Here is a 114,317-nt window from a genome sequence, read left to right as displayed (position 1 = left end):
TCGCGACCTGCGCCGCCGAGCTGGGATTCGTCGTCGTCTCCGCGCCCTGAGGCGACTTTTCCCCGCCACCGCCGACGAGCACGGTGTAGAGGCCGACGACCAGCAGCGAAACCACCAGCGCGATACCAAGCGGGCCGATCCACCCATGCCGCAGCCAGGCCAGCCGGTCCTGCGGCAGGCTCGGCTCGTCCGGTTCGTCGTCGAAATCCGCCGGTTCCAGCACCCCGACCGCACGCGTCGCGCGCCGATCGGCGGCGGCGCCGCCACGGGCCGTGCCGCTACCGCCAGCGCTACCGCTGCCGGCACGACCGCCACCACCAGCCGTGCCGCCATCACGGCCACGACCTCCACCGCCCGCCGTGCCGCCATCACGGCCGCGACCGCCGCGGCTGCCACGGCCGGCCTCGCCGTGGCCACCCCGGCTGTCGACGCCGTCGGCAGAATCCCCCCGCGACCTGCCTGCCAGGCCCGCGCCGTCGCCGTCGCGGCCGGCTCTGCCGGCGCCGCGCGCCGCCGACCGGCGATTGGGTGACGGCGGATCCTCGACCTCCGGCGCACCAGTGGCGGCCTTGTTCGCGCGTGCCGCGCGGAACCGACCGGTGGGGGCCGCGTCGGCGGGGCTCTCCTCGGAACGCCCGGGGCCTCGCCGCTGCGAAGGCGCGGAGACCGCCTGCAGGCTGTTGGTGTCCGTCACCGGATTCGGGGTGCGCCGACGGTCAGCCGGCACTCCCCGTGCGCCCGTCCGGCGTACCGACCGGGACGGCTGCCACCCGGAATCATCGCTCGCGTCGGGCTTGCCTCCCCCTCGCCCACGGCGCGTCACCAGCGACGTCATCTCGACCGCGCTCTCGGGACGGCGTTCCCTGCCCGGTCTGGTCACCGGGCCGGCCTTCGGGCTCGTTGCCGCCCGCGGACCGGTGCCGGCTCCGGCATCCGGCCGCGGCGCCGGGGACGAGGAGACTACGCCCGACTCCGCGCCCGCCCCGCCGGAACGCCCCGGCGGCAGCGCCGGAACGCCCCCTGTGTACGGAGGCCGTCCCGTGGTGATGGTGTCCTCGACCGCCGGGCGTGCCGCCGGCGTACGCCACGGGCCGGACGGTGCCGACTGACCGGGCAACCCCGGCTGACCGGGCAACCCCGCCGGTCCGGGGTCAAGGCCCGCCGGACTGGAACGGAGCGGCGGGGTGCCTGGTGCGGACCGCTCCAGATCGCCCCGCCCGACAGCGGGATGGTGACCGGACGTCGCCGTGGGGGCCTGCGCCGCCAGGGGGCGCGCAGGAGTGCTCCCGGCCGGTGGCGCGGCCGCCACGCCACCGGTTGACGGGCCACCGGTCGGCGCACCGCGGGTCGGGGAGAATCCGCTCGGCCCGTGAACGGCTCCGGGGTCGGTGCCATAGCCGCCTGGACCGCCGAGGCGGTAGCTCGTCTCCAGGCCGGCCGAACCGTACTGGCCGGCAGCCGGCGCCGGCGTGTGCTGACTCCAGCCCGTGTCAGCACGGCCCTGATAGCCATCGTGAGGTCGTTGCGACGGCTGGGAATGCCCGCCGGTCGACGGGCCGTGCCGCGGACGGTCACCGGTCAGCGGATCGCGGCCCAGCTGGCCGCCGGCCGCCGGGCCCGGCCGTTGGTGACCACCGGTCGGCGGGCCCGGCCGAAGGTGACCACCGGTCGATGAAGTCTCGCGGGGCGGCAGGGACGCCCCCATTTGCTGGCCCGCACCCGACCCGTGCCCGTTCCAGGGGTCCACGGTGTTCTGCCCCGCCGTACCAGCCGCACCCGCCGCGCCGGCCCCGCTGTCGGGCCGCGCCGGGTAGCCGGTCACCGGCCTGGGAAAACCACCCGTCTGATCGAGCCGCAGCGGCGCACCGCTCCTCGGCCCGCTCTGCGCCTGTGGCGGCGCCAGGTCGGACGTGTTCGGACGAGGCGGCTGGTAGCCGTTGTATCCGACCGGTTCGGCGCCGCGGCCCGGCCCGTCCAGTGGCGCGGGCTGCTCCGCGGGACGTGCCGGATAGGCCGACGGAAGAGCGAAGCTCCCGGTGGCGGGGTTGAGTCCACCCGACGAACCGGTGCTGTCACCGGCAGGAAGCCAGCCCTGCGAGGACGTGCTCGGGTCCGGGCCGCCGATACGCACCGATCCGGTGTCGGGGCTGATCGGACGAACCGGCGGGAAGGCCCCGCTCTCCGTCGGGTACCGCGGTGGTGGTGTCGGCTCGACATACGTCTGGGTGGCCGGCCCGTAGCTCGGAGGCACCGGGAATCCGCCGGTGGCCGGCCGCTGTGGGTCGAGATCCGGTCGGACTGCTCCGACGTCGACCGCCGGCACGCCACCGCTCCAGGTGGAGCTGACATCGAACGGATCACTGCTGCGAGGTGCGGCGCCACCGACCACGGGACCGCCACCGACCGCAGGACCGCCGTCGACCGCAGAACCACCACCGGGCGACATGCCACCGGAGACCATGGGCCCGCCGACGATCGGACCATCGACGACCGGACCACCTGTCAGCGGGGAGCTGCCGCTCACATCGCGGTCGACGTCCCGCCAGGGTGTGACATCCCAGCCGACGTCCGCGGTCGCGGGCGGCCGGTAGGTGGTCGACTCCTCCGGCTCCCCGACACGTTCGACGGCGAAGAAGTCATCGTCGCGACGACCGCCGGCTGGTCGGTCCGTGCTGCCTGCTGTCACGGATCAATCACCCGCCTGCCGCCACGAGGGTTGGGCTCACGTGCCAGCGCCAAGCCCGCGCCCATCGTTGTCGCCTCATTGATTCCGCTCATCGACCGCCCTCGTCGGTGAGGCCATGACTGCGACCGCGAATGTGGCCACGACCTTTCCCACGACCCCCCGGGAGCCGCCGAACCGATAAGACGTGAACCGGCCGTAAACGGGATCATCACACTGTACACGGACACTCTCACCGCAGCGTACGGCAGGCCGTGTAGACCTCGCGCACGATGCGCTGGGAGTCCTCGGACTCGACATCGCGGCTGAAGGCCAGATACTGCTCCTGGCTGTACTTGTCCTCCAGTTTCTGCAGCGTGCAGGTGCAGTAACGCTCGTTGCCGTTGCTGACACCGAGGCAGGCGTCGATGTAGGTCTGACGGACCGTGGCGTCATAGCGACCCTCCGGTACAGCGGAGCCGGTCGCGGTTGTGCTCTTGTCGTCACCGCCCCCCAGGACGACGAAGCCGGCCACCCCGAGCGCGACGACGAGCACGACGGCGGTCGCGATCGCGATCGCCGTCGGCCGACGCAGCATCGCCGCGATCCGCCCGGTCAGGCCCGCGAGACCCGGCGCCGGATCGACCCCGCCCGCAGCAGCGCCGTCGAAGCCGGGCTCGCCGCCCTCGCCGCCCGCCTCCCAGGCTCCGTGCGAGTCCAGCACGCCCACCGGACGAGGCCTGGTCCCGCGCCGCCGCGCCGCCGCACGGTCACGACCCTCACGACCTTCGCCGGGATCACGGCCGCCGGGCGTGTCCGAGGTGCCGTACCAGCCGTCGGCGTCGGGAATCCACTCGTCGCCCGGATCCGAGGCGGCGTCCGAGCGCACATCCGGGCCTGTCGTCGCCGTCGGCCGGACGGGCGCGGTGCGCCGGGGAATGCCGTCGGTGTGCTCAGCGGGATCACGCGCGATCTCCGGCGCCGCCCAGGCGGACCCGCCGGCGGCACCCTGGGATGCCGTGGGCAGCGGAAGCGGATCTGTGCTGTCGCCACCGACCCGGGCCGGATCCGCGCCCGCACCGTCGGAGCGACGCGGCCCGCTGTCACCCTGCGCGCCGCGCACCTGGTCGCCCCGCGCCTGGTCGAATCGGACCGGATCGGTGCGAGTCGGATCGACACCGACGACCGGATCGACACGCACGATCGGGTCAGTGCGTATCGGATCGACACGGACCGGATCGACCTGAATCGGGTCGGCACCGACCGGTCCAGGCTTGACCAGATTCGTACCCACGACCTCCGCGGGACTCCCACCGACACGCGGCGCCTCGGTCGAGCTCCCGTAGCCCGAGAAGGGCGAGGCAGTCCGAGTCGGCCCGGTATACGCCTCACCGGTGAAGATCGGACCGGTCGGTGTCGCGCGGTCGGCCGCGGGAACGGCCGGGCCCGCCTCGGGAGGGGTCCAGGCATCGATGGACATGCGGGTGACCGGACTCGCGGACGCCGTGTCCGCCACGCGGGCACGGAAGGCCGCGGTGCTCTCACCAGCCGCAACCACGGAGCCCGCGGCGCCCACCGCGTGGCCGGCAACGGGGCGCGCGGCCTCGGCACGCCACCCAGCGGCGGTTCCCTCGGGCGCTGAGGGAACCGCCGCGGGCACGTCAGGACGCGGCGCAGCGTTCACCAGCCGCCAGGTCTGGGCGGGTTCGTCCCAAACGTAGGCGCCGTCGTCGCTGACCCAGCGGCCGTTCTCGTCGAGGCGCATCGGTCATCCTTCGATCCGGAGACGGACGGATCCCAGGGTGCCACGACGAACCGCACGCAAGGCGCCCGGGTCGACAGCGCGGGCGCCACGCGCCATCGACCCAACCCCTGTTGGCCCGCTCAGCCTCCGGCCGCGATCATGACCTCTGCCTTCTGGAACTCCTTCAGCGTCGCGTAGCCCGTTGTGGCCATTGCCGCGCGCAGCGCTCCGGCGATGTTCGCCACACCATCCTCGGCAATGCCACCACCGCCGGTGAGAATCTCCGCCACGGAGTGTGACGTCGCCACCGGTGCCCAGCGCCCACGAGGCAGGTCCGAATGAAGGATCTCCATCGACCAGGCCGCGCCCTGGCCGGGAGCGTCCACCGCCTGCGCGAGCAGCGAATCCACCATGACGGCGTCTGCTCCGCATGCCACCGCCTTCGCCACGTCCCCGCCGGTACGGAGATCGCCGTGGGCGATGACGTGGACATAACGACCACCGGACTCGTCGAGGTAGCGCATTCGCGCACCCGCCGCGTCGGCGATCGCCGTCGCCAGCGGTACACCGATTCCGAGGGTTGAGGCGGTGTCGTCACCCAGCCCGCCGCCGACTCCGACGATCACACCGGCCGCCCCCGTACGCATCAGATGCAGCGCCGTGGAGAAGGACGCACAGCCGCCGACCAGCACCGGAATGTCGAGCTGTCCTATGAACTGCTTCAGGTTGAGTGGCTCGGTACGACGCGACTGGTGCTCCGCCGACACCGCCGTGCCATGGACGACCAGGAGGTCGACCCCGGCAGCCACCACGTAGGGGCACAGGGACCGCAGCTTCTGCGGCCGCAGCGCGGCCGCCGTGACGACCCCGGCCTCCCGCATCTCCTGCAGCCGCGCGCCGATGAGCTCGGGCTGCACAGGTGCGGCGTACAGCTCACGCAGACGCCGGGTGGCGGCGACCGCACCGGACTCGGCGCCGAGCGCCGCCACCTCGGCCAGGAGCGGCTCGGGATCCTCGTGCCGGGTCCACAGACCTTCCAGGTGCAGCACCCCGAGCCCACCGAGACGCCCGAGGGCGATCGCCGACGCGGGAGAGGTGACCGCGTCGGCGGCCGCCGCGACGATCGGAAGCCCGAAGCGGTAGGCGTCGATCTCCCAGCCGAGCGAGACGTCGGCTGGGTCGCGGGTTCGCCGCGACGGAACGATGCCCACGGCGTCCAGGCCGTAGGCCACCCGCGCGTTCTTCCCGATACCGATCTCGACGTCAGCCACCGCGTCCGGCCTCCTGGTCAACTAAGTAGTTCCGCCAACCACCCTGCCTACCAGACGGACAGCTGGCCGCGGCAGGAACGATGCTGGACAGGTGCCTGGATCACCGGGCCGCTTCCATCTCACGGCCCACGGTCACGGATGCCGCAGGTCCGAACCGATGACGGAAAGGGCTCACCGGGTGTAGTTCGGCGCCTCGACCGTCATCTGGACGTCGTGGGCGTGGCTCTCGGTGAGCCCGGCGGAGGTGATCCGCACCAGCTGGCTGCGCTCCTGGAGATCACGGATCGTCGCCGACCCGGTGTACCCCATCGCGGCCCGAAGTCCGCCGATGAGCTGGTGCGCCATGCCCGCCAGCGAGCCACGGTAGGGAACCTGGCCCTCGACCCCTTCAGGCACGAGCTTGTCGTCGGACAGCACGTCGTCCTGGAAATAACGGTCCTTCGAGTAGGACCGGTTTCCGCCTCGGCTGCGCATGGCGCCGAGCGAGCCCATCCCCCGGTAGGACTTGTACTGCTTGCCGTTGATGAAGATGAGCTCGCCCGGGCTCTCGTCAACGCCCGCGAGCAGGCTGCCGAGCATCACCGTGTCGGCACCGACCGCGATCGCCTTCGCGATGTCACCGGAGTACTGCAGGCCGCCGTCCCCGATGACCGGCACGCCGGCCGCCCGGGCGGCCCGCGCGGCCTCGTAGATCGCGGTGACCTGCGGGACACCGACGCCGGACACGATCCTGGTGGTGCAGATGGACCCGGGCCCGACACCCACCTTGACGGCGTCGGCACCGGCGGCGACAAGTGCCGCCGCGCCCGCGGCGGTGGCGACGTTGCCGCCGATGACGTCCAGCGGACGGCCGTCGGCCCCGGCACGCATCTCCGTCTTGATCCGCGCGATCATGTCGGGCACCGCACGGTGGTGGCCGTGGGCCGTGTCGACGACCAGGAAGTCGACACCCGCGGCGACCAGCACCTGGGCACGCTTGAACGCGTCCTCGCCGACACCGATCGCGGCGCCGACCACGAGGCGGCCGTCCGCGTCCTTGGTGGCGTTGGGGTACTGCTCACGCTTGGTGAAGTCCTTCACCGTGATCAGGCCGCGAAGCCGGCCCGCCTCGTCGACGATCGGCAGTTTCTCGATCTTGTTGTGCCGCAGCAGGCCGAGCGCGTCGTCGGCGGAGACACCGACCGCGGCGGTGACCAACGGCATCGGGGTCATGACGTCCCGGACCCGGCGCGAGTAGTCCCGCTCGAAACGGATGTCGCGGTTGGTCACGATGCCGAGGAGCTGGCCGTCAGGCTGGGTCACCGGCACGCCCGAGATGCGGTAACGCGCCATCAGCACGTTCGCTTCCTCGATCGTCGCCTCGGGCCCGCAGGTGATCGGCGCGGTGATCATGCCGGACTCGGAGCGCTTCACCATGTCGACCTGCTGTGCCTGGTCGTCGACCGAGAGGTTGCGGTGCAGCACACCGACGCCGCCCTGGCGGGCCATGGCGATCGCCATCCGCGCCTCGGTCACGGTGTCCATGGCCGAGGACACCAGCGGGATGGCCAGCGAGATGTTGCGCGACAGGCGGGTGGCCGTGTCGACGGACGCCGGCACCACCTCGGACTCCGCCGGCAGGAGCAGCACATCGTCGTAGGTCAGCCCCAGCATCGCCAGTTTCGGCGGGAGGGCTGCTCCTTCGGCGCCGGGAGCGCCGGGAGCCGCGGAGGTGAAGCGGGCATCGGCCGATTGACCGAACGCCGAGTCGAGGTCGGGTTCCCCGCCCGCGCGCGTGGTCGGGGTCGTCGGGATGGCGGCGGAACCGTCCATGGCACCTTTCCGTTCGCGTCGGCCCCGCGCCGGCGGTGGCTTCCCCGCGGCGCGTGGGGGTTCCGCGCCCGGAAACCGGACGAGCCGGCAAACCCTGAGGGCACATCCGTATGAACAGATGTACCGCCCGGAGCGACGTGTCGAGCACGCCGCGCGAGTGCGCGGCCCGCCGGCCGAGCGACGGTGATGCCCCCCATCGTAGAGGGCCCCCTGCCCTTCCGAAGTCCCCTGCGTGACCGAGAGCACCACAGATGCCACGCGGCGCCGACTCGACGCCGGAGCGGACCGTTCCGTACCCGGTCCGTCGAAGTTCAGGTGGCTGAATACGAAATCAGCAAGCCCCTACCACAATGACCTTGTTTCCGTATCGGGTTTCGCGAAACACGATCCCTGTGGCCAGACAGGCCGAACACAGACCAGACCACCGGAGGCTGCACAGACACATCCCACCAGCTGCGCGAGCACCACTGGAAGCCATCCAGGACCGGACAGATTCGGGCATGTTGGACGAATGCCCCGCACGTCGGTGCCGGACTCGGTATCGGGACCACTAAGCTGGGGCTACAAGCGTAGCGTGTTCCTCGTGAGCAACGAGCCCCTCGACCCCTTCGCGGGCGACCCCGAGGACCCGGCGGCCGAGCTCGCGCAGCTCGATTCCGCCGAGGATCTGGACCTGCTTGAACCGCTGTCCCTCCGTGAGCGGGAAGAGATCCTCGCCGAGCTGGGCGACCTCGACGTCTTCCGGACGCTGCTCGAACCGCGTGGCTTCCGGGGACTTGTCGTCGACTGCGAGGGGTGCGCCGAGCCGCACTACTTCGACTGGGACCTGCTTGCCGGGAACCTGCGGCACCTTCTCGACGAGGGCCGCACCCGGGTGCACGAGCCTGCCTACGCTCCGGATCCCGCCTGCTACGTGAGCTGGGATTACGCACGCGGATTCGCGGATGGCGCCTACGAGGCCTCCACCGCGTCCGAGGCGGACACGCGGTGACCTGCTCAGCCGCCCGCTGACCAGGCGGTCGCGCTGGCGGGCCTCGTGGCCAGCCAGCCCGTGCCGACCGATGTCGCATGCATGCCGGCCGGGCCCTGTCCTGGCCGGCACAGATGCCAGTCGCCCTTCGTCCGCGCTGGCCAGGCCAGGCGGGCGGGCGCGCATGCCCTGAACAGCTGGCGCTCTCCCAGGCGAACTTCTCCCGGCAAGTCCAGGCGAACCTCTCCCGGCAAGCCAGGTGAATCCCGACGTCGGCTCGTGTTCGACGTCAGCTCGTGTTAGCGACCGGTTGGCGGGTAGGTCGATGCTGCCGGCGGAGCGCGAGGCACCCGTGATCGATGGTGGTCTCGCGTCGTCGTCGGTGCCGGCGGTCGGGCGTCCACGGGTCAGACCGGGTCGTGCCGTCCCCGCGTTCCCTGTCGGCGCCACCGACGGCCGTCGTCCGTGCACGTGCGGGTCACGGCTGCTCAGGCGCGGATCACATCGCGGTAGTCCACCCGTGGCCAGATGCCAGGCAGACCAGGCCAGATGCCAGGCAGACCAGATGCCGGGCAAAGCGGGCGGCAGCGGGGCGCGGCGCCGGCCGACCGGGTGAAATTCCAAGATCTCCAGTCGACGGCGGGCGGCTACGGTGACCGGGTAGTCGCGGCGCCAGCCGCTCAGGTCGAAAGGGGGGGTCAGACCTATGACCGACGTCCGACGACTTCCAGGCCCCGGTGCGGAGAAGTGGGAGTGGCAGCTCCACGGCGCCTGCCGAGGCGAGAGCACCGAGCTCTTCTTCCATCCCGAGGGCGAGCGCGGCCCGGCCCGAGCCGCGAGGGAAGCCGCGGCGAAGGCCATCTGCGCACGTTGTCCGGTCATCCGGGCCTGCGGAGAGCATGCCCTTGCGGCCCGGGAACCGTACGGCGTCTGGGGTGGAATGAGTGAGTCCGAACGGGAGGCTGTCCTGACCGGGCGCACCCGGCGAGGCGCGGCCCGTCACACGACGGCGCGGCCCGGTCTCGCACCGGCCTGCTGAAAGGTTCGATCACCGAGTACCGAGATCCCCGGGCCCGTCCCCTGCCATGCCAGGACGGGCCCGGGGATCTCGCGTTTCCAGGGACCCCACGGCCCCGGTGCACTCCCCTGATCCAGAAGCACTCCTGCCACAGAAGCACTCCCCGGCCTCCGGCTGGCCGATTGGCTGCCCCCTGTTCGGACATCACCACCCATCCCCGGCGACCACCCGCGACGGGTGAGCACCCCGTGATCAGGTGTCGGGTGCCTGACCCGGGTGGCGCCCGGCGCGACCTTGCTCGTGCACACGCTTGCTCGTGCACACCGGTGGCGCTCGTGCACACCGGCGGTCGCCACCGGAGAACGACCGAGGCCCGGCCGGTCCTGATGACCGACCGGGCCTCGGCCACGGTGCTACCTCGCCAGTGCCGGCGGGTGGGCGACCCGCTGCTGCCGGGACGGGTCAGAAGCCCGGCCCGTGCGAGTGCGAGTGCCCGTGCCCACCGTGGGAGTGGGAGTGGCCCTGGGCGGCCGCGGGCGCCTCCGGCTTCTCCGCCACCAGGCTCTCGGTGGTGATGAGCAGCGCGGCGATGGACGCGGCGTTCGCCACCGCGGAGCGGGTGACCTTGACCGGGTCAACCACACCAGCTGCGACGAGGTCGCCGTAGTCGCCGGTGGCCGCGTTGAAGCCGACACCGGTTCCGGTCTCGCGGACCTTGGACACGATCACCGCGCCCTCGAGACCGGCGTTCCGCGCGATCCAGGTAAGCGGCGCGTCCAGCGACCGACGCACGATCTGCACGCCGGACCGCTCGTCACCGGTGAGCCCGAGGTCACCCTCGAGCACGGCGGCGGCGTCCACGAGCGCGGTCCCGCCGCCCGCCACGATGCCTTCCTCGACCGCGGCACGGGTCGCGGAGACCGCGTCCTCGAGGCGGTGCTTCTTCTCCTTGAGCTCGACCTCCGTCGCGGCGCCGACGCGGATGACCGCGACCCCGCCGGCGAGCTTGGCCAGCCGCTCCTGGAGCTTCTCCCGGTCCCAGTCGGAGTCCGAGAGCTCGATCTCCTGCTTGATCTGGCGGACCCGCTCACCGACGGTGTCGGCGTCGCCGCCACCGTCGACGATGGTGGTGGTGTCCTTGTCGACAACGATCCGCCGGGCCCGACCGAGATCGGCCAGCGTGACCGAGTCGAGCTTGAGGCCGACCTCGGCAGCGACGACCTGACCGCCGGTGAGGACCGCGAGGTCCTGCAGCATCGCCTTGCGGCGGTCCCCGAAGCCGGGGGCCTTCACCGCGACGACTGTGAAGGTCTTGCGCACCGCGTTGACGACGAGGGTGGACAGCGCCTCGCCCTCGACATCCTCCGCGATGATCAGCAGCGGCTTGCGCTCCTGCACCACCTGCTCGAGCAGGGGCAGGATGTCGTTCAGGGCGCCGATCTTGCCAGGGTGCAGCAGCACGTAGGCGTCCTCTAGGACCGCCTCCATGCTCTCCTGGTCGGTCACGAAGTAGGGCGAGATGTAGCCCTTGTCGAACTGCATGCCCTCGGTGAGCTCGAGGTCCAGACCCATGGTCTGGCTCTCCTCGATGGTGATCACACCGTCCTTGCCGATCTTGTCCATCGCCTCGGCGATGAGCTCACCGACCTGGGCGTCCTGCGCCGAAATGGCTGCGACCTGGGCGATCGTCTCCTTCGAGTCGACCTCGATCGCCGCCTTCAGCAGCGCCGACGAGACAGCCTCGACGGCCGCCTCGATGCCGGCCTTGAGCGACAGCGGGGAGGCGCCCGCGGTGACCAGCTTGAGGCCCTGGCGCACCATCTCCTGGGCCAGCACCGTCGCCGTCGTCGTGCCGTCACCGGCCACGTCGTTGGTCTTGGTGGCGACTTCCTTGGCGAGCTGCGCCCCCAGGTTCTGGTAGGGGTCGTCCAGCTCGACCTCGCGCGCGATCGTCACACCATCGTTGGTGATCGTCGGCGCGCCGTACGACTTGTCGATGACGACGTTGCGGCCACGCGGACCGATCGTCACCTTGACGGCGTCCGCGAGGGCGTTGACACCCTGCTCAAGCGAGCGGCGCGCGTCCTCGTTGAACGTCAGAATCTTCGGCATACCTGCGTGTCCCTCCGACACGGCGGCCTGGCGAAACAAGAAGGGCGTGCCCCGCCGGGGCCCCGGTGGATACCGGGGACCACCGGTGGGACACGCCCCGCCTGCTGTTGCCGGCGACCAGTCCTACTTCTCGATGATCGCGAGGACGTCCCGGGCGGAGAGCACCAGGTACTCTTCGCCGGAGTACTTGACCTCGGTGCCGCCGTACTTGCTGTAGAGCACGACGTCGCCGACCTTGACGTCGAGCGGGACGCGCTTGCCGTCCTCGAAACGACCCGGGCCCACGGCCAGGACAGTCCCCTCCTGGGGCTTCTCCTTCGCCGTGTCCGGGATCACGATGCCGGACGCGGTGGTCGTCTCGGCGTCCGAAGGCTGGACGACGATCCGGTCCTCGAGCGGCTTGATTGCAACCTTGGTGGCGGTGGTCGTCACGATCGACCTCCCCCTTCCTTCGCTGGATGAGAGAGCGACCCTGGCGGCCTGCCGTCGCGGGTGAACAGGCGCCTGTCGCTGGCACTCGCAAGTGCCGAGTGCCAACTTAGCACCCGCACCACGGACGTCAACCAAGACGGTCGGATCTGTCAAGACGGGAATCGGCCCGCTCGAACTGCCAGGCGTGCACCGTGCCTGTCACCAGCCCGACAGGCGGGTCCGGCAACGGCGGCCCGACCGTGTCAGCTTCCGGACCACCGCCACCGACGTGCAGAAGGATCACAACAAGACCCGCCGACGCCTCGCGCCCCAGGTAGATCTCCGCCTCCTGGCCGCGCACGGCACCCAGGGCCCAGGCCTCGAGGTCGGCCAATCGGCCCTCCGCCGCCCGGGCCTCCCACATCCAGGTCGTAGTCACCACGCCCAGGTTGTCATCCCCGCGCCCGGGGCCCGCCACCGGCGGCATCAGGGGCCGGCCCGCAGGCACCACCCTCGGTCGCCGCCGCGGCTCTCATCGTCGCCTCGGCGGCCACACAGGCCGCGGCCCCCTTGGTCGGGTCCATCGCGACCAGATGCTCCGAGACGAGGCGCGCGAAGGCGACGAAGGCGTCCCGGTCCTCAGGTGCCAGCGGCGCCAGGACATGGTCGTCGACGGCACGTAACGCCCCCCGCGCCCGGTGGTACTCACCGACACCCAGCTCCGTGGCGACGATCATCCGCGCCCGCCGGTCGGTCGGCACCGGACGCCGCTCCACCAGCCCGGCGCGCTCCATCTCGTCGATGAGCCGCACCATCACGGTCCGGTCGATGTTGAAGCGGCGGGCCACCTCGATCTGGTTGTGGGCCACCCCCTCGACCGCCGATTCGAGGACGTAGAACCCCTTCATGCCCCCGGGGAGCTGACCGACCGCGGCCACCGAGGCCGCCAGGTAGCCGTGGTGGATCTGACCCACGATCCACCGCAGGTCGTGACGCACGCTGGCAGGCAGATCAAGATCGGCGCCATCCGCCGAACCGCAGTCATGGCGCGGAGCACAGCCGGAGCCACCGGCAGGCGGGCCGATCTCCAGCCGGTCCGTAGCCGACTCCGAGCACCGTGCATCGGCCGACGAAGGCACCGCGGAGGCACCACCCAACGACCGCTCCACGCTCACACAGTACCCCGATCAGCCACCTAGCCGATCATCAACGACTCGTCTGCCACACAGATAGGTGTTGACACAGATTATTTTGCAGAGCAATCATCTGCATGGACATCTACGCGACAGGCGGCAGGGCGAAGGCAGAGACAGAGGCAGAGGCGTGCCATGCCGGCGCGGAGCCGCCCGGGCGACGTGTCCGCGTCTGCCCGGGAGCCCGTCGCCAGTCGTTCCTCACCGCGCGAGCGCCGTGGCCGGCGCTCGCGCGGTAGCCACCCCGATCCACGCAATGACGATCAAGGAGTTCCCCGGTGCCCAATCTGCTTCACGTCGACTCCAGCTTCGCGCCGGAGGGGTCGGTCTCCCGAAGCGTCGCCGCGGCGTACGTCGAGGCCTGGCGCGAGCGCAACCCGGAAGGTTCGGTAACGCACCGCGACCTGGCCGCCACCCCTCCCCCGCACCTGAGCTGGACACTGGTGTCCAGCGGCTACACCGACCCAGAGCAGCTCACCCCGGAGCAGGCCGAGGCCGTGCGGGTCCGCGAGGAGTACCTCGGCGAGGTCGAGAAGGCGGACGAGTACGTGATCTCCGTCCCGATGTACAACTACTCGTACCCGTCGACGATCAAGGCCTGGCTGGACCAGATCATCGTCATGGGGCGCACCACGCCTGGTGAGGCCGGTGGCGGTGTGCTCGCAGGCAAGAAGGTCACCGTCGTGACCGCTCAGGGTGGTTCCTACGCGCCCGGCACACCCAAGGAGGGCTGGGACCATCAGGTTCCCTACCTGCGGCACGCCTTCGAAGCCCTCGGCGCCGACAACATCGAGTTCATCACCGTCGTGATGACCCTCGCGCCGGTCAACCCGGCGCTCGCGGAGTTCAAGGACCTCTTCGCGGCTTCCCTCGACTCCGCCGAGCAGGCCGCCCGGCGCCGCGCCACGAGCGACTGAGCCGTCGCCGCCACAGACCGGACCTTCCGCCGGCGGATCGCGGTCCAGGCAGGACCGCGATCCGGGCGGAACCTCGCAGTAGCCCTGGCGGCATCGCCATCCGGAGATCGCTCAGAGCGCCAGGGCGGAGGTCGCCGCAAGCTCCAGCGACGACGGTGCCACACCTGCTTCCACCCGCAGCGAGCCGAGCGCGGCCACCATCGCGCCGTTGTCGGTGCACAGGCCCGGCCGCGGCACCCGCAGGGTGATGCCGGCGGCCTCACACCGCAGGGCCGCAAGCGCCCGCAGCCGGCTGTTCGCGGCGACCCCGCCGCCGATCACCAACGTGTCGACGTCGTGGGCACGGCAGGCGGCGACCGCCTTCGCGGTCAGCACGTCCGCGACCGCTTCCTGGAACGACGCCGCGACGTCCGCCACCGGCACCGGCTCCCCGGACCGCCGCCGTGCCTCGACCCAGCGCGCCACCGCGGTCTTGAGGCCGGAGAAGGAGAAATCGAAGGTTCCGTCCCCGGCCTTGGCCCGGGGGAAGGGGATGTCCGCCCGTCCCGCCCGAGCCGCCGCGTCGATCGGCGGACCGCCCGGGAACGGCATGCCGAGCAGGCGAGCGACCTTGTCGTAGGCCTCGCCCGCGGCGTCGTCCACCGTGGCGCCGAGCGGCACCACCGGTTCGGTCGCGAGATCGGGTACCAGCAGCAGCGAGCTGTGCCCCCCGGAGACCAGCAGTGCCACGGACGGACGCGGCAGCGGGCCGTGCTCCAGCGTGTCCACGGCGACGTGGGCGGCGAGGTGGTGCACGCCGTGCAGCGGGACGCCGAGGGCGAGCGCGTACGCCTTCGCCGCCGCGACGCCCACCAGGAGTGCCCCGGCCAACCCCGGTCCCGCTGTCACCGCGACGGCGTCCACATCACGGTGCCGCAGGCCGGCCTGGCCCAGCGCCCGCTCGATCGTCGGGACCATCGCCTCCAGGTGCGCGCGGGCCGCGATCTCGGGGACGACACCTCCGTAGCGGGCGTGCTCGTCGACCGACGACGCGAGCGCGTCGGCGAGCAGGACCCCGCCACGGACCAGGCCGACCCCGGTCTCGTCGCAGGACGTCTCGATGCCAAGCACGAGCGGGCTGTCCCTGCTCGTCATCCTTCGCCTCCCACCACCACCGGCGGCGCCGACGCGCGACCGGCCACCCAGCGAACCGCCACCCAGGTTCGGCCCACCGCCCAGGCGCGAACCGCCGCCCCGGTGCGAACCGTCACGATGCCGCCCTGTCCCGGGCGATCGTGGCCTCGATGCGGTCCAGCAACGCCCCATACCCGACGGTGTCGATCGGGCGGGCCCTCATGACATACGCGTCCCCGCCCGAAGGCTGGTAGTAGCCCCGGCGGACACCGAGATCCATGAAACCCAGGCTGGCATACAGGGCGCGGGCCGCGACGTTGTCCGTCCGGACCTCCAGCCCGCAGCTGCGCGCACCACGACGGCGAGCCTCCCGGAGCTGGGCGATCATCAGCCGGGCTCCGAGACGGCGGCCACGCATCTCCGGCACGACACCGATGGTCTGGATGTAGGACTCGTCCCCCTGCAGGGCGAGACCCGAATATCCGACGATCGACCCGGCCGAGACCGCCACCAGATAGTTCCGGCTCTCACCCTGCGCAAGCTCGGACCAGAAGAGCTCGGCCGACCACGGGTCGAGGTCGAAGACCCGCCGCTCGATCGATGCGATCCCGGCCAGATGCCACCAGCGCATGGGCAGCAGGTCGACGTCGCCGGTGCCTGGAGACGGACTCACAGCCACCGCGGTCAACCCGCCGTCGCCCCGGCGGCCGCCGGGTCGCCAGCCCCAGCCTCCGTTGCCGCCGTGACGGACTTGGGTGGACGAGGCTCGGCCGCGTCGGGCCGCCGCAGGTAGAGCGGCACCAGCGGTCCCGGTGCACGGCCATCGAGGATGGCCGCCGCCGCGACCCGGACGAGTAGCGGCGGCGCCGGACAGATCGACTCACCGGCCGGTCCGGCCGGACCGGCCGGACCGGCGTCGGGCTGACCGGACACACCGACGAGGCGCGTCACCGGCTCGAAGGAGGCGAAGGCCTCGGGATACAGCGCGACACCGGGACCCACCACCCGGCGCACCCCTGCAGCGAGCAGATCCGCCGCGACGGCGGCGGGCGCGCCGACGGCAGCCTCCCCCTGGCGCGTTCCATCCTGGTAGCGAGCCCAGAACACCTCGCGACGGCGGGCGTCGGTCACGACTCCCACCGGGCCCGCCGTCCCGAGGCCGATTCCGTCCAGCGAGCAGACGCCGTGTGCCGGGACACCGAGCGCCGCCGCGAAGGCCGACCCGGTCACCATGCCCACCCGAAGGCTGGTGAAGGGCCCCGGGCCCACACCGACGACGACCGCGGCCACGTCGGGCGGCCGGACCAGGGCTTCGGTGAGCACGGCGCTCATCATGGGCGCCAGCAGCTCACCATGGCGGCGGGCATCCCACACGCATCTCTGCGCGAGCACCCGCTCGGGCCCCGACCCGACGGCCACCGAGGCCGGTGCGCCCAGCTCGACCAGCGCGACCGTACAGGCCGCCGTCGAGGTGTCCAGCGCCAGGACCAGCATCTGTCCAGCCTACGGACCCGCCGGACGCCCCTGGCGCCCGGCACGCCCGGCGCCCGGGTGCCCGATCGATCCGTACCCGAACCATCTGCCCGGCCGCCGGCGTACAGGACCTCCGGGCGCCTGCTCCGACTCCCTACGGCTCCCGAAACTCGGGCCGGCCGACGCCTTCCGCAGGAATTTCCGCCGACCACCGGGAGCGCGTTTCCGAACATCCACGCACACCGGCACGGCCAGAAAACAAGGATATGACCGTCAGGAATATCTGCGGAAATTCAGAGAATTCCGTGCGAGACGCCGCCAGTGAACGCGGGCGAGCCGTGAACGAACCGCGGCCGGCCGCCGCGCGAGGAGCGGTCCGCCCTCCGCCGGCCGGCCCGGGAAATCACAACGGATAACCAGCCGACGGTCGGCGGCCGGTGTGCCGGGCTCGGTGTACCCGGCTCAGTGGCTGCGGCGGGCCGGGCCACCCGAGGGACGGTGCCGGATCCGCGGATCGACGCCGATCGGCGGCAGACCCGCGATCGGCGGCAGACCCGCACGGCCGTGAACCGACGAGGTGACAACGCCCGTGGTCCGCGGCGGACGGCCCAGGCGAGCGGGGCCCGACAGCGGGCCGGCAGGCGCCGCAACGGTCGGCGCCGCGACGGTGGGCATCTGCGGTGCCGCCGGACTGTGCGCGGGAACGCCGGGCGCCGGCGGGAACGATGAGCGCAACGGGCTCCAGCCGGTGTAGCCGAGCATCCGCAGCGCCGAGGCGGTCAGCTTCTGCGCGACCTGCTCCACCGACCATCCGAGGGTGTCCAGCAAATCGACGATCACACGCTCGTCGAAGACCGAAGCCCACAGCAGGACCGCGTACTCGGCCTCCTGCGGCGGCAGCACGCCGGTCTCGGCCAGCCCGACCAGCACTGGTGCGAGCACCTCGTGCAGCCTGGAGACCAGGTCGTCCTGCCCCCGCAGCCGGGCGAGGTAGCCCTGCGCGGAGCGCACGTGCACCGCGGCCCGCCCCCACCGGGCGACCGAGCGGACCCAGACCTCGCAGACCACCTCGAAGTTGCCGAGGTGGTCGTCACCGGTCGACAGGGCCCGGATGTCGGTCACCAGGACGTCGATGAGCTGCAGGTAGTAGACGTCCAGCGCGTCGTGGACGTCTGTGAAGTGCCGGTAGGCGGTCGCCGTCGACACTCCGGCCTCGGCCGCGAGATCCACCAGGCTGAAACGGCGTCCGTTGCGCGCGAGGAGTCGCCCCACCGCGTCGAGAAGGTCACGCCGGCTGGCCAGGAAGTCGCTTCGGGTCCTACGGGACCGGGCCGAGCGCTCAGCCGGAGCCTCTACAAGGTCGACAGCGGTGCTGCTGCGCACGCGCGCCCCTCTCACGGCCACAACTGGCCATCAACGGATCCTCGCGGTCATGACACGGGTGGGCCGCCGCATGCATGAACTTCGCGCCTACGCCGCCAATATAGCGGAACAACTCATCAACTACGGAACGTTGACTGTTTGTCCTTACGGGCCGCTTGCCGCGACACAACCAGCCACGAGGCGGTATGGGGAGCAGGCCTGGACCAGGCATTAACCGGGGGATACGCGATCTTAACATGATCTAGGACACCGAGTGCTGAGCCATGGTTCACCTGCGGTGACAGCCCTCATTCCGGAACTCGTCAGGGATTAACTACCGGCAAGAAGGCCGAATGTTCCCGGAATCACTTTCCCGCTTACCCGAACATGCCCACCCGAAAAGGTGCTACGGCACCGGCGGGCCACCCCGGGCCGCGCGGGCGCCGCCCTGGCGGGCGGCCCGGTTCACCACACCCGAGGGCCTCGACGCCGGTCAGTCCCCCGATCCGGCCGCCGCCGGGCACTCTCAGGACGCCACGGCATGGACTACTTCGTGGGCTCCGCCTCCCGCGGCACGTAGCCCGCGTCGCGCCGCCGCACGCCGCCGCGAGGCGCTTCCTCTCCGCATCGCACGGCGCCCGGCAGGCGCCGACCGGCCCACCGCGGCAGCCGACCACCCGACGTCAACAGGTCGACGACTTTGACCCGGACGAACACAGGCACCAGAGCAGGTCCCCCGCCGAGCGGACGTCCACACGGTCCCGCCGATGGCACCAGCCGGCTAACGCCCGCGGAGGGAGGGGCTGCCTCCGCGGGTTGGGACGAACGTGCAGGTCAGCGCGGCGCCAGGCCGAGCGAAGCCAGACGCTGCGCCCAGTCGGCCCCGGCTGGGCGCAGGCGCACCCGCCGCACCTCGCCCGCCTCGTCACCCGCGGGCCGGCTTATCTCGATCCGCAGATGGGCACCCGCCAGCTGCTCCACCAACCCGGAGCCCCACTCGACGACGGTGACCGACCGTGCGAGGTCGGCGTCCAGGTCGAGATCGTCCACCTCCGCCACCCCGCCCAGCCGATAGGCGTCCACGTGGACCAGCGGCAGACGGCCATCCGGGTGGACTCGGGCCAGGACGAACGTCGGTGAGGTGATCTGCGCCCGAACCCCCAGGCCCGCCGCAAGGCCCTGCACGAAGACCGTCTTCCCGGCACCCAGCGGACCGTCGAGAATGATCAGATCACCGGGCTGCAGCACCGGTGCGAGCCGCGCTCCGATCGCCCGCATGCCGTCAGGATCCTCGGCCACGATCTCCGGGGCGACCGGCGTGGAGGGCGGCTGCGCCGACGTGGCGGATGTGCCGGGCGTGGCGGGCGTGGTCATCGGGTCGGGTCCGTTCCTGGTCGTGGCCCGGCCGGTTCGAGCACGGGCGGTGCGGCGCGGGCGGCGGGCGGCGCACCCCGGGGCGCCTACCGCTCAGGTCACGGGCTCACTTGCCCGGGGACCCGGTGCCGCGGGTACCCGGACACGTTCCACCAGGCCGCGGATGACCTCGTTGGTGACGTCAGGGCATTCCAGCATGATCGCGTGGCCGGGGCCGGACTCGATCCGCAGCTCGGCGTCGGGCAGCAGACGGGCGAGGACACGGCTGTGCTCGACCGGTGTCATGAGATCACCGTCGCCGACCAGGATGACAGTCGGGGTGCCGCGAAGACCCGCCACGGCCGCTACCTTGTCATGGTCGAGGAGGGTGGACATGAACGCCGCCATCACCGGGATCGGTGTGTCCCCGACCATCGTCTCGAGGAACGAGACGACCGACGGCGGCACCTCGGTCGAGCCGAAGGCGATGCGGCGGGTGATCTCCCAGGAGAAGTCACTGCCACGCCGACGCGCCCGCTCGAACAGCACGGGCGCGCGCTGCATGCCACCCAGCAGTGGCGGCAGCACCCGATGGACCCCTCCGGCAAGCAGTGACGGCACGCCGAAGGTCAGCCGGGGCAGCTCGCCCGCGCTGGTCGACAGCAGCGCCACCCCCACCACCCTGTCCCGGAACAGCTCGGGATGGGTGCCCGCCAACGCCATGATCGTCATACCGCCCATGGAGTGGCCGATCAGCACGATCGGCCCCGTGGGAACCCGCTCGGTCAGCACCTGGTGCAGGTCGGCGGCGAGCTGGTCGATGGTGCAGTTGCCTGCCTCGGACGGCCCGGAGCGCCCATGTGCCCGCTGGTCGTAGAACACCATCGGCCCCAGATCCCGCAGCGCACGGTGCTGGAACACCCACGAGTCGCTGTTCACGCAGAAGCCGTGGACGAAGACCAGGGTCGGCGCACCGGCGTCGTCCGCCGCGCTCGGCCGTGGCTCCTGGGTGGTCTCCTCGACGTACAGCGCGACGCCATCCGACGCCGTGACGACCGTCGAGACCCGCCCGCCGATGGGCCCGACGCCGCCATCGTCCGGTAGATCCGGCACGGCGCGATGCCTACGGACCGTGCGCCGCTCGCTGATCAGGCCCGCCGCCAGCACCGCGCCGACGATGCCGGCGGTTCCACCCCGGCGCGCGGCGCGGGATCCCACGACCGCCCCGGCAGCCCGCGCGGCCGCCCGGGCCACGCCACCCGTGACAGCCGGAACCCCGGCCAGCCCGGAGCGGTGGGAACGACCGGGGGCATCGCCGACATCGGTGCCACCGCTCACGGCCGCACACCCACCATCGCCCGCCCACCTCTCCACTCCACCGGGTCCACTCGGCTGGACCCATCCGGCCGGATCAGCCCGCCGGAAGCCGCACGCGCACCCGTCACACATGCACCAATAGCGGCACGACGCACCGGTATGCCCGATGGTGCCATCCCGTCGGGTGTCACGCCACGCGTCCGTCGCGTCGGACACTCCGGGCCGATCCGGCCACGCAGGCCGTCGGCCTGCACAGACGCGCAAGGAGAAGGACCGGCGCGACCCGGCAGAAAGACGACAGAGGATCAACAAGATCCACAAGGACCTGACCCAGATCCTCCGCTAGCGTTGAGCACGTCGGGCCATGCGGTTGTGACCAGGGGAGGCCTCGTGAAGTTGCGGTGGCGCAAGAGCAAGCCGGCCACGTCGCCCGCGTACGGCGGCGGCGCTTTCGAGGTCGATGACGACATCGAGGACGACCTCGGCGAGCTGGGCTCGGGTCTCGGCGATGCGGGAGCGGCGGGCCCCGCCCCGGCCGCGGGCGGGCCGGTCATGCTGACGTTGACGACGCGCGCGGAGATCGAGCAGGCCGCCGAGCGTGCGGCCAACCCGCAGCCGGTCCGTCGCCGGATGGAGCGTGGGATGTTCGGTGGTGCCGCCACCGGCCACTCCCATGGCGGCGATTCCGGCGGTTCCTGCGGCAGCGGCGGCTGCGGCTGCTGACCGGCGGCTACAGCTGCTTGACCGGCGGCTACGGCGGCTGGCGCAGGGAGGCAGCTGCGGCTGCTGACGCAGTCAGTGTCACCGGGGCGGCCAGCGCGCTGTTGAGGCGGCCAGCGCCGCTGGTGCCGCCGATAGCTGTGCGTGGGCTGCGATCCGGTCTGCCCGCCGGGCCGGATCAGCCTCCGGTGTAGACCCGTGGGACTCGAGCGCCGACCCGGGTGACGATCTCGTAGTTGATGGTGCCGAGCGCACGGGCCCAGTCGTCAGAGGTCGGCTCACCGTGGTGGCCCGGCCCGAAAAGCACGACGTCGTCGCCGGCTGCCACCGGGTCGACGCCGACATCCACCACGAACTGGTCCATGCACACGGTGCCGGCGATGCGGCGGCGCCGCCCACCGATCAGAACCTCGGCCGTGTTGGTCGCCGCGCGGGGGATCCCGTCGGCATAGCCGAGGGGGACGACGGCGAGGTTGGTCTCGGAACGCGTCGTGTACCGGTGCGCGTAGGAGACCCCTGTCCCCTCCGGGACCCGCTTCACCAGCGCGGTTGTGGCCCGAAGGGTCATCGCGGGGCGCAGCCCGAACGCCGAGGGCGGCCCGACCTCGGGCCCGGGCGACAGGCCGTACACCGAAACGCCCGGGCGGACCATGTCGAAATGTGCCTCCGGGGTGATCAGCGTCGCCGCCGAGTTAGCCAGATGCCGGATCTGTGGGTTCAGGCCGGCCTTGCGCGCCACGTCCACCGCGTCACCGAACCGACCGATCTGCGACTGGACGGTCGGGTTGCCGGGATCGTCGGCGAAGGCGAAGTGGCTCCAGACCCCGACGACGTCGAGGAGCCCCTCCCCTTCCAGGGCCGCGGCCGTATCGCACAGGTTCGGCCAGTCCTCCGCGGTGGCACCGGCGCGCCCGAGACCCGTGTCGACCTTCAGGTGCACTCGTGCGGCTCTGCCGACCTGCCGCGCGGCTGCGGCAAGCTCGGCGAGTGCCCAGGTCGCCGACGCGGACAGGTCGATGTCGGCAGCGAGCCCGGCGGCCAGCCGCTCACCCGGGGCGGCCAGCCAGGAGAAGATCGGGGCGTTGATCCCGGCGGCGCGCAGGCCCAGCGCCTCCTCCAGGAACGCGGTGCCCAGCCAGCCCGCACCGGCGTCCAGCGCTGCCCGCGCGCAGGGCACCATGCCGTGGCCGTAACCGTCCGCCTTGACCACGGCCATGGTCGTTGCGTTGCGTGCCCGGGCTACCAGCGCCGCCACCGAATCGCGAACAGCGTCAAGATCGATGGCCGCGTACGCGCGCGGCAGGTGCGACTGGCTCACGCCTCGACGCTAGCAAGCAGGTCCCCGATGGCCACTGTGAGCAGTGCCGGAATGTCGCTGGCAGCCAGCGGGCGCGGGCCCCGCCCGGCCGCGAGGCCATGCAGGTGGGCGCCCGCCGCGGCCGCCCACACCGGTGCCAGACCCGCGGCCAGCAGGGATCCGGTCAGCCCGGTGAGGACGTCGCCGGACCCGGCCGTTCCCAGCCACGGCGTGCCGGTCAGGTTGACGAACGACTCGCCGCCGACGCCGGCGACGATGGTTCGGTCCCCTTTGAGCAGCACCGTCGCACCAAGCTCGGCGGCTGCCCGGCGAACGGTGCCCAGCCGATCCGCGGCCAGGCGGGCCGGCACAGCGGAGGCGTCCCAGCCAAGGGCGGTGGCGACCAGGCGGGCGAATTCGCCCTCGTGCGGCGTCAGGACAACCTCGTTCGTCCCGTCCTGGGCGGTTCGCTCCCGCAGCAGGGTGGGCCGGGCGGCGACAACGGCGGCGAGTGGCTCCAAAGCGCCGGCGTCGGCCAGCAGCGGGACGTCGGTGCGCTCCAGCAGTGCGGTCACGAGCCGTCCCGTGGTCTCGTCCGCCGGCAGGCCTGGCCCGATCGCCCACGCCTGGACCCTGCCCACACCGAGCGCCGCGTCGGCGTCCCCGGGCTCGATCACCGTCACCACCGCCTCGGGGTGCGCGCGCAGGACGTGATCGGCGGCCCGCGCCTGCGCTGCCACCCGGAGGTAGCCCGCTCCCCCGCGCAACGCTCCACCGACGGCCAGCACGGCCGCGCCGGGATAGCGGTCGCTGCCGCCGACGAGCCCGAGGACGCCCCGGGTGTACTTCGAATCGGTGGCCAGCGGCACTGGAAGCAGCCGGGCCACGTCACCGTCCCGCAACGCGCGCAGATCGGCGGCGGGCAGCGTCAGCCCGATGTCGACCAGCTCGACCTGGCCCGTGTGCGTCGCGCCGGGTCCCACCAGCAGACCACGCTTGTAGGTGCCGAAGGTGACCGTGCTGCTGGCCCGCACGGCGCCGTCAGCCACCGCGCCGGTGTCGGCGTCGACACCGCTGGGCACGTCGACGGCAACCGTGCGCGCGGTGGGTGTCAGGCGGGTGAGCGCCGCGTACGGATCGCGTAGCGCGCCCCGGCCGCCGATACCCAGCAGGCCGTCCAGCACGATGTCCGCCGAGGCGAGCAGCTCCGCGGCCCGGTCACCGCCCAGCCCGTCAGGGCTCGCACCACCGCGGGAAGGGCCACCGCGGGAATCGCCAGCACGCGAACCGCCACCGCGCGAACCAGCAGCACCCGAACCAGCAACATCCGAAGCGGCGGCGTCCGAACCAGCACCGCGTGGGCCGGACTCGGGTGGACCGGTGCGGTACAGGCGGCCACCCGCGGCGAGCAGGGCGGCCGTGCCCTCGGGATGGGTCCGTCCCGGTGCCAGTGCCTGGACAACCGCGCCCCGCGCGGCGAGCCGGGCACCGGCCCACAGCGCGTCGCCACCGTTGTCGCCGCCACCGGCGAGGACGACGACCCGGGCCCCGTACACCCGGCCCAGGCGCCGGCCGACATGGGCCACCAATCCGGACACAGCCCGTTGCATGAGGGCACCTGCGGGCAGCGTGGCAAGCAGCGGTGCCTCCGCGGCCCGCACATCGGCGACGGTGTGCGCTTCGAGCATGGCGCCATGCTCCCGCCTCGGGCACGCCCCCCGCACGCCCGGGCGGTCGTACGGGTGCGGCGACCCGCCCGGCGGCAGGGCAGCGGAGTCGGCGCGGGCGACCCGGTTTCGCGGGCTGCGCTCAGGCAGCCCCGTGCTGACGGCCGTGCCAGGCCACGGTGGCTTCCCAGAGCGCGTCGGCGACGGCGTCGCTCTCGTCTGCGGCGTCGAGGAGTGTCTCGACCAGCTCGGCCCGCGGAACGCGGCTCAGGAAGACCCTGATGGCCGCGTGCACGGGATCGTCGGCGAAGAGCTCCTCACCGTGGCCTTCCTCGTCGTCATCGTCGTCGTCGGCCATTCCGGCCGACCCGGTGGCAACCAGGGCGACCGCTACGGCATGGCGACAGAACACGCCGCCCGCGCTGTCGGAGCACGTACAGGTCGAGCCTGGGCCATCGTCGCCAGCCACCAGGCTGACCTGCTGGTGACCGTCGTCATCGACGGTGCCCGACGCGTTGGTGGGACGGATCCGGAGCTGCTCCACCCGGCCGAGCAGAGCAAGGCTGACGCCTTCCATGAAGACGGCCGTGCCGGCCCGCTGGGCACAGGCACGTTCCTCGAAGGCGGCCTCGAGCGGGGTGACCGCACCCTCGCCGTGGCCGTCACCCTCGGAAGCCGAAATGATCATTCTCTAATCCTACGGAACCGACGCGCGTGCGCGCCGGCCAGGTGGGAGACGGTCTTGCCAGGCGTCCGATCGCGATATATCGTGAGCTTACGCGAGACTACGCGACCCAAGATCAAGGAGATCATGATGAGTTCGTACGCGATTCCAGGATGGGAAGCCGGCTGGGAGGGTTGGCGCAGGTTCGGCGCCTCCCGGCTGATCGACGCCGCCTACCAGGCGGCCTTCACCGAAACGAACTGCGACCCCACCCGTGAGCGCCACAGCCGTATGCACGGCGGCCCCGGGCCACGCGACCGAGGTGACCGTGGCGGGCATGGCGGCCGCGGCGGCCGCGGTGGGCGAGGCGGCGCAGGCGGGCCGTTCGGTCCCGGCGGACCGGGCGGGCCCGGGGGCGGCTGGCCGTTCGGCCGCGGTTTTCCGCCCGGCCCCGGCTTCGGCCGCGGGGCACGGGTTGGCCGCGGCGACGTCCGCGAGGCCCTGCTCGCACTGCTCGCCGAGGAGCCCATGCACGGGTACCAGATGATCGGCGAGCTCGCGAACCGCAGCGGTGGCATGTGGCGGCCGAGCCCCGGTTCGGTCTACCCCGTGCTGTCGATGCTCGCCGACGAGGGCCTGGTCCGCGCCGAGGAGCGGGACGGGCGCCGGGTGTTCCACCTCACCGACGCGGGCCGGGCCCACGTCGAGGCCCGTGGCGACGTGCCCAAGCCGTGGGAGACCGCGGCGGCGAGCGCCAACGACGACGTGTCCGCGCTGCGGAACCTGGCCTTCGGGGTCGGCGCGGCGGTGGTGCAGGTCGCCCAGGCCGGCGATGCCAGCCAGATCGCCGCGGCCCGGGAGCTGCTCACCGAGACCCGTCGGAACCTGTACCGCATCCTCGCCGGGGAACCGGCCGGCCCCGAGGCGGCAACGCAGACCGACGGTGACGCGGGCACGACCGGCACCGCACAGTCCGGCTCGACCGACAGCGACGGCGACGGGAACCCGTCCGATCGGCCCACGAAGGATCTGAGCTGACCGTTCGACGGCGTCGTCACCAGGCGGCGCCCGAAAGCCGGCTCGGTACCGGAGCGGAATCGCGAGCCCCGCGTCCGCTCCGGTACCGCGAGCCCCGGGCGTGCCCCGGCCACGGCCGGGGCACGGTCCTACTCGACCGTGACGGACTTCGCCAGGTTGCGCGGCTGGTCGACGTCCAGGCCCCGGGCAAGCGCCAGCTCGCAGGCGAAGACCTGCAGCGGCAGGGTCGTGACCAGCGGCGCGAACAGCGAGGACGTCGCCGGCACCCGGATCAGATGATCAGCGTAGGGCTCGACATCGGTGTCGCCGTCCTCGGCGATCACGATCGTGCGCGCTCCGCGGGCCCGGACCTCCTGGATGTTCGACACCACCTTGCCGTGCAGGTTCGCCCGGCCCCGGGGTGAGGGCACCACCACCACGACGGGCAGCCCGGGCTCGATGAGCGCGATGGGGCCGTGCTTCAGCTCGCCCGCCGGGAACCCCTCGGCATGCATGTAGGCCAGTTCCTTGAGCTTGAGCGCGCCCTCGAGGGCGACCGGGTAGCCGACATGGCGGCCGAGGAAGAGCACCGCCTTCGCGTCTGCCAGGCTGCGGGCGAGCTCGCGTACCGGCTCGACCGTCCCCAGGGTGCGGCGCACCAGCTCCGGCATGCGCTGTAGCCGCTCCACATAGGCCGCGACCTCGTCGCCGTACAGGACGCCCCTGGTCTGGGCCAGGAACAGACCGACGAGCAGGCAGGCCGCGACCTGCCCCAGGAACGTCTTCGTCGCCGCGACACCGACCTCGGGGCCACAGCGGGTGTACAGGACGGCGTCCGACTCCCGCGGGATCGTCGAGCCGTTGGTGTTGCAGATCGCCAGCACCCGGGCCTTCTGCTCGCGGGCGTGCTTGACCGCCATCAGGGTGTCAAGCGTCTCCCCGCTCTGGCTGATCGCGATGACGAGGGTCGACCGGTCGAGCACCGGATCCCGGTAGCGGAACTCCGAGGCCATCTCGACCTCGCAGGGCAGCCGCGTCCAGTGCTCGATGGCGTACTTGGCGATCAGCCCGGCGTGGTAGGCCGTCCCGCAGGCAACGATGAAGACCTTGTCGATGTCGCGAAAGTCCTGGTCGGAGAGACGCTCCTCGTCCAGGACGATCGCGCCCTCGTTGGAAAGCCGCCCGCGCAGGGTGTCAGCGAGCGCCTCGGGCTGCTCGCTGATCTCCTTGAGCATGAAGTACGGGAAGCCGCCCTTCTCCGCCGCGCTCGCGTCCCAGTCGACGTGATACCGACGGCCCTCGACCGGGGTGCCGTCGAAGTCGTAGACGGTCACACCGTCCGGACGGGCCTCGACGACCTGGTCCTGACCGATCTCCAGCGCCTCCCGGGTGTGCGCGATGAACGCGGAGACATCGCTGGCCAGGAAGGCCTCCCCGACACCGAGGCCGACGACGAGCGGACTGTTACGGCGCGCCCCGACCACCACGCCGGGATGGTCCTGATGCAGGACGACCAGCGTGAAGGCGCCCCTCAGCCGGCGGCACACCACCCGCAGGGCCTCGGTGACCGGGTGCGCCGACGCGACCCGCTGCCCGGACCCCGACGACGACGCCGACACCGGCGATACCGGCGACACCGATGACGCCGCGGGGCCCGCGGCGGCCGCACGGGCGATCTCGATCTCCAGCAGATGTGCGACGACCTCGGTGTCGGTCTCGCTGCTCAGCTCATGGCCCGCGGCCTCGAGTTCCGCTCGCAGTTCGGCGAAGTTCTCGATGATCCCGTTGTGGATCACGGCGACCGCACCGGTGCAGTCGGTGTGGGGGTGCGCGTTCACGTCGGTGGGACCGCCATGGGTCGCCCACCGGGTGTGCCCCATGCCCGTCGTCCCGGGCATCTGCTCGCCGCTCTCGTCGAGGACCTTCTCCAGATTCGCCAGCCGGCCGGCGCGGCGCGCGGTACGCAGCACCCCACCGCCGACGACGGCGACGCCCGCCGAGTCGTAGCCGCGGTATTCCAACCGGCGCAGTCCGCTCAGCACGACCTCAAGGGCCGGCTGCTCACCGACGTACCCAATGATCCCGCACATGTTGCTCAGCGTACGCAGTCCGGTCCGGGTACCGCGCATAGACCACTGGGACACCGCGGATGTCGGACGGAAGCCGCGCGCGTCCCGTCACAGCGGGTTGGCGCATCCGCCGCCTGGAAGATCCCCGTCACGCCTGCCCGCCGACGCAGGACGGGCGAGTTCAGGGACGCAGGACGGGCCAGTTCAGCGCAGGGCACGCTGGACGACATCCGCGAGCCGGTCCGCGAGCGAACGGGCGAGCTGGTCGGTCGGCGCCTCGACCATCACCCGGACCAGTGGCTCGGTGCCCGACGGGCGCAGTAGCACCCGCCCGCTGTTCCCGAGCTCCGCCTCCGCCTCCGCCACCGCGGCGCGCAGCTCCTCCGACGTCCCGGCCCGCGACCGGTCGACCCCGCGAACGTTCACGAGGACCTGCGGCAGCCTGGTCATCACCTTCGCCAGCTCGTCGAGCGGCTGGCCCTTCTCCGCCATCCGGCCGAGAACCTGCAGGGCGGTCAACAGCCCGTCGCCGGTACCGGCGTGCCGCAGGAAGACGACATGGCCGCTCTGCTCGCCGCCCAGCGAATACGAGCCCGACCGCATCGCCTCGAGCACATAGCGGTCCCCGACCGGGGTGGTGACCACGTTGATTCCGGCCTCGCGCATCGCGTGGTGGAACCCGAGGTTCGACATGATGGTGACGACCACGGTGCCGTTACCCAGCTCACCGCGCTCGGCGAGTGCCACGGCACAGATGGCCAGGATCTGGTCACCGTCGACGATCTCGCCCAGCGCGTCGACGGCCAGGCAGCGGTCGGCGTCACCGTCGTGGGCGATACCCACGTCCGCGCCGTGCAGGCGGACGGCGTCGCGCAGGCTGTCCAGGTGGGTCGCGCCGGAGCGGTCGTTGATGCGCAGGCCGTCGCCGTCCGCGTGCAGGGCGATCACGTCAGCCCCGGCGGCCCGCAGCACCCGGGGCGCGAGGTCGGAGGCGGCGCCCTGGGCGCAGTCCACCACGACCTTCAGGCCCTGCAGGCTGCCCGGCCCGCCTGGCAGGCTCGCGAGCAGGTGGTCGACATAGCCGTTCACGAGCGTGACGTCGTCACGGACCCGACCGACCTCTGCTCCCACCGGGCGGCGGGTGAGCGGGCCGGCCATCCGCCGTTCGATCGCGTCCTCGACCTCGTCGGGCAGTTTGAGGCCCCCGGCGGCGAAGAGCTTGATCCCGTTGTCGGGCATCGGGTTGTGGCTGGCGGACAGCATCACGCCGAGATCGGCGCCCGTCTGCGCAACCACATAGGAGACCACCGGGGTCGGCACCACGCCGATCCGCACGACGTCGGCACCGGAGCTGGCCAGACCGGCCACAACAGCAGCCTCGAGAAACTCGCCGGATGGGCGGGTGTCCCGGCCGACGATGACGACAGGGCGGTGGTCCGCCGACGAGGCGGCCCGGGCCACCGGTACGCCGTCCACCGGCCGCTGCGGGGAGGCGTCCCGCGCGGCGACCTCCTCGACCGCGGCCGAAGCAAGCTCAAGTGCCTGCTGGGCCGTCAGGTCCGCGTTGGCGACGCCACGGACGCCATCGGTACCGAAAAGCCTCGCCATTGAGGCCTCCCCTGAAGTTGCAACGGCACCGGCGGGCGCTGTCGGCACACCGCGCGGAGATCGGCAAAGGACAGATCCGCAAAGGACAATCTCACGCCTACGGCCCGGCAGGATGCACCTGCCGGGCCGGGACACCGGCCCGGGCTGTGAGGACCGCGGGCCGGTGCTGCGTCAGCGCTTGCTGTACTGAGGCGCCTTACGGGCCTTCTTGAGGCCGTACTTCTTGCGCTCCTTGATCCGGGCATCCCGGGTCAGGAAGCCGGCCTTCTTGAGCGCCGGGCGGGACTCCTCGTCGGCGACGATCAGCGCCCGGGCGATGGCCAGGCGCAGCGCGCCCGCCTGCCCCGACACGCCACCACCGTGCAGGATGGCCACCACGTCGAAGGACTCGGCCCGCTCCAGGATCTTCAGCGGCTCGTTCACGAGCTGCTGGTGGACCTTGTTCGGGAAGTACTCCTCGAGCGTGCGCCCGTTGAGGCTCCAGTTGCCCGTCCCCGGGAGCAGCCGCACCCGGACGACGGCTTCCTTGCGCCGCCCGGTAGCGCGGGGGTTACCCTGGGCGTCGGTCACGACAGCCACGTCGCGTTCCTTCCTTGTCTGAAACCAGAACCGCGACTACTGCGCGACCTGCTTGATCTCGTAGGGGACCGGCTGCTGGGCCTGGTGCGGGTGCGTCGGCCCCGCGTAGACCTTCAGCTTGCTGCCCTGCGCACGACCGAGCCGGTTGTGCGGCAGCATCCCACGGATCGCCCGCTCGACGATCACGTGCGGGCGCGTGTCGAGCAGCTCGCCGTAGGAGGTGCTGCGCAGACCGCCCGGGAAGCCCGAGTGCCGGTGGTACTGGGCCTGCTCGCGCTTGTTGCCGGTCATCGCGACCTTGCCGGCGTTGATGACGACGACGAAGTCACCGGTGTCGATGTGCGGGGCGAAGTACGGCTTGTGCTTGCCGCGCAGGAGCTGGGCAGCCTGGCTGGCCAGCCGACCGAGCACGACGTCGGTGGCATCGATGACGTGCCACGCGCGCTGTACGTCCGCGGGCTTGGGCTGGTACGTGCGCACAGGTCTGCCTTCTCGTTCGGACGATCTCACGGGGAGATCGTCGGGGTGTCGCCAGCTTGTGCTCCGCGGGGCGCGAAACACCGCGGAGCGAGGTGCACTGCCAGAAGTATGGGCTGACCTCAGCACCATGAGTCCATCAGCATGGAGTTAATCAGCACGCAGTTGAGCATGACCTGATCGACCGGGCTGATCCGCACGAGGCTGGAGGTCCGCAGCAGTCTTTGAGGTTACCAGGCGATCGGTCGTACCGGACCGAAGGCCCCCTCGACAACGCTTGCGAGGGCACCGCTGCCGCACACTTCCTCCGAGCAGCGCCCCGACATGGGCATATGCCGTGTTCGGATATTCTCACCCGATCCAGCCGGACGCGTCTGAACCGCGCGCGAGGAGTCGAGAACTGCTCCGCAGCCGAGGCCCGACCCGTCACGACAGCGACGACGACATCGGGACGCCTCGCCGGCTGCGGGCCTGGGGGGATGAGTGAGGAGGGCACATGCCACCCGAACCCGCGGACAACGACTCGTTCACAGTGGCCGGCGGCCCGCCCTACCCGGGACCCGCGCCACAGGCGGCTCCTGTGCCCGGCCCGCCGGATCCCGGTTCGCCCGTTCCGTTCGGCTCGCCCGCTCAGTTCGACCTGTCCGGGCAGCCCGGCCAGGTCGGGCCTGACGACGGCGCGCCGCCGACCGGCGGCTGGACCCCACCGGTCGACGACCCGCTGTTCGGTCCCATGCCGACCTACGCGACCGGGGCCTATCCCCTCGCCGGCCAGCAGCAGGGGGGCTACCCGGTCGCCGCGTATCCGCCCGCGGGTCCCCGGGCCGACCAGGTCGCAGCGGGCTGGCCGGGCGCGGAGCCCTCCTCCGGGGGCATCCGGATCGGGCCGCCGACCGGCGGCCAGCCGGTGGCCGGCGGCGCGGGCCCTGAGGAGACCAAGGGCTACTCCTTCCATCTCCGGGCCGCGACCAGCCCGCTGCCGACGCTGCCAGAGCGTCCGGCGGCTCCTGACAGTGCGACGACCGCGGACCTGTCCCCGGCCGCCAGCCGGCCGGCCGGGCCGGAATCGGAGCACCCGACCGGCCCACTCGCCATCCCCGCGGCCACGCCCTACCCCGAGGACGAACCGCGCCCGCGCTCCCGCACCGCCGGCGCCGACGGCGGCGGCGAGGCATCCGTGGCGGACGGCCGCGGCGAGGCCTCAGGGCGTGCCAGGCCAGCCCGCCTGCAGGTCGCGCTGAGCCGCCAGCGGGCCGCCCAGGATGCCCAGTACGACCAGCACGGCCCGAACGCGCGGGACGACGAGGATGAACCCGAGGAGCCGTCGGAGGCGGCCGGCCGATTCCGGATCCCGGCGGAGTACGCACCGACGCGGCGGCGCCCCCGCGCTCTGGTCGCCGTGGCGACCGCTGTCGTGCTCACCCTCGTCGCCGTGGTCGCGGTGGCCATGCTGACCAGGGGCGACACCTCGGCCACCGAGGACCCCCGGCCCGCGACCCCGACCGTCGACCCGAACTTCATCAACAGCGCCAGCTCCGACTCCCGGCCGGTGGGTTCGAACGAGTTCTTCCCGGACAAGGAGGTCACCGTCCAGGGGCGGACGTACACCCGGATCGCCGGCACTGTCGTCGACGGCTGCCCGGACCTGAGCGGGGAGCTCACCACCGCGCTCAAGGACGGCAGGTGCACCCAGCTCGTCCGGGCGATGTACCTGAGCACGCCTGCGGCCGGCGAGAAGCAGGTGCTCGCGGGGATGTCCGTGTTCGTGCTGGACGAGCAGAGCACCGCGCAGTCCGCGGCCACCATCGCGGCTGAGCGCAGGGGCGGCGTCGCGCCGGTGCCGATCCCGGAGGGTTCGGTGCGCGACGCGCGGATCACCGGCCCGAACGGGGACAACTCGTGGCGCGCCGCGATCGCGAGTGGCCACTACATGATCCTCACCCAGCTCGCCTATGTCGACGGCAGCCAGGGCGCGGCCGACGACGTTGCGCTGCGCAGCGCCATCACCGATCTGGGCCTGATCGCCAAGGAGCCCATCGCCCAGCGCATGGTCACCGGCAGCGCGGGCAGCAGTGGCGCCGGCAGCAGCAGTGGCGCCGGAGGCACTGCCCCGACCGGGACCGTGTCACCCGCGCCGGCTCCGGCAGCGGGCGCCAGCACCCGCTGATCGGGCCCGCGCCAGCCAGGCTGAGCGCCGCCCCGGCAGCCCTGCCGGGGCGCGCCCGGCAACACGCAGGTGTCAGCCCGAGGCGGACGTCGGGACGCGCACCGCTCGGGTCACCTGGGCCCGGGCGGCGAGCAGAGCGTCCGGCGGGTACCTGACCTCGACCAGTGTCAGGCCGTGGGCGGGCAGCACCGTGACCCCTGAATCACGCACGCCCCGTCCGAGCACGGCAGCCGCCCACTCCGGTCGGTGGCGGCCTTCTCCAACCGCCACTAGCGCGCCGACCAGCGCGCGCACCATCGAGTGGCAGAACGCGTCCGCCTCGACATCGGCCTGGATGACGCCCTCCACTCGGGAGACATCCAGGCGCAGCAGGGTCCGCACCGTCGTCGCACCCTCCCGTCGTCGACAGAACGCGGCGAAGTCGTGCTCCCCCAGCAGCAGCAACGCGGCCTCGGCCATCGCGGGGACGTCCAGCGGGCGCGGCGTGGCCAGAGTGTCGAACCGACGCAGCGGATCCGCCCCGAACGGCGCGTCCGTGATCCGGTAGACGTACCGGCGGGACAACGCGGAGAACCGGGCGTCGAAGCCCGGCGGGGCAGGAGCGAGACCCTTCACCCGCACGGCGCGGTCGAGCACGCCGTTGAGCCTGCGGGCGAGCCCGCCGACGGGAGTTCCCGCGGGAAGGTCGACGTGCGCCACCTGGCCGATCGCGTGCACACCGGAGTCGGTGCGGCCCGCGACCGTGAGCCGGACCGCTGGCAGCCTCGCCACCCGCATCAGCGCGTCCTCGACGTCGCCCTGCACGGTGCGCTGGCCCGGCTGGCGCGCCCAGCCGGCGAAGGGCGTGCCGTCGTAGGCGAGGTCCAGCCGTAGTCGGAGCAGTCCGTCGGCCGGGTTCATGAGCGGGCCTCCCCCCTGTGCAACCGTCGGGAGCATCGTCGCGGACTTCTGGCTCACAGAGCTCCCTCAGGTGCTCCACCAGCGGCAGAGCAGAAGCCCGCCGCCCCACGGGCGACGGGCTTCTGCTGTTGCGAACGAACCTGCGCTGCGAGCTCAGCTCTCCGGCTTCGCGTCGCCCTGGGTCTCGGAGGACTCCGCCTCGGGTGCGGTGTCGGCGGCCTGCGCCTCGGCCGCGACCGCGGCGGCGGTCGGCGACTCGTTCTTCAGGTCGTCGGCCGCCTCGGCGGTCGCACCGGTCGGCGCCTTGCGGGCCGCGAACCGGGTACCGCGGGCGCGCTCGGCCTCCGCGACCGCCGACTGGCCGACGGTCAGCGCCTCGACCAGTTCGATGCGCGCCATCGGAGCGGCGTCGCCACGGCGCGGGCCCAGCTTCACGATGCGGGTGTAGCCACCGTTGCGGTCCGCGTAGCGCGGGCCGATCTCCGTGAAGAGGGTGTGGACGACCGAGTTGTTCCGGACGACCCGCATGACCCTGCGCCGTGCGTGCAGGTCACCGCGCTTCGCGTGGGTGACCAGGCGCTCGGCGTACGGGCGCAGCCGGCGCGCCTTGGCCTCAGTGGTCGTGATGCCACCGTGCTCGAACAGCGCGGTGGCGAGGTTGGCCAGCAGCAGCCGCTCATGTGCGGGACTACCGCCGAGCCGGGCGCCCTTGGTTGGCGTGGGCATGATGGGTGCTCCTCGTTCCTTTCGCTGTTCTCCGGGCGCCGCCGGGAAGCACGGCTGGGCTCCCGGTCGACGTACGCCCGGGGCTCCGACCGAATCGGGGCCCCGGGACGCACGGTCGGATCAGTACTGTTCGGTCTCGACGAACTCGCGACCGTCGTCGGACGGGTCGGAGAACGACGGGTTGTACGTGTCGGTGCCGTAGGTGTCGACCGCCTGACGCGGGTCGAACCCGGGCGGGGAGTCCTTGAGCTGCAGGCCCATGGCACCCAGCTTCGTCTTCACCTCGTCGATCGACTTCTGCCCGAAGTTGCGGATGTCGAGCAGATCCGCCTCGCTGCGGGACACCAGCTCACCGATGGTGTGGATGCCCTCGCGCTTGAGGCAGTTGTAGGAGCGGACGGTCAGGTCCATCTCCTCGATCGGCAGCGCCAGGTCGGCGGCCAGGGCGGCGTCCGCCGCGGACGGGCCGATGTCGACGCCTTCCGCCTCGGCGTTGAGCTCCTGAGCCAGCCCGAACAGGCCGACGAGGGTCTTACCGGCGCTGGCCATCGCATCCCGCGGCGAGATCGACTGCTTGGTCTCGACGTCGACGATGAGCCGGTCGAAGTCCGTGCGCTGCTCGACACGGGTCGCCTCGACCTTGTAGGTGACCTTCAGCACCGGCGAGTAGATCGAGTCGATCGGAATGCGCCCGATCTCCTGGCCAGGCTGCTTGTTCTGCGCGGCGCTGACGTAGCCACGGCCCCGCTCGACGGTCAGCTCGATCTCGAGCTTGCCCTTGTCGTTGAGGGTGGCCAGGTGCAGGTCGGGGTTGTGCACCTCGACGCCGGCCGGCGGGGCGATGTCCGCCGCGGTGACGTCACCAGGGCCCTGCTTGCGCAGGTACATCACCGTCGGCTCGTCGTTGTCGGAGCTGACGACCAGTTCCTTCAGGTTCAGGATCAGGTCGGTGACGTCCTCCTTCACCCCGGGGACCGTCGAGAACTCGTGGAGGACACCGTCCACCCGGATGCTCGTCACGGAGGCGCCCGGGATCGAGGACAGCAACGTGCGGCGCAGCGAGTTCCCGAGGGTGTAGCCGAAGCCCGGCTCCAGAGGCTCGATCACGAAACGTGACCGGAACTCCGTGATCGGATCCTCGACGAGGGTGGGACGCTGAGCGATCAGCATGAGATCTTCCTTCCGGACACGGCGACCGCCATATGACGCCGTGGAAGCCCCCAACGGGGGTTGACACAGGGACATCGGTCCATCCCCGTGCCTGTCAACAGTACGCCCGGTCACCGACAGGCCGGGACGAGCCCCCGGACCGGGTGCCGACGCGAATCCGGCGCCGGCACAGGGCCGACGCCGGATCTCACGACTACTTCGAGTAAAGCTCGACGATCAGCTGCTCCTGCACCTGGGTGTCGATCACCTGGCGCGCGGGCAGCGAGTGGACGAGCAGCCGCATCTGGCTCGGGATGGCCTCGATCCACGGCGGGACGGTACGCCCGGTCCCCGCGGTCTCACGGGCCACGATGAACGGCGTGAGCTCACGCGACTTCGGCGCGATCTCGACGATGTCGTTCTCGGTGACCCGGTAGCTCGGGATGTCGACCTTGCGCCCGTTGACCTGCACGTGACCGTGCCGGACAGCCTGGCGCGCGGCGTCGCGGGACGGCGCGAAGCCACCCCGGTAAACCACGTTGTCGAGCCGGGACTCGAGGATCTTCAGCAGCTCGTCACCGGTCTTGCCGGCACGGCGGTTCGCCTCGTCGTAGTAGCCCCGGAACTGCTTCTCCAGGACGCCGTAGATGCGCGCGCACTTCTGCTTCTCGCGCTTCTGGAGCAGGTACTCGGAGTCCTTGGTGCGCCCGCGGCCGTGCTCGCCCGGCGGGTACGGCCGGATCTCGATCGGGCACTTCGGGGTCTCGCACTTGCTGCCCTTGAGGAACAGCTTCGTCTTCTCGCGGCGGCAACGCTTGCAGTCCGCGCCGGTGTAACGGGCCATGCTCGTCCTTCTCTCTCGTATCCCTGGCGCGGAGCTCAGACCCGGCGACGCTTCGGCGGGCGGCAGCCGTTGTGCGGGGTGGGGGTGACGTCCTGGATCGCGCCGACTTCCAGGCCAGCGGCCTGCAGCGAACGGATCGCGGTCTCCCGGCCGGAGCCGGGGCCCTTGACGAAGACGTCAACCTTGCGCATCCCGTGCTCCTGCGCCTTGCGGGCCGCGTTCTCGGCGGCCATCTGCGCGGCATACGGGGTGGACTTGCGGGAGCCCTTGAAGCCGACGTGGCCGGCCGAGGCCCAGGAGATCACGTTGCCACTGGGGTCCGTGATCGAGACGATCGTGTTGTTGAACGTGCTCTTGATGTGAGCGTGCCCGTGGGCAACGTTCTTCTTTTCCTTGCGCCGGACTTTCTTGACGCCGGCGGCGCGTGTCTTGGGAGGCATAACCCGTGGTCTCCGTCTACGAGGTCGTCGGTCAGCGGTCGTGACGCCCGGGCCGGCGCGAAGGCGAAAGTGGCCCGAGCGGAACCGATGACTACTTCTTGCCGGCCTTCTTCTTCCCGGCGATGGCGCGGCGCGGGCCCTTGCGGGTACGCGCGTTGGTGTGCGTCCGCTGGCCGTGGACGGGAAGGTTGCGGCGATGACGGAGACCCTGGTAGCAGCCGATCTCCATCTTGCGGCGAATGTCCTGCTTGATCTCGCGGTTGAGGTCACCCTCGACGCGGTAGTTCGCGTCGATCCACTCCCGGAGCTTCTGGACCTCTTCGTCGGTGAGGTCGCGAACCCGGGTGTCCGGGTTGACGCCGGTGGCGGCGAGAGTCTCCTTGGAACGGCTACGGCCGATCCCGAAGATGTAGGTCAGTGCGATCTCGACCCGCTTCTCGCGGGGAAGGTCGACACCTGACAGGCGTGCCATGACGCGATGGTTCCTTCCTGCATCCGGAGGTCTCGGGCGACACCCTCCTCGCCGGGACGACCACGCCTGACGGCGAAAATCAGCCCGTAGTCGACGAGGCCCCGGCCTCCGACCGGGGGTGGAACCGCATGATGCGGTCTGGTGTCGCTTCTGCTGGCAGGCTGCGAACCTGCCGATTGTCGGCGGCGAACTCAGGCCCGCCGCCAGTGAGCCTTTTCCATCTCGAGGTGCACGGCCAAGGAGCCGCGGCGCCGGGTCGACGATGGAAAACGCCCAGTCATCAGCCCTGGCGCTGCTTGTGACGCAGGTTGTCGCAGATGACCATGACACGCCCGTGACGGCGGATCACCTTGCACTTGTCGCAGATCTTCTTGACGCTCGGCTTGACCTTCACGGCCGCGAGAACCTCCACACGCAGCTGTGGGCCGCGCTTGCTGGTGGGATGACGACTACTTGTAGCGGTAGACGATGCGACCGCGGGACAGGTCGTATGGCGAGAGCTCCACCACCACCCGGTCCTCCGGGAGGATACGGATGTAGTGCTGGCGCATCTTGCCACTGATGTGGGCGAGAACGCGATGACCGTTCTGGAGCTCCACCCGGAACATCGCGTTCGGGAGCGGCTCCACTACTCGGCCTTCGATCTCGATGGCCCCGTCCTTCTTCGGCATGTCCTCCGCTGTCCTGACGTCGACGCTTGGGATGACGGACCCTGCCCCTGATGGACCCCGACCCGTATGGACCGGCGCCGCACCCCAGAGAGCACCACGCGAGGTCATCGCGCCAGGTCACCGCGCGGGCTCGCCGTGTGAACGACGAACACCGACAACGCTTGAGACCGTCGACTCCTGAGTGTACGTGCCCGGCCCGTCAAGGGCCAACAGGGGGCCCGCCGACCTCAGCCCGCGCCCTCGTGACCGTCGACCACCCGGGGCCACCAACCCGTCGAGGCGTCCGCGGGCCGTGGCGCCCCGCCGGCCGCGCGGCGTCGGCCGGTCAGCCGGTCGGGGCGTCAGCCGGCTGGCCGCAGGCCACACCGAGCGCGGCGAACCGCGCCACGCCGCCATCCGGCTCGGTCAGAACCCACGGCCCGCGCGGAGTCACCGCCACCGAGTGCTCGGTGTGGGCGGCGAGCGACCCGTCCTTCGTCGCGACCGTCCACTCGTCCGAGAGAATCACCGTGTCCGGCGAACCGAGAGTGATCATCGGCTCGATGGCCAGCGCCACTCCCTCGACCAGCTTCAGGCCGCGCCCAGGCCGGCCGTAGTTCAGCACGTGCGGCGGCTGGTGCATCTCCGTGCCGATGCCGTGACCGCCGTAGTGGTCCACGATGCCGTAGCCATGCGGGGTGACGTGGCGCTCCACCGCGTTGCTGATGTCGGTAAGCCTGCCGCCGAGCTGGGCGGCCGCCAGGCCCCGCCACAGCGCCTCGTCACAGACCCGCAGCATGTCGAGTACCTCGGGGGCCACCTCGCCGACTGGGACGGTGATCGCCGAGTCGCCGTGCCAGCCGTCGACGATCGCTCCGCAGTCGATCGAGACGATGTCGCCTTCGCGCAGCACCCGCCGCCGGCTCGGGATCGCATGCACGACCTCGTTGTTCACCGAGCTGCAGATCGACGCGGGGTAGGGCGGGTGGGCGTAGCCCTTGAAGGACGGAATGCCTCCGTCGGCGCGGATCGTCTTCTCCGCGAGTTCGTCCAGATCGGCCGTGGTGACCCCGGGCGCGACCGCTTCCCGCAGCTTGGCCAGGGTTTTCGCGACGAGCAGCCCGGCCACCCGCATCTTGGCGATCTCAGATGCCGTCTTGATCTGGACATGCTCTCGTCGTGCCACGGTCTGACCGGTCCCGTCCTCAGTAGTGTTCGCCCTGTTCAGCAACCCAGCCGAGCCGTCAGTGCCACTGGGAGCATGCCGCCACGGGGCAGGGCCGGTGGGCCCTGGGCGGCCGGCTCCGGCTCCGCAGGCCCGGTCATCGCCTCCCGGCGCCGGGAGGCGAGCCAGCCCCCGCGGGAACAGGCTTCCGCGCCGACAGGCCCCACCTCTTCCTCGACGATAACCGCCCGGAGCCGCCGCGACGGGGCCGCGGTCGAGTCCGGGCCGCCCGGTTCGTGACCAGGCGCCCCGCGCCGGTGCCGACCGCTCCAGCCCGAGCAGTCGGCCCGCCCATCCGCCGGCAGGGGTCTGCGACCCGGATCAGTCGGCGTAGTGGCGTCAGTCGGCGTAGTGGCGCAGTGCGTCCAACGCGCGATCGGTCACGTTGTCCACCGGCCCGGTCGCGTCGATACCGATGAGAACGCCCTTGGCCGCGTAGTAGGCGACGAGCGGAGCTGTCTGCTCCGCGTACACCTCCAGGCGGTGGCGAACGGTCTCCGAACGGTCGTCGTCCCGCTGGAACAGCTCACCCGAGCAGCGGTCGCAGACCCCTTCGTCGCGGGGCGGATCGAAGTCGAGATGCCAGATGTGCCCGCAGTTGCGGCAGGTGCGGCGACCGGAGAGCCGGCGCACCACCTCGTCGTCGTCGACGACGAGCTCAAGCACGACGTCGAGGCGGGTGCCCATCTCGTCCAGCATGCCGCCGAGCACCTCGGCCTGCGGCACGTTACGGGGGAAGCCGTCCAGGAGGAAGCCCTTGACCGCGTCGTCCTCGGCGAGCCGGTTGCGCACCATACCGATGGTGATCTCGTCAGGGACGAGGTCACCGGCATCCATGTAGGTCTTCGCCAGGACGCCCAGCTCGGTGCCTTCGCGCACGTTCGCCCGGAAGATGTCACCGGTCGAGATCTTCGGAATGGACCTCGCCTGGGCTATGAAGGCGGCCTGCGTTCCCTTACCTGCACCGGGCGGTCCGACCAGTACGAGGCGCACTACCGGAGGAATCCTTCGTAGTTGCGCAGCATCAGCTGGCTTTCAATCTGTTTCACGGTTTCCAGCCCCACTCCCACCATGATCAGCACCGACGTACCAGCGAACGGGAAGGGCTGGTCCTTGGTCAGGTTGAGAAGCGCCAACGGCAACACCGTGATGACCCCCAGGAACAACGAGCCAGGGAGGGTGATGCGGGACAGCACGTGGTCCAGGTATTCGGCCGTCGGGCGGCCGGGCCGGATCCCCGGGATGAACCCGCCGTACTTCTTCATGTTGTCCGCGACCTCCGTCGGATTGAAGGTGATCGCGACGTAGAAGTACGTGAAGAAGATGATCAGCGCGCCGTAGGCCACGAGATAGAGCGGGTGGTCACCGCGGGAGAGGTAGCGCTGCTCGAAATCCTGGAATGTCTGGTTGCTCCACACCTGGCCCAGCAGCTGCGGGAGCTGAAGGAGCGACGAGGCGAAGATGACCGGGATGATGCCGGCCTGGTTCACCTTGATCGGCAGATAGGTCGAGGTCCCGCCGTACATGCGGCGCCCGATGAGGCGCTTCGCGTACTGGACGGGGATCCGACGCTGCGACTGCTCGACGAAGATGACGAACACGACGATCGCGAGGCCCAGCAGGATCACCAGGCCGAAGACGAGGCCGCCGGCGACCTGGAGGATGCGCCCGCCCTGCGAGGGCAGCTGCGCGGCGATCGAGGTGAAGATCAGCAGCGACATGCCGTTACCCACGCCGCGGGCCGTGATCAGCTCACCCATCCACATGATGACCGACGTGCCGGCGGTCATCGTGATCACGATGGTGGCGATACGGAAGAGGCTGGTGTCCGGAATGATGGCGGCGCTACAGCTCGGGAAGAGCCGACCGCTGCGCGCCAGCGCCACGATGCCGGTGGCCTGCAGAACCCCCAGCGCGATCGTCAGATAACGGGTGTACTGAGTGAGCTTTTGCTCACCCGAACTGCCTTCCTTCTTCAGCTGCTCAAGCCGCGGGATGACCACGACGAGCAGCTGGATGATGATGCTCGACGTGATGTACGGCATGATGCCGAGCGCGAAGACCGACAGCTGCAGGAGTGCACCACCGCTGAACAGGTTGATCAGCGAGTAGACGTTGCTGCTGTCCTCGCTGGCCGCATCCAGACAGGAGTTCACCGCCGCTGTGGAGACGCCGGGCGACGGCATGACGCTGCCCAGCCGGAACAGGACGACGATGCCTGCGGTAAAGAGCAGCTTCTTCCGCAGGTCGGGCGTGCGGAAGGCCCGCGTGAAGGCGGTGAGCACGTCTCCTCCTGCTGTTCCTACGGCTGACGGGACGGCGCGGCGTTTGGTGCAGATCTCCGGCGGCCCTGGAAGCGGACCGTACGCGGTGAGGCGACTCTAACAGCACCTGAGGCTCACTCGTCCGGACATCACGCGCGGTAGGCACTGGTGTACCGGGATCCCGGTGAGCAAACCACTGCCAAACCACGCCAAGCCCAAACCACTGCCGAGCCGGCGTGTGCCGGTATCCGTACAGTGGCCTGTCCTGCCCGGGTCACGCGGCGAGATGTGCTTACAACCACCTCGCCGCGCGGCCCGGCAAAGCACGAACGCCTCGGGACGGGCGTGGGTACGCCCGTCCCGAGGCGCTGTCAGACCTGGGTGACGCTGCCGCCGGCGGCCTCGATCTTCTGCTTGGCCGAGCCGGAGAAAGCGTGCGCGGTGACCTGAACCGCCACGCCGATCTCCCCGTCGCCGAGGACCTTCACCAACGACTTCGAGCGGACGGCGCCAGCGGCCACCAGCTCGTCGACGCCGACCGTGCCGCCCTCGGGGAACAGCTCCTCGATCGTGGCGACGTTCACCACCTGGTACTCGGTACGGAAACGGTTACGGAAGCCCTTCAGCTTCGGAACCCGCATATGCAGTGGCATCTGGCCACCCTCGAAGCGGGCCGGAACCTGCTTGCGGGCCTTGGAACCCTTCGTACCACGCCCCGCGGTCTTTCCCTTGGAACCCTCACCGCGGCCCACCCGCTGCTTCTTCTTGTGGGCACCAGGCGCCGGGCGAAGGTGATGGACCTTCAGCCCGAGCGCACGGGGCTCCTGGGCGCCGGCGGAATCCGCCTTCTCGAGCGTCTGCTCGGCCATCAGGAGTCCACCTCCTCGACCCGCACGAGATGGGTCACGGTAGCGATCATCCCACGAACCTCGGGACGATCCTCACGAACAGTGCTGCCGTTGATACGGCGCAGACCCAGCGTCCGCAGCGTCTCACGCTGGTTGCGGGTTCCGCCGATCTCGGAGCGGATCTGGGTGATGCGCAGCTTCGCCATTACGCACCGACCCCAGCCGCCCGCGCGCGAAGCATAGCCGGCGGAGCGACGTCCTCCAGCGGCAGCCCACGACGAGCGGCGATCTCCTCAGGCCGCATCAGCCCGCGCAGCGCCGCGACGGTCGCGTGCACGATGTTGATCGGGTTCGAGGACCCCAGCGACTTCGACAGCACGTCGTGCACACCGGCGCACTCCAGCACCGCACGCACCGGGCCACCGGCGATGACACCGGTACCCGGCGAGGCCGGCTTGAGCAGCACGACACCGGCGGCGTCCTCACCCTGCACCGGGTGCGGGATGGTGGAGCCGATCCGCGGGACCTTGAAGAAGTGCTTCTTGGCCTCCTCGACCCCCTTGGCGATGGCCGCCGGGACCTCCTTGGCCTTGCCGTAGCCGACGCCGACGGTCCCGTCCGCGTCACCGACGACGACGAGCGCCGTGAAGCTGAAGCGGCGCCCACCCTTCACGACCTTCGCCACCCGGTTGATGGCGACGACTCGCTCGACATAAGCGGTCTTCTCCTGCGCCGGGCCACCGCCCGAACGGTCGCGGCGCTCGCGGCGGTCGGAACCGCCGGAGCCGCCTCCGCGGCGCTGCTGGCCTGGCATCTAGAACATCTCCCTAGTAGCTGTGGTCATCAGAAGTTCAGCCCGCCTTCGCGGGCCGCGTCCGCCAACGCGGCGATCCGGCCGTGGTAGGTGCGACCACCGCGGTCGAACACCACGGCCTCGATCCCGGCGGCGCGGGCACGCTCCGCGACGAGGCGGCCGACTTCGCGGGCCTTGGCGCTCTTGTCCCCCTCGGAGGCGCGCAGACCGTCCTCCAGCGTGGAGGCCGAGGCCAACGTGTGCCCGGCGACGTCGTCGATGACCTGGGCGTAGATGTGCCGCGAGGACCGGGTGACGACGAGACGCGGGCGGACCGGGGTGCCCGACACCTTCTTGCGCACACGAACGTGGCGGCGGAGCTTGGCCGTCCGCCGACGCGCGCTGGCGCTGAGGCTCACTGCCATGTCTGTCTACCTACTTCCCGGTCTTCCCGACCTTGCGGCGAACGACCTCGCCCTGGTAGCGCACGCCCTTGCCCTTGTAGGGGTCCGGCTTGCGCAGCCCGCGAATCTTGGCGGAGACCTCGCCGACCAGCTGCTTGTCGATGCCGTGCACGACGAAGCGGGTCGGGGCCTGCACCTCGAACCGGATGCCCTCGGGCGCCTTCACCGGAACCGGGTGGCTGTAGCCGAGAGCAAACTCCAGATCCGAGCCCTTGGCCTGGACTCGGTAACCGACACCGACGATCTCCAGCGTCTTGGAGTAACCGGTGGTGACCCCGACGACCATGTTGGAGACGAGCGTCCGGGTGAGGCCGTGCAGAGCGCGGCTACGCCGCTCGTCGTTGGGCCGGCTGACGACGATCTGACCGTCCTCGCGGGCGACCTCGATCGGCTCGACGACAGTGTGGCTCAGGGTCCCCTTGGGGCCCTTCACCGTCACCGTCGGGCCATCGAGAGTCACCTCGACGCCGCTGGGAACACTGATGGGCTGGCGCCCGATCCGTGACATCGTTCGCCTTCCTTACCAGACGTAGGCGAGGACTTCCCCGCCCACGCCCCGCTTGCCGGCCTGCCTGTCGGTCAGCAGCCCCGACGAGGTAGAGATGATTGCAACACCCAGGCCGCCAAGGACCTTCGGCAGATTCGTCGACTTCGCGTAGACGCGCAGACCCGGCTTGCTGATCCGCTTCACGCCCGCGATGGAACGCTCCCGGTTCGGGCCGTACTTGAGGTCGACGATCAGAGTCCTGCCGACCGCGCCCGGCGGTGCGTCCTCGACGTGCCAGCCGGTGATGTAACCCTCCTGCTGGAGGATCTCGGCGATGTGAGTCTTGATCTTGCTGTGCGGCATCACCACCCGGTCGTGATAAGCCCGGTTGGCGTTGCGGACACGGGTGAGCATGTCCGCGATCGGATCAGTCATCGTCATGGCTTGACGCCTTTCTCACGGCGGTTCCCGGTGCTCGCACCGGAGCCGGTCGGGCCTACCGCGATCGTGTGGGTACTACCAGGAGCCCCGGGTAACCCCCCGGGAGCTCCTTCCAACTGCCCTGAGCTCCGTCTACTACCAGGAGCTCTTGGTGACGCCCGGCAGCTCGCCCCGGTGGGCCATCTGCCGCAGGCACACCCGGCACAGCCCGAACACCCGGTAGACCGAGCGCGGGCGGCCACACCGCTGGCAGCGGGTGTAGCCGCGCACGGCGTACTTGGGCTTGCGGGCGGCCTTCTCGACCAGCGCCTTCTTCGCCATCTCTCAGCTCTCCCGGAACGGGAAGCCCAGCGCGCGCAGCAGCGCCCGGCCCTCGTCGTCGTTGGTCGCGGTGGTCACGACCGTGATGTCCATACCGCGGACCCGGTCGATCTTGTCGATGTCGATCTCGTGGAAGATCGACTGCTCGGTCACACCGAACGTGTAGTTGCCCGCGCCGTCGAACTGCTTGGGCGACAGCCCGCGGAAGTCGCGAATGCGGGGCAGCGCGATCGAGACCAGGCGGTCGAGGAACTCCCACATCCGGTCACCGCGCAGGGTCACCTTCGCCCCGATGGGCTGGCCCTCGCGCAGCTTGAACTGGGCGATCGACTTCTTGGCCCGACGGATCGCCGGCTTCTGGCCGGTGATGGCGGCGAGATCCCGGGTGGCTCCGTCGATCAGCTTCGCGTCCCGGGCGGCGTCGCCGACACCCATGTTGACGACGACCTTCACCACGCCTGGGATCTGCATGACGTTGCCGTAGGAGAACTGCTCCCGCAGAGCCGGGGAGATCTCCTCGCGGTACCGCTGCTTCAGCCGAGGGACCGGCCGGGCTTCCGTGGTCACACTCATGTCTCGTTTCCTAGCCTTGCGCCGGGGGCCTAGAGCTCGGCACCGGTGCGGCGCGAGATCCGGACCTTGGTGCCGTCCTCGTTGATGCGGTAACCGACACGGGTCGGCTTGCCATCCGACGGATCGACGATCATCACGTTGCTCACGTGGATCGGCGCTTCCTGGGTGACGATTCCCCCGGACTGCGAGCCACGTGCGCTCTGCTGGACCCGGGTGTGCTTCGTGATCCGGTTCGCGCCCTCGACGACGACCTTGTTCTGGTCGGGGAGAGCCCGGATGACCTTGCCCTTGAGGCCCCGGTCCTTGCCAGTGATGATCTGGACCGTGTCGCCCTTCTTGATCTTCAAACCGGCCACGGTCTAGAGCACCTCCGGCGCCAGCGAAATAATCTTCATGAAACGCTTGTCCCGCAGCTCACGGCCGACCGGGCCGAAAATGCGGGTACCGCGGGGGTCTCCCCCGTCTCGGATGAGGACCGCCGCGTTCTCGTCGAACCGGATGTAGGAGCCGTCCGGCCGCCGCCGCTCCTTGGTGGTGCGCACCACGACCGCCTTGACCACGTCGCCGCGCTTCACGCCGGCGCCGGGCAGGGCGTCCTTCACCGTTCCGACGATGATGTCGCCGATCCCCGCGTAACGACGCCCAGAGCCGCCGAGAACCCGGATGCACAGAATCTCCCTGGCTCCGGTGTTGTCGGCGACCCGAAGTCGCGACTCCTGCTGAATCACTTTCCGCTCCTGATCACCCGTTGCCGCCGTTGCAATCCCTCGTACGAGGCGATGAGGGCCGCCCGTAGTGCGGCACCGCCTCGCGCCGGCACCCGGCCGGCCGTCCCCGTGGTCACGGCATCCTCGGGTCCGGATCCGGCGAGAGAATCCGGATCACTGCCGGGCCGATCGCCGCCGGGCAGTGGTGGCGCGAACCGACAACGACCCACGCCACCACAATCACCAGGCCGCCTCGGACCTACTTGGCCTTCTCGAGGACCTCGACGACCCGCCAGCGCTTGGTGGCCGACAGGGGCCGCGTCTCCATCAGCAGAACGCGGTCGCCGACACCGACGGTGCCGGCCTCGTCGTGCGCCTTGACCCTCTTCGTACGACGGATCGTCTTGCCGTAGAGCGGGTGCTGGACCCGGTCCTCGACCGCGACGACAACCGTCTTCTCCATCTTGTCGCTGATCACCAGACCCTCACGCACCTTGCGGAAACCCCGCGCGGTGGCCTCGTCGGTGGCGGCAGCGGTGGTGCTGCTTTCCGTGCTCACTTCTTCTCCGCTCACTGCGCTCACGCCCGATCCGTGCCGGCGTCGTCCAACGCGACGGCCGGGTCATCGCTCAGCCCGAGCTCACGCTCGCGCATAACCGTGTAGATCCGCGCGATGTCCTGACGGATGTCGCGCAGCCGCCGGTTATTGCGCAGCTGACCAGTCGCGGCCTGGAACCGGAGGTTGAACAGCTCCTCCTTGGCCTCCCGCAACTTGTCCACCAGCTCGCCGGCGGACAGGGCGCGCAGATCGTCCGCTGTCGTGACGGCCATCAGGCACCACCCTCACGGGTCACGAAACGGCACTTCATCGGCAGCTTGTGGATGGCGCGGCGCATCGCCTCACGGGCGACGGGCTCCGCGACACCGGACAGCTCGAACATGATGCGTCCGGGCTTGACGTTGGCGACCCACCACTCCGGCGAGCCCTTACCGGAACCCATCCGGGTCTCGGCCGGCTTCTTGGTCAGCGGACGGTCCGGGTAGATGTTGATCCAGACCTTTCCACCACGCCGGATGTGCCGGGTCATCGCGATACGCGCCGACTCGATCTGCCGGTTCGTCACGTAGGCCGGCTCCAAGGCCTGGATCGCGTACTCGCCGAAGGCGATCCTCGTGCCGCCCTTGGCCGCGCCCGTCCGCTTGGGGTGGTGCTGCTTGCGGTGCGCGACCTTCCGGGGAATGAGCATGTTTCCTAACCCTCCGCCTTCTCCGGCGCGCCCTGGGCCTCGGCGACCACCGGGGCCGACGTCACCTCGGGCGCGACCGCCTCGGGCGCCGCCGGGCTGGCCGGCGTGCTCTCGGCCACGGTCTTCTCGGCCGTAGCCTTCTCGCCCGAGGCCTTCTCGCCCGACGCCTTCTCCGCCGCTGCGCCACCGGCTCCGCCGCCACGACCGCGGCGCTCACCCGCGCGGGCAGCCGCCCGGCCGGCGTCCGTACCGCCCTGCGTGGTACCCGACGAACCCGAGCGCGGGCCGCGGCGCGGACGGTCCCGACGCTGCTGACGAAGCAGCGCCTCCTGGGCCTCCCGCTCCGCGCGGCTCTGGACGACGTCGCCCTTGTAGATCCAGACCTTCACGCCGATGCGGCCGAAGTTCGTCCGGGCCTCGTAGAAGCCGTAGTCGATGTCCGCACGCAGCGTGTGCAGCGGCACCCGGCCCTCGCGGTAGAACTCCGACCGGCTCATCTCGGCGCCGCCCAGGCGGCCCGAGCACTGGACCCGGATGCCCTTCGCGCCGCCCTTCATCGCCGACTGCATCGCCTTGCGCATCGCACGCCGGAAGCTGACCCGGCTGGACAGCTGCTCGGCGACACCCTGGGCGACAAGCTGCGCGTCGGTCTCGGGGTTCTTGACCTCGAGAATGTTGAGCTGCACCTGCTTGCCGGTGAGCTTCTCCAGGTCACCGCGGATGCGGTCGGCCTCGGCGCCGCGACGACCGATCACGATGCCCGGACGGGCGGTGTGGATGTCCACCCGCAGCCGGCCCTGGGTGCGCTCGATGTCGACGCGGCTGATGCCGGCCCGCTCCATACCGCGGGACATCATCTTGCGGATCTTGACGTCCTCACCGACGTACGCCTTGTACTGCTTGTCGGCGTACCAGCGGGAGGTGAACTCCGACGTGATGCCAAGTCGGAACCCGTGCGGGTTTACCTTCTGCCCCACTACCGGGCCCTCCTTGTCGTCCTGGCGCCGGCGCCCGTCGCGACCGGTTCCCGGCTCTCCACCACGACCGTGATGTGGCTGGTGCGCTTACGGATCCGGTACGCACGGCCCTGCGCGCGGGGCCGGATGCGCTTGAGCGTCGGCCCCTCGTCGACGTAGGCGGCGCTGATCCACAGCGTCGCCGGGTCCAGGGAGTGGTTGTTCTCGGCGTTCGCCACCGCGCTCGCGACGACCTTGTAGACGTCGGTGCTCGCCGCCTGCGGGGCAAACCGCAGGATGTCGAGCGCCTCGCCGGCCGCCCGGCCGCGAACCAGGTCGACGACCCGGCGCGCCTTGGTCGGGGAGGTGTGGACGTACCGGGCGGTCGCCTTGGCTCCGGGCAGGCCGGCGCGGGTCAGGCCCTCGACGAGGTCGTCAGCCACGACGTGACCTCCGGTCCTCCTTGACGTGCCCGCGGAACGTGCGCGTCGGCGCGAACTCGCCAAGCTTGTGCCCGACCATGCCCTCGGTGATGAACACCGGGACGTGCTTGCGGCCGTCGTGCACGGCGATGGTGTGGCCCAGCATGTCGGGGATCACGGTCGAGCGTCGCGACCAGGTCCTGATGACGTGCTTGGTGCCCTTCTCGTTCTGGGCGTCCACCTTCTTGAGCAGGTGGTCGTCGACGAACGGGCCCTTCTTAAGACTGCGTGGCATGGCTGTGTCTCCTCCTTCCTGCTCAGTGGTGGGGGTGGATCGAGGCGGTCAGCATGCTCATGGTTACCGCCGCCTGTTCTGCTTGCGGCGACGCACGATCATCGCGTCGCTGGACTTCTTGGTCCGCCGGGTCCGACCCTCGGGACGGCCCTTCGGGTTGACCGGGTGGCGGCCACCGGAGGTCTTGCCCTCACCACCACCGTGCGGGTGGTCGACCGGGTTCATGGCGACACCACGCACGGTGGGCCGACGGCCCTTCCAGCGCATACGGCCGGCCTTACCCCAGTTGATGTTGCTCTGCTCGGCGTTGCCGACCTCGCCGACGGTCGCGCGGCAGCGCACGTCGACGTTGCGGATCTCACCGGAGGGCATCCGGAGCTGGGCGTACGGGCCGTCCTTGGCGACGAGCTGCACACTGGCGCCGGCGCTGCGGGCGATCTTGGCGCCGCCGCCGGGGCGCAGCTCGATCGCGTGCACCACGGTGCCGGTCGGGATGTTGCGCAGCGGCAGGGCGTTGCCCGGCTTGATGTCGGCGCCGACGCCCGAGCTCACCATGTCGCCCTGGCGCAGCTTCACCGGGGCGAGGATGTAGCGCTTCTCGCCGTCCAGGTAGTGCAGCAGCGCGATGCGCGCGGTGCGGTTCGGGTCGTACTCGATGTGCGCGACCTTGGCCGGCACGCCGTCCTTGTCCCGACGGAAGTCGATGAGCCGGTAGGCGCGCTTGTGGCCACCGCCCTGGTGCCGGGTGGTGATCCGCCCGTGGACGTTACGACCGCCCTTGGAGTGCAGCGGCCGGACGAGGGACTTCTCGGGGTGATCACGGGTGATCTCGACGAAGTCGGCGACGCTCGACCCACGACGCCCCGGCGTCGTCGGCTTGTACCTACGAATACCCATGCTCTACTTCCGATCCGACGCCGGGCTGTGCGGCACCCGGGTGAGCCCCACGCGGGTGTCAGGCACCGGGGCCTCCGAAGATCTCGATGGTGTCACCGGGCGCGAGGCTCACGAGCGCACGCTTGGTGGCCGGGCGGTGTCCCCAGCCGGACTTCGTCCGCTTGCGCTTGCCCTGCCGGTTGATCGTGTTGACGCTGGTGACCCGCACGTTGAAGATCTTCTGCACGGCGAGCTTGATCTGCGTCTTGTTGGCGTCGGGGCGGACGATGAACGTGTAGACGTTCTCGTCGAGCAGGCCGTAGCTCTTTTCGGAGACGACCGGGCGAAGAATGATGTCACGCGGGTCGGGGATCACTTGTCCTCCTGCTCGCCAGCCGGGCCGCCGGCCAGGCTGCCGTTGTCAGCCGCCGGACGGGAGCCACGCGCGAGAAACGCGGCGAGCGCGCCCTCGGTGAACACCACGTCGTCGCTCACCAGCACGTCGTACGTGTTGAGCTGGCCCGGGTCGAGCAGGTGCACGGCCTCGACGTTGCGCAGGCTGAGCCATGTCAGCTCGTCCGAACGCTGCGCGACGACCAGCACCCGGCGGGCGTCGACCAGACTGGTCAGCGCCTTGAAGGCGGCCTTGGTCGACGGCGCGTCGCCGGCGACCAGTGCGGAGACCACGTGCACCCGGTCGTTGCGGGCCCGGTCGGACAGGGCGCCGCGCAGAGCGGCGGCCTTCATCTTCTTGGGCGTGCGCTGCTCGTAGCTGCGCGGCGTCGGGCCGTGGACGACTCCACCACCGGTGAACTGCGGCGCACGCAGCGAACCCTGCCGTGCCCGACCGGTGCCCTTCTGGCGGTACGGCTTGCGGCCACCACCGCGAACCTCGCCGCGGGTCTTGGTGGAGTGCGTGCCCTGCCGCGCCGCGGCGAGCTGCGCCACCACGACCTGGTGGATGAGCGGCACGTTGAGCGGCACGTCGAAGACGGCACCCGGCAGCTCGACGCTGCCCGCGTCGCCACCCGCCGGCGCGTGCACCGGGACCGTGCGGTCAACCGGCGCATCCACCTCGACGGAGGCTTCCTCAGTCACTGTTGCCGTCGCGCTCATGCCGAGGCCTCCTCAGCGGTGCCAGCGGTCGCACCTTCGGCCACCGGAGCGAGCGGCTCCGGCGCGGGCCGCTTGGCCGCGCTGCGCACGAAGACCAGACCGCCGTCGGGGCCGGGGACCGCACCCTTGATCAGCAGAAAACCACGCTCGGTGTCCACGGCGTGGATGGTCAGCCCGGCCACGGTGACCCGGGCGTGCCCCATCCGACCGGCCATCCGCAGGCCCTTGAAGACCCGGCCCGGGGTGGCACAGCCACCGACCGATCCCGGGGAGCGGTGCTTGCGCTCGACGCCGTGACCGGCGCCCAGGCCCTTGAAGCCGTGCCGCTTCATGACACCGGCGAAGCCCTTGCCCTTGGAGGTGCCTGTGACGTCGACGACCTGACCGGCGTCGAACAGCTCACCGGTCAGCTCCTGGCCGGCCCGGTAGTTGCCGGCATCCGCCGTGCGGAGCTCCACCAGGTGCCGCCGGGGGGTGACCCCGGAGGTCTCGAAGTGGCCTCGCAGCGGCTTGTTGATCCGACGCGGGTCGATCTCGCCGAAGCCGAGCTGGACGGCGGAGTAGCCGTCGTTGTCGAGCGTCTTGACCTGAGTCACGACGTTGGGGCCGGCCTGAATGACGGTGACCGGCACGACGCGGTTGTTCGCGTCCCATACCTGGGTCATCCCGAGCTTGGTGCCCAGGAGCCCTCTGTAATTGCGGTTGAGCATGACTGGCGCCGGCCCCTCTTACAGCTTGATCTCGATGTCCACGCCGGCGGGCAGGTCGAGGCGCATCAGCGAGTCGACCGTCTTCGGCGTCGGGTCAAGGATGTCGATCAGCCGCTTGTGCGTCCGCATCTCGAAGTGCTCGCGGCTGTCCTTGTACTTGTGCGGCGACCGGATGACGCAGTAGACGTTCTTCTCCGTCGGCAGCGGCACCGGACCCGCGACCTGCGCACCGGTACGCGTCACGGTCTCGACGATCTTCCGCGCCGAGCTGTCGATGACCTCGTGGTCATAGGCCTTGAGCCGGATGCGGATCTTCTGTGCCGCCATGGTGGGCTTCGCCTGTCCTGTCTGTCTCGTCCGGCCGGTATCACTACCGGGTCCCCGTCGACCTGTCCGGCGCTGCGCGGCGCGGGCTGCCGTCGGGATCGACGGCCTGCCCGGCCGGGCCGGATTCGTGCCGGGTGTACCGCCTTGTCTGACGCCTATCGGTTCCGCAGCGCGGCCCGCAGGCAACTTCCGAGCCCGGTCTCGCACTGGACCGAGGCGATCGGAGTCGCCCCGGCGTGCCGCCGGGCAGCAAGAGCGGGCGGCGGGGCCCCGTGGGGCACCCGCCGCCCGCCGCTACTACTTGATGACCTTCAGAACCTGGCCCGCACCGACGGTCCGGCCACCCTCGCGGATGGCGAAGCGCAGACCTTCCTCCATGGCGATCGGCTGGATGAGCTCGACCGTCATCTCGGTGTTGTCGCCCGGCATGACCATCTCGGTGCCCTCGGGGAGGGTCACGACGCCGGTCACGTCGGTGGTGCGGAAGTAGAACTGCGGCCGGTAGTTCTTGAAGAACGGCGTGTGCCGGCCACCCTCGTCCTTGTTGAGGATGTAGACGCGCGCCTCGAACACCGTGTGCGGGGTGATCGACTTCGGCTTGACGATGACCTGGCCGCGCTCGACGTCCTCGCGCTTGATGCCACGCAGGAGCAGACCGACGTTGTCACCGGCCTGGCCCTCGTCGAGCAGCTTGCGGAACATCTCGACGCCGGTCACGGTCGTCGTCGTGGTCGCGTCCTTGATACCGACGATCTCGACGGTCTCGTTGACCTTGACGATTCCACGCTCGATACGGCCGGTGACGACAGTGCCACGACCGGTGATCGTGAAGACGTCCTCGATCGGCATGAGGAACGGCCGGTCGATATCACGCTCGGGCTCGGGGATGGACTCGTCCACCGCCGCCATGAGCTCGAGGAGCTTCGCGCCCCACTCCTTGTCGCCCTCCAGCGCCTTGAGCGCGGAGACGCGGATGACCGGCACGTCGTCGCCGGGGAACTCGTAGGTGTTCAGGAGCTCCCGGACCTCGAGCTCGACGAGCTCGAGGATCTCCTCGTCGTCGACCATGTCGGCCTTGTTCAGCGCGACGACGATGTACGGCACGCCGACCTGGCGGGCGAGGAGCACGTGCTCCTTCGTCTGCGGCATCGGGCCGTCGGTCGCCGAGACCACCAGGATCGCGCCGTCCATCTGCGCGGCACCGGTGATCATGTTCTTGATGTAGTCGGCGTGGCCGGGGCAGTCGACGTGCGCGTAGTGCCGCGCGTCGGTCTGGTACTCGACGTGCGCGATCGAGATCGTGATACCGCGGGCCTTCTCCTCCGGCGCCTTGTCGATCTGGTCGAACGGCGTGAAGGGGTTGAGGTCCGGGTGCGCGTCGTGCAGAACCTTGGTGATGGCTGCCGTCAGCGTCGTCTTGCCATGGTCGATGTGACCGATGGTGCCGATGTTGACGTGCGGCTTGGTCCGCTCGAACTTCTGCTTCGCCACTGGTGTCCCTCCAAGGACGGGTGGTGTCGTGCTGGTGTAGTCGTCAGTGGTGCCGGCAGCCCGGCCCCCGGAGCGTTGTTACTCGCCCCTTGCCTTCGCGATGATCTCCTTGGCGACGTTCGCGGGAACCTCGGCATAGGAGTCGAACTGCATCGAGTAACTCGCCCGACCGGAGGTCTTCGAACGCAGGTCGCCGACGTACCCGAACATCTCCGAGAGCGGGACCAGGGCCTTGACGATGCGGGAACCGCCCCGCTCGTCCATCGCCTGGATCTGCCCACGGCGTGAGTTCAGGTCGCCGATCACGTCACCCATGTGGTCCTCGGGTGTCGTGACCTCGACCGACATCAGCGGCTCGAGGATGACCGGGTCAGCCTTGCGCGCCGCGTCCTTGAAGGCCATCGAGCCGGCGATCTTGAAGGCGAGCTCCGAGGAGTCCACCTCGTGGAACTGACCGTCCCGCAGGGTGACCTTGACGTCCACCAGCGGGTAGCCGGCCAGGACGCCGAACTCCATGGCCTCCTGGCAGCCGGCGTCCACCGAGGGGATGAACTCCTTGGGGATGCGACCGCCGGTGACCTTGTTCGAGAACTCGTAACCGCCGCCGTCGCCGCCGGAAGGCTCGAGGTCGATGATCACGCGGGCGTACTGACCGGAGCCACCCGTCTGCTTCTTGTGGGTGTAGTCGACCTTCTCCACCTTGCGGCGGATGGTCTCCCGGTAGGCCACCTGCGGCTTGCCGACGTTGGCCTCGACACCGAACTCGCGGCGCATCCGGTCGACCAGGACGTCGAGGTGCAGCTCGCCCATCCCGGCGATGACCGTCTGGCCGGTCTCCTCGTCGGTGCGGACCTGGAAGGTCGGGTCCTCTTCGGCGAGACGCTGGATCGCGGTGCCCAGCTTCTGCTGGTCGGCCTTGGTCTTCGGCTCGATGGCGACGTCGATGACCGGGGCAGGGAAGATCATCGACTCGAGGATGACCGGCGAGTTCGGGTCGCACAGCGTGTCACCGGTGGTGGTGTTCTTCAGGCCCACCACGGCGACGATCTGGCCGGCGCCCGCGCCCTCGCGGTCCTCCCGGTGGTTGGCGTGCATCTGGAGGATGCGGCCGATCCGCTCCTTGCGGTCCTTGGTCGAGTTCAGGACCGCGGAACCACCACTGATCTTGCCGGAGTACACCCGGATGTAGGTCAGCTTGCCGACGTACGGGTCCGACATGATCTTGAAGGCGAGAGCGGAGAACGGCTCGTCCTCGTCGGCCTTGCGGACGACCTCGGTGTCCTCGTTACTGACCGAGTGGCCGGTGACCGAGCCGATGTCGGTCGGCGAGGGCAGGAAGTCGATGACCGCGTCGAGCATGGGCTGGACGCCCTTGTTCTTGAACGCGGAACCGCAGAGCACGGGGTTGATCTTGCTGCTGACGGTCGCCCGCCGCAGCGCCGCCATGAGCTGCTCCTCGGTGGGCTCGACACCCTCGAGGTAGAGCTCCATGAGCTCGTCGTCGTTCTCGGAGACGGTCTCGACCAGCTTCTCCCGCCATTCCTGCGCGGCTTCGGCGTGGTCTTCGGGGATGTCGACCGTCTCGTACGAGGCACCCTTGTCCTCGGTGTGCCAGAGCAGGCCCTTCATGCGGATCAGGTCGATCACGCCGCGGAAGTCGGCCTCGACACCCCAGGGCAGCTGGATGACGGCGGGCGTCGCGTCCAGCCGGTCGATCATCATGTCGACGCAGCGGTGGAACTCGGCGCCGACCCGGTCCATCTTGTTGACGAACGCGATCCGCGGGACGTCGTAGCGGTCGGCCTGCTTCCACACCGTCTCGCTCTGCGGCTCGACGCCGGCAACGGCGTCGAACACGGCGACCGCCCCGTCGAGGACCCGCAGCGACCGCTCCACCTCGACGGTGAAGTCGACGTGGCCCGGAGTGTCAATGATGTTGATGGTGTGATCGCGCCACGAGCAGGTGGTGGCGGCGGAGGTGATGGTGATCCCCCGCTCCTGCTCCTGCTCCATCCAGTCCATCGTGGCGCCACCCTCGTGGACTTCACCGATCTTGTAGTTCACACCGGTGTAGTAGAGGATCCGCTCGGTGGTCGTGGTCTTGCCCGCGTCGATGTGGGCCATGATCCCGATGTTGCGGGTCGCGGCCAGCGCGGCACGTACGTCAGCAGACATGATGGCTTACCAGCGGTAGTGGGCGAAGGCCTTGTTGGACTCCGCCATCTTGTGGGTGTCCTCCCGGCGCTTCACGCTTGCGCCGAGGCCGTTGCTCGCGTCGATCAGTTCGTTCATCAGACGCTCGGTCATCGTCTTCTCACGACGGCCACGGGCGTACCCGACGATCCAGCGCAGAGCCAGCGTGGTGCTGCGGCCCGCGCGAACCTCGACCGGCACCTGGTAGGTGGCGCCACCGACCCGGCGGCTGCGCACCTCAAGGGTGGGCTTGACGTTGTCCAACGCGCGCTTGAGCGTGACGACCGGGTCGTTGCCGGTCTTGTTCTTGGCGCCCTCGAGCGCGCCGTAGACGATGCGCTCCGCCACCGACTTCTTGCCGCTCAGCAGCACCTTGTTGACCAGAGCGGTCACCAGCGGCGAGCCGTAGACCGGGTCGACAACGACGGCGTGCTTGGGCGCGGGCCCCTTGCGCGGCATCAGCCCTTCTCCTTCTTCGCGCCGTAGCGGCTGCGAGCCTGCTTCCGGTTACGGACGCCCTGCGTGTCGAGAGCGCCACGGACAATCTTGTAGCGAACGCCCGGAAGGTCCTTCACTCGGCCACCGCGCACCAGGACGATCGAGTGCTCCTGCAGGTTGTGACCAACCCCGGGGATGTAGGCGGTGACCTCGATCCCGCTGTTCAGCCGGACTCGAGCGACCTTGCGCAGCGCCGAGTTCGGCTTCTTGGGCGTGGTCGTGTAGACGCGGGTGCACACGCCACGACGCTGCGGGCTCCCCTTGAGTGCCGGGGTCTTGGTCTTCTCGACCTTGTCCTGCCGGCCCTTGCGGACCAACTGCTGGATCGTGGGCAACGCCGCTCCCGTTCCTTCGTGCCTCGTCGTACTCGTCGGCAGCCATCCCGGATGGCCGGCCTGTCTGCCTGCTGTGTAACGGTGCCGCTCCTGGCCGTCTGGCACGGAGTGTGAGCGCCGGTGTGCCCCTCTGCCGACCCACGCGGTCGGGCGTGTCGCGCCTTCCGAACGATTCGGATAATCCGAACTGTCCCAGAAGGAGCGCGCCCACCCGACTGCCAGTCGGCCCGAACCTGACAGTCACCGACGGCTGCCTGATCACCTGGCCGCCCGGTTCACGCGGACCTCAGTCCAGCAGGAACCTAGCGGCTGGTTCTCGGCGCCACGGCGCCACGACAGGGCGCAGGACACACGCCAGAGCCACGTGGGCTCCAGCCACAGGCACCAACATTACTCCACGCCCACGTCAAGTGTCGAACGGGGTATCAGCCGACGACCACGACACCCGGGTTCGGGCAACCGACGCCCTGGCCTGCGGCTTCTCCGTCCACCGTAAGGCCCACACCGACAGGTCCGATCATCGGTGCGCTACCGGTGTTTTTCTGCCGTGTTGCCCGCGAGTGTTGTTGGAATGTTTGCGACCGCCACGGCTCATCCCTGCCGTCGCCGACGCTCGTCCTTGCCGCTGTCGACGGGCCTCGACCCCCGTCACCCGTCACGACTCGCCGGGGCGGTCCGGCTCGCCCGACCCACCCCTGCTCGTCCGAGACGCCGCTGGTCGCCCGAGCCGCCCGGTCAGCCGTGACTCGTTCCACTCCGTTGCAGTCCAGTCCATCCGTTCCAGTTCGCCGTGACGCGCCGGAGCGGCCTCGGCCTCGCCGTCAGAGCCCTCCGGCGCGGACGCCTGAGACCGGGCCAGCTCGGGCAGGACTGAAAGTCCAGATGGGGATGAGCCCTGTAGAGGAGGATGACACCGTGCGGAGCTCTCCCCGTCTCCGCCCCCGCGAGCCGTTTCCGCCCCACGCCGAGCCACCGGCAGCCTCCCCCGCAGCACGTTCCGCCGCTGCGACCGATGTTGCTTCTGGAAAAGACGTTGAGGATGTTGGTCGTCAGAACACCGCAATCCTCAACTCCTGTCTGGCAGCAGCCGGCCCGTCGGATGGCTGGGAGGCGCCGAGGTGAAGGATGGCCTCGTGCGCAGCTCTCCGCCATCCCCCGCCGCCCCCGAGCCACAGACCGCCTCTCCCGTGCCCGGCACGGCCCGCACAGGCGGCGCAGGCGGCACGGAAGGCACAGGCAACACGGAAGGCTCGGCAACCCGCCAGCGGGAGCTACCGGACCGGCCCAGCCGTGCGGAGGTGCTCGCCGCCTACGGCAGGACCGTCCCCGACCTCGTCGGCCCCGAGACCCGGGTGCTGCTGTGCGGCATCAACCCGTCGCTGGAGTCCGGGGCGACCGGATTCCATTTCGGGACGCCGAGCAATCGACTGTGGCCGGTCCTGCACCTGGCCGGCTTCACCCCCCGGCGGCTGCATCCGTCGGAGACCGACGAACTGCGCGCCTGCGGCATCGGCATCACCAACCTGGTGCACCGGGCCACGGCGCGTGCCGACGAGATCGACGACGACGAGGTGCGGGCGGGCGTGGCAACCCTCACCGCGCTGGTGGAACGGGTCCAGCCGGAGTGGGTGGCATTCCTGGGCCTGGCCGCCTACCGCATCGGCTTCGGCCGGCGGTCGGCGAAGGTGGGCCGGCAGGCGGAGCGCCTCGGCCCGGCCGGCGTCTGGCTGCTGCCGAACCCCAGCGGCCTCAACGCCCACTATCAGCTCCCTGACCTGGTGCGCGTCTACGGCGAGCTACGCGAGACGGTGAGCGGGTCAGGCCCGCTCCCGCCCGGCTGAGCCGCCGAGGTTCTCCACCGTGACGGTGGGATAGGGATCGGCCAGCCGGCCGAGATCCGACGCGTCGCCGGTGAGGACCACACCACCACCGGCCTCGACCGCGGCGGCCACCGCGTGCGCGTCGGCGAGATACCGGGAACCGAGCCCCGCCTGGGCCAGCACCGCGCCGACGAGCCGGGCCATCGAGCGGTCGGTGTCGCGCAGGCACAGCGCTTCGGCATCTCGGGCAAGCAGGGCGTCCACAGCGGCGCTGCGGCCCGCGCCTCGGTAGAGCTCGGCGAGGACAGCGGAGGGCACGACGACGTCACGGCCGAGCCGCGCCGCCGCCCGCAGCCAGTTCCGGACCTGAGCACGGCTGCGGTGGTCGCGCTGGAGCAGCGCGTTGACCGCCTCCGCGTCCAGCACGAGCCTCACGCCAACGGACCCCCGAGCACCCGCATGTAGCCCTCGGTCTCCCGCTCATCCGCGGCCGGATCACGCTCGGGCGCCTCGGCATCGAGGCGGTCGACGAGGGCCGCCAGGGCCCGCTGACGCCGCCGCCGGTGCAGCTCGTCCCGCAGCGCCAGGTTGACCTGTGCCGAGAGGTTCTCCCCGGTGGCCTCCAGCTCGGCGACGAGGTCCGCGTCCAGCGTGATCGAGACCTTGCGCTTCGCCGACGAGCCGGAGACGCCTGGCTGGAGCCTGCTCATTTCCAACACCGCCACCGTCATGGATCAATCCTACTGTGATCCTACTGTGATCCCACCCGAGCGCACGCCCTTGACGCGCCCGGGAACGCGAAAGGCCCGGCAGGCCCACCTGATCTGGGCCTGCCGGGCCTTTGCCGCGTCACACCGGCCGGGCGGGCTGGTCAGCCCGCCCGGAGCGGATCAGCGGTAGTCGCCGGAGCTGCGGTAGTCGAACTCGTCCAGCGGGACGGCCTGGCCGGAGCCGGCGCCGAACGCGCCGTACTCGACCGAGCCGCCGTCGTCGTAGCCGCTGACGGAGTACATCGCCGCACGCGCCTCGTCGGTCGGCTCCACCCGGATGTTGCGGTACCGGGAGATACCGGTACCCGCCGGGATGAGCTTTCCGATGATGACGTTCTCCTTGAGGCCGACCAACGAGTCCGAGCGGGCGTTGATCGCCGCATCGGTGAGCACTCGAGTGGTCTCCTGGAAGGACGCCGCCGACAGCCACGACTCGGTGGCCAGCGAGGCCTTGGTGATGCCCATGAGCACCGGACGGGCCGAGGCCGGCTGGCCGCCGATCTCCACCACCCGGCGGTTCTCGCTCTCGAACCGGGCCCGCTCGACGAGCTCACCCGGCAGCAGTGCGGTCTCCCCCGACTCCAGCACGTTCACCCGCTTGAGCATCTGGCGGATGATGATCTCGATGTGCTTGTCGTGGATCGACACACCCTGCGACCGGTACACCTCCTGCACCTGGTCGACCAGGTGCAGCTGCACCTGGCGCGGGCCGAGGATGCGCAGCACCTCGTGCGGGTCGACGGCACCGTCGATGAGCTGGGCGCCGACATCGACCCGCTCGCCCTCCCGCACCCGCAGCCGGGAGCGGCGGGACACCGGGTAGGCGATCTCCTCGCTGCCGTCGTCGGGGACGATGACGACCTTGAAGGTCTTCTCCGTCTCCTCGATCTTGACCCGGCCGACCACCTCACTGATCGGGGCCTTGCCCTTGGGGCTACGGGCCTCGAACAGCTCGACGACTCGGGGCAGACCCTGGGTGATGTCGTCACCGGCGACACCACCCGAGTGGAAGGTACGCATCGTCAGCTGCGTACCCGGCTCACCGATCGACTGGGCGGCGACGATACCGACGGCCTCACCGACGTCCACCAGCTTGCCGGTGGCCAGCGAGCGGCCGTAGCACTGCGCGCAGACGCCCATCCGCGACTCGCAGGTGAGCGCCGAGCGCACCCGCACCGTCTCGATGCCGGCCTCGATGATCTGGCCGATGACCACGTCACCCGCGTCGGCCCCGGCCGGGACGACGACCTCGCCCTGGGCGTCGACGGCGTCGGAGGCCAGCGTGCGGGCGTACGCGGAGGTCTCCGCGTAACGGTCGCGCACCAGCGTTCCGTCCGGGCCCTTGCGCGCGATCCGGGTGAGGATGCCACGCTCGGTGCCACAGTCGTCATCGCGCACGATGACGTCCTGGCTGACGTCGACCAGACGACGGGTCAGGTAGCCGGAGTCGGCGGTCCGCAGGGCGGTGTCCGCGAGACCCTTACGAGCACCGTGCGTCGAGATGAAGTACTCGAGCACGGTGAGGCCTTCGCGGAAGTTCGCCTTGATCGGCCGCGGGATGATCTCACCCTTGGGGTTGGAGACCAGACCACGCATACCGGCGAGCTGCCGGATCTGCATCATGTTTCCGGCGGCCCCGGAGTTGACCAGCGTGTAGACCGGGTTGGTCTCCGGGAAGTTCGCCTCCATGGCCTCGGCGATCTTGTTCGTCGCCTCGGTCCAGATCTGGACCAGCTCGCTGCGGCGCTCCTCGTCGGAGAGGAAACCGCGGTCGAACTGCTTCTGCACCCGGTCGGCCCGCTGCTCGTACTCGTCGAGGATCTCGCCCTTGTTCGGCGGGGCGATGACGTCCTCGATCGCGACCGTCACACCGGACCGGGTGGCCCAGTAGAAGCCGGCGCTCTTGAGGGCGTCCAGCGTCGCCGCCACCTGGATCTTCGGGTACCGCTCGGCCAGGTCGTTGACGATCGCGGCCTGCGCCTTCTTGTTCAGCTGGGCGTTGATGAAGGGGTAGCCCTCCGGCAGCGCCTCGTTGAGCAGGCAGCGCCCGAACGTGGTCTCCAGGGTGAACGGGTCACCCGGCAGCCAGTCCGCCGGCGGCACCCAGTCGGTCGGCGGCGTGCTCTCCCGCAGCCGCACCTGGATGCGGGCCTGCAGCTGGATCTCACGCGCGTCGAAGGCCATCTGCGCCTCGGCCACGCCGGAGAAGTACCGGCCCTCGCCGAGCGCGCCGTCAGCCATCCGGGACAGGTGGAACACCCCGGTGACCATGTCGAGGCTGGGCATGGCCAGCGGACGTCCCGACGCCGGCGACAGGATGTTGTTGCTCGACAGCATCAGGATCCGCGCCTCGGCCTGCGCCTCGGCGGACAGCGGCAGGTGCACCGCCATCTGGTCACCGTCGAAGTCGGCGTTGAAGGCGGTGCAGACCAGCGGGTGGATCTGGATCGCCTTGCCCTCGACCAGCTGCGGCTCGAACGCCTGGATGCCGAGCCGGTGCAGGGTCGGCGCCCGGTTGAGCAGCACAGGGTGCTCGGTGATGACCTCTTCGAGCACGTCCCACACGACGGGGCGGGCCCGCTCGACCATGCGCTTCGCCGACTTGATGTTCTGCGCGTGGTTGAGGTCGACCAGCCGCTTCATCACGAACGGCTTGAACAGCTCCAGCGCCATCTGCTTGGGCAGGCCGCACTGGTGCAGCTTCAGCTGCGGGCCGACGACGATGACCGAACGGCCGGAGTAGTCGACTCGCTTGCCGAGCAGGTTCTGGCGGAACCGGCCCTGCTTGCCCTTGAGCATGTCGGACAGCGACTTGAGCGGACGGTTGCCGGGCCCGGTGACGGGCCGGCCGCGGCGGCCGTTGTCGAACAGCGCGTCGACGGCCTCCTGCAGCATCCGCTTCTCGTTGTTGACGATGATCTCGGGCGCGCCGAGGTCGAGCAGCCGCTTCAGCCGGTTGTTCCGGTTGATGACCCGGCGGTACAGGTCATTCAGGTCGGACGTCGCGAACCGGCCACCGTCGAGCTGCACCATCGGACGCAGGTCCGGCGGGATGACCGGGACGCAGTCCAGCACCATCCCCATCGGGGAGTTGCGGGTGTTGAGGAACGCCGACACGACCTTGAGCCGCTTGAGCGCACGGGCCTTCTTCTGCCCCTTGCCGCTGCGGATGGTCTCGCGCAGCGACTCCGCCTCGGAGGCCAGGTCGAACTCGGCGAGCCGGCGCTGCAGCGCCTCGGCGCCCATGCCGCCCTCGAAGTACTGGCCGAACCGGTCGCGCAGCTCGCGGTAGAGCAGCTCGTCCGGCTCCAGGTCCTGGACCTTCATGTTCTTGAAGCGCTCGAAGACCCGCTCAAGGTCGTCGATCTTGCGCTGCGAACGGTCCCGGATCTGGCGCATCTCGCGCTCGGCCGACTCGCGGACCTTGCGGCGCGCGTCGCCCTTGGCCCCTTCGGCCTCCAGCTGCGCGAGGTCCTCCTCCAGCTTGCGCTGGCGGGTCTCGACGTCGGCGTTCTTCTTGTCCTCGAGCTGCTGCTTCTCGACGCCGATGCGGGCCTCGAGAGTCGGCAGGTCGCGGTGCCGGCCGTCGGCGTCGACCTTGGTGATCATGTAGGCGGCGAAGTAGATGACCTTTTCCAGGTCCTTCGGCGCCAGGTCCAGCAGGTAGCCGAGGCGGCTCGGCACACCCTTGAAGTACCAGATGTGGGTGACCGGGGCGGCGAGCTCGATGTGGCCCATCCGCTCACGACGCACCTTGGCGCGAGTTACCTCGACGCCACAGCGCTCACAGATGATGCCCTTGAACCGGACCCGCTTGTACTTCCCGCAGTAGCACTCCCAGTCCCGGGTCGGACCGAAGATCTTCTCGCAGAAGAGCCCGTCCTTCTCCGGCTTGAGGGTGCGGTAGTTGATCGTCTCCGGCTTCTTGACCTCACCGAACGACCACTGGCGGATGTCGTCCGCGGTGGCCAGACCGATGCGCAGCTCGTCGAAGAAGTTGACGTCCAGCAAGACTGTCGCCTGCTCTCTCTTTCTCAGTCGGGACGCTGCCGGGGCCCCCGGTCAGGCACCGGTGGGTGCCGCGCCGGGTGGCACGAGTGGACGGGGTCGGGGGCCTGGCCTGGCTAGACCAGGCCCCCCGTCACGTCAGACCTCCTCGACGCTGCTCGGCTCACGCCGCGACAGATCGATACCGAGCTCCTCCGCCGCGCGGAAGACGTCCTCGTCGGTGTCCCGCATCTCGATCGAGACACCGTCGCTGGACAGCACCTCGACGTTGAGGCACAGCGACTGCATCTCCTTGATGAGGACCTTGAACGACTCCGGGATACCGGGTTCCGGGATGTTCTCGCCCTTGACGATGGCCTCGTAGACCTTGACGCGGCCCACGACGTCGTCGGACTTGATCGTCAGCAGCTCCTGCAGGGCGTAGGCGGCGCCGTACGCCTCCAACGCCCACACCTCCATCTCGCCGAACCGCTGGCCACCGAACTGTGCCTTACCACCGAGCGGCTGCTGCGTGATCATCGAGTAGGGGCCTGTCGACCGGGCGTGGATCTTGTCGTCGACCAGGTGCAGGAGCTTGAGGATGTAGATGTAGCCGACCGCCACCGGGTACGGGTAGGGCTCCCCCGTGCGGCCGTCGAACAGCTCGGCCTTGCCCGAGGAGCCGATGAGCTGCGTACCGTCCCGGTTCGGCAGGGTGGCGTCGAGCAGGCCGGTGATCTCCTCCTCGCGGGCGCCGTCGAAGACCGGCGTCGCCACGTTCGTTCCGGGCGGGGCGGCGTCGGCGCCGATACCGCGCAGGCGCTCCTTCCAGTCCTCGGAGCCGGAGTCGACCTGCCACCCGGTCTTGGCCACCCACCCGAGGTGGGTCTCCAGGATCTGGCCGATGTTCATACGCCGCGGCACGCCGTGCGGGTTCAGGACGACGTCGACCGCGGTGCCGTCGGAGAGGAAGGGCATGTCCTCGACAGGCAGGATCTTCGCGATGACACCCTTGTTGCCGTGGCGGCCGGCAAGCTTGTCACCATCGGTGATCTTCCGCTTCTGGGCCACGTAGACGCGGACCAGCTCGTTCACACCCGGAGGCAGCTCGTCGCCGTCCTCGCGGGAGAACACGCGGACGCCGATGACCTTGCCGGACTCGCCGTGCGGCACCTTCAGCGAGGTGTCACGGACCTCCCGGGCCTTCTCACCGAAGATCGCGCGCAGCAGGCGCTCCTCCGGGGTCAGCTCGGTCTCGCCCTTCGGGGTGACCTTGCCGACCAGCACGTCACCAGGCGAGACCTCGGCACCGATCCGGATGATGCCGCGCTCGTCGAGGTCCGCCAGGACCTCCTCGGCCACGTTCGGGATGTCCCGGGTGATCTCCTCCGGACCCAGCTTGGTGTCCCGGGCGTCGACCTCGTGCTCCTCGATGTGGATCGAGGAGAGGACGTCGTCCTGGACGAGGCGCTGGGAGAGGATGATCGCGTCCTCGTAGTTGTGCCCCTCCCACGGCATGAAGGCGACGAGCAGGTTCTTGCCCAGCGCCATCTCGCCGTTGTCGGTGCACGGACCGTCCGCGATGACCTGGCCGGCCTCGACCCGGTCCCCCTCGAAGACGATCGGCTTCTGGTTGATGCAGGTGCCCTGGTTCGACCGGCGGAACTTCGCCAGCCGGTAGGTGCGCCGGGTGCCGTCGTCGTGCATGACGGTGATGTAGTCGGCCGACAGGTCCTCGACCACACCGGACTGCGCGCAGACGACGACGTCACCGGCGTCCTTGGCCGCGCGGGCCTCCATGCCGGTCCCGACCAGCGGGGACTCCGAACGCAGCAGCGGAACCGACTGGCGCTGCATGTTCGAGCCCATCAGGGCACGGTTGGCGTCGTCGTGCTCGAGGAAGGGGATCATGGCCGTCGCCACCGACACCATCTGGCGCGGCGAGACGTCCATGTAGTCGACCTCGTCCGGCGGGATGAACTCGACCTCACCGCCCTTACGGCGGACCAGGACGCGCTCCTCGGCGAACGAGCCGTCCGCGTTCAGCGGGGTGTTCGCCTGCGCCTTGACGTGCCGGTCCTCCTCGTCCGCGGTCAGGTAGTCGATCTGGCCGGTGACCCGGCCGTTCTCCACCTTGCGGTACGGGGTCTCGACGAAGCCGAACGGGTTGACCCGCGCGAACGTCGACAGCGAGCCGATCAGACCGATGTTCGGGCCTTCCGGCGTCTCGATCGGGCACATCCGGCCGTAGTGGCTGGGGTGCACGTCACGGACCTCGAAGCCGGCCCGCTCCCGGGACAGACCGCCGGGGCCCAGCGCCGACAGACGGCGCTTGTGGGTCAGGCCGGCCAGCGGGTTGGTCTGGTCCATGAACTGGGACAGCTGGCTGGTGCCGAAGAACTCCTTGATGGAGGCGACGACCGGCCGGATGTTGATCAGGGTCTGCGGCGTGATCGCCTCGACGTCCTGGGTCGTCATGCGCTCGCGCACGACGCGCTCCATCCGGGCGAGGCCCAGGCGGACCTGGTTCTGGATGAGCTCGCCGACGGTGCGCAGACGCCGGTTACCGAAGTGGTCGATGTCGTCGACCTCGTAGGTGTCCGGCTCCTGGCCCGCGTGCAGCTTGACGATGTACTCGATCGTGCGGACGACGTCGTCCTCGGTGAGGACGCCGACGTCGTACGCGACCTCGAGCTCCAGCTTCTTGTTGACCTTGTAGCGGCCGACCTTGGCCAGGTCGTAGCGCTTCGGGTTGAAGAAGAGGTTCTCCAGCAGGGTCTGCGCCGACTCCCGCGTCGGCGGTTCGCCCGGGCGCAGCTTGCGGTAGATGTCGAGCAGCGCGTCGTCCTGGCTGGAGGTGTGGTCCTTCTCCAGCGTCACCCGCATCGACGGAAACTCGCCGAACCGCTCCAGGATGCGCGCCTCGTCCCAGCCCAGCGCCTTGAGCAGCACGGTGACCGACTGGCGGCGCTTGCGGTCGATGCGCACGCCGACGGTGTCCCGCTTGTCGATCTCGAACTCGAGCCAGGCCCCCCGCGAGGGGATGATCTTGCAGGAGAAAAGATCCTTGTCGGACGCCTTGTCGATCGCCTTCTCGAAGTAGACGCCCGGGGAACGGACGAGCTGGCTGACCACCACGCGCTCGGTGCCGTTGATGACGAACGTGCCCTTCGGCGTCATGAGCGGGAAGTCGCCCATGAACACCGTCTGGCTCTTGATCTCACCAGTGGTGTTGTTGGTGAACTCGGCGGTGACGAACAACGGCGCCGAGAACGTCATGTCCTTGTCCTTGCACTCCTCGACGGAGTACTTGGGAGGCTCGAACCTGTGATCCCGGAAGGACAGGGACATCGAGCCGGAGAAGTCCTCGATCGGGGAGATCTCCTCGAAGACCTCCTCGAGCCCGGAGGTGATGGGGACGTCGTCCTTACCGGCGTCGATGCTCTCCTGGACCCGCTCCGCCCAGGCGTCGTTACCGATCAGCCAATCGAACGACTGCGTCTGCAGGGCGAGAAGATCCGGGACCTCGAGAGGCTCGATGATCTTGGCGAACGAGATGCGGGAGGCGGAACGCGAGGCGGCCAAGGTGGTCCTTCCGGTGGCCTGATCGTGGGGCTGGCGTCGCGGATGTCAAGGATCCGTTTGGGGGTGGTCAGGTGATCAGTGTCTCGCTACGGTTATGCGGAACATCGGCGGGGGGTGCCCCGGCAATGCGACGATCCCGAGAGAGAGGCTCCTTCGCCGATACGACAGTCCGTCGGGCAATGCCCGCCCCCGCGGACGCCTGCGCGAACGGGGCGGTCAGGCCGAACCGGCCGAGTGGGTCGAGCGGAGCAGCCGGGGCAGAGGTCCACGGAGCATCCGGGCCGTCGAAGGCTCCGGGCACGACAAAGCCGCCGCGGGTCTGGTCGGCAGGCGCTGGAATGCCCAGGCGCCGCCGGCGCGGCGGTCTCGGATCGGTGTGTCGGTGCAAGGGCGAGAAGTCTCGTTCGGGTCTCGTTGCGGACAACCGGGCCGCCGTGCTCGCGAACGAGGCACGGCCACGCCGCTCTCGCGTCACCCGAACCCGCTGGGGCGGCGAGCCCTCGGCCACTGAGCCAGAGGGCCGCGGACCGCTCCGCAGCGCGAACCCGATCACCCGATGGGGCCGGATCCCGATGTCGAACGTGTTACCGACGAGCCCGATGTAACGAGAAAGACAGCGCAAACTAGCAGTGTAGCCGAGGGCTTCACTGCTGGCAAGGACGAGACATGATCAAGTCACGCGCCGCTTCCCGACGAAGGTTCGCAAAACGATGGAACTCCGTTGCCCGGGAGCTCGTCAAGGGCCCGAAGCCAACATCGTCTCGGGCAAGGGCCCGCGCTGACTGGCAGTTCCGGCCGAGGCCGGCCCCGGAGGCGGGGTCAGCCCGCCGTCGAGGGCCCGCCCGCCGCATACGGACATGCGTCGTGAAAAGGCCATTCATGCATGAAGCCGGTGATTCGAGCAGGCGGTCCGCCTCCCGGCCCGGCCGCCCGCAGGCCGCCAGCCCCCCGCACCTCGTCACGCTGCGCACCGGCCCCGACCGACGGACAGCACATAGGTCTTACCACCGATGGCGCCCGCCTGACGCCCACCACCAGTCGGCGTCGCCGCTACAACCAAGTACGACCTGAGGATCGCGGTCGCCAGGACGGCGATCCTCGGCTCCTGGCGCTGCCGCGACTGCCGCTACTGACGCGAACCCCGCCCGCACGGGCACCCATCGAGGCTCCCACACCTCCCGCACGGCATCGTCAATTCACCTCATGAGGCACAAAAAGGGCGCAGGGCCGCCTGGCGACCCGCAAGAAGGAAGGATTGTGGTCGTCGGAACGACCAGAACCGTTCACTCTTGCGCCCCACCAAACCGGGGCTACCGGGCTACCGGACACTCGGAGGTCCAAGCCGCACAGACCCACCACCGGACGCGGCGAAGCCCCGCCCTGGAGCGTCCAGGACGGGGCTTCAGATGCCACAGGTGCCGCTGGCGGCACCCGGCGAACTACTTGACGGTGACCGTGGCGCCAGCGCCCTCGAGAGCCGCCTTGGCCTTCTCAGCGGCCTCCTTGGCAACCTTCTCGAGGACGGGCTTCGGCGCGCCGTCGACGAGGTCCTTGGCCTCCTTGAGGCCCAGGCTGGTGAGCGCGCGGACCTCCTTGATGACCTGGATCTTCTTGTCGCCGACGGACTCGAGGATCACGTCGAACTCGTCCTGCTCCTCGGCCGCGGCAGCCTCGCCGCCGCCACCGGCAGCCGGCGCGGCCGCGACGGCGACCGGAGCGGCAGCGGTCACGCCGAAGGTGTCCTCGAACTCCTTCACGAACTCGGAGAGCTCGAGAAGAGTCATCTCCTTGAAGGCGTCGAGGAGCTCGGTGGTCGAAAGCTTCGCCATGGTGGCGGTTCCTTCCTGGTAATGCCGATCAGGTGATCCGGCGCCCGGTCAGCCGGGCCTTCGTGCGGGGGATGGTCCGTGGTGAGCGGGGATCGCTCAGGCGTCGGTGGCAGCTGCCTCGGCCGCGGCGGGCTCGGCCGCGGCCGGCTCGGCGCCGGCCGTCGCCTCGCGCTGTGCGCGCAGCGCCTCGGCGAGGCGGGCGACCTGGGACAGCGGAGCCGCGAACAGGCCGACCGCCTTCGCCAGCGAGCCGTTCATCGCCCCGGCCAGCTTGGCGAGCAGCACCTCGCGGGATTCCAGGTCGGCGAGCTTGCGGATCTCGTCCGCGGTCATCGCCTTGCCCTCGACGAACCCGCCCTTGACGATCAGGGCCGGGTTGGCGCGAGCGAAGTCCCGCAGCCCCTTCGCCGCCTCGACGGGGTCGCCCCCGACGAAGGCCACGGCGGTCGGGCCGACGAGCAGGTCATCGAGGCCGGAGACCCCGGCCTGCTCTGCCGCGATCTTGGTGAGGGTGTTCTTGACCACCGCGTAACGAGTGGTCTCGCCGAGGGTGCGACGCAGCTCGGTGAGCTGGCTCACCGTGAGACCGCGATACTCGGTCAGCACCGCGGCGGTCGAACCACGGAACTCCTCGGCGATCTCCGCCACGGCGGCGGTCTTCTCCGAGTTCGCCATCGGGCTCCTTCAGGTGTCGGCCGGCCATGCCGACAAGCCCTGGAAACAACGAACGCCCCGGCGCAGAGAGGCGCGGGGGCGTCAAGAACATCCGACTGTGCCCGGGAGGCTGGCGGCCCATCGGAGTGGACGACCAGCGAACCTGACGGTCTTCGTTGCGACTTCCCGTTCGCCACCTGCGCGGGCCGCCCGGAAATCCGAGCCTTCGGCCTCCAGCGCCTGGATCCCGCAACAACCGGAACCCTGACAGCTGAAGAACGACCAGCGGTCTTCGGTGTGGAACTGTTCGCAATGATAGCAGGCACCGGCGCGGGAACGAACGAAGGGGCACGCCCGAAAAACGGTGCGTGCCCCTTCGGGGTCCGCGCGCGACGCCGACTCGCGACGTCTGCGACGCCCGGTCAGACCGGGGTCTCCTCCAGGAGGTTGCGGGTCCGGTTCGGGTCCACCGGGATACCGGGGCCCATCGTCGTCGCGAAGGTGATCTTCTTGAGGTAACGGCCCTTCGCCGCGGACGGCTTGACCCGGACGATCTCGTCCAGCGCCACGCCGTAGTTCTCGATGAGCTGGGCCTCCGAGAAGCTCACCTTGCCGATGACGATGTGCAGGTTGCCCTGCTTGTCGACCCGGAAGTTGATCTTACCGCCCTTGATGTCGCCGACGACCTTGGCCACGTCGAGGGTGACCGTCCCGGTCTTCGGGTTGGGCATCAGGCCACGCGGGCCGAGGATACGGGCGATCCGGCCGACCTTCGCCATCTGGTCCGGCGTGGCCACCGTGGCGTCGAAGTCGAGGAAGCCCTCCTGGATCCGCGCGACCAGGTCGTCGCTGCCGACGACATCCGCACCGGCGGCGGCGGCCTCGGCGGCCTTCTCACCGGCGGCGAAGACGGCGACCCGCGGCGACTTTCCGGTGCCGTGCGGCAGGTTGACCGTGCCGCGGACCATCTGGTCCGCCTTGCGCGGGTCCACACCGAGACGGATCGCGACCTCGACGGTCGCGTCGTACTTCGTGGAGGACGTCTCGCGGGCCAGCTTCGCGGCCTCAAGCGGGCTGTAGAGAGCGGCCCGGTCGATCTTCTCAGCCGCGGCGCGGTACGCCTTGCTGCGCTTCATGTGCTCTCCCTGTGGTGTTGGCGGGTCCTGGCCACCCGACACCGGGCCCGGAGTCATCCCGGACAGGGTCGGAACGGAACAGGCCCTCCCACATACCTGGCCGTGACGGAGTCGTCGCGGCGCCGTGTTCGTGGTCGTGGTCGTGCAGCGCCCGTGGTCGTACAGCTCCGTGGTCACGCGGCGACCACGGAAGGGCCTCACTCGCCGACGGTGATACCCATCGACCGAGCGGTGCCCGCGATGATCTTCTCTGCCGCCTCGAGGCTGTTCGCGTTCAGGTCAGGCAGCTTCGTCTGGGCGATCTCACGGACCTGGGCCGGCGTCAGCTTCGCGACCTTGACCCGGTGCGGCGTGCCGCTGCCCTTGTCGACACCGGCGGCCTTGAGGATCAGCCGCGCGGCCGGCGGGGTCTTGGTGACGAAGGTGAAGGAACGGTCCTCGTACACCGTGATCTCGACCGGCACGACGTTGCCGGCCTGCGACTCGGTGGCCGCGTTGTACTGCTTGCAGAACTCCATGATGTTCACGCCGTGCTGGCCGAGGGCCGGGCCGACCGGCGGGGCCGGGGTCGCCTTGCCGGCGTTGATCTGGAGCTTGATCAGCGCAGTGATCTTCTTCTTCTTGGGAGGCATCTGTTCGTCTTCCTACCGGAGTTCTACGGAGCGGATCAGATCTTCGCGACCTGGTTGAACTGGAGCTCGACCGGCGTCTCCCGACCGAAGATGGAGACAAGCACCTTGAGGCGCTGCGCGTCGAGGTTGATCTCGCTGATGGTGGCAGGCAGGGTGGCGAACGGGCCGTCCATGACCGTGACGGACTCCCCGACCTCGAACTCCTGGGCCTTGACCGTCTCGACCTTCTTCTCCTTCGGAGCGACCGGCGCGAGGATGGCGACCACCTCTTCGCGGCGCAGCGGCGAAGGCCGGTTCGTGAGGCCCACGAACCCGGTCACACCCGGCGTGTTCCGGACCGCCGACCAGGACTGGTCAGTGAGATCCATCCGGACGTAGATGTAGCCGGGGTACTTCTTCTGCAGGACGAGCTGGCGCTTGCCGTTCTTGACCACCGGGACCTCCTCGGTGGGCACCTCGATCTGGAAGATGTAGTCCTCCATGTTGAGGCTGGAGATCCGGGTCTCGAGATTGGCCTTGACCTTGTTCTCGTAGCCCGCGTAGGAGTGCACGACGTACCACTCGCCCGGCGCCTCCTCCAGCGCACGGAGCAGGTCGTCAGCGTCGTCCTCCGCCGGCTCGGCCTCGGCGCCCGGGGCCGTCGCCGCCGCGGAGGGCACGTCCGCCTCCGCCTGGTCGGCCGACTCGGCCTGGTCTACCGACTCGGCGTCGTCCACGTCGGGTTCGGCCGCGGCATCCGTGCTCGCGACCTCGTCGCGCTCGAACGCCGCGACGGGGTCGAGGCGTTCGAGCGCCTCCCCCTGCTCGGAGGAAGCGTGCTCGGGAGACTGGGACACGCGGCCGATCCTTTTCTCGTGGACGGATGCATTAGTGGGTGGTTCTGTCGCTGACGGCCGTCACCCGCCGAACGGCCCTTCTGGACTGGACCCGCCCGCGGTGCCCGCCTGTGGCCGGCGCCTCAACCCGCGCACGACACGACGGGGCGAACCGGATCAGGCCGGAACCGGCCAGGCCAGGCGCTGGGCCACGCTGACCTTCGGTCAGCCCGGCTCGGAGCCCGACGCGGCCTCGGTATCAGCCGAAGACCGCGAGGACCGCCTTCGTCAGGCCGAAGTCAAGGCCAGCAACGAAGGCCGTCATCACCGTGACGAAGACGAGCACGACGATCACGTAGGTGACCAGCTCGTTACGCCCCGGGTAGACGACCTTGCGGAGCTCCCCGATGACCTCGCGGACGAACTGACGAATCCTGCGGACAATCGAGAACGGCGACCGACGACGGTCAGCCCGCGCGGACCGGCCGGCCCGCGGTGCCGCGTCACGCGTATCGGTCGCCACTCAGCTCCACCCACTCGTTCGTCGGTCCAACGCAGGGGCGACAGGACTCGAACCTGCAACCGCCGGTTTTGGAGACCGGTGCTCTACCAATTGAGCCACGCCCCTTAGACGTACTCGAACTTTTGGGCCCGCAAGCGGGCCCGACAGACCGAGCGGATCGAGCATACCCCGTCATCGCCCAGAAGCTCGCCACACGGTGCTCTTGGACGTCCGCTAGTCGCCCCAGGACGGGCCGGACGGGCCGGCCTCAGACCGCTCCCCCGTGGCAGCATGGCGACCCATGAGCAGGATCTCCCACCGCATCGCAGGCATCGCGCCCTCCGCGACCCTAGCCGTCGACGCGACCGCCAAGGCGATGCGCGCCGCGGGCAGGGACGTGATCGGCTTCGGTGCCGGCGAGCCCGATTTTCCCACGCCCGAGCACATCGTCGCCGCCGCGGAGAAGGCGTGCCGCGCACCGGCCATGCACCGCTACACCCCGGCCGCGGGCCTGCCGGACCTGCGTGAGGCCGTCGCGGAGAAGACCAGGCGGGATTCCAACCTGGTCATCGAGCCGAGTCAGGTCCTCATCACCAACGGCGGCAAGCAGGCCGTCTACCAGTCGTTCGCGACCCTGCTCGACCCCGGCGACGAGGTTCTCCTGCCGGCGCCCTACTGGACGACCTATCCCGAGGCGATCCGACTCGCCGGCGGTGTCCCCGTCGATGTCGTGACCGGCCCTGACGCCGGTTATCGGGTGACCGTCGAGCAGCTCGAGGCCGCCCGGACCCCCCGCACCAAGGTTCTGCTGTTCTGCTCGCCGTCGAACCCGACCGGCGCCGTCCACACGCCGGAGGAAGTCCGCGCCATCGGCCGCTGGGCAGCCGAGGCCGGCATCTACGTGATCAGCGACGAGATCTACGAGCACCTCGTCTACGGCGACGCGCGCTTCTCCTCGATGCCGGTCGAGGCACCGGAGCTCGGCGACCGCTGGATCGTCGTCAACGGCGTGGCCAAGACCTACGCGATGACCGGTTGGCGGGTCGGCTGGATGATCGCCCCGCTCGACATCATCAAGGCAGCCACCAACATGCAGTCCCACGCCACGTCGAACGTCTGCAACGTCGCGCAGGCCGCCGCGCTCGCGGCCGTCGCGGGTCCCCTCGACGCCGTCTACGAGATGCGGACGGCGTTCGACCGCCGCCGCAAGACCATGCACGAGATGCTCGTCCAGATCCCGGGCGTGCAGTGCCCGCTCCCGGACGGCGCCTTCTACGCCTACCCGTCGTTGGAGGGCGTGATCGGCCGCACCCTGCGGGGGAAGACCCCGACCACCTCCGGCGACCTGTGCCAGCTCATCCTGGAGGAGGCCGGCGTCGCGATCGTCCCCGGCGAGGCCTTCGGCACCCCGAACTTCGCCCGGCTGTCCTACGCCCTCGGGGACAACGACCTGGTCGAGGGTGTCCGGCGGCTCGCGGCGCTGCTGGCCGAGGCGGCCTGAGCACTCCCGAAGCACTCCGAGCTCCCAGCACGGGCCCCGCGGCGAGCCGCCGCGGGGCCCGTGCCGTCTCGTGGCCTCAGAGCCCTCTCACGGGCTCACAGCCGTCTCACGGGCTCACAGCCGGCCCGTGGCCTGACAAGGCCGGTCCCACGCGCCGACGGGGCGCCCGACTCGCCGACGGGGCCCCCGGCCACCGCTCAGGAAAGCTGGACCGTCGCCCGCGCGGCCATGAGGACCTTGGCACCCTGGTGGCGAACTGTGAGGTTCACCACGACGCGGCCGCCGTCCAGCTTCTTCTCGACAACGCCCTGGACCGAGACCTGGGCGCCTTCGTCGTCGTCAGGCACCACAATCGGTGAGGAAAACTTCACACCGTACTCGAGCACCGCCCCCGGATCACCGGCCCAGTCGGTGACCAGACGACCCGCGGTGGCCATCGTCAGCATGCCGTGCGCGAGCACCCCTGGCAGCCCCGCCTCCTGGGCCACCCGCTCGTTCCAGTGGATGGGATTGAAGTCTCCCGAGGCACCGGCATATCGCACCAGATCGGACCGGCGCAGGGTGAAGATCCGGTCGCCGATCTCGGTGCCCACGGCAACCTCGTCATAGCTGACAGTGCTGACGGTGGAAGGCATCCACAGCTCCGATCGGTCGTTCACCGCGGCGGAGCCGTGCCGCGGGACACCAGACTGCAGGTCCCCTCGGCGACGAGCTCGCCGCTCGTCGTCAGGAAGTCGTACGCCGTGACGAGCACCTCGTTGCGCCCGACCGGCCGAATGGAGGCCAGCGTCGACCGCACGACCAGCTCGTCGCCGGCCACCAACGGCCGGTGGAAGGTGAATCTCTGCTCGCCGTGCACGACGAGCGAGTAGTCCAGCCCCAGCGCCGGATCGTCGGTCGGCAGGCCGAGGCTTCCCGGAATGGTGGTGACCAGGAAGGTCGGCGGAGCGAGCAGATCGGCGTGACCGGCCGCCTTCGCCGCCGCCACGTCGTGGTACAGCGGATTGTCGTCGCCGATCGCACGGGCGAACTGGCGGATGTGCTCACGGCCCACCTGGAAGGGCACCTCGGACGTGTAGCTACGACCGACGAAGTCCTGGTTCAACGGCACAGCACGCTCCGATCTCGACGAGGGCCCGACGTCGGCGGGATCGGATCGGGCCACGCCGGTCCATCCGACCGGTTCAGGACCCTACCGGGCGCAGCGTCGTGCCAGCCTGGACAGAGGCCAGAACAGCAAAGAACCCGGGCGGGTCCGAGAGATTTCGGACCCGCCCGGGCAAACATCTCTGACGGTCACCGGCGAACCTGAAACACCGTCAGTGCCGGGAGCGGCGATGTGATCCGCCGCCTGCCGCGAGCGTGTGACCTCGATCGGTCAGCGGGTCTCGCGGTGCTCCGTGTGCGTGCGGCAGTTCGGGCAGAACTTGCGCAGCTCGAGACGGTCGGGGTCGTTCCGCCGGTTCTTGCGCGTGATGTAGTTGCGGTGCTTGCACACCTGACACGCCATTGTGATCTTCGGACGAACGTCGGTGGCAGCCACGGCGAGAGGCCTCTTCCTGTCTCGAATGCTTACAAGCCAAGGGGTCGCGACTCACCAGACCCCCTGGGGGTTACACGGTGCGCCGCGACCCGATGGTAGCGGTGGCCGGACTTGAACCGGCGACACAGCGATTATGAGCCGCTTGCTCTGCCAGACTGAGCTACACCGCCAGGACGGATCACCGCCGGGCGAAGACCCGAAGACAGTATAAGCGGACGTACCACTTACTGCCGATCACGATCCCACCCGGCACCGGACCGCCTGAGCCCCTTTACGGAATCGAACCGTAGACCTTCTCCTTACCATGGAGACGCTCTGCCGACTGAGCTAAAGGGGCGTGTTCGCGGGACTCACGTTACACGACTCCGGAGCCTTCGTGGCGGGCGGGCCCCCATCAGTTTGACGAGCCGACACATGGTCAGCCGGGCAGGCCGCCAACCCACTCCACAACACCCCACCCCTCGCAACACCTCCCCTTGATCACAACTCTCGAACGCCACCCCCGATCGCCGCCGCGCGACTGCGGGACGTCACGACGCCGTCGACCACCCACCCCCGGGTTGTCGACGCTGCGCGACGACTTCGACGGACGAAGCACCACCAAGGCCGCATCGGCGCGGATCCGAGTGACGGCCAGCCCGACACGCCTCCCACGTCGATAGCTGTAAGTAATCACTCGAGTGCTTAGCGTGTGCCATGCCCCCGGATACGCGCCCTTCCGGGAGCTCCCGCAGCCGCTGCCGCGCCGCCGAGCATCGAGGTTTGCCCATGCCGCCCACGCACCGTCCGCCCCGAGACTCCCGAACACCGGATGCGGCACCCGACGTCCCAGCTGGGCCGCACCCGCGAGCGACGGCCAGCCGGCCGGTTCCGTGGGGTGGGCTGCACGTCCCGGCAGGAGCGTCCCTGCCGCCCGGGACGTCCTACGCGACGCTGCACGCCGCGTTCCAGGCTCAGCCGATGCCGGCCGACCGGAAACCGGCCGCGGACAGGGCCCACGCGAGGATGACGGTCGGCCGGGAGGAGATCGGCCGCGATGCGACCGGCACGGAGGCGGCCGGCCGGTCCGGTGGCCAGGATGACGACGTTCCGGCTGTGATCCATCACGCGGTCGCCGCCTGGCGGCTGCGCAACGCCCGCCGGTTCTCCGTGCGCGTTCTCAGCGCGGCGACGGTCGCCGTCACCGCGGTCGCGTTGTCCGCACCGACCGCCTCCGCGGCGCCGTCTCCCACCTGGCCCAAGGGCGTCGACATCGCCTCGTGGCAGCACCCCGGCTCGGCACCGATCGACTGGAACGCGGTCAAGGCCTCCGGGGTGAGCTTCGCGATCGTGAAGGCCACCGAGGGCACCGAGTACACCAACCCGTACTTCGCCGCGGACCGCGACGCGGCCCGGCTGGCGGGGCTCACCGTGGGTGCCTACCACTACGCCCGCCCGGCGGCCCCGATCTCCACCGCGGTCGACCAGGCACGGCACTTCCTGGCTGTGACAGGTCTCACTCGCTCGGCCGGGCATCTGGCCCCCGTCCTCGACCTCGAGACGACCGGCGGCCTGGACCCGGTCGCGCTCGCCGCGTGGACCCGGGCCTTCCTCGAGGAGATCGAGACCCAGACCGGCCGCGCGCCCATCATCTACACCTATCGGTCGTTCTGGACGGACCACATGGCCGACACGGACGACTTCGCCCTCTATCCGTTCTGGTTCGCGATCTACAACAACGAGGACACTCCGGGGTGGCTACCCGGCGGCTGGTCCAACTGGGCGATCTGGCAGTACAGCTCGTCCGGCGACGTCCCGGGCATCATCGGGAACGTCGACATGAACGCCGCCTGCTGCTCGCCCGCCTCTCTGGCCGCGCTCGCCGACGGAACCCAGTCCGAGCTCGACAAGAGGTACGCCTCGGGCGGTCTCATGCGGATAGCCCTGGGCGCCCCGACCAACACGGAGCTCGCGGCCGGCGGCGGCGGACGCTGGCGGCCGTTCACGAACGGACTGCTCTTCTGGTCGGTCCGGTCCGGAGCACGGGCGCTGCACGGTGAGGTGGCCCGGAAGTACCTGGCCCTCGGCGGCTCCGACAGCTTCCTGAAACGCCCGCTGAGCGACGTCGAGTGGGCCGCCGCGCCCGGCGCGCATCAGGCGATGTTCGAAGGCGGCTGGATCTACTGGAGCCTGGCCACCGGCGCGCACGAGGTGCACGGCCAGATCCTGCGGCACTACCTGGATCTCGGCGGTTCCGTGTCGAGCCTGGGGCTGCCGGTAACGGACGAGTACTCGGTGCCCGGCGGCCGGGAGAGCGCGTTCCAGTTCGGCCGGCTGCGATGGATGGCGGCGACGAACTCGGTCGTGCTGCTGCCGGCCACAGTTGGCGCCACAGATGCGGCCCCTGCCGCCGGAGCCGCGGCCGCGGGAGCCGCCGGGGCCGCGGGTACCGCGCTGGCGCCCTGAACCCGGGTCGGCGTGGTGCCACGGATCGCGCAGGTGCACGCGGATCGTGGAAGTCGACCGGGCGCGGGGAGTGACGTAGGCCAGCGGGGGTATCTGACTCGCGTGCGGCGCAGGGTGGCCGCCTGGCTACAGCAAGCGTTGCCGCGCAGCCGGGAGGACCAGATGGTAGACCTGCGGCAGGCACGCAGCACGGACGGTTGGCTGATCTTCGCCGCCGTCGTCATGTTCATCGTCGGTTTCCACAACCTCATCTACGGCATCGCGTCACTGCGCGACTACGTCGTCGTGGTGGACAACCTGAGCTCCAGCTCGAACGGCAACGGAGTGATCTACGCCGGCACCACGTTCTGGGGCTGGCTCTGGATCGCGGTCGGCATTGTCGAGATGTGCATCGCGTTCGCCATCGCGGCCGGCAACGAGCTCGCCCGCTGGGTCGGAATCATCATCGCCGCGCTGAACGCCATCGGTCAGCTGGCCTTCCTCGCCGCGTTCCCGGTCTGGTCGGTGGTCATCATCGCGCTCGACATCCTGGTGATCTACGCGCTGGCGACCTACCCGAGCCGGGTCAGCACAGGCGGAGCGGTGCAGCCCTACCCAGGAGACCGCCCGGGACTGGCGCGCGGCACGGCGGAGCAGGTCCGCAGCGGCGCCTACGCGGGTAGCTCCACCGGTGCCGGTCCGCGAACCCGAGGTGGCGCCGGCGCGACCGGCGGCGGAGACCGCGCGGCAGGTGACAGCGGCGGCGCGGCGCGCAACAGTGGCGCCGGCGGCGACTTCTTCCAGCCGACCACGGCCGGCCCGGGCACCCGCTCCGGAGCCGAACGCCCGGACACCCGCTACCGGAACGTCCAGGGCGACGTCGAGCACCGAGGCGGCGAGGAACCGCCGAACCCGGACCGATGACCTCGACCGATGACGTCCTGACCGTCCCTGACGTCCTGGTAGTCCATGACGTCCTGGCCAGGTCATCGACGTCCTGACCGCCGGGGCCGCCGCGGCACCTGTCACCGCGGCGGCCTCGGCACGACCTGGGCCCGCCACTGCTGGCAGCGCCGGACGAACTCGGCGAGATGCCTCGCCGCGAACCGGCCTGCGTCCCAGTTCGAGGCCAGCACCGGTACCTGCGCCACGGGTCCCCGCCACAGGTAGGCGACAGCGACTTCGCCACCCACCAGCGAAACCTCGCGTGCCTCGTAGTAATCGCCCTCGAACAGGTCGAGCAGCTCACGTTCCGCCCAGGTGAGACCGTGCAGGCAGGCGCCGGCGCAGATCTCGGTGGGAGCGGCGGGAACCAGCCCCGGGTAGGTCTGGCCCCGCAGCTCCGCGGCACGCCACCCCGCGGCCGAGGCCGGGCTCATGATCGGACGCCGCGCGAGCAGCGCCTCGACGACCTCGGGAAACTGCAGCGTTCCGTAGACGAACAGCGTCGGTGCCCGGCCCGGACCGCCGCCGCCGCTGGCGCCGGTGTCGGCGCCGCCCGGAACGCACCGGGTCACCCCCGGGGCTCCGCCGCTTCAAGGTCGGCCCGGGTGAGTGCGGGGCGCAGTGTGAGCCCGATCTCGGCGAGCCGCTCGCGACCGCCCTCCTGCCGGTCGATGACGCACAGGACGTCCTCCACGATCGCGCCCTGCTCGCGCAGCACCCGGGTGGCGTCCAGCACGGCACCACCGCTGGTCACGACATCCTCGACCAGGACGACCCGCCGGCCCGCGACCTCGCCGCCCTCGGCGATCTGCCGGGTTCCGTACTCCTTGGCCTTCTTGCGCACGAACCTGGCCGGCAGGCCGGTGCGCGCCGAAAGCAGTGTCACCAGCGGGATGCCGCCGAGCTCGAGCCCGCCGAGAAGTTCCGTCCCGGCCGGGAGGTGCTCCGCCATCGCGGCAGCGATGTCCGCCAGCAGCGCCGGCTCAGCCTCGAACAGGTACTTGTCGAAGTACTCCGTACTGGTGCGCCCCGACCGCAGGACGAAGGTGCCGGTCAGATGGGATGCCGCCCGGACTCGGGCAGCCAGCGCGTCGATGTCGGCCACAACTGGCGACTCTACGGCTCGCCGGGTCGCCCTGATCCCGCTCGTTCTCGTCCCGCTCGTTCTCGTCCCGCTCGCTGACGGCGGGAACGACGCTGGGAACGACTCAGGCCCGGAGAGTTTCCTCCGGGCCTGAGTCAAAGAGTGTCCCCCGGGTAGCCCGGGGTGGTGGCAGGTGATGGATTCGAACCATCGTAGGCTGAGCCGACGGTTTTACAGACCGCTCCCTTTGGCCACTCGGGCAACCTGCCGTACTCGGCAAGCATACCGGTTGCTCCGAGCATGCTGACGGGAGGGTCCCCAAGTACATCCCCGACGTGCCCCGCGACGCGTGCCCGCGGGTCGCGGGGCACGTCGCCCGCACCGAACGACTCGACCCAGGAGGTCCGTGCCCGTGGCAGATCCGTCCTTCGACATCGTCAGCAAGGTCGACACCCAGGAGATCGACAACGCGGTCAACCAGACGGCGAAGGAGATCAAGACCCGGTTCGACTTCCGCGACACCGGCGCGTCCGCGGAGCTCTCCGGCGAGGCGATCCAGCTGCAGGCCAACAGCGAGGAGCGGGTGAAGGCCGTCCTGGACGTCCTCCAGGAGAAGTGCGTGAAGCGCGGGATCTCGCTCAAGTCCCTGGAGTACGGCGAGCCCCGGCAGTCCGGCAAGGAGTTCCGGCTGACGGTCACCGTGCAGCAGGGCATCGCGGACGACAAGGCCAAGGCGATCGCGAAGAAGATCCGCGCGGACGGGCCCAAGGGCGTGCAGGCGCAGATCCAGGGTGACCAGCTGCGCGTCACCGGGAAGAAGCGGGATGACCTGCAGCGGGTCATCCAGCTCCTCAAGGAGGAGGACTTCGAGGTCCCGCTGCAGTTTGTCAACTACCGCTGAACCTTGGCCCGCGCATCTGGTGGCAGCCGACGAATGTGAGATTGAGGCTTTACCGTCATCGACTCGGACCGGTGGCACCCCTGGCCCTGGACCGGGAGACGGAAAAGGCTCATCGTTTCGTCAGCAACAGTCGCGCACGCGACAGCCCGTACCGGGCAAATTCACGCGCATATGCACGGGAAGAAGCGCGTGCGAGGATTCCGGCGGCTGACCGGGCCGGGAGCGCTTCGGGCGCTACCGGCGATGTTCCCCAGAAAAAGTGCACCCCGCCCGATGGGGGGTTTCGGGCGGGGTGCAGGCGGCGGAACCTGGGGGGTACGCTCCGCCGCTGTCCTGGGAACTTTGAGACTACTCTCATTCGCGCGGCGCAGCGTGCCTTCCGCGGGTCTCTCTATTTCACCACAGTGAACTTGATGTGCCCGACATGTGGCTTCTCACACCCGCCCGTCGTACCCGTTCCATGCCGGGCGCGCCCATCCGGTCCGCGGTCAGGACCGGGACCGGGGGCGGGGACGGACCCGACCGGGCCGCCCTACCGGTACGGATTCATCCGGGCGCGCTGCTCCAACCGGGCGATTCGCTCGGGCAGCGGCGGATGGGTCGAGAACAGCTTGGCCACACCGCCTCCGCGGAACGGGTTCGCGATCATCATGGCGGAGGCCGGGCCCAGCCGGGAGTTCGCGGGCATCGGACGCGCCGCCGTCCCCGCTTCCAGCTTGCGCAGGGCACTGGCCAGCCCGAGCGGGTCGCCCGTCAGCGTCGCCCCGGATTCGTCTGCCTGGTATTCACGGGCGCGGCTGATCGCCAGCTGAATGATTGACGCGGCAATCGGCCCGACAATGATGATCGCGAGCATCTCGGCCACGCCTGGGCCGTCCTCGTCCCGACCGCCGCCGAAGAAGGCGAAGACCTGCATCATGTTCGCGATGTAGACGATGATCGCCGCCAGGGTGCCGGCGACCGAGGCGATCAGGATGTCGCGGTTGTACACGTGGCTGAGCTCATGCCCGAGCACGCCGCGAAGCTCACGATCATCCATGATCTCGAGAATTCCCTCGGTGCAGCACACCGCGGCGTTGCGAGGGTTGCGACCGGTGGCGAAGGCGTTCGGTGAGGCGGTTGGGCTCAGGTACAGCCGTGGCATCGGCATGCGGGCCCTGGTCGCGAGTTCCTGCACGATCGCGTAGAGCCGAGGCTGCTGGACCTGGCTGACCGGATAGGCCCGCATCGCCCGCAATGCGATCCGGTCCGAGTAGAAGTAGGAGACGGCGTTCATCACGACGGCGAGAACGACCGCGATGACGAGCCCGTGCTGGCCGAACAGCGAGCCGAACCACACGATCACTGCGGAGAGCACGCCAAGGAGAAGGGCCGTCTTCAGCCCGTTGAGACTGCGATGAGGCATGGCTGTCGCGCATCCGTCCTGTCGACCTGTTGCGACTACATCAACGAAGGACCTGACACTCCTCGTTCCCAACGCTCGGGCGTCCACGCCGAGCCGCCGCCTCCGCCGCCCCCGCTCTCACGGGCCGTGCGGCCTGTCGTCCGGGCGGGCCACACCGGCCCGTAGCGCGGCGGCGGTACGGGCCGGCAGCAGGCCGGAGCGCTCGAGGCGATCGGCCGTCAACACCGCCAGCGCGCCATACGCGTCCGCGAGGTGGGGGTCCCGGCGCGTCAGCTCCGACCACTGCGCTGTGACGGTGCCGACATCCCCGCGTCGGACCGGACCGGTCATCGCGTCCTCCCCGTGCGCCAGGGCGTTGTCGAGCGACATCCGCAGGAGCGGTCCGAGCGCCTCCGCCGGATCGGGGACGCCCGCAGCGGCGAGCAGCTGCCCCGCAGCCGTGACCAGCGTGGCCAGAAAGTTGCCCCCCAGCACCAGCGCCGCGTGGTAGCTCGCGCGTCGCTCCTCGGGAATGACCGCGACCCGGCCTCCGATGCCTTCCACCAGGTGGCGGACGAGCCCGGCCGTGTCCTCGTCACCGGGCGCGGTGGTGACCCCGAAGGTCGCGCCGACGAGCCGGTCGGGGTCGGTCGCCGCACCGGTCAGCGTCATGATCGGATGGATCGCGGCCGGCCGGGCGCCCACCGCGGCCGCCGGTGCGAGCGGCGCGATCCCATGGCGCCCACTCAGATGGGCGACGAGCACAGCGGGCGTGCGCGCGACACCGGGCGCGATCCGCCCGGCCGTCTGTTCGATGCTGTCGTCCGGAACCCCGAGCAGGACCACGTCGGCGCGCGCGGCCGCCTCGGCCGGCGTGGCACAGACCTCAGCCGCGGGGAAGAGTGCCGCGGCCCGATCCCGCCCAGCCCGCGTCCGGCTGTGGAGCGCGCGCACCTGGTGCCCCGCGGCCACGAGCGCCCGGCCCACCGCCGCGCCGGCCCGACCCGGCCCGACGATGGCGATCGACAGACCGGCAGCCGACAGACCGGCGGCCGACTGGCCGGCGGCCGGCACCGCCGCGCACGTGTGCTCCATCACGCCCCACTCCCCCGAACGCCCGCACTCCCCCGAACGCCCGCCGATGCGCCGCCGGTACCCGGCTCGATCCTCCTCGCCCGTCTCCGGCCGGTCCCCGGCTCATGACATGTCGACAGATCTCCTCCGCCACGGCGGCCAGCTGTCCGGACCCACCGGCCTTCCAGCGGCTCGATCAGCTGGCCACCAGCTGTCCGCGGAGAGGAAGTCCGCCGCTTCACGGCCTTCTCCGCGGTCATTCACGATGAAACCTACTGAGCGGAAACTTAGTCGGCCCCGGCCGGCTGTCCTACGTGGCCAGGTCTGCCGCGTCAGCGATCCCCTTATGGCGTTCCGTACACGTCCAGTTTCGAGCGGATACCACCCTGTAGCGGAGATCTCTCGTCCCGCCATCCGAATGGGCAAGTACCCCCCACCAGCCGGTGGCGTGCAATGCTCATCGTTGACGACTCCGGGTCGCAGTGCTGCTTCCAGGCAGTCACCCCTATACCGACGAACGTCCGGAAGAGAGTCGGCCTGCCACTGACGACCCGCTGACGGCGGCGTCGTGATATCACCGTCAGACCAGTCGGTGATACCACCACCAGGCCAGATGGTCGTTTCACCGACAACTCGGCCGCTACGCCCCGGGAGACACCTCAGGAAGGGAGAGCCGCTGAATAGATCCCCCCTTCGGACACACCCGGCCAGGCATCATCACCGCCGTCCGCCGGCGCTCGCGGCATGGCGCCCGCCGCCGGGCCAGGCACGACCAGGGGGCCTACCGGACGGCCGGACGGACCACCGGCCCAGGTGTCTGCCTGCGGACACCCGTCAGGGTGCGCGCAGGCAGGTGATGTCGCACGTGGTGGGCCTACAGGCAGCCGGATCGGCGATCACGCCCAGCGGGCTCGACCGATCACATGACTCATGTCCGGCGTGTTGGGAGCGTAAGGTCCCGGCCTGTCGGAGCATGATCGACCAGCCCCGCCGAGCCACCCGGCAACTCCACTTCAGCTGGACTCGGCACCGTTACCAGAAAACGCATACCGCAACCAGTCGCGCACGGCCAGCAAGGGGGGTGGCCGGGATAATCCGACCGCAAGTCACGGCGCAACACCCTTCCCAGTGCCACCCGGCGGCGCGATCCTCGTGCCGTATTGAGCCGCCCGGTACGCTGGGGTGGTACCTGAGGAGGTTACTTAAGGTGTCTGAGCAGGTCAGGGAGAGGGAGACCCGCCGGCTCGACCGGGTCGTCGTGCGGTTCGCCGGCGACTCCGGCGACGGTATGCAGCTCACCGGAGAACAGTTCACGAGCGAGACGGCGGCATTCGGCAACGATCTGTCCACGCTTCCGGACTTTCCTGCGGAAATCCGGGCGCCAGCCGGCACGCCGGCCGGAGTTTCTGGCTTCCAGCTCCATTTCTCCGATCACGATATTCTCACCCCGGGCGACGCCCCGGACGTCCTCGTCGCGATGAACCCGGCGGCGCTGAAGGCGAACCTCAAGGATCTGCCGCCCGGGGCCGACCTGATCGTCAACACCGACGCGTTCACCGGCGGCAACCTCAAGAAGGCCGGCTACTCGGACGACCCGCTGACAGACGGGACGCTCGACAGCTACACCGTCCACCGGGTCCCGCTGACCTCGATGACGATCAACGCGGTCAACGCGGCCGAGGGCGTCGGCGGCGCGGTCAACAAGAAGGAGGCCGAGCGAGCGAAGAACATGTTCGCGCTCGGCCTGATGAGCTGGCTGTACCACCGCCCCACCGACGGCACCGAGGGCTTCCTCAAGAAGAAGTTCGCCAAGCGGCCGGAGATCGCGGCGGCCAACATCGCCGCCTTCCGCGCCGGCTTCAACTACGGCGAGACCACCGAGTCCTTCTCGGTCACCTACGAGGTCGCCCCGGCCCGGATGCGGGCGGGCACGTACCGGCGGATCACCGGCAACATCGCGATGTCCTATGGGCTGATCGCGGCCGGTGAGCTGACGAAGCTGCCGCTGTTCCTCGGCACCTACCCGATCACCCCGGCGTCGGACATCCTGCACGAGCTGAGCAAGCACAAGCAGTTCGGCATCCGGACCTTCCAGGCCGAGGACGAGATCGCCGGCATCGGCGCGGCGCTGGGCGCCTCGTTCGGTGGGTCGCTGGGCGTGACGACGACGTCCGGCCCGGGTGTCGCGCTCAAGAGCGAGACGATCGGTCTCGCGGTCAGCCTCGAGCTGCCGCTGCTGATCGTGGACATCCAGCGCGGCGGCCCGTCGACCGGTCTGCCGACGAAGACCGAGCAGGCCGACCTGCTGCAGGCGATGTTCGGCCGCAACGGCGAGGCTCCGGTGCCGATCATCGCGCCGCGCTCGCCGGCCGACTGCTTCGACGCCGCGGTGGAGGCCGCCCGGATCGCGACGAAGTACCGCACTCCGGTCTTCCTGCTCTCCGACGGCTACCTGGCGAACGGCTCCGAGCCGTGGCTGCTGCCGACCATCGACGAGCTCCCGGACCTCACGGTCACCTTCACCACCGAGCCGAACCACGAAGGGCCCAAGGGCCCCGAGTTCTGGCCCTACCTGCGCGATCCCGAGACGCTGGCCCGCCCCTGGGCTGTTCCCGGCACCCCAGGGCTGGAGCACCGGATCGGTGGCCTGGAGAAGGCCGACGGGTCGGGCAACATCTCCTACGACCCGGCGAACCACGACCGGATGGTGCGGCTGCGCCAGGCGAAGGTCGAGGGCATCGCGCGCGACATCGCCCCGCTCGAGGTCGACGACCCGTCCGGCATGGCGGACGTCCTCGTGCTCGGCTGGGGGTCGACCTTCGGGCCGATCGCCGCCGGCTGCCGTCGGGTGCGCGCCAAGGGCCTGCACGTGGCCCAGGCACACCTGCGCCACCTCAACCCGTTCCCGGCCAACACGGCCGAGGTGCTGCGCTCCTACGACAAGGTGCTGATTCCCGAGATGAACCTCGGCCAGCTCCGCACCCTGATCAGGTCGCAGTTCCTGGTGGACGCGATCGGGTACAACCAGGTCCGCGGACTGCCGTTCAAGGCCGCGGAACTCGCGGGCGTCTTGGAGGACGTGATCAACCAGTGACCGTGACGACGAACGGCAGCGGGATCTCCAACCGGCTCCTCGACCTGATCCCCGCCACGCCGAACCAGCTGACCCGCAAGGACTTCACCTCCGACCAGGAGGTCCGGTGGTGCCCGGGATGCGGCGACTACGCCATCCTGGCCACTGTCCAGGGCTTCCTGCCCGAGCTGGGCATCGCCCGGGAGAACATCGCGTTCATCTCGGGCATCGGATGCTCCTCGCGCTTCCCGTACTACCTGCAGACCTACGGGATGCACTCCATCCACGGGCGTGCGCCGGCGATCGCGACGGGGCTGGCCACGTCGCGGCCGGACCTGTCGGTGTGGGTGGTCACCGGTGACGGTGACGCCCTGTCCATCGGTGGCAACCATCTGCTCCACGCGATGCGCCGCAACGTCAACATCAAGATCCTGATGTTCAACAACAGGATCTACGGCCTGACCAAGGGGCAGTACTCGCCGACCTCCGAGGTCGGGAAGATCACCAAGTCGACGCCGTTCGGCTCGCTCGACCGCCCGTACAACCCGGCGTCGCTGGCGCTGGGCGCGGAGGCGACCTTCGTCGCCCGGTCGATCGACTCGGACCGGGCCCACCTGACCGCGACGCTGCGCGCGGCGGCGGAGCACCCGGGCACCGCGTTCGTCGAGATCTTCCAGAACTGCAACATCTTCAACGACGGCGCGTTCGAGGCGCTGAAGGACCGGGACACCCGGGACGACGCGACGCTGAAGATGGTCGACGGCGAGCCGCTGCTCTTCGGCGCGGAGCGGGACAAGGGCATTCGGCGCGCGGCGTCGGGCGGCCTGGAGGTCTGCGCGGCGACCGATGAGAACGTCCTCGTGCACGACGCGGCGAACCTCGACCCGAGCCAGGCGTTCGCGTTGTCGCGGCTGACCGGAGACGCGCACGGCGTCACTCCGATCGGCGTGTTCCGCAACGTCGACATGCCGACCTACGACGAGGCGCTCAACGACCAGGTGGCGCAGGCTCGCACCAAGCTGGGCAAGGGCGATCTGCTCGGGCTCATCTCGGGCAACGAGACCTGGACCATCAACTGACCGATCCGTCCAGGTGACGGGTACCGGTGGTGCATAGAAGGCCGGGGTGGCGAACTGCCACCCCGGCCTTCGCCGTCTGGAGCGCCGGTCGTTCGAGCGTCAGCCGTTTGCACCGCCTGCTCCCAGCACGCCCGGAAGTGCCATCTGCACTGATTGCCCGATTAGTGGACGTATGCATTGGTTGCGGCCTTCTGATCAGCATGCGGTATGGTGACCCCCGGGTGGGGGTGCCGTGTGGCCCGGGGGGGCTCACAACACCAAAGCAGCCGGAGGCGCAGTGCGGGCTTACGCAGTGCGAGATCACCGAGCCCGTCACCGGGGCTCACCGTTAATCCAGGCCAGGTTCTGCGTCCTGGCGGCAGCGGGCGGTCAGCATGGGTAGCCATTCCGCGGGCCGACACAGCCGGGGCGCCGAGACCACCGGCGAGTTCCGCCGGCCGGTTCCGCCCCAGTCCGCACCGGCCGAGCGTGCTCCCGCTCCGGGCTCCGCCACGCCCGCGTCCGCGTCCGCGTCCGCGCAGTGGAACGATCTTCCGAGGCGCACGCGCTCCGAGCCACGCTCGGGCTGGGTGACCAGTGAGTGGAGCAGCAACCCCTCGGCGGGGACGGCCCCGCTCCCCAGGCGCTCGCCACCGCCGCGGCCACCGATCCTGCCGCCCGGCGAGATCGACACCCTCACCGGCCCGATCTCGACCAGTTCGTCGGTCAGGCCCGCCCGTGCCGCGCACACGGCCCGGTTCTCCGCATTCGAGCCGGCCAGGCCAGTGCGTCCGGCCGGGTCGGAGCGTGCAGTCGGGTCGGAGCGTCCGGCCGGGTCGCTGTTCGAGCCGATGCCGCCGTCCGCGTCAGCCGCTGGAGCCGGCCCGCGGCCGGTGGTGGTGCCGCGTCAGAACGGCACCCGGCCGGGCCCGGCTACGGGTCGGGGCGCACACCGGGCCCCCGCGCCCCGCCGCGCGCCGGGCCGCACCCGCCTGGTCGTCGCCGGCACGGCCTCACTCGCCGGGCTTTCGGCGATCGTGACCGGTATGGCGCTCACCGCGGAGACGCCGGTGATCTCTGCCGGGCCCACCACCGGCGCCAACCCACTCGTCCAGGCGGACCAGGCGCGCGACGCGTTCGGCTCGGCCGACACGCAGGCCTCCCGCAGCAGCAGCCGCACCGAGCTGCCGACGCCCCAGCCCACCGCGGCCACCGGGCCCACTGCCTCCGACGAGGGCTCCACCCCGACGGAGACGGACTACCTGCAGGTCTCGCGCTACTCGTCGCAGTACCACACCACTCAGACGCCCGCGGCCGCCCAGGCTCCGTCGCCGGAGCAGAGCGTCCCCGCCGGCAGCGAGAGCGACGACCTGTCCGGCTACGAGCTTCCGTTCGTGCCGCTCACTCCGCAGACCACCGCGGCGGCGACCCCGACGAACGGAACTGACACCTCGGACGGCGAGACGTCCGGCCCGACCACTCCGGGCGTGCCCACGCCGACGCCGAGCGCTTCGGCGAGCCCGGGCCAGTCGGAACCGGAACCCACGACCACACCGGCGTCCACTCCCCCGGCGACTTCGGCGGCCTCGGGGAGCACCACGGCGCCAAGCTCGACGGCGACCGCGACTCAGCGGCCGACGACCTCGGCCACCTCGACGACTCCGCCCGCGACGACGACGGCTACGCAGACCTCCGACGGGGGCTCGTTGCCGTTCAACCCGGATCCGGTGGAGGTCACGCCGATCTGGGATGTCAGCATCCCGTCCATCACCGTCGAGTGACGTCCTCCTCCGCGTAACCGGTGTCTCCCCGTGTCTCGGGGGCACCCCGCCGGGCGTGCAGTCCTAAACGCAGATCTGGGACTGCCCGCCCGGAGTTGGCGGCGTCACCCAAGATCAATAATTGAGGCGGGTGCTACCGAGCTTGCCGCCTGAAGATCATGGAATTTTGGTCGCCCTGACGACCAAAATTCTCAGCTCTTGCCTGGTCGCAACAGTTGGCCGAGATGCAGCCCGAGGCCACCACTCGACGATCATGGGATTTTGGTCGTGCCGACGACCAAAATCCTCAACTCTTGCCCAGCAGCAACAGCGGCTGTGAGGGACCGGAAGCTGATCTCCGATCCAGCAACCGAAGCCGACCCCGCGGAGAGTTGAGCCGGGGTCGGCTGGAACGGCGATGCGTCCTGGTACGGCGATGCGTCAGCTGGTGCGCAGCCGGTCCCGCTCCTAGCTGGTGCCGTGTGGTCAGCTGGTGCGGTCGACGACGAAGTCGGCCAGCGACTCCAGAGCCGTCTTCGCGGGACCGTCGGGCAGCGGGGCGAGGCACGCCCGGGCTTCGCCCGACCAGCGCGCCAGCTCCGCTCGAGCCCGGTCCATCGCGGGATGCTCCCGCAGCACCTCCAGCGCCTCCACGACGGCGCTCTCGGTCACCCCGGAGCTTGCCCACGGGTCCGCGCCGAGCAGGTCACGCAGCCGGCGCGCACCCGCGTCCTCGCCCTGCAGGGCGTAGAGGACGGGCAGCGTCGGAATTCCCTCGCGAAGATCGGTTCCGGGGGTCTTACCCGAGGTCTCGGTCGGCGACGCGAGGTCGATGATGTCGTCGGAGAGCTGGAAGGCGACACCGAACCGCTCACCGAAGGCCGCCAGGACGTCGGCCGTGACCCGGTCGGCGCCGGCCAACATCGCGCCGAGCCGGCCCGAGGTGGCGATCAGCGACGCGGTCTTGTCGGTGATGACCCGCAGGTAGTGCTCGATCTGGTTCTGGCCGGGCCCGGGGCCGACGGTCTCCCGGATCTGCCCTTCGCACAGCGTCGCGATGGTACGGGCGAGAATGCGCGTCGCCTCCGGGCCCAGGTCGGCCGTGATCTCGGAGGCTCGGGCGAACAGGAAGTCGCCGGTGAGGATCGCGACGGTGTTCGTCCAGCGCGCGTTCGCCGACGCCGCTCCGCGCCGCAGCGGCGCCTCGTCCATCACGTCGTCGTGGTAAAGCGTCGAAAGGTGTGTCAGCTCGATCGCGACGGCGGCCGGCACGACGCCGGCCGCCTCGGGATCGGCGAACTGGGCGGCCAGCAGCACGACCATCGGCCGGAACCGCTTGCCGCCCGCGTCAACGAGGTGCCGCGAGGCCTCGGTGACAAAGGAGAACTCGCTGTGGACGGAAAGCCGCAGCATCTCCTCGACCGCGGCCAGCCCCACCCGGACAGCCTTCTCCAGATCAGGGTCAGCCCTGATCCCCATCACGTCCAACCCGATAGCGCTCATACCACCATCAGCGTACGAAGCCGGAGGTCGCTGCGGTGTTCGCCAGGTCGAGAAGCGGCTGTGGAATAACACCCAGCAGAAGCGTCATGAGCGCGCCGATCCCCACTGTCGCGAAGGTCAGCGTCGGTCGGGTGACGACGACAGGACCGTCGGCGAGCGGTTCGGAGAAGAACATGACAACGATCACACGGACGTAGAAGAACGCGGCGATCGCGCTGCACACGAGCGCCACGATGACCAGCGGGGTCGCGTCACCGTCGATCGCGGCCTGGAAGACCGCGAACTTGCCGGTGAAGCCACTGGTCAGCGGGATTCCGGCGAGTGCGAGCAGCAGGAAGGCGAAGATGCCCGCAAGCACCGGTGAGGTGCGGCCCACGCCCTGCCACTGGGACAGGTCGCTGGCCTCGCCGTCCCCGGTCCGGACCAGCGAGACGACGGCGAACGCGGCCATCGTGGTGAATCCGTAGGTCACCAGGTAGAACATCGCGCCGCGCAGGCCGTCGGAGTTCGACCCGGCCATGCCGACGAGCAGGAAGCCGGCGTGGGCGACGGCCGAGTAGGCCAGCATCCGCTTGATGTCGCGCTGGGTCAGCGCGAGCACGGCACCCACGACCATGGTGAGGATCGCGACGGCCCAGATCACCGGGCGCCAGTCCCAGCGCATGCCACCGAAGGCCACATAGAAGACCCGCAGCAGCGCGCCGAAGGCCGCGACCTTGGTACCGGCCGCCATGAAGGCGGTGATCGGCGTCGGCGAGCCCTGGTAGACGTCCGGCGTCCAGGAGTGGAACGGGGCGGCGCCGATCTTGAAGAAGAGACCGACCCCGATCAGCGCGAGCGACAGGTAGAGGTAGGTGTCGTTCTTCCCGACCGTGCCGACCGCGTCAGCGACCCGGCCAAGCTCGACGCTGCTGGCGTAGCCGTAGGCGAAGGCGACGCCGTACAGGAAGAAGGCGGAGGAGAACGCGCCGAGCAGGAAGTACTTCATCGCCGCTTCCTGCGACAGCAGCCGGCGCCGGCGGGCGAGCCCGGCCAGCAGGTACAGCGGCAGGGAGAGGATCTCCAGCGCGACGAACATGACGAGCAGGTTGTTCGACGCGACGAACAGCAGCATCCCGGTGACCGAGAAGACCATCAGCGGGTACGCCTCGGTCTGCACCTCCGGGGAGGTGCGCTGCGCCGTGGAGCCCTTCGAGCCGGGCACCACGGCCGCGGAGGCGACGAGCGCACCGCCGGAGGAGTCCAGCGAACGCTCGGCCACCAGCAGCACGGCCAGCGCCGCGAAGACCAGGATGGTGCCCTGCATGAACAGGGTCGGGCCGTCGATGGCCACCGCGCCGGCCGCGAGGATCTGCCGGCGGGCGTGCAGGAGCACCACGGCGACGAACGCGCCGATGAACCCGGCACCGGCGAGCAGCGGCTGGATCAGCCGCCGCGCCTTCGGCGGTGCGAAGGCGTCGACGAGCACCCCGGCCAGCGCGACGCCGAAGAGGATGAGCATCGGGCTGAGCGCCGAGTACTCGATCGACGGTGGTGTGATCTTCTGTGTGACGCCCTGCGCCACCACGGTCGAAACCGCGCTCACGAATGGCCTCCGGACTGCGTTGCGGCCACCGGGGCCGTCGGGGCCGGGTCGGACTTCCCGATGTCCTCGAACGTGCTGGTCACCGCGGGCGTGATGATGTCAAGCAGCGGCTTCGGGTAGACCCCGAGCCCGATGATCAGCGCCACCATCGGCGCGACCACGACCCGTTCCCGCACGCTCAGGTCCTTGACGAGGCGAAGCTTCTCGTCCTTCACCGGACCGGTCATCGTGCGCTGGTACAGGAACAGGATGTAGATCGCGGCCAGCACGATCCCGCAGGTCGCGACGATCGCCAGCGCGCGGTACTCGGTGAACGTCCCCACCAGGACGAGGAACTCGCTCACGAAGCTGTTCGTCCCCGGCAGCGCCAGCGAGGAGAGGCCGGCGATCAGGAACACCCCGGCGAGCATCGGTGTCACCTGGGCCATGCCACCGTAGGCGCCGACGTCCCGGCTGCCCTGACGGGAGACCAGGAAGCCGACCACCACGAACAGCAGGCCGGTCGACAGGCCGTGGTTGACCATGTAGAGCACGGCGCCGGTCCCGGCCTGCGAGGTGAAGGCGAACGTGCCCAGCGCGATGAACCCGAAGTGCGCCAGCGAGGTGTAGGCGACCAGGCGTTTCATGTCCCGTTGCCCGATCGCCAGCAGGGCGCCGTAGAAGATGCCGATCACCGCGAGTGCCAGCACCATCGGCGCGAAGTACTCGGAGGCGTCCGGGAACAGCGGGATGCAGTAGCGGATGAGGCCGAACGTGCCGACCTTGTCCAGGACGCCGACGAGCAGCACCGCGCCACCGGTCGGCGACTGGGCACCGGCGTCGGGCAGCCAGGTGTGGAACGGGAACAACGGCGCCTTGATCGCGAAGGCGATGAAGAAACCGAGGAAGAGCAGCTTCTGCGTGTCCGGCGTGATGACCAGGTGCTGGCGCAGCGTGGCGAAGTCGAACGTGCCGCCGGTGTCGAACTGCTGCGAGGAGAGCACGTAGAGGCCGATCACCGCGGCGAGCATCAGCAGCCCGCCGAACAGGCTGTAGAGCAGGAACTTCACCGCCGCGTACGACCGCTGTGCCTTCTCCTCGACCGGCCCGTAGCTCCCGATGAGGAAGTACATCGGGATGAGCATGGCCTCGAAGAAGACGTAGAAGAGGAACACGTCGGTCGCCGCGAAGACGCCGATCATGCCCGTCTCCAGCGCCAGCAGCAGCGCGAAGAACGCCGGGACGGACCGGTTGACGTTGTCTGCCTCGTCCCAGGAGGCCAGCACGACCACCGGGACCAGCAGCGCGGCGAGCAGCATCAGTACCAGCGAGATGCCGTCGGCGCCGACCGAGTAGGAGACGCCGAACTGCTTGATCCATTCGTGCTTCTGGCCGAACTGGAAGCCGGCCTTGTCCGGGTCGTAGGCGGCGGTCGCCAGCACGGCGAGCACCAGCACGACCAGCGAGACGGCCAGCGCGAGCTGCTTGGCGAGCAGCGCGGAGCGGCGCGGAAGCAGCGCGACCAGAAGCGAACCGACCGCGGGGACGATCAGCATGATCGTCAGCCAGGGAGCCGTACTCATGTCAGCCGGCCCTGGTCAGCAGCAGAGCACCGACCACGAGGACGGTACCTCCCAACATCGACAGTGCGTAGGACCGGACGAAGCCGGTCTGGGTGCGTCGCAGCCGGCCGGACAGTCCACCGATGGCCGCCGCGCTGCCGCGTACGAAACCGTCGATCCCGACGTTGTCCGCCCACACCAGGAAGCGGGTCAGGTACTGCCCCGGCCGCATGGCGACGGTCTCGTTGATCGTGTTCGCGTAGAGGTCGTGCCGCGCGGCGACGGTCAGCACGCTGACCTCGGCGTCGGTGGGGGCGACGGCCTCGACCGGGCGGAGCTGGTAGCGCAGGAAGGCGCCGGCGAAACCACCGGCCGAGACGACCAGCGTGAGCGCGGTGACCACGGCCGGCGAGATATCGTGATGGGCCTCGCCGTGCTCGCCGACCACCGGGGCGAGCCAGTTCTGCATCGAGTCACCGAGGACGAACAGACCACCGGCGAACACGGAGCCGACCGCCAGCAGCAGCATCGGGCCGGTCATGCTGGCCGGCGACTCGTGCGGGTGCTTCGCCTCCGGCCCGTCGTGCGCCCAACGCTCCTCGCCGTGGAAGGTCATCAGGAACAGCCGGGTCATGTAGAAGGCGGTGATCCCGGCGCCGAGCAGCGCGACGCCACCGAGGACGTAGCCGCTCGTGCCGCCCTTGGCAAGCGCGGTCTCGATGATCCGGTCCTTGGTGAAGAAGCCGGACAGGCCCGGGAAGCCGATGATCGCCAGGTAGCCGAGCCCGAAGGTGATCCAGGTGATCGGCATGTACTTGCGCAGGTTGCCGTAGCGGCGCATGTCCTGCTCGTCGTCCATCGCGTGGATGACGGACCCGGACCCAAGGAAGAGGCCGGCCTTGAAGAAGCCGTGCGCCAGCAGGTGCATGATGCCCAGCGCGTAGCCGGCGGGCCCGAGCCCGACGGCCAGGAACATGTAGCCGATCTGGCTGACCGTCGAGTACGCCAGGACCTTCTTGATGTCGTCGTAGGCGCATCCGATGATGCACCCGATCATGATCGTGACAGCGCCGATGATCAGGACGACGGTGCGCGCGGCCTGCGTCTGGTCGAAGATCGGAGCCGACCGGACGATCAGGTAGACGCCGGCGGTGACCATCGTCGCCGCGTGGATCAGCGCCGAGATCGGGGTCGGGCCCTCCATGGCGTCCGGGAGCCAGGCCTGCAGCGGGAACTGGCCGGACTTGCCGCAGGCGCCGAGCAGGAGCAGCAGCGCCATCGCGCTGATGGTCCCGTACCCGATCACGTCCGCGGCGGCGGCACCGAAGACGTCGTCGTAGTTGGTGCTGCCGACGGTGGCGAACATGAACATGATCGCGAGCGCCAGGCCGACGTCACCGACCCGGTTCATGTAGAAGGCCTTGTTCGCGGCGGTGGCCGCCGCGGGCTTGTACTCCCAGAACTTGATGAGCAGGAAGGAGGAGAGGCCGACCAGCTCCCACCCGCCGTAGAGGACCAGGAAGTTGTTGCCCAGCACCAGCAGCAGCATCGATGCCAGGAAGAGGTTCATGTAGGCGAAGAAGCGCCGCCGGCCCGGATCGTGCGACATGTAGCCGATCGAGTAGATGTGGATCAGCGTGCCCACACCGGTGATCAGCAGCACGAACAGGACGGAGAGCTGGTCGACCAGCAGGCCGACGTCCACCTGGAAGCCGTTGACCGGAATCCAGCTGAACAGGTGCTGGGAGACCGCGCGGTCGTCGCCGCCGCGGTCGAGCAGCCCGAAGAACAGCACCAGGCCGACGACGAACGACGCCGCCGCCGTGGCCGTGCCGAGCAGGTGGCCCCACCGGTCGGTGCGCTTCCCGCCGAGCAGGAGGATCGCCGCCCCGGCCAGCGGAAGTGCGATGAGCAGCCAGGTCAGCGAGAACGCCCCGGACGCGGTGGCGTAGTGCACGGCCCCACCGCCGTGCTCCTCGGCCGCGAGGAGGGCCGCGGGGGCGCTCATCGTGGGCCGGTTCCGGGCGCGTGCGCCAGCGCCAGGGCCACCGCAGGTGGTCCGGGCCGCGCCGCCCCTGTTGCGCAAAGCGTCACTGCAGTGTCGTCCGTTCTTCCGTGACCGGAGGTCCCGGTCGCGGCCGCGTCTGTGGCGGCCGGGGACAGGCCTGGAGGAGGCCCGAATACGTCGAAAAGGGTCCCGAGTACGTCGAAGGCGTCAGTACTTCAGCAGGTTCACGTCGTCGACAGAGGCGGATCTGCGCGTCCGGAAGATCGCCAGGATGATCGCGAGACCCACGACCACCTCGGCGGCGGCCACCACCATGACGAAGAAGGCCATGATCTGGCCCTCCAGCGTCCCGTGGATCCGGGAGAAGGTCACCAGCGTCAGGTTCACCGAGTTGAGCATCAGCTCGATGGACATGAACACGACGATCGCGTTGCGGCGAACCAGAACACCCGTCGCCCCGATGGTGAACAGCAGCCCCGCCAGAATCAGATAGTTCGCCGGGTTCACCGGCCACCCCCGCTGCCCGCGCCGACCGGCGCCGCCTCGCCGACAGCGTTCGCGCCATCCGCGTCCTCCGCCACGGCGGAGCCGTTGACATGCTGACCGCCGCCGCCGGCCTGGGGGCCGCCCGACCCGGAGTCGCCTGTGTCGGGCCCGCCGGAACCGGGCCCATCCGAAGGCCCGGACGAGCCGGGACCGCCGAAGCCGGTGCCGCCGGTACCGGTACCGCTCGCGTCCGGCCCCTCGTCGTGGGCCGGGCCGCCGACGGCCGCCGGCTCCCCGGAGCCACGCACGGCCTGCTCCAGATCCGGGTTGATCGCGAAGACCTTCGGCCCGGGCCGCGGGGTGATCGGGCCGCCCTCGGTGAGGCGGCGGCGCATCCGCTCCTTCTGCGTCAGCTTCTCGCCGGTGTGCTCACGGTGGCCGAGCACCATCGTCCCGATGGCGGCCACGACGAGCAGTGCCGAGATCGCCTCGAAGACGAAGACGTACTCGCTGAACAGCAGCTTCCCGATCGCCGTGACGTTGCCCTCGGAGTTCGCCGCGTCGAGGCCCGCGGCGCTGCCGCCGTCGATCGCCCGCCCGATCGGGAAGACCAGCAGCCCGGCGAAGCCCAGGCCGAGGATCACCGCGGCGATCCGCTGGCCGCGCAGTGTCTCGACGAGTGAGTCGGACGAGTCCACCCCGACCAGCATCAGCACGAACAGGAACAGAACCATGATCGCGCCGGTGTAGACGATGATCTGGACGAAGCCCAGGAAGGGCGCGTCCTGAAGCAGGTAGAACACCGCCACGCAGAACAGGTTCACCACGAGCAGCAGCGCCGAGTGCACCGCGCTGCGCATCAGCACCATGCCGAGCGCGGCGATCAGCGCCACCGGCGCGAGCAGCCAGAAGGTCCAGGCCTCGCCGTTCGACGTGCTGGTGATCTCGGCAGCCTGGGCGAGGATCTGCGGGCTCATCGCGCCCGCTCCGAACCCGCGCCGTGGGCCGAGGCCTCGTCCGCCGCGGTGCCGCCGCCCGCCTGCGCCTCGCTGCCGACCTGCCAGGGCAGCGGGGCCTCCGGGTCGCGGGTGTAGTAGTCGGTCTCGCTCTCGCCGAGGAACATCGGATGCGGCGGCTGCTGCATCCCCTCCCGCAGCGGCGCGAGGAGCTGCTCCTTGGTGAAGATCAGGTCCTCGCGGCTGTCGTCGGCGAGCTCGTACTCGTTCGACATCGTGAGCGCCCGGGTCGGGCAGGCCTCGATGCACAGCCCGCACAGGATGCAGCGCAGGTAGTTGATCTGGTAGACGCGGCCGTACCGCTCACCCGGGGAGTAGCGCTCCTCGTCGGTGTTGTCCGCGCCCTCGACGTAGATCGCGTCCGCCGGGCAGGCCCAGGCACACAGCTCGCACCCGACGCACTTCTCCAGCCCGTCGGGGTGCCGGTTGAGCTGGTGACGGCCGTGGAACCGCGGCGCCGTCTCCTTCTTGTACTCCGGGTACTGCTCGGTCGTCGGCTTCTTGAACATCGTCGAGAAGGTGACGCCGAAACCCTTGTAGGGGTCGAGGATCCCCATGGTTCAGCTCTCCTGACGCGGGCCGGCGCCCGCGGGGATGACGGTGGTGTTTCCCTTGTCGAGCCCGGCCATCGCCCGCGCCGGGCCGCCGGACGGCGGTGGCCAGGGAATGTTCTCCAGGCTCGGGGCCGATTCGGCCCGTTCCCGCTCGGCCTCCTCCTGCTCCCGCGCCGCCTTGGCCGCACCCGGATCGATGATCGCGATGATGAGCAGGATGCCGACCACGACCCCGAAGCCGATGAGCCACGGCGTCCGGTCGGTGACGTGCTGCTGGTAGGCGCGGAACGTGGCGACCGCGCACACCCAGACGAGTCCGACCGGGATCAGGACCTTCCAGCCGAAGGCCATGAACTGGTCGTAGCGCAGCCGCGGCAGCGTTCCCCGCAGCCAGATGAAGAAGAAGATGAACGCCAGCAGCTTTGCGACGAACCAGATCAGCGGGAACCAGCCGTGGTCCAGCCCGGACAGCCCCGGGATCGGCGGCGGCTGCCAGCCGCCGAGGAACAGCGTGGTCGCGATCGCCGACACGGTGACCATGTTGATGTACTCGGCGAGGAAGAAGAACGCGAACTTGATCGAGCTGTACTCGGTGTGGAAGCCACCGACCAGCTCGCCCTCGGCCTCGGGCAGGTCGAAGGGGGTCCGGTTCGTCTCACCGACCATCGCGATGACGTACAGGACGAACGACGGGAGCAGCGCGACGTACCACCAGTCGTGCTGGCTCTGCACGATGCCCGCGGTGCTCAGCGTGCCGGCGTAGATGAAGACCGCGACGAACGCCAGGCCCATCGCGACCTCGTAGGAGATGATCTGCGCGGCCGACCGCAGCGAGCCCAGCAGCGGGTACGTCGACCCGCTGGACCAGCCGGAGAGGATCAGGCCGTACACCCCGATCGACGCGGCCGCCAGCAGGTACAGCACGCCGACCGGCAGGTCCGCGAGCTGCAGCAGGGTGCGCTCGCCGAAGATCGACACCTCGGGCCCGAACGGGATGCAGGCGAAGGCCACGAAGGCCGGCACCGCCGAGATGATCGGCGCCAGGATGAAGATCGGCTTGTCGGCCAGCGCCGGGACGATGTCTTCCTTGAGCATGAGCTTCACGCCGTCGGCGAGGCTCTGCAGCCAGCCGCGCGGACCGTGCCGGTTCGGCCCGATCCGCTGCTGCATCTTCGCGACGACCTTGCGCTCGAAGACGATCGAGAACAGCGTCATCACGAGCAGGAACCCGAAGACCACGACCGCTTTGAGCAGGATGAGCCAGAACGGGTCGTCCGTGAGGACGGACGTGTCCGGGTCGCCGACGTTCGCGGCAAGCAGGAGTGTCGAGGTCCCGGTCATGCCCGGCCTCCGGTGATGTCGGTGGTGAGCCGGACCAGCACCCCGGCGTGCTCCGCCAGCGAGCGGCGGACGTGGGAGTCCGGCGAGTGGGTCGGCACCCAGACCACCCGGTCCGGCATCTCGGTGATCTCCAGCGGCAGGGTCACCGAACCGCGGGCCGTGCTCGCGGTGACCGGCTGGCCCTCGACCGCTCCGATCTCGGCCGCGGTCGCCGCGGACAGCAGCAGACGCGGCGGGCGCGCGGTCCCGGCGAGGTAGGTCTCACCGGCCTGCAGAGCACCGTCGTCGAGGTTGAGGTGCCAGGTCGCGAGCAACGCCTCCCCCGGCCCGGCCGTCGCCGGGGCGAGCCCGATGTCGGTCGGCGGCTGGCCGCGGTGGGTCTCGTCGCCGGCCCGGCCGAGCTCGTTCAGCTCCCGCGCGGCCGCGCCCGCGTCCGGCAGGAGCAGGTCGACGCCCATCTCGGCGGCGAGCAGGTGCAGCACCCGCAGGTCGGGCAGCGCGGGGGTGTCCAGCGCGCGCTGGAACGGGCGCAGGCGCCCTTCCCAGTTCACGAACGCGCCCGCCTTCTCCGCGACCGGAGCGACCGGGAACACCACGTCCGCGACCGCCGCGATGGACGAGCGGCGGATCTCCAGCGACACGCAGAACGGCACCCGGGCCAGGGTGGCCAGCGCGCCGGCCGGGTCGGGCAGGTCCTCGGCGTCCACGCCGGCGACGATGACCGCGTCGAGCCGGCCCGCCTCGGCGGCGGCCAGGATCCCGGCGGTGTCCCGGCCCGGCGCGCCGAGCAGCGGGGCGCCCCAGAAGGACTCGACCTCGGCGCGGGCACCGACGTCCGCCACCGGGCGCCCGCCCGGCAGCAGCGACGGCAGCAGGCCGGCGGAGACCGCCCCGCGCTCACCGGCGCGGCGCGGAACCCAGGCCAGCGCGGCACCGGTGGCCGCGGCGAGCCGCAGGGCCGCCGACAGCGCACCGGGCGACTCGGCGGCCCGGGAGCCGACCAGGATCACCGCACCGGGCGCGCGCAGCGCCTCGACGGTGGCCGACGACCCGGCTGCCAACTCGTCCAGCACCGCGGCCTCGCCGCCGGGCAGGGTCGGGATCAGCGTGCCGGCGAGCTTGTGCAGCCCACGGGTGGTCAGCGGCGCGAGCGCGTGCACCGCGGTGCCGCGCTTGGTGGCGGCCTTGCGCAGCCGCAGGAAGACGACGGCGGACTCCTCCTCGGGCTCGAAGGCCACGAGCAGGACCGCGGGCGCGGCCTCCAGATCGGCGTAGGTGACACCGATCCCGGTGCCCGCGACGACGCTGCCGAGGAAGGCCTCCTCCTCGGCGGAATGCGGGCGGGCGCGGAAGTCCACGTCGTTGGTGCGCAGCGCCAGCCGGGCGAACTTGGCGTAGGCGTAGGCGTCCTCGCGGGTCAGCCGGCCGCCGGCCAGGACGCCGACACCGTTGCGGTCGCGGCACTCGGCCAGCCCCCGGGCCGCGTACTCCAACGCCTCGGACCAGCTGGCCTCGACCAGCTCACCGGTGTTGTCGTCGCGGATCAGCGGGGTGGTGAGCCGATCGGCCTGGCGGGCGTAGGTGAACGCGAAGCGTCCCTTGTCGCAGTTCCACTCCTCGTTCACCGCCGGGTCCTCGGCGGCGAGGCGCCGGGTCACCTTGCCGCGCCGGTGGTCGGTGCGCAGGGAACAGCCGGCCGCACAGTGCTCGCAGGACGTCGGCGTCGACACCAGGTCGAACGGCCGGGCCCGGAACCGGTAGGCGGCGCTGGTGAGCGCGCCGACCGGGCAGATCTGCACGGTGTTGCCGGAGAAGTAGGACGAGAACGGCTGCCCGTCGCTGACGGCGACCTGCTCGGCCGCGCCCCGCTCGAACAGCTCGATGAACGGGTCACCGGCGATCTGCGCGGAGAACCGGGTACACCGCGCGCACAGCACGCAGCGCTCGCGGTCCAGCAGGATCTGGGTGGAGATCGCCAGCGGCTTGGGGTAGGCCCGCTTCGTCTCCTTGAACCGGGAGGTGGCGGCGCCGTTCGCCATCGACTGGTTCTGCAGCGGGCACTCACCGCCCTTGTCGCAGATCGGGCAGTCGAGCGGGTGGTTGAGGAGAAGGAACTCCAGCGTTCCCGCCTGGGCCTTCTCGGCCACCGGCGAGGTGAGCTGGGTCTTCACCACCATGTCCGCGGCGACCGTGGTCGTGCAGGACGCGACCGGCTTGCGCTGGCCCTCGACCTCGACGATGCACTGCCGGCAGGCCCCGACCGGGTCCAGCAGCGGATGGTCGCAGAACCGCGGGATCTCGATTCCCAGCTGTTCCGCGGCTCGGATGATCAGGGTGCCCTTCGGCACGCTCACCTCGAGGCCGTCGACGGTGAGCGTGACGTGGTCGGGGGCGGCCGGCGCGGCCGGCTTCTCTGGGGCGACAGTCATGATCTCAGTGCGCTCCCGCGTAGGCGCCCGGCGTGTCCGCGGCCTTGCCTGCAGCGGCCGTGCCGTTCGCCGAGCCGGACGGGGTGGAGCCCGACGGCCCCACCGGAGTGATCGGGAGGAACTCGTTCCGGAAGTGCTTGATCCCGGAGACGATCGGCGAGGTGGCGCCGTCCGCGAGCGCGCAGAACGCTCGTCCGAAGATGTTGTCGCAGGCGTCGACGAGGGTGTCGACGTCGTCGGAGTCGCCGTGGCCGCGCTCCATCCGGGAGAGGATCTGCACCATCCAGGTGGTGCCTTCCCGGCAGGGCGTGCACTTGCCGCACGACTCGTGTGCGTAGAACTGGGTCAGGCGGCGGACCACCGGCAGCATGTCGACGGTCTCATCCATGATCATCAACGCCGCGGTGCCGAGCAGTGACCCGGCCTCCTGCACGCCCTCGAAGTCCAGCGGGACGTCCAGGTGGTCGGCGGTGAGCAGCGGGGTGGACGAGCCACCGGGCGTCCAGGCCTTCAGCTTCCGGCCGCCGAGCACACCGCCCGCCATGTCCAGCAGCTCGCGCAGGGTGGTGCCCATCGGCGCCTCGTACTGGCCGGGCCGGGTCACGTGCCCGGACAGGCTGTAGATCTTCGGGCCCGGGGCCCGCTCCCGCCCCATCGACCGGAACCAGTCGACGCCGTAGTTCACGATGAACGGCACCGTGGCGATGGTCTCGACGTTGTTCACGACCGTGGGGGACGCGTACAGCCCGTGGGTCGCCGGGAACGGCGGGCGCAGCCGCGGCTGGCCGCGCCGGCCCTCCAGCGAGTCCAGCAGGGCGGTCTCCTCGCCGCAGATGTAGGCGCCGGCGCCGGAGTGCACCACAAGGTCGAGGTCGAAACCGCTACCGAGGATGTCCCGCCCCAGGTAGCCGGCCTCGTACGCCTCCGCGACGGCCGCACGCAGCCGGCGCGCGGCGTGGATCAGCTCGCCACGCAGGTAGATGAAGGCCCGGTTCGCGCGCACCGCGTAGGCGGCGATGACGATGCCCTCGATCAGCGAGTGCGGGTCGGCCTTCATCAGCGGGGCGTCCTTGCAGGTGCCCGGCTCGCCCTCGTCGGCGTTGATGACGAGGTAGTGCGGCTTGCCGTCGCCCTGCGGGATGAAGCCCCACTTCATGCCGGTGGGGAAGCCCGCGCCGCCCCGGCCGCGCAGGCCGGAGTCCTTGACGAGCTTGATGAGGTCGTCGGGCGCCTGCGCCAGCGCCCGGCGCAGGCCCTGGTAGCCGTCGAGACGCTCGTAGGTCGCCAGCGTCCACGACTCGGGCACGTTCCAGCGCCGGGTGAGGACCGGGGTGACAGGCATGGTCAGTTCACCTTCGTCTGCGGCGCGGCCGCCGGCGGCGCGGTCGACGGGAGCGGGGTCAGCGGCGGGGCGCCGGCGACGCCGTCCTCGGGCTTCCAGCCGCCGGCCTCGGCGATCAGCACCCCGGCGAGCGACGGCTCGCCCACGCCCGGGCCGGCGACGCCGTCGGGCCGGGGGTCGGCGAACCCGGCGAGCTGGAAGGACGCCTCGGCGAACGTGCACAGCGGGCCGCCGCGGGTCGGTGCCGGGCGCTCACCGCGCCGCAGCGCGTCCACGATGCCCTCGGCGGAGTCCGGGGTGACCTGGTCGTAGAACTCGTAGTTCACGGTCATGACCGGCGCGTAGTCGCAGGCAGCCAGGCACTCGGCGTGCTCCAGCGTGATCGTGCCGTCCTCGGTGGTCTGGTCGTGCCCGACCCCGAGGTTCGCCGACAGCCGCTGGTAGACGTCCTCGCCGCCGCGCAGCAGGCAGGAGAGGTTCGTGCACACCGAGACCAGCCAGTCACCGACCGGACGGCGCTTGTACATCGTGTAGAAGGTCGCGACCGCGCCGACCTCGGCGTGGGTGAGGCCGAGCTGCTCGGCGCAGAAGTCCACGCCCGCCGCGGTGACCGCCCCCTCCTCCGACTGCACCAGGTGCAGCATGGGCAGCAGCGCGGAGCGGGAACGCCCCTCCGGGTAGCGCGCGATGATCTCGCGGGCGGCAGCCCGGGTCTGTTCGGTCAGTGGCATCAGCGGTCAACTCCCCCGAGCACCGGGTCCACGGAGGCAACTCCGACGATCACGTCGGCCACCTGCCCGCCCTCCGTCATCGCGGGCACGGCCTGCAGGTTGACGAAGCTTGGGTCACGCACGTGGACGCGGAACGGCCTGGTGCCGCCGTCGCTGACCACGTGGTAGCCGAGCTCGCCGCGCGGCGACTCGATCTGTGTGTAGACCTGGCCGGCCGGCACCCGGAAGCCCTCGGTGACGAGCTTGAAGTGGTGGATCAGGGCCTCCATCGAGGTGCCCATGATCTTGCGGATGTGGTCGAGCGAGTTGCCCATGCCGTCGGAGCCGATCGAGAGCTGGGACGGCCAGGCGATCTTCTTGTCGGCCACCATGACCGGCCCCGGCCGCAGCCGGTCCAGGCACTGCTCGATGATCTTGAGAGACTCGCCCATCTCCTCCAGCCGCACCAGGTACCGGGCGTAGGAGTCGCCCTCCAGCGCGGTGGGGACGTCGAAGTCGTAGGTCTCGTAGCCGCAGTACGGCATGGTCTTGCGCAGGTCCCACGGCAGGCCGGCGGCGCGCAGCACCGGGCCGGTCGTCCCCAGCGCGATGCAGGCGGCCGCGTCGAGGAAGTTGACGTCGACCATCCGGGCCTTCCAGATGGGCTGGCCGGTCAGCAGCGCGTGGTACTCGCGGATCCGCTTCGGCATGTCGACGAGGAACTCGCGGATCCGCGGGATCGCCTCGTCCGGGATGTCCTGCGCGAGGCCGCCGGGGCGGATGTAGGCGTGGTTCATCCGCAGGCCGGTGATCAGCTCGAGCAGGTCGAGGATCTTCTCCCGCTCACGGAAACCGAAGATCATGCCGGTGGTGGCGCCGAGCTCCATACCACCGGTCGCGAGCCACACCAGGTGCGAGGCGATCCGCTGCAGCTCCATGACCAGCACCCGGATGACGGTCGCCCGCTCGGGGACCTCGTCGGTGATGCCGAGCAGCTTCTCCACCGACAGGCAGTAGGCCGCCTCGTTGTACAGCGGGGAGAGGTAGTCCGCCCGGGTCAGGAAGGTGACCGCCTGAGTCCAGGTGCGGTACTCGCAGCTCTTCTCGATGCCGGTGTGCAGGTAGCCGATGACGATCCGGGTCTCGGTGACCGTCTCGCCCTCGATCTCCAGCACCAGTCGCAGCACGCCGTGCGTGGACGGATGCTGCGGGCCCATGTTGACGGTGATGCGCTCGCCGTCGGACTCACCGGAGCCCAGGACCTGCTCCCAGTCGCCACCGGTGACGGTGTAGACGCGGCCGGCCGACGACTCGGTGAAGCCTGCCTCGTAGGGCTGCGCCCCGGTGACGGGCTCGGCCGGACCGCCGGGACCGCCGGGTGTCATTCCGCCCGCGGCGTCGACGGGCGTCTCGGTGTGCGTGCTCATAGCGAACCTCGGATGTCGGCTCGGGTGTACCTGCCAGCCGGGATATGGGCGGCTGTACCAGTCGCGGCCTCGGCCTCCACCCGCTCCGGTGTGCAACCCGGGCGGTGCCTGGTCGGCAGCCCGGTCACGAGTAGCTCCGGCGGGTGTCAGGGGGCGGGATCTGCGCGCCCTTGTAGTCGACGGCGATGCCGCCGAGCGGATAGTCCTTGCGCTGCGGGTGGCCCACCCAGTCGTCCGGCATCATGATCCGGGCCAGGCCCGGGTGGCCCTCGTAGATGAGGCCGAACAGGTCGTAGGCCTCACGCTCGTGCCAGTCCGCGGTCGGCCAGACCGGAGTCAGGCTCGGCAGAGTCGGATCGCCGTCGGCCACCGAGACCTCGACGCGCAGCCGGCGGCGGTGGGTCATCGAGGTCAGGTGCACGACCGAGTGCAGGCGGCGGCCGGTGAGGTCGTCCGGATAGTCGACCCCGGACAGCGACGACAGCAACTCGAAGCGCAGGCCCGGGTCGTCGCGCAGCGTCCAGGCGACATCCAGCAGCCGCTCGCGGCGCACATGGATCGTCAGCTCGCCGTACGCGAACACGACCCGCTCGACAGCGTCGCCCAGTTCGGGGAAGACCCGCTCCAGGGTGTCGTACACCGAGTCCGCGGCGTCGTCCCCGAACGGCCTGGCGCTGGAGGCCAGGCTGGGCACCGGCGGCACGAGCCCGCCGAACCCGGAGGTGTCGCCGCTGCCGCGCGCGCCGAAGGCGTCCCGGCGACGGCCGCCCGGGCCTCCCGGCACTCCGGCACTACCCGGAACCAGCTCAGTCATCGGTCAGGGTCTCCGTGCTCGGGCCGGGACCACCGGCCCGGGACTCGTCGGTCGGCTTCGCGTCGAACGGCACCCGCTTGCCTCGGCCGAAGATCGACGGCGGGGCGATCGCGGCGGGGCGGCGGGCATCCAGCGAGGGCTCGACGGCGCCGAGGCCGGCCGGGGCCGGTGCGCCCTCGGGGATGCTGAAACGCTTGCGGTCGTTGACCGACAGCGTACGGGTGTCGAGCGCCCCCGCCGGCAGGCCGGCCTGGGCGGTGGCGACCTCGATGGGCTTGGCGTAGGGCGCCGAGCCGATCTTCGTGTGCTCGATCTTCCCCGCGACCGACCCGGCGAGGATCTTCTCGTGCAGCTTGATGATCGCGTCCATCAGCATCTCGGGACGCGGCGGGCAGCCGGGCAGGTACATGTCGACCGGCACGATGTGGTCGACGCCCTGCACGATCGCGTAGTTGTTGAACATCCCGCCGCTGCTGGCGCAGACACCCATCGACAGCACCCACTTGGGCTCGGGCATCTGGTCGTAGATCTGGCGCAGCACCGGGGCCATCTTCTGACTGACCCGGCCGGCCACGATCATGAGGTCGGCCTGGCGGGGGCTGGCCCGGAAGACCTCCATCCCGAAGCGGGACAGGTCGTACCGACCGGCACCGGTCGACATCATCTCGATGGCGCAGCAGGCCAGGCCGAAGGTGGCCGGCCACAGCGAGGAGCGTCGCGACCAGTTGGCCAGCATCTCGACGGTGGTCAGCAGCACTCCACCGGGAAGCTTCTCTTCTAGTCCCATTCCAGACCCCCCCGGCGCCACATGTAGGCGTAGGCGACGAAGATCGTCGCCATGAACGACACCATCGCGCCGAGACCGAAGACCGCGAGGCTGTCGAACGCGACGGCCCACGGGAACAGGAAGATGATCTCGATGTCGAAGACGATGAAGAGCATCGCGGTGATGTAGTACTTCACCGGGAACCGGTGCGGCCCAGCCGGCACCGGCTCGGGTTCGATACCGCACTCGTAGATGTCGACCTTGGCACGGTTGAACCGTTTCGGGCCGACCAGGGTGCTCACCACCACGGAACCAACCGCGAACAGCATCGCGATCGCGAGCAGAACGAGGATCGGCACATAACTGTCAAGCATGCCGAACTCCTCTCCTTCTAAATGTTTGGCGCGGACGTCTTGGTGGCGGTTCGCCGGGCGCGGTCGCCGTAACGCGCCTCTCCCGGGCCAACCGGTACTTCACGCTCCCACCCCGGCCAGCGGCGTGAGTGCGGGTGCAGCCTACGCGACCTCTCTTTTCCCGGTCGCACCGGGATTGTTCTCCCGACCAACGCCACGGCATCCACCCGAGCACAGGCGGATCGCGGCCGAAACACTCTTCCGTCCGTAGCCCGCGGCCCGGACGAAAATCCGCTTCACTCGACCGGGTCGAGGGTCGCGGGCCGATGGGCGGGCGTCGGAGGCGGCAGTCAGGAGGCGGGAGTCAGCCGGGTAAGCGCGTTGATCAGTCGGTCGGCGGCATCACCTCCCTGCGGATCGGTGAGATTAGCCATGATCTTCAGGACGAAGCGCATCAGCGTCTGCCGAGGCAGTCCGTACCGGGTACCGAGGCCCATCACGGTTGGATTCCCGATGAGCTGTACAAAGAAGCGGCCCAGGGTGTAATAGCCCCCATAGGTCTCCCGGATGATCTCCGGATAACGGGCCAGCGCCCGCTCACGAGCCGGCCCGGAGTGCCGGGCGAGCGCGAGCACGATCGTCTCCGCCGCAATGCGGCCCGATTCCATCGCATAGGCGATGCCCTCACCGTTGAACGGGTTCACCATCCCGCCGGCGTCACCGACGAGCAGAACTCCGTCCTGGTAGTGCGGGGTGCGGTTGAACGCCATCGGCAGGGCGCTCCCGCGGACCGGCCCGAGCGCGTTCTCCTCGCCGAATCCCCACTCCGCCGGAAGCGGCGACAGCCACCGCTCCAGCAGATCCCGGTAGTCGGTGTTCTGGAAGGCCGTCGCGGTGTTCAGCATGCCCAGGCCGACATTGCTGGTGCCGTCACCCATACCGAAGATCCAGCCGTATCCGGGAAGGAGCCGGCTCTCCCGCGGCCTGCCCTCCCACAGCTCGAGGTGGGACTCCAGGAAGTCGTCGTTGGTACGCGGGCTGCGGTAGTAGCGGCGCACCGCCACGCCGAGCGGCCGGTCCTCCCGCCGGCGAATCCCGAGCGCGAGCGCGATACGCGCGCTGTTCCCGTCCGCCGCGACGACGACCGGCGCGTGGAAGTTCACCGGAGCCCGGTCCACCCCCGACCTGGCGGTCACCCCGATCACCCGGCCGGTGCGCTCGTCGCGCAGCGGGCCGGTCACCGACGTCGCCTCCCGCAACCGCGCCCCGGCCTTCACGGCGTGTCGCGCGAGCATCTCGTCGAAGTCCGCGCGGGGCCGGACGAGCCCGTAGTCGGGCCAGCTCGCCAGCTCCGGCCACGGCAGCTCGAGCCGCACGCCGCCACCGACGATGCGCAGCCCCTTGTTCCGCAGCCAGCCGGCCTCGGTGGAGGTGTCGATCCCCATCTCGACGAGGCTGCGCACGGCGCGCGGGGTCAGCCCGTCACCGCAGACCTTCTCCCGCGGGAAGGTGCTCTTCTCCAGCAGCAGCACATCGAGGCCGGTGCGGGCCAGGTGGTAGGCCGCCGCCGACCCGCCGGGCCCCGCGCCCACCACGATGACGTCGGCGTCGGGGCGGTCGTCCGTTCGGGCGCCGTCTCGTTTCGCCATCCCTGTGGTCACACGCTGCTCCGGATTCCCACGCCTGTCGGCCGATCGCCGGCCTTGTTCCAGATCCCCTGCTTGCGCGCTCGTGAAATTCTTCACGAGCGCCACGCCGAAGTGTAGGCCTTGGCCGGCCCTGAGGCACCAACCAGGACCTCCAGAAGAGAAGAACAGTCAACCGACACCCCAGGACGACCACACAGCGCTACAGCCCGGCAACCGATGGCACCTTCGGCTTGGCCCGTCCGGGCCACACCGGCGACCGACAGCGCCCGACGCGACCGGCCCGACGCGACCGGACAGTGCCCCGACCCGAACGACCCCCGACGCGGCCAGACCGGGCCAGACAGGGCCCGTGAGGTGACATGACCATCCGAACCGGGTAGTTCCCGAAAGCTGGACAACCCCGCGCTGGCCCGCGCGCTCACGGACCGACGCCCCCACAGACCAGGAGCCCGCCGATCATCTCCGGCCCGGATCGACAGGCCCCACCGACCTCGGAGAGCGACGCGGCCATGACATCAGAAACAGTCGTCCTCACCACTGCGGACGGCCCCACCCCCGCCTTCATCGCGGAACCCGGACGTACCGTCCGCGGCGGAGTGCTCATCGTGCACGAGGTGTTCGGCCTCACCGACCACATCACCGACGTCTGCCGCAGGTTCGCGGACGCCGGCTGGCGGGCCGTCGCCCCGGACCTCTACCACCGGCAGGGATCACCCGTGTTCGACCACGCGGACGCCGGCGCGGCACTCACGCTGCGCGGGCGGCTGGCCGGTGACGACATCCTCGACGACCTGGACTCCGGACTGATGGTCCTCGCCGAGTCGGGAACACCGATCGACCGAAGCGCGGTCGTCGGATTCTGCATGGGCGGCAGCATCGCCTTCCACGCCGCGGTCCACCGCCCGTTCGCGGCGGCGGTCACGTTCTACGGAGGCGGGATCGAGGACGGGCGCTTCGGGGAGCCCTCGCAGCTCGAGGTCGCCACCAGCCTGCAGACCCCCTGGCTGGGCCTGTACGGCGACCTCGACCCGTCGACGCCGGTCGAGCAGGTGGAGCATCTGCGGATGGCGGTCTCCCTCGCCGACGTCGACACGGAGATCGTGCGCTATCCCGGGGTCAGGCACGCGTTCTACAACGACGCCCGACCGGACTTCTACGACGCCACGGCGGCCCACGACGCCTGGGCCCGCACGCTCGCCTGGCTGGAGGCCCACGTCCCCAGGTAACCCCGCACTCCCGCACCCCCGCCGGCCCGCCGGCCCGCCGGCGCAGCCCAGTCCGGCCCAGCCCGGCCGCCCCGGCGGCCCCTGCCCACCCGCCGCACGGCCACCCACCGGATCCCACTGGTTCCGAGCCGTCACTCAGCGCCCGCAATTCGTCCCAAGAGGGGCAAAAAGGGGTACGGAGTCGCTTGGCGACCCGCAAGACAGGAGGATTTCGGTCGCCGGAACGACCAAAATCGTTCACTCTTGCGGGTCGCCAAACGAGGCCGCCGGGCAATCCCGCGCTCGGGCAGCGGCAGGCCGTCAGGGTGCCTGGTCAGTCCTGCCCGCCGGGCCGCACCGCCCGGTGCACGGCGACGATGCCGCCGCTGAGGTTGCGCCAGTTCACCCTCGTCCACCCCGCCGAGCGGACCATTTCCGCCAGCTCCGCCTGCCCGGGCCAGGCCCGGATGGACTCGGCGAGGTACACGTACGAGTCGGGGTTGCTGCTGACCGCCCGCGCCACCGCGGGCAGGGCGCGCATCAGGTACTCCATGTACACCGTGCGCACCGGCCGCCACACCGGCCTGCTGAACTCGCAGACCGCCAGCACACCGCCCGGCCGGGTGACGCGCAGCAGCTCGCCGAGGCAGACGTCGACGGCAGCGACGTTGCGCAGCCCGAACGAGATGGTCACCCGGTCGAAGGACTCGTCGGCGAAGGGCAGCCGCAGACCGTCACCCGCCGTGAGCAGCACCCGGCCGCCGACCGGACCGGCCGCACCGGTACCGGTGCCGGAGGCCGTCGTGGTCGTGGCGGCCGACCGCGCGCGGTCGGCGAGGCGCCGACGGCCCTCCGCCAGCATCCCGAGGGAGAAGTCGCAGGCCACCACGTCCGAACCGGAGTCCGCGAACGCCCGCGACGACGTGGCGGTGCCGGCCGCGACGTCGAGGACACGCAGACCGGGGGCCAGATCCAGTGCCCGCGCGGTGGCCGTCCGCCAGGTTCGGTCAAGGCCGGCCGACAGCACCGCGTTCGTCAGGTCGTAGCGCCGTGCGACCTGGTCGAACATCGCGGCCACCTGGTCGGGCTTCTTGTCCAGTCCCGCTCGGCTCACTGGTTCATCCCTCTGTGCTCACCATCGACGGTGCCTGCTGTGCCCCGATGCGCTCGACCGCCGCCGCGGTGCTGCCGCCGCTGTCACGGTGACCGCCGCCACCGCCACCGCCACCGCTGTCACGGTCACCGCCGCTACCGGCTGCCACGGGGCTGCCGGCGATCGCCGCGGCGCTGCCGGCGGCTGCCGCGGCCTGCGCCCGGTCCCAGTCGGTGTGCTCGGCAGCCGCAGCCAACCTCGCCCGGGTGCCCTCGTCGCAGAGCGCACCGGCCAGCCCGGCGGCGAACACCTCCCGCAGCGGCACCCCGAGGCCCGCAGCGATCGCGGACTCCCGTTCGAGGTCGGTACCGAACATCGCCGGGTCGTCCGTGGCCAGCGAGCAGCGCAGTCCGGCCGCGACCAGCGCGGGCAGCGGATGGTCGGCCAGGTCGCGCACAACGCCGGTGCGCAGGTTCGACACCGGGCAGACGTCCAGCACGATGTTCCGCTCGACGAGCTCCGCGACCAGGTCGGGGTCCTCCAGCGCGCGCACGCCGTGGCGGATCCGCCGCGCGCCCAGCGCGTGCAGCGCGCCACGCACCGACTCCGCCCCGGCCGTCTCCCCCGCGTGCGGGACGGCGGCGAGCCCCGCGTCGGCGGCGGCGGCGAAGACCGGCGCGTACGGCTCCGGCGGATGGCCCACCTCGGGACCGCCGAGGCCGATCCCGACGACACCGCGGTCGACGAACCGCGACGACCAGCGCACGACGTCCATCGCGGCCTCTGGCGGGAGCACCCGGTCGATGTCGGGGGTGAGCCGCACCTCGACCCCGAACCGCTCGCGCGCCTCGCACGCGCCGTCCGCGTAGCCGGTGAAGATCTCCTCCCACGGCACGCCCCGGTGCACCCGGTACCAGGGGGAGAAGATTCCCTCCAGGTACACGGCGCCCTGCTCGGCCGCGCGGCGGGCGTAGTCGACGACGACCTCCCGGAAGTCGTCGGCCGTCCGCATGACGTGGGTGGTGAGGACCCAGACCTTGATGAAGTGGTCGAAGTCCCGGAACCGGTAGAGCTCGGCGATGCCCTCGACGGTGCGGGCCGGCAGCGCCTCGTTGTTGCGGCGGCCCATCGCGAGCAGCATCTCGGGCCGCACCGTCCCCTCCAGGTGGACGTGCAGCTCGATCTTCGGCCCGGTCTCGGACGCCGACCCGATCTCGGACGCCGAACCGATCTCGGACACCGCCGGCCCGTGCGCGGACACCGACCCGTGCGCGGACACCGCCGGCCCGGATGCCGCCGCGGCGCCCCGCTCGGGGGTCAGCTCGCCACCAGCGGCAGGGCCGTCGACGAGAAGTGGGAGGCCACCCGGTCGTCGACCGGGTCCAACGCCGGGTCCCTGTGTACGAGCAGGTGCCGGTAGAGGGTGTCCCGCTGGGCCGGAATCCGCCCCGCCGAGCGGATCAGGTGGATCAGCTCGGCGCGGTTGGTCCGGTGCCGGGCACCGGCGGAGGAGACGACGTTCTCCTCCAGCATGACCGAGCCGAGATCGTCGGCGCCCATGTGCAGGGTGAGCTGCCCGACCTCCTTGCCGGTCGTCAGCCACGAGCCCTGCAGGTGCGCGACGTTGTCGAAGAAAAGCCGCGCGACGGCCACCAGCCTCAGGTACTCCAGGGTGGTCGCCTGCGTCCGGCCACCCAGGTGGTTGTTCTCCGGCTGGTACGTCCACGGGATGAACGACCGGAACCCGCCGGTACGGTCCTGGACGTCCCGGATCATCCGCATGTGCTCGATGCGCTCGGCGTTCGTCTCGCCGGTGCCCATCATGAACGTCGCCGTCGACTCCAGGCCGAGGCCGTGCGCCGTCTCCATCACCGACAGCCAGACATGGCCCGGCTCCTTGAGCGGCGCGATCGCGTGCCGCGGCCGCTCGGTGAGGATCTCGGCGCCGGCGCCGGCGAAACTGTCCAGCCCGGCGTCACGCAGCCTGGTGATGACCTCCGCGTGCTCCAGGCCGGACGTCCGGGCGATGTGGACGACCTCGCTGGCCCCGAGCGAGTGCAGTGCCAGCTGCGGGTACGCCGCCTTGATGCCGGCGAACGTCCGCTCGTACCACTCGATCCCGAACTCGGGATGGTGGCCGCCCTGGAGCATGATCTGGGTCGCCCCGAGCTCGACGGCCTCACCGCACCTGGCCACGATGTCGTCCAGCTCGCGCACCCAGCCCTCGGCGTGCTTCGGTGCCCGGTAGAAGGCGCAGAAGCGGCAGGCGGTCACGCAGACGTTCGTGTAGTTGATGTTCCGGTCGATGATGTAGGTGGCGATCCCGTCGGGGAACCGGCGGCGGCGCACCGTGTCTGCGGCCAGGCCGAGCGCGTGCAGCGGCGCGGACGTGTAGAGCAGCAACGCCTCTTCCGGCGAGATCCGCCCACCGTCGGCCGCGCGATCCAGCAGGGCGCGGATCTCGCCGTCAGCCACGCGGGCCGGGCCCGCCGGGGACTCACCGTCGGCATCAACAAGGCTCACCCGTCAGATCGTACGACCTGTACCGCTTGAACCGATCGAATCGCGAGCACGTCGGCCCCGCGGCCCACCACCGGCGGAGCACCGGAAATTCTGATCGGTGACAAACCTGCCACGGACCGACTCGGGATCGTTTCGTGAAGAGTGAAGGATTTCGGTCGTCAGGACGACCGAAATCCTTCGCTCCTGTCCGGTAGCAACGCCAGCCGCAGCCGCTGCACCGCAGCCTGCGGCAGCCGCCCAGGCGACGTTCGCCCTGGACGGATCCCGGGCCTTCGGGGCACCAACCGGGCGGAGGTGAGGCCCGGCCGCCCGCCGTCACGAGTTACGCAAGGAACTACCCGACTACTCAAAAGGGCCCGTAGTCCGACGGGTTGTCACCGGAGCCGCGCCCCGCGCCACCGATCGGACCGGAGGGCCCGGCGCTCGGCGTGCTCGACATGCTCGACGTGTGGCCCTGGCCGGCCGAGCCGCCGCCGCCCGGTCCCCGGCCCTTGCCGGTGAACTTGCTGGTCAGCTGCTTGAACTTCGCCCGGTTCTCCGGCTTGTTCGCCACCGTCTTGGCCTTGTCGACCATCTCCTGGGCCTTGGGGCTGTGGAGCAGCTCCTGGACCTTGCTGGTGAAGTTCGCCATACCCTCGGTGTACCTGCGTCAGGCCCGGTTCATGCCGACAACCCTGTTCGGCCGGGACACTGCCGCACCCTGGTCACCCCGAACCGGTCGGCAGCAGGTCG

The 114,317-nt window shown here is 70.3% G+C and carries 111 protein-coding genes and 4 tRNA genes (2 of these 115 only partly in view); 15 read left to right on the top strand and 100 right to left on the bottom strand.

Translation table 11 applies throughout. The features are described 5' to 3' along the window. The 4 genes from AWX74_RS39405 to guaB form a co-directional block, all read right to left on the bottom strand. A protein-coding gene (locus AWX74_RS39405; protein WP_091271714.1) for a hypothetical protein crosses the window boundary here: on the bottom strand, nt 1-2,686 show its 5' portion. The gene continues 365 nt to the left of window position 1, outside the view; the window shows 2,686 of its 3,051 coding nt (coding positions 1-2,686); the start codon lies at nt 2,684-2,686; its stop codon lies beyond the left edge, outside the window. A gap of 229 nt (nt 2,687-2,915) precedes the next feature. Continuing rightward, on the bottom strand, nt 2,916-4,427 hold the full coding sequence (locus AWX74_RS04325) for a hypothetical protein (RefSeq protein WP_091271711.1): 1,512 nt from the start codon (nt 4,425-4,427) through the stop codon (nt 2,916-2,918). A 119-nt stretch (nt 4,428-4,546) separates the two neighbouring features. Further along, nucleotides 4,547-5,677 carry a GuaB3 family IMP dehydrogenase-related protein gene (locus tag AWX74_RS04320; protein ID WP_091271704.1) on the bottom strand — a complete coding sequence of 377 codons (1,131 nt, stop codon included), beginning with the start codon at nt 5,675-5,677 and terminating at the stop codon, nt 4,547-4,549. Nucleotides 5,678-5,848: 171 nt separating this feature from the next. Next, complete coding sequence (guaB, locus tag AWX74_RS04315; RefSeq protein WP_054570457.1) at nt 5,849-7,489, bottom strand: IMP dehydrogenase; 1,641 nt, start codon at nt 7,487-7,489, stop codon at nt 5,849-5,851. Between the two features lie 574 nt (nt 7,490-8,063). Between guaB and AWX74_RS04310 the strand changes: the two genes are divergently transcribed. Further along, on the top strand, nt 8,064-8,480 hold the full coding sequence (locus AWX74_RS04310; RefSeq protein ID WP_035952132.1) for a DUF5319 domain-containing protein: 417 nt from the start codon (nt 8,064-8,066) through the stop codon (nt 8,478-8,480). Nucleotides 8,481-9,165: 685 nt separating this feature from the next. Further along, a complete protein-coding gene (locus AWX74_RS04305; RefSeq protein ID WP_006541586.1) occupies nt 9,166-9,498 on the top strand; it encodes a WhiB family transcriptional regulator in 333 nt (110 codons plus the stop codon). Nucleotides 9,499-9,939: 441 nt separating this feature from the next. Here the strand turns inward: AWX74_RS04305 and groL are convergent, their stop codons facing one another. The 4 genes from groL to AWX74_RS04285 all read right to left on the bottom strand — a co-directional run bounded on the left by groL (nt 9,940) and on the right by AWX74_RS04285 (nt 12,974). Next, on the bottom strand, nt 9,940-11,589 hold the full coding sequence (gene groL, locus AWX74_RS04300) for a chaperonin GroEL (protein WP_091271701.1): 1,650 nt from the start codon (nt 11,587-11,589) through the stop codon (nt 9,940-9,942). A gap of 123 nt (nt 11,590-11,712) precedes the next feature. Further along, on the bottom strand, nt 11,713-12,021 hold the full coding sequence (gene groES, locus AWX74_RS04295; protein WP_006541584.1) for a co-chaperone GroES: 309 nt from the start codon (nt 12,019-12,021) through the stop codon (nt 11,713-11,715). Between the two features lie 127 nt (nt 12,022-12,148). Further along, complete coding sequence (locus AWX74_RS04290; RefSeq protein WP_165615458.1) at nt 12,149-12,442, bottom strand: hypothetical protein; 294 nt, start codon at nt 12,440-12,442, stop codon at nt 12,149-12,151. 10 nt (nt 12,443-12,452) lie between these two features. Continuing rightward, a complete protein-coding gene (locus tag AWX74_RS04285; RefSeq protein WP_341271967.1) occupies nt 12,453-12,974 on the bottom strand; it encodes a MarR family winged helix-turn-helix transcriptional regulator in 522 nt (173 codons plus the stop codon). Nucleotides 12,975-13,471: 497 nt separating this feature from the next. Here AWX74_RS04285 and AWX74_RS04280 point away from each other — a divergent pair, with 497 nt between their 5' ends. Continuing rightward, the gene (locus tag AWX74_RS04280) at nt 13,472-14,110 is read left to right on the top strand and encodes an FMN-dependent NADH-azoreductase (RefSeq protein WP_091271695.1); all 639 of its coding nucleotides are present in this window, start codon (nt 13,472-13,474) and stop codon (nt 14,108-14,110) included. 111 nt (nt 14,111-14,221) lie between these two features. Here AWX74_RS04280 and tsaD read toward each other — a convergent pair whose 3' ends face one another. The 6 genes from tsaD to AWX74_RS04250 form a co-directional block, all read right to left on the bottom strand. Then, complete coding sequence (gene tsaD / locus AWX74_RS04275; protein WP_054570454.1) at nt 14,222-15,244, bottom strand: tRNA (adenosine(37)-N6)-threonylcarbamoyltransferase complex transferase subunit TsaD; 1,023 nt, start codon at nt 15,242-15,244, stop codon at nt 14,222-14,224. A gap of 112 nt (nt 15,245-15,356) precedes the next feature. Further along, nucleotides 15,357-15,911 carry a ribosomal protein S18-alanine N-acetyltransferase gene (gene rimI / locus AWX74_RS04270; RefSeq protein WP_423212960.1) on the bottom strand — a complete coding sequence of 185 codons (555 nt, stop codon included), beginning with the start codon at nt 15,909-15,911 and terminating at the stop codon, nt 15,357-15,359. Further along, complete coding sequence (gene tsaB / locus AWX74_RS04265) at nt 15,908-16,717, bottom strand: tRNA (adenosine(37)-N6)-threonylcarbamoyltransferase complex dimerization subunit type 1 TsaB (RefSeq protein WP_091271692.1); 810 nt, start codon at nt 16,715-16,717, stop codon at nt 15,908-15,910. Before tsaB ends, rimI begins: the two co-directional genes overlap by 4 nt. 441 nt (nt 16,718-17,158) lie before the next feature. Further along, complete coding sequence (locus AWX74_RS04260; RefSeq protein WP_091271690.1) at nt 17,159-18,079, bottom strand: TetR/AcrR family transcriptional regulator; 921 nt, start codon at nt 18,077-18,079, stop codon at nt 17,159-17,161. Between the two features lie 813 nt (nt 18,080-18,892). Beyond that, the gene (gene tsaE / locus AWX74_RS04255) at nt 18,893-19,336 is read right to left on the bottom strand and encodes a tRNA (adenosine(37)-N6)-threonylcarbamoyltransferase complex ATPase subunit type 1 TsaE (RefSeq protein WP_091272092.1); all 444 of its coding nucleotides are present in this window, start codon (nt 19,334-19,336) and stop codon (nt 18,893-18,895) included. Between the two features lie 189 nt (nt 19,337-19,525). Continuing rightward, nucleotides 19,526-20,749 carry an alpha/beta fold hydrolase gene (locus tag AWX74_RS04250; protein ID WP_091271687.1) on the bottom strand — a complete coding sequence of 408 codons (1,224 nt, stop codon included), beginning with the start codon at nt 20,747-20,749 and terminating at the stop codon, nt 19,526-19,528. Between the two features lie 369 nt (nt 20,750-21,118). Between AWX74_RS04250 and AWX74_RS04245 the strand changes: the two genes are divergently transcribed. Next, a complete protein-coding gene (locus tag AWX74_RS04245) occupies nt 21,119-21,451 on the top strand; it encodes a hypothetical protein (RefSeq protein ID WP_091271685.1) in 333 nt (110 codons plus the stop codon). Between the two features lie 175 nt (nt 21,452-21,626). Here AWX74_RS04245 and alr read toward each other — a convergent pair whose 3' ends face one another. From alr to AWX74_RS04230, 3 genes are all read right to left on the bottom strand, one after another. Next, entirely contained in the window at nt 21,627-22,766 is a 1,140-nt protein-coding gene (alr, locus tag AWX74_RS04240) for an alanine racemase (protein WP_091271683.1), read from the bottom strand. Beyond that, nucleotides 22,763-24,433: an NAD(P)H-hydrate dehydratase gene (locus tag AWX74_RS04235; RefSeq protein WP_091271681.1), complete on the bottom strand. Its 1,671-nt coding sequence runs from the start codon at nt 24,431-24,433 to the stop codon at nt 22,763-22,765. The genes alr and AWX74_RS04235 overlap by 4 nt, the downstream gene beginning before the upstream one ends. Nucleotides 24,434-24,554: 121 nt before the next feature. Then, complete coding sequence (locus AWX74_RS04230) at nt 24,555-25,100, bottom strand: SWIM zinc finger family protein (RefSeq protein WP_091271679.1); 546 nt, start codon at nt 25,098-25,100, stop codon at nt 24,555-24,557. 126 nt (nt 25,101-25,226) lie between these two features. Here AWX74_RS04230 and AWX74_RS04225 point away from each other — a divergent pair, with 126 nt between their 5' ends. Then, complete coding sequence (locus AWX74_RS04225) at nt 25,227-26,114, top strand: PadR family transcriptional regulator (protein WP_091271677.1); 888 nt, start codon at nt 25,227-25,229, stop codon at nt 26,112-26,114. Nucleotides 26,115-26,242: 128 nt separating this feature from the next. Here AWX74_RS04225 and glmS read toward each other — a convergent pair whose 3' ends face one another. The 4 genes from glmS to rplM all read right to left on the bottom strand — a co-directional run bounded on the left by glmS (nt 26,243) and on the right by rplM (nt 30,829). After that, complete coding sequence (gene glmS, locus AWX74_RS04220) at nt 26,243-28,183, bottom strand: glutamine--fructose-6-phosphate transaminase (isomerizing) (RefSeq protein WP_091272089.1); 1,941 nt, start codon at nt 28,181-28,183, stop codon at nt 26,243-26,245. Nucleotides 28,184-28,366: 183 nt separating this feature from the next. After that, complete coding sequence (gene glmM / locus AWX74_RS04215) at nt 28,367-29,770, bottom strand: phosphoglucosamine mutase (protein WP_091271674.1); 1,404 nt, start codon at nt 29,768-29,770, stop codon at nt 28,367-28,369. Between the two features lie 171 nt (nt 29,771-29,941). Next, entirely contained in the window at nt 29,942-30,349 is a 408-nt protein-coding gene (gene rpsI, locus AWX74_RS04210) for a 30S ribosomal protein S9 (protein WP_006541567.1), read from the bottom strand. A 36-nt stretch (nt 30,350-30,385) separates the two neighbouring features. Next, the gene (rplM, locus tag AWX74_RS04205) at nt 30,386-30,829 is read right to left on the bottom strand and encodes a 50S ribosomal protein L13 (protein WP_006541566.1); all 444 of its coding nucleotides are present in this window, start codon (nt 30,827-30,829) and stop codon (nt 30,386-30,388) included. A 493-nt stretch (nt 30,830-31,322) separates the two neighbouring features. On the opposite strand from rplM, the gene AWX74_RS04200 reads away from it, so the two are divergent. Next, on the top strand, nt 31,323-32,993 hold the full coding sequence (locus AWX74_RS04200) for a hypothetical protein (protein WP_091271672.1): 1,671 nt from the start codon (nt 31,323-31,325) through the stop codon (nt 32,991-32,993). 72 nt (nt 32,994-33,065) lie between these two features. On the opposite strand, the gene truA is transcribed toward AWX74_RS04200, so the two are convergent. The 36 genes from truA to rpsL form a co-directional block, all read right to left on the bottom strand. Further along, on the bottom strand, nt 33,066-33,893 hold the full coding sequence (gene truA / locus AWX74_RS04195; RefSeq protein ID WP_054570443.1) for a tRNA pseudouridine(38-40) synthase TruA: 828 nt from the start codon (nt 33,891-33,893) through the stop codon (nt 33,066-33,068). Between the two features lie 153 nt (nt 33,894-34,046). Beyond that, entirely contained in the window at nt 34,047-34,619 is a 573-nt protein-coding gene (gene rplQ / locus AWX74_RS42260; RefSeq protein WP_091271671.1) for a 50S ribosomal protein L17, read from the bottom strand. 120 nt (nt 34,620-34,739) lie between these two features. Next, the gene (locus AWX74_RS04185; protein WP_006541562.1) at nt 34,740-35,789 is read right to left on the bottom strand and encodes a DNA-directed RNA polymerase subunit alpha; all 1,050 of its coding nucleotides are present in this window, start codon (nt 35,787-35,789) and stop codon (nt 34,740-34,742) included. A gap of 193 nt (nt 35,790-35,982) precedes the next feature. After that, on the bottom strand, nt 35,983-36,612 hold the full coding sequence (gene rpsD / locus AWX74_RS04180; RefSeq protein ID WP_006541561.1) for a 30S ribosomal protein S4: 630 nt from the start codon (nt 36,610-36,612) through the stop codon (nt 35,983-35,985). Between the two features lie 35 nt (nt 36,613-36,647). Beyond that, nucleotides 36,648-37,052, bottom strand: coding sequence for a 30S ribosomal protein S11 (gene rpsK / locus AWX74_RS04175; RefSeq protein WP_006541560.1), 405 nt, complete (start codon nt 37,050-37,052; stop codon nt 36,648-36,650). A 91-nt stretch (nt 37,053-37,143) separates the two neighbouring features. Continuing rightward, entirely contained in the window at nt 37,144-37,524 is a 381-nt protein-coding gene (gene rpsM / locus AWX74_RS04170) for a 30S ribosomal protein S13 (protein WP_006541559.1), read from the bottom strand. A gap of 280 nt (nt 37,525-37,804) precedes the next feature. After that, nucleotides 37,805-37,918: a 50S ribosomal protein L36 gene (gene rpmJ / locus AWX74_RS04165; protein WP_003956441.1), complete on the bottom strand. Its 114-nt coding sequence runs from the start codon at nt 37,916-37,918 to the stop codon at nt 37,805-37,807. A 55-nt stretch (nt 37,919-37,973) separates the two neighbouring features. Further along, nucleotides 37,974-38,195, bottom strand: a complete 222-nt coding sequence (gene infA / locus AWX74_RS04160) for a translation initiation factor IF-1 (RefSeq protein ID WP_006541558.1) — start codon at nt 38,193-38,195, stop codon at nt 37,974-37,976. Between the two features lie 325 nt (nt 38,196-38,520). Continuing rightward, a complete protein-coding gene (gene map / locus AWX74_RS04155) occupies nt 38,521-39,360 on the bottom strand; it encodes a type I methionyl aminopeptidase (RefSeq protein WP_091271669.1) in 840 nt (279 codons plus the stop codon). A gap of 378 nt (nt 39,361-39,738) precedes the next feature. Then, on the bottom strand, nt 39,739-40,392 hold the full coding sequence (locus AWX74_RS04150; protein WP_006539153.1) for an adenylate kinase: 654 nt from the start codon (nt 40,390-40,392) through the stop codon (nt 39,739-39,741). Continuing rightward, entirely contained in the window at nt 40,392-41,684 is a 1,293-nt protein-coding gene (secY, locus tag AWX74_RS04145) for a preprotein translocase subunit SecY (protein ID WP_054570440.1), read from the bottom strand. Before secY ends, AWX74_RS04150 begins: the two co-directional genes overlap by 1 nt. Before the next feature lie 350 nt (nt 41,685-42,034). Further along, nucleotides 42,035-42,532, bottom strand: a complete 498-nt coding sequence (gene rplO, locus AWX74_RS04140) for a 50S ribosomal protein L15 (protein ID WP_006539151.1) — start codon at nt 42,530-42,532, stop codon at nt 42,035-42,037. After that, the gene (gene rpmD / locus AWX74_RS04135) at nt 42,532-42,717 is read right to left on the bottom strand and encodes a 50S ribosomal protein L30 (protein WP_006539150.1); all 186 of its coding nucleotides are present in this window, start codon (nt 42,715-42,717) and stop codon (nt 42,532-42,534) included. Before rpmD ends, rplO begins: the two co-directional genes overlap by 1 nt. Beyond that, the gene (gene rpsE / locus AWX74_RS04130) at nt 42,717-43,325 is read right to left on the bottom strand and encodes a 30S ribosomal protein S5 (protein ID WP_006539149.1); all 609 of its coding nucleotides are present in this window, start codon (nt 43,323-43,325) and stop codon (nt 42,717-42,719) included. Before rpsE ends, rpmD begins: the two co-directional genes overlap by 1 nt. A 29-nt stretch (nt 43,326-43,354) precedes the next feature. Beyond that, nucleotides 43,355-43,729: a 50S ribosomal protein L18 gene (gene rplR, locus AWX74_RS04125; RefSeq protein ID WP_054570439.1), complete on the bottom strand. Its 375-nt coding sequence runs from the start codon at nt 43,727-43,729 to the stop codon at nt 43,355-43,357. A gap of 10 nt (nt 43,730-43,739) precedes the next feature. Next, nucleotides 43,740-44,276, bottom strand: coding sequence for a 50S ribosomal protein L6 (rplF, locus tag AWX74_RS04120; RefSeq protein WP_054570438.1), 537 nt, complete (start codon nt 44,274-44,276; stop codon nt 43,740-43,742). Nucleotides 44,277-44,288: 12 nt separating this feature from the next. Then, complete coding sequence (rpsH, locus tag AWX74_RS04115; RefSeq protein WP_054570437.1) at nt 44,289-44,696, bottom strand: 30S ribosomal protein S8; 408 nt, start codon at nt 44,694-44,696, stop codon at nt 44,289-44,291. A gap of 135 nt (nt 44,697-44,831) precedes the next feature. Then, nucleotides 44,832-45,017 (bottom strand): type Z 30S ribosomal protein S14, encoded by a 186-nt coding sequence (locus AWX74_RS04110; RefSeq protein ID WP_006539145.1) that lies wholly within the window; start codon nt 45,015-45,017, stop codon nt 44,832-44,834. Nucleotides 45,018-45,020: 3 nt separating this feature from the next. After that, nucleotides 45,021-45,590, bottom strand: coding sequence for a 50S ribosomal protein L5 (gene rplE, locus AWX74_RS04105; protein ID WP_006539144.1), 570 nt, complete (start codon nt 45,588-45,590; stop codon nt 45,021-45,023). A 29-nt stretch (nt 45,591-45,619) separates the two neighbouring features. Continuing rightward, a complete protein-coding gene (rplX, locus tag AWX74_RS04100) occupies nt 45,620-45,946 on the bottom strand; it encodes a 50S ribosomal protein L24 (RefSeq protein ID WP_006539143.1) in 327 nt (108 codons plus the stop codon). 3 nt (nt 45,947-45,949) lie between these two features. After that, nucleotides 45,950-46,318, bottom strand: a complete 369-nt coding sequence (gene rplN, locus AWX74_RS04095) for a 50S ribosomal protein L14 (protein WP_006539142.1) — start codon at nt 46,316-46,318, stop codon at nt 45,950-45,952. Between the two features lie 238 nt (nt 46,319-46,556). After that, on the bottom strand, nt 46,557-46,880 hold the full coding sequence (gene rpsQ / locus AWX74_RS04090) for a 30S ribosomal protein S17 (protein ID WP_091271667.1): 324 nt from the start codon (nt 46,878-46,880) through the stop codon (nt 46,557-46,559). Beyond that, the gene (gene rpmC / locus AWX74_RS04085; RefSeq protein ID WP_054570434.1) at nt 46,877-47,128 is read right to left on the bottom strand and encodes a 50S ribosomal protein L29; all 252 of its coding nucleotides are present in this window, start codon (nt 47,126-47,128) and stop codon (nt 46,877-46,879) included. The genes rpsQ and rpmC overlap by 4 nt, the downstream gene beginning before the upstream one ends. Continuing rightward, the gene (gene rplP, locus AWX74_RS04080) at nt 47,128-47,544 is read right to left on the bottom strand and encodes a 50S ribosomal protein L16 (RefSeq protein ID WP_006539139.1); all 417 of its coding nucleotides are present in this window, start codon (nt 47,542-47,544) and stop codon (nt 47,128-47,130) included. Before rplP ends, rpmC begins: the two co-directional genes overlap by 1 nt. Before the next feature lie 5 nt (nt 47,545-47,549). Next, a complete protein-coding gene (rpsC, locus tag AWX74_RS04075) occupies nt 47,550-48,521 on the bottom strand; it encodes a 30S ribosomal protein S3 (protein WP_091271665.1) in 972 nt (323 codons plus the stop codon). Further along, entirely contained in the window at nt 48,521-48,943 is a 423-nt protein-coding gene (gene rplV, locus AWX74_RS04070) for a 50S ribosomal protein L22 (protein ID WP_054570431.1), read from the bottom strand. Before rplV ends, rpsC begins: the two co-directional genes overlap by 1 nt. Further along, nucleotides 48,936-49,217: a 30S ribosomal protein S19 gene (gene rpsS / locus AWX74_RS04065; protein ID WP_006539136.1), complete on the bottom strand. Its 282-nt coding sequence runs from the start codon at nt 49,215-49,217 to the stop codon at nt 48,936-48,938. The genes rplV and rpsS overlap by 8 nt, the downstream gene beginning before the upstream one ends. A gap of 63 nt (nt 49,218-49,280) precedes the next feature. Next, nucleotides 49,281-50,114 (bottom strand): 50S ribosomal protein L2, encoded by an 834-nt coding sequence (gene rplB, locus AWX74_RS04060; protein ID WP_006539135.1) that lies wholly within the window; start codon nt 50,112-50,114, stop codon nt 49,281-49,283. A 58-nt stretch (nt 50,115-50,172) separates the two neighbouring features. After that, nucleotides 50,173-50,469: a 50S ribosomal protein L23 gene (rplW, locus tag AWX74_RS04055; RefSeq protein WP_006539134.1), complete on the bottom strand. Its 297-nt coding sequence runs from the start codon at nt 50,467-50,469 to the stop codon at nt 50,173-50,175. After that, nucleotides 50,466-51,209 (bottom strand): 50S ribosomal protein L4, encoded by a 744-nt coding sequence (gene rplD, locus AWX74_RS04050; protein WP_091271659.1) that lies wholly within the window; start codon nt 51,207-51,209, stop codon nt 50,466-50,468. Before rplD ends, rplW begins: the two co-directional genes overlap by 4 nt. After that, nucleotides 51,206-51,919 carry a 50S ribosomal protein L3 gene (gene rplC, locus AWX74_RS04045; RefSeq protein ID WP_054570429.1) on the bottom strand — a complete coding sequence of 238 codons (714 nt, stop codon included), beginning with the start codon at nt 51,917-51,919 and terminating at the stop codon, nt 51,206-51,208. Before rplC ends, rplD begins: the two co-directional genes overlap by 4 nt. 18 nt (nt 51,920-51,937) lie before the next feature. Then, a complete protein-coding gene (gene rpsJ, locus AWX74_RS04040; RefSeq protein ID WP_006539131.1) occupies nt 51,938-52,246 on the bottom strand; it encodes a 30S ribosomal protein S10 in 309 nt (102 codons plus the stop codon). Between the two features lie 297 nt (nt 52,247-52,543). Beyond that, entirely contained in the window at nt 52,544-53,737 is a 1,194-nt protein-coding gene (tuf, locus tag AWX74_RS04035) for an elongation factor Tu (RefSeq protein ID WP_054570428.1), read from the bottom strand. A gap of 78 nt (nt 53,738-53,815) precedes the next feature. Beyond that, nucleotides 53,816-55,912, bottom strand: a complete 2,097-nt coding sequence (gene fusA, locus AWX74_RS04030) for an elongation factor G (RefSeq protein ID WP_091271656.1) — start codon at nt 55,910-55,912, stop codon at nt 53,816-53,818. A gap of 6 nt (nt 55,913-55,918) precedes the next feature. Then, nucleotides 55,919-56,389: a 30S ribosomal protein S7 gene (rpsG, locus tag AWX74_RS04025; protein ID WP_006539128.1), complete on the bottom strand. Its 471-nt coding sequence runs from the start codon at nt 56,387-56,389 to the stop codon at nt 55,919-55,921. Continuing rightward, entirely contained in the window at nt 56,389-56,763 is a 375-nt protein-coding gene (rpsL, locus tag AWX74_RS04020) for a 30S ribosomal protein S12 (RefSeq protein WP_009740532.1), read from the bottom strand. The genes rpsG and rpsL overlap by 1 nt, the downstream gene beginning before the upstream one ends. A gap of 1,133 nt (nt 56,764-57,896) precedes the next feature. On the opposite strand from rpsL, the gene mug reads away from it, so the two are divergent. Further along, nucleotides 57,897-58,604, top strand: coding sequence for a G/U mismatch-specific DNA glycosylase (mug, locus tag AWX74_RS04015; RefSeq protein WP_091271653.1), 708 nt, complete (start codon nt 57,897-57,899; stop codon nt 58,602-58,604). Here the strand turns inward: mug and AWX74_RS04010 are convergent. The 11 genes from AWX74_RS04010 to AWX74_RS03960 form a co-directional block, all read right to left on the bottom strand. After that, nucleotides 58,581-59,018, bottom strand: coding sequence for a PIN domain-containing protein (locus AWX74_RS04010; protein ID WP_091271651.1), 438 nt, complete (start codon nt 59,016-59,018; stop codon nt 58,581-58,583). The genes mug and AWX74_RS04010 overlap by 24 nt on opposite strands. Then, complete coding sequence (locus tag AWX74_RS04005) at nt 59,015-59,314, bottom strand: type II toxin-antitoxin system CcdA family antitoxin (RefSeq protein ID WP_091271648.1); 300 nt, start codon at nt 59,312-59,314, stop codon at nt 59,015-59,017. The genes AWX74_RS04010 and AWX74_RS04005 overlap by 4 nt, the downstream gene beginning before the upstream one ends. A 159-nt stretch (nt 59,315-59,473) precedes the next feature. Further along, entirely contained in the window at nt 59,474-63,364 is a 3,891-nt protein-coding gene (locus AWX74_RS04000) for a DNA-directed RNA polymerase subunit beta' (RefSeq protein ID WP_091271646.1), read from the bottom strand. 135 nt (nt 63,365-63,499) lie between these two features. Then, nucleotides 63,500-66,925 (bottom strand): DNA-directed RNA polymerase subunit beta, encoded by a 3,426-nt coding sequence (rpoB, locus tag AWX74_RS03995; protein ID WP_054570423.1) that lies wholly within the window; start codon nt 66,923-66,925, stop codon nt 63,500-63,502. A gap of 1,439 nt (nt 66,926-68,364) precedes the next feature. Next, nucleotides 68,365-68,754 (bottom strand): 50S ribosomal protein L7/L12, encoded by a 390-nt coding sequence (gene rplL, locus AWX74_RS03990; protein ID WP_091271644.1) that lies wholly within the window; start codon nt 68,752-68,754, stop codon nt 68,365-68,367. Between the two features lie 96 nt (nt 68,755-68,850). Next, nucleotides 68,851-69,429: a 50S ribosomal protein L10 gene (gene rplJ, locus AWX74_RS03985; protein ID WP_091271642.1), complete on the bottom strand. Its 579-nt coding sequence runs from the start codon at nt 69,427-69,429 to the stop codon at nt 68,851-68,853. Between the two features lie 401 nt (nt 69,430-69,830). Beyond that, complete coding sequence (rplA, locus tag AWX74_RS03980; RefSeq protein WP_006539119.1) at nt 69,831-70,544, bottom strand: 50S ribosomal protein L1; 714 nt, start codon at nt 70,542-70,544, stop codon at nt 69,831-69,833. A 197-nt stretch (nt 70,545-70,741) separates the two neighbouring features. Beyond that, nucleotides 70,742-71,176, bottom strand: a complete 435-nt coding sequence (gene rplK, locus AWX74_RS03975; RefSeq protein ID WP_091271639.1) for a 50S ribosomal protein L11 — start codon at nt 71,174-71,176, stop codon at nt 70,742-70,744. Between the two features lie 35 nt (nt 71,177-71,211). Beyond that, nucleotides 71,212-72,012, bottom strand: coding sequence for a transcription termination/antitermination protein NusG (gene nusG, locus AWX74_RS03970; protein ID WP_091271637.1), 801 nt, complete (start codon nt 72,010-72,012; stop codon nt 71,212-71,214). Between the two features lie 238 nt (nt 72,013-72,250). Further along, a complete protein-coding gene (secE, locus tag AWX74_RS03965; protein ID WP_091271635.1) occupies nt 72,251-72,514 on the bottom strand; it encodes a preprotein translocase subunit SecE in 264 nt (87 codons plus the stop codon). A gap of 32 nt (nt 72,515-72,546) precedes the next feature. Beyond that, a tRNA-Trp gene (locus AWX74_RS03960) sits at nt 72,547-72,619 on the bottom strand. 175 nt (nt 72,620-72,794) lie between these two features. On the opposite strand from AWX74_RS03960, the gene AWX74_RS03955 reads away from it, so the two are divergent. Then, nucleotides 72,795-73,994, top strand: a complete 1,200-nt coding sequence (locus AWX74_RS03955) for a pyridoxal phosphate-dependent aminotransferase (protein ID WP_006539115.1) — start codon at nt 72,795-72,797, stop codon at nt 73,992-73,994. A 197-nt stretch (nt 73,995-74,191) separates the two neighbouring features. On the opposite strand, the gene AWX74_RS03950 is transcribed toward AWX74_RS03955, so the two are convergent. The 5 genes from AWX74_RS03950 to AWX74_RS03930 all read right to left on the bottom strand — a co-directional run bounded on the left by AWX74_RS03950 (nt 74,192) and on the right by AWX74_RS03930 (nt 75,874). Next, entirely contained in the window at nt 74,192-74,629 is a 438-nt protein-coding gene (locus AWX74_RS03950; protein ID WP_054570656.1) for a MaoC/PaaZ C-terminal domain-containing protein, read from the bottom strand. Nucleotides 74,630-74,649: 20 nt separating this feature from the next. Then, complete coding sequence (locus tag AWX74_RS03945) at nt 74,650-75,105, bottom strand: FAS1-like dehydratase domain-containing protein (RefSeq protein WP_006539113.1); 456 nt, start codon at nt 75,103-75,105, stop codon at nt 74,650-74,652. 267 nt (nt 75,106-75,372) lie between these two features. Further along, nucleotides 75,373-75,537, bottom strand: coding sequence for a 50S ribosomal protein L33 (gene rpmG, locus AWX74_RS03940; protein WP_006539112.1), 165 nt, complete (start codon nt 75,535-75,537; stop codon nt 75,373-75,375). A 93-nt stretch (nt 75,538-75,630) separates the two neighbouring features. Beyond that, nucleotides 75,631-75,707: transfer RNA gene (locus AWX74_RS03935), tRNA-Met, on the bottom strand. A 94-nt stretch (nt 75,708-75,801) separates the two neighbouring features. Continuing rightward, nucleotides 75,802-75,874 (bottom strand) — tRNA-Thr (locus AWX74_RS03930). Nucleotides 75,875-76,305: 431 nt separating this feature from the next. Here AWX74_RS03930 and AWX74_RS03925 point away from each other — a divergent pair. Continuing rightward, on the top strand, nt 76,306-77,982 hold the full coding sequence (locus AWX74_RS03925; RefSeq protein WP_311984049.1) for a GH25 family lysozyme: 1,677 nt from the start codon (nt 76,306-76,308) through the stop codon (nt 77,980-77,982). 162 nt (nt 77,983-78,144) lie between these two features. Further along, nucleotides 78,145-78,885 carry a DUF7144 family membrane protein gene (locus AWX74_RS03920; protein WP_226931057.1) on the top strand — a complete coding sequence of 247 codons (741 nt, stop codon included), beginning with the start codon at nt 78,145-78,147 and terminating at the stop codon, nt 78,883-78,885. A gap of 101 nt (nt 78,886-78,986) precedes the next feature. On the opposite strand, the gene AWX74_RS03915 is transcribed toward AWX74_RS03920, so the two are convergent. The 3 genes from AWX74_RS03915 to AWX74_RS03905 form a co-directional block, all read right to left on the bottom strand. Then, a complete protein-coding gene (locus tag AWX74_RS03915) occupies nt 78,987-79,478 on the bottom strand; it encodes a gamma-glutamylcyclotransferase family protein (protein ID WP_091271633.1) in 492 nt (163 codons plus the stop codon). Next, entirely contained in the window at nt 79,475-80,011 is a 537-nt protein-coding gene (gene pyrE / locus AWX74_RS03910) for an orotate phosphoribosyltransferase (protein ID WP_091271631.1), read from the bottom strand. The genes AWX74_RS03915 and pyrE overlap by 4 nt, the downstream gene beginning before the upstream one ends. A 163-nt stretch (nt 80,012-80,174) precedes the next feature. Beyond that, nucleotides 80,175-80,259, bottom strand: a tRNA-Tyr gene (locus AWX74_RS03905). A gap of 143 nt (nt 80,260-80,402) precedes the next feature. Here AWX74_RS03905 and AWX74_RS03900 point away from each other — a divergent pair. Then, nucleotides 80,403-80,891 (top strand): YajQ family cyclic di-GMP-binding protein, encoded by a 489-nt coding sequence (locus AWX74_RS03900; protein WP_006539106.1) that lies wholly within the window; start codon nt 80,403-80,405, stop codon nt 80,889-80,891. 532 nt (nt 80,892-81,423) lie between these two features. Here AWX74_RS03900 and htpX read toward each other — a convergent pair. Then, complete coding sequence (gene htpX / locus AWX74_RS03895; protein WP_091271629.1) at nt 81,424-82,296, bottom strand: zinc metalloprotease HtpX; 873 nt, start codon at nt 82,294-82,296, stop codon at nt 81,424-81,426. Nucleotides 82,297-82,413: 117 nt separating this feature from the next. Next, nucleotides 82,414-83,370 (bottom strand): Rossmann-like and DUF2520 domain-containing protein, encoded by a 957-nt coding sequence (locus tag AWX74_RS03890; protein WP_091271627.1) that lies wholly within the window; start codon nt 83,368-83,370, stop codon nt 82,414-82,416. A gap of 1,186 nt (nt 83,371-84,556) precedes the next feature. On the opposite strand from AWX74_RS03890, the gene AWX74_RS03885 reads away from it, so the two are divergent. Together AWX74_RS03885 and AWX74_RS03880 are read left to right on the top strand one after the other, a co-directional pair. Beyond that, nucleotides 84,557-86,443 carry a 2-oxoacid:acceptor oxidoreductase subunit alpha gene (locus tag AWX74_RS03885; protein WP_091271626.1) on the top strand — a complete coding sequence of 629 codons (1,887 nt, stop codon included), beginning with the start codon at nt 84,557-84,559 and terminating at the stop codon, nt 86,441-86,443. Continuing rightward, a complete protein-coding gene (locus AWX74_RS03880; protein WP_006539102.1) occupies nt 86,440-87,501 on the top strand; it encodes a 2-oxoacid:ferredoxin oxidoreductase subunit beta in 1,062 nt (353 codons plus the stop codon). Before AWX74_RS03885 ends, AWX74_RS03880 begins: the two co-directional genes overlap by 4 nt. Before the next feature lie 328 nt (nt 87,502-87,829). On the opposite strand, the gene AWX74_RS03875 is transcribed toward AWX74_RS03880, so the two are convergent. After that, complete coding sequence (locus AWX74_RS03875) at nt 87,830-88,231, bottom strand: hypothetical protein (protein ID WP_091271625.1); 402 nt, start codon at nt 88,229-88,231, stop codon at nt 87,830-87,832. Between the two features lie 148 nt (nt 88,232-88,379). On the opposite strand from AWX74_RS03875, the gene AWX74_RS03870 reads away from it, so the two are divergent. Continuing rightward, entirely contained in the window at nt 88,380-89,261 is an 882-nt protein-coding gene (locus tag AWX74_RS03870; RefSeq protein ID WP_165615457.1) for a hypothetical protein, read from the top strand. 465 nt (nt 89,262-89,726) lie between these two features. On the opposite strand, the gene AWX74_RS03865 is transcribed toward AWX74_RS03870, so the two are convergent. The 16 genes from AWX74_RS03865 to AWX74_RS03790 all read right to left on the bottom strand — a co-directional run bounded on the left by AWX74_RS03865 (nt 89,727) and on the right by AWX74_RS03790 (nt 108,764). Further along, nucleotides 89,727-90,743 (bottom strand): polyprenyl synthetase family protein, encoded by a 1,017-nt coding sequence (locus AWX74_RS03865; RefSeq protein ID WP_091271618.1) that lies wholly within the window; start codon nt 90,741-90,743, stop codon nt 89,727-89,729. 7 nt (nt 90,744-90,750) lie between these two features. After that, nucleotides 90,751-92,328 carry an NADH-quinone oxidoreductase subunit NuoN gene (nuoN, locus tag AWX74_RS03860; protein WP_054570408.1) on the bottom strand — a complete coding sequence of 526 codons (1,578 nt, stop codon included), beginning with the start codon at nt 92,326-92,328 and terminating at the stop codon, nt 90,751-90,753. After that, nucleotides 92,325-93,890 (bottom strand): NADH-quinone oxidoreductase subunit M, encoded by a 1,566-nt coding sequence (locus tag AWX74_RS03855; protein ID WP_006539097.1) that lies wholly within the window; start codon nt 93,888-93,890, stop codon nt 92,325-92,327. The genes nuoN and AWX74_RS03855 overlap by 4 nt, the downstream gene beginning before the upstream one ends. A 1-nt stretch (nt 93,891) precedes the next feature. Next, nucleotides 93,892-95,877, bottom strand: coding sequence for an NADH-quinone oxidoreductase subunit L (gene nuoL, locus AWX74_RS03850; RefSeq protein WP_091271615.1), 1,986 nt, complete (start codon nt 95,875-95,877; stop codon nt 93,892-93,894). Nucleotides 95,878-96,084: 207 nt separating this feature from the next. After that, a complete protein-coding gene (gene nuoK, locus AWX74_RS03845) occupies nt 96,085-96,384 on the bottom strand; it encodes an NADH-quinone oxidoreductase subunit NuoK (protein ID WP_006539095.1) in 300 nt (99 codons plus the stop codon). Next, complete coding sequence (locus AWX74_RS03840; RefSeq protein ID WP_091271612.1) at nt 96,381-97,340, bottom strand: NADH-quinone oxidoreductase subunit J; 960 nt, start codon at nt 97,338-97,340, stop codon at nt 96,381-96,383. Before AWX74_RS03840 ends, nuoK begins: the two co-directional genes overlap by 4 nt. Then, nucleotides 97,337-97,936, bottom strand: coding sequence for an NADH-quinone oxidoreductase subunit NuoI (gene nuoI, locus AWX74_RS03835; RefSeq protein ID WP_091271609.1), 600 nt, complete (start codon nt 97,934-97,936; stop codon nt 97,337-97,339). Before nuoI ends, AWX74_RS03840 begins: the two co-directional genes overlap by 4 nt. A gap of 3 nt (nt 97,937-97,939) precedes the next feature. After that, nucleotides 97,940-99,274, bottom strand: coding sequence for an NADH-quinone oxidoreductase subunit NuoH (gene nuoH, locus AWX74_RS03830; protein WP_054570404.1), 1,335 nt, complete (start codon nt 99,272-99,274; stop codon nt 97,940-97,942). Further along, nucleotides 99,271-101,703, bottom strand: a complete 2,433-nt coding sequence (locus AWX74_RS03825; protein WP_091271607.1) for an NADH-quinone oxidoreductase subunit G — start codon at nt 101,701-101,703, stop codon at nt 99,271-99,273. The genes nuoH and AWX74_RS03825 overlap by 4 nt, the downstream gene beginning before the upstream one ends. Before the next feature lie 4 nt (nt 101,704-101,707). Beyond that, the gene (nuoF, locus tag AWX74_RS03820; RefSeq protein ID WP_091271604.1) at nt 101,708-103,045 is read right to left on the bottom strand and encodes an NADH-quinone oxidoreductase subunit NuoF; all 1,338 of its coding nucleotides are present in this window, start codon (nt 103,043-103,045) and stop codon (nt 101,708-101,710) included. Between the two features lie 2 nt (nt 103,046-103,047). Beyond that, nucleotides 103,048-103,776 (bottom strand): NADH-quinone oxidoreductase subunit NuoE, encoded by a 729-nt coding sequence (nuoE, locus tag AWX74_RS03815; RefSeq protein ID WP_091271602.1) that lies wholly within the window; start codon nt 103,774-103,776, stop codon nt 103,048-103,050. Continuing rightward, nucleotides 103,776-105,182, bottom strand: a complete 1,407-nt coding sequence (locus AWX74_RS03810; protein WP_091271592.1) for an NADH-quinone oxidoreductase subunit D — start codon at nt 105,180-105,182, stop codon at nt 103,776-103,778. Before AWX74_RS03810 ends, nuoE begins: the two co-directional genes overlap by 1 nt. Nucleotides 105,183-105,306: 124 nt before the next feature. Continuing rightward, nucleotides 105,307-105,996, bottom strand: coding sequence for an NADH-quinone oxidoreductase subunit C (locus AWX74_RS03805; RefSeq protein ID WP_091271590.1), 690 nt, complete (start codon nt 105,994-105,996; stop codon nt 105,307-105,309). Beyond that, on the bottom strand, nt 105,989-106,783 hold the full coding sequence (locus AWX74_RS42385) for a NuoB/complex I 20 kDa subunit family protein (protein ID WP_091271588.1): 795 nt from the start codon (nt 106,781-106,783) through the stop codon (nt 105,989-105,991). Before AWX74_RS42385 ends, AWX74_RS03805 begins: the two co-directional genes overlap by 8 nt. Beyond that, nucleotides 106,774-107,136, bottom strand: a complete 363-nt coding sequence (locus tag AWX74_RS03795) for an NADH-quinone oxidoreductase subunit A (RefSeq protein WP_006539085.1) — start codon at nt 107,134-107,136, stop codon at nt 106,774-106,776. Before AWX74_RS03795 ends, AWX74_RS42385 begins: the two co-directional genes overlap by 10 nt. Before the next feature lie 329 nt (nt 107,137-107,465). Continuing rightward, the gene (locus AWX74_RS03790) at nt 107,466-108,764 is read right to left on the bottom strand and encodes a geranylgeranyl reductase family protein (protein WP_091271585.1); all 1,299 of its coding nucleotides are present in this window, start codon (nt 108,762-108,764) and stop codon (nt 107,466-107,468) included. 509 nt (nt 108,765-109,273) lie between these two features. Between AWX74_RS03790 and AWX74_RS03785 the strand changes: the two genes are divergently transcribed. Further along, nucleotides 109,274-109,990 (top strand): dienelactone hydrolase family protein, encoded by a 717-nt coding sequence (locus AWX74_RS03785; RefSeq protein WP_091271582.1) that lies wholly within the window; start codon nt 109,274-109,276, stop codon nt 109,988-109,990. Between the two features lie 313 nt (nt 109,991-110,303). Here AWX74_RS03785 and AWX74_RS03780 read toward each other — a convergent pair whose 3' ends face one another. From AWX74_RS03780 to AWX74_RS03760, 5 genes are all read right to left on the bottom strand, one after another. After that, a complete protein-coding gene (locus tag AWX74_RS03780; RefSeq protein ID WP_091271579.1) occupies nt 110,304-111,083 on the bottom strand; it encodes a demethylmenaquinone methyltransferase in 780 nt (259 codons plus the stop codon). A 4-nt stretch (nt 111,084-111,087) separates the two neighbouring features. Beyond that, nucleotides 111,088-112,302 carry an adenosine deaminase gene (gene add, locus AWX74_RS03775; RefSeq protein WP_423212959.1) on the bottom strand — a complete coding sequence of 405 codons (1,215 nt, stop codon included), beginning with the start codon at nt 112,300-112,302 and terminating at the stop codon, nt 111,088-111,090. 77 nt (nt 112,303-112,379) lie between these two features. Beyond that, nucleotides 112,380-113,585: a cyclic dehypoxanthinyl futalosine synthase gene (mqnC, locus tag AWX74_RS03770; protein WP_091271577.1), complete on the bottom strand. Its 1,206-nt coding sequence runs from the start codon at nt 113,583-113,585 to the stop codon at nt 112,380-112,382. Between the two features lie 346 nt (nt 113,586-113,931). Then, entirely contained in the window at nt 113,932-114,216 is a 285-nt protein-coding gene (locus tag AWX74_RS03765; protein ID WP_091271574.1) for a hypothetical protein, read from the bottom strand. A gap of 73 nt (nt 114,217-114,289) precedes the next feature. Beyond that, a protein-coding gene (locus AWX74_RS03760; protein WP_091271571.1) for a serine/threonine-protein kinase crosses the window boundary here: on the bottom strand, nt 114,290-114,317 show its final stretch. 1,742 nt of this gene lie beyond the right edge of the window; only the last 28 of its 1,770 coding nucleotides appear in the window; its start codon lies off the right edge, out of view; its stop codon occupies nt 114,290-114,292.

It is taken from the genome of Parafrankia irregularis (genome assembly GCF_001536285.1).
Classification (GTDB): domain Bacteria; phylum Actinomycetota; class Actinomycetes; order Frankiales; family Frankiaceae; genus Parafrankia; species Parafrankia irregularis.
Note: the sequence above shows the minus strand (reverse complement) of the source record. Positions and strands in the feature narration are given on the sequence as shown.

Excerpts from the sequence above, each read along its gene's own strand:
- AWX74_RS04325 (WP_091271711.1), bottom strand. The coding sequence starts at position 4,427 with ATGCGCCTCGACGAGAACGGCCGCTGGGTCAGCGACGACGGCGCCTAC.
- guaB (WP_054570457.1), bottom strand. The coding sequence starts at position 7,489 with ATGGACGGTTCCGCCGCCATCCCGACGACCCCGACCACGCGCGCGGGC.
- AWX74_RS04305 (WP_006541586.1), top strand. The coding sequence starts at position 9,166 with ATGACCGACGTCCGACGACTTCCAGGCCCCGGTGCGGAGAAGTGGGAG.
- groL (WP_091271701.1), bottom strand. The coding sequence starts at position 11,589 with ATGCCGAAGATTCTGACGTTCAACGAGGACGCGCGCCGCTCGCTTGAG.
- tsaD (WP_054570454.1), bottom strand. The coding sequence starts at position 15,244 with ATGACGAGCAGGGACAGCCCGCTCGTGCTTGGCATCGAGACGTCCTGC.
- tsaB (WP_091271692.1), bottom strand. The coding sequence starts at position 16,717 with ATGCTGGTCCTGGCGCTGGACACCTCGACGGCGGCCTGTACGGTCGCG.
- tsaE (WP_091272092.1), bottom strand. The coding sequence starts at position 19,336 with ATGCGGGCGATCGGAGCGCGGCTCGCACCGGTGCTGCAGCCCGGTGAT.
- AWX74_RS04235 (WP_091271681.1), bottom strand. The coding sequence starts at position 24,433 with ATGCTCGAAGCGCACACCGTCGCCGATGTGCGGGCCGCGGAGGCACCG.
- AWX74_RS04230 (WP_091271679.1), bottom strand. The coding sequence starts at position 25,100 with ATGATCATTTCGGCTTCCGAGGGTGACGGCCACGGCGAGGGTGCGGTC.
- AWX74_RS04225 (WP_091271677.1), top strand. The coding sequence starts at position 25,227 with ATGAGTTCGTACGCGATTCCAGGATGGGAAGCCGGCTGGGAGGGTTGG.
- glmS (WP_091272089.1), bottom strand. The coding sequence starts at position 28,183 with ATGTGCGGGATCATTGGGTACGTCGGTGAGCAGCCGGCCCTTGAGGTC.
- glmM (WP_091271674.1), bottom strand. The coding sequence starts at position 29,770 with ATGGCGAGGCTTTTCGGTACCGATGGCGTCCGTGGCGTCGCCAACGCG.
- AWX74_RS04200 (WP_091271672.1), top strand. The coding sequence starts at position 31,323 with ATGCCACCCGAACCCGCGGACAACGACTCGTTCACAGTGGCCGGCGGC.
- truA (WP_054570443.1), bottom strand. The coding sequence starts at position 33,893 with ATGAACCCGGCCGACGGACTGCTCCGACTACGGCTGGACCTCGCCTAC.
- rplQ (WP_091271671.1), bottom strand. The coding sequence starts at position 34,619 with ATGCCCACGCCAACCAAGGGCGCCCGGCTCGGCGGTAGTCCCGCACAT.
- AWX74_RS04185 (WP_006541562.1), bottom strand. The coding sequence starts at position 35,789 with ATGCTGATCGCTCAGCGTCCCACCCTCGTCGAGGATCCGATCACGGAG.
- rpsD (WP_006541561.1), bottom strand. The coding sequence starts at position 36,612 with ATGGCCCGTTACACCGGCGCGGACTGCAAGCGTTGCCGCCGCGAGAAG.
- rpsK (WP_006541560.1), bottom strand. The coding sequence starts at position 37,052 with ATGCCTCCCAAGACACGCGCCGCCGGCGTCAAGAAAGTCCGGCGCAAG.
- rpsM (WP_006541559.1), bottom strand. The coding sequence starts at position 37,524 with ATGGCACGCCTGTCAGGTGTCGACCTTCCCCGCGAGAAGCGGGTCGAG.
- infA (WP_006541558.1), bottom strand. The coding sequence starts at position 38,195 with ATGCCGAAGAAGGACGGGGCCATCGAGATCGAAGGCCGAGTAGTGGAG.
- rplO (WP_006539151.1), bottom strand. The coding sequence starts at position 42,532 with ATGGCCGAGCAGACGCTCGAGAAGGCGGATTCCGCCGGCGCCCAGGAG.
- rpmD (WP_006539150.1), bottom strand. The coding sequence starts at position 42,717 with ATGGCGAAGCTGCGCATCACCCAGATCCGCTCCGAGATCGGCGGAACC.
- rpsE (WP_006539149.1), bottom strand. The coding sequence starts at position 43,325 with ATGCCAGGCCAGCAGCGCCGCGGAGGCGGCTCCGGCGGTTCCGACCGC.
- rplR (WP_054570439.1), bottom strand. The coding sequence starts at position 43,729 with ATGGCAGTGAGCCTCAGCGCCAGCGCGCGTCGGCGGACGGCCAAGCTC.
- rplF (WP_054570438.1), bottom strand. The coding sequence starts at position 44,276 with ATGTCACGGATCGGGCGCCAGCCCATCAGTGTTCCCAGCGGCGTCGAG.
- rpsH (WP_054570437.1), bottom strand. The coding sequence starts at position 44,696 with ATGACGATGACTGATCCGATCGCGGACATGCTCACCCGTGTCCGCAAC.
- AWX74_RS04110 (WP_006539145.1), bottom strand. The coding sequence starts at position 45,017 with ATGGCGAAGAAGGCGCTGGTCGAGAAGGCCGCCCGCAAGCCCAAGTAC.
- rplE (WP_006539144.1), bottom strand. The coding sequence starts at position 45,590 with ATGAGTGTGACCACGGAAGCCCGGCCGGTCCCTCGGCTGAAGCAGCGG.
- rpmC (WP_054570434.1), bottom strand. The coding sequence starts at position 47,128 with ATGGCCGTCACGACAGCGGACGATCTGCGCGCCCTGTCCGCCGGCGAG.
- rplP (WP_006539139.1), bottom strand. The coding sequence starts at position 47,544 with ATGCTCATTCCCCGGAAGGTCGCGCACCGCAAGCAGCACCACCCCAAG.
- rpsS (WP_006539136.1), bottom strand. The coding sequence starts at position 49,217 with ATGCCACGCAGTCTTAAGAAGGGCCCGTTCGTCGACGACCACCTGCTC.
- rplB (WP_006539135.1), bottom strand. The coding sequence starts at position 50,114 with ATGGGTATTCGTAGGTACAAGCCGACGACGCCGGGGCGTCGTGGGTCG.
- rplD (WP_091271659.1), bottom strand. The coding sequence starts at position 51,209 with ATGAGCGCGACGGCAACAGTGACTGAGGAAGCCTCCGTCGAGGTGGAT.
- rplC (WP_054570429.1), bottom strand. The coding sequence starts at position 51,919 with ATGCTCAACCGCAATTACAGAGGGCTCCTGGGCACCAAGCTCGGGATG.
- rpsJ (WP_006539131.1), bottom strand. The coding sequence starts at position 52,246 with ATGGCGGCACAGAAGATCCGCATCCGGCTCAAGGCCTATGACCACGAG.
- fusA (WP_091271656.1), bottom strand. The coding sequence starts at position 55,912 with ATGTCTGCTGACGTACGTGCCGCGCTGGCCGCGACCCGCAACATCGGG.
- rpsG (WP_006539128.1), bottom strand. The coding sequence starts at position 56,389 with ATGCCGCGCAAGGGGCCCGCGCCCAAGCACGCCGTCGTTGTCGACCCG.
- AWX74_RS04005 (WP_091271648.1), bottom strand. The coding sequence starts at position 59,314 with ATGACGGTGGCGGTGTTGGAAATGAGCAGGCTCCAGCCAGGCGTCTCC.
- rplL (WP_091271644.1), bottom strand. The coding sequence starts at position 68,754 with ATGGCGAAGCTTTCGACCACCGAGCTCCTCGACGCCTTCAAGGAGATG.
- rplJ (WP_091271642.1), bottom strand. The coding sequence starts at position 69,429 with ATGGCGAACTCGGAGAAGACCGCCGCCGTGGCGGAGATCGCCGAGGAG.
- rplA (WP_006539119.1), bottom strand. The coding sequence starts at position 70,544 with ATGAAGCGCAGCAAGGCGTACCGCGCCGCGGCTGAGAAGATCGACCGG.
- rplK (WP_091271639.1), bottom strand. The coding sequence starts at position 71,176 with ATGCCTCCCAAGAAGAAGAAGATCACTGCGCTGATCAAGCTCCAGATC.
- AWX74_RS03955 (WP_006539115.1), top strand. The coding sequence starts at position 72,795 with ATGAGCAGGATCTCCCACCGCATCGCAGGCATCGCGCCCTCCGCGACC.
- AWX74_RS03950 (WP_054570656.1), bottom strand. The coding sequence starts at position 74,629 with ATGCCTTCCACCGTCAGCACTGTCAGCTATGACGAGGTTGCCGTGGGC.
- AWX74_RS03925 (WP_311984049.1), top strand. The coding sequence starts at position 76,306 with ATGCCGCCCACGCACCGTCCGCCCCGAGACTCCCGAACACCGGATGCG.
- AWX74_RS03920 (WP_226931057.1), top strand. The coding sequence starts at position 78,145 with ATGGTAGACCTGCGGCAGGCACGCAGCACGGACGGTTGGCTGATCTTC.
- htpX (WP_091271629.1), bottom strand. The coding sequence starts at position 82,296 with ATGCCTCATCGCAGTCTCAACGGGCTGAAGACGGCCCTTCTCCTTGGC.
- AWX74_RS03890 (WP_091271627.1), bottom strand. The coding sequence starts at position 83,370 with ATGGAGCACACGTGCGCGGCGGTGCCGGCCGCCGGCCAGTCGGCCGCC.
- AWX74_RS03865 (WP_091271618.1), bottom strand. The coding sequence starts at position 90,743 with ATGAGCGCTATCGGGTTGGACGTGATGGGGATCAGGGCTGACCCTGAT.
- AWX74_RS03855 (WP_006539097.1), bottom strand. The coding sequence starts at position 93,890 with ATGAGTACGGCTCCCTGGCTGACGATCATGCTGATCGTCCCCGCGGTC.
- nuoL (WP_091271615.1), bottom strand. The coding sequence starts at position 95,877 with ATGAGCGCCCCCGCGGCCCTCCTCGCGGCCGAGGAGCACGGCGGTGGG.
- AWX74_RS03840 (WP_091271612.1), bottom strand. The coding sequence starts at position 97,340 with ATGAGCCCGCAGATCCTCGCCCAGGCTGCCGAGATCACCAGCACGTCG.
- nuoI (WP_091271609.1), bottom strand. The coding sequence starts at position 97,936 with ATGGGGATCCTCGACCCCTACAAGGGTTTCGGCGTCACCTTCTCGACG.
- nuoH (WP_054570404.1), bottom strand. The coding sequence starts at position 99,274 with ATGACCGGGACCTCGACACTCCTGCTTGCCGCGAACGTCGGCGACCCG.
- AWX74_RS03825 (WP_091271607.1), bottom strand. The coding sequence starts at position 101,703 with ATGACTGTCGCCCCAGAGAAGCCGGCCGCGCCGGCCGCCCCCGACCAC.
- nuoF (WP_091271604.1), bottom strand. The coding sequence starts at position 103,045 with ATGCCTGTCACCCCGGTCCTCACCCGGCGCTGGAACGTGCCCGAGTCG.
- nuoE (WP_091271602.1), bottom strand. The coding sequence starts at position 103,776 with ATGCCACTGACCGAACAGACCCGGGCTGCCGCCCGCGAGATCATCGCG.
- AWX74_RS03810 (WP_091271592.1), bottom strand. The coding sequence starts at position 105,182 with ATGAGCACGCACACCGAGACGCCCGTCGACGCCGCGGGCGGAATGACA.
- AWX74_RS03805 (WP_091271590.1), bottom strand. The coding sequence starts at position 105,996 with ATGACTGAGCTGGTTCCGGGTAGTGCCGGAGTGCCGGGAGGCCCGGGC.
- AWX74_RS42385 (WP_091271588.1), bottom strand. The coding sequence starts at position 106,783 with ATGGGACTAGAAGAGAAGCTTCCCGGTGGAGTGCTGCTGACCACCGTC.
- AWX74_RS03795 (WP_006539085.1), bottom strand. The coding sequence starts at position 107,136 with ATGCTTGACAGTTATGTGCCGATCCTCGTTCTGCTCGCGATCGCGATG.
- AWX74_RS03790 (WP_091271585.1), bottom strand. The coding sequence starts at position 108,764 with ATGGCGAAACGAGACGGCGCCCGAACGGACGACCGCCCCGACGCCGAC.
- AWX74_RS03785 (WP_091271582.1), top strand. The coding sequence starts at position 109,274 with ATGACATCAGAAACAGTCGTCCTCACCACTGCGGACGGCCCCACCCCC.
- AWX74_RS03765 (WP_091271574.1), bottom strand. The coding sequence starts at position 114,216 with ATGGCGAACTTCACCAGCAAGGTCCAGGAGCTGCTCCACAGCCCCAAG.